Origin of the sequence: Amycolatopsis sp. NPDC051372, from assembly GCF_040682095.1 — a bacterium.
In the GTDB taxonomy this organism is placed as follows: Bacteria; Actinomycetota; Actinomycetes; order Mycobacteriales; family Pseudonocardiaceae; genus Amycolatopsis.
The window spans coordinates 167,619-270,759 of sequence record NZ_JBFBAF010000009.1; the positions used below are offsets into that span (position 1 = coordinate 167,619).

113 protein-coding genes, 1 tRNA gene and 10 pseudogenes (1 of these 124 running past the window's edge) are annotated in these 103,141 nt (G+C 70.6%); 54 read left to right on the forward strand and 70 right to left on the reverse strand.

The features are described 5' to 3' along the window. Nucleotides 1–349, reverse strand: the beginning of a protein-coding gene (locus AB0M56_RS16150) for a zinc-dependent alcohol dehydrogenase (protein ID WP_364176114.1). The gene continues 842 nt to the left of window position 1, outside the view; 349 of the gene's 1,191 nt are visible here — the first part of the coding sequence; its start codon is at nt 347–349; the stop codon falls past the left edge of the window. Nucleotides 350–1,221: 872 nt separating this feature from the next. On the opposite strand from AB0M56_RS16150, the gene AB0M56_RS16155 reads away from it, so the two are divergent. Then, nucleotides 1,222–2,271 (forward strand): NAD-dependent epimerase/dehydratase family protein, encoded by a 1,050-nt coding sequence (locus tag AB0M56_RS16155; protein ID WP_364176117.1) that lies wholly within the window; start codon nt 1,222–1,224, stop codon nt 2,269–2,271. Nucleotides 2,272–2,304: 33 nt separating this feature from the next. Here the strand turns inward: AB0M56_RS16155 and AB0M56_RS16160 are convergent, their stop codons facing one another. The 12 genes and pseudogenes from AB0M56_RS16160 to AB0M56_RS16215 all read right to left on the reverse strand — a co-directional run bounded on the left by AB0M56_RS16160 (nt 2,305) and on the right by AB0M56_RS16215 (nt 10,211). Next, nucleotides 2,305–2,427, reverse strand: a complete 123-nt coding sequence (locus tag AB0M56_RS16160) for a DUF6766 family protein (protein WP_364176418.1) — start codon at nt 2,425–2,427, stop codon at nt 2,305–2,307. Next, nucleotides 2,418–2,492 (reverse strand): annotated as a pseudogene (locus AB0M56_RS16165) (DUF6766 family protein); the annotation flags it as partial. The gene AB0M56_RS16160 and the pseudogene AB0M56_RS16165, both read right to left, overlap by 10 nt. Before the next feature lie 62 nt (nt 2,493–2,554). After that, nucleotides 2,555–2,755, reverse strand: a pseudogene (locus tag AB0M56_RS16170) (hypothetical protein); the annotation flags it as partial. 194 nt (nt 2,756–2,949) lie between these two features. Further along, nucleotides 2,950–3,090: a hypothetical protein gene (locus AB0M56_RS16175; protein ID WP_364176120.1), complete on the reverse strand. Its 141-nt coding sequence runs from the start codon at nt 3,088–3,090 to the stop codon at nt 2,950–2,952. 79 nt (nt 3,091–3,169) lie between these two features. Further along, a complete protein-coding gene (locus AB0M56_RS16180; protein WP_364176123.1) occupies nt 3,170–3,649 on the reverse strand; it encodes a hemerythrin domain-containing protein in 480 nt (159 codons plus the stop codon). A gap of 92 nt (nt 3,650–3,741) precedes the next feature. Continuing rightward, a complete protein-coding gene (locus AB0M56_RS16185) occupies nt 3,742–4,122 on the reverse strand; it encodes an STAS domain-containing protein (RefSeq protein ID WP_364176126.1) in 381 nt (126 codons plus the stop codon). Between the two features lie 82 nt (nt 4,123–4,204). After that, nucleotides 4,205–5,773 (reverse strand): fused response regulator/phosphatase, encoded by a 1,569-nt coding sequence (locus AB0M56_RS16190; RefSeq protein ID WP_364176127.1) that lies wholly within the window; start codon nt 5,771–5,773, stop codon nt 4,205–4,207. Further along, a complete protein-coding gene (locus tag AB0M56_RS16195; RefSeq protein ID WP_364176130.1) occupies nt 5,770–7,512 on the reverse strand; it encodes an ATP-binding protein in 1,743 nt (580 codons plus the stop codon). Before AB0M56_RS16195 ends, AB0M56_RS16190 begins: the two co-directional genes overlap by 4 nt. Beyond that, nucleotides 7,509–8,549 carry an ATP-binding SpoIIE family protein phosphatase gene (locus AB0M56_RS16200; protein WP_364176132.1) on the reverse strand — a complete coding sequence of 347 codons (1,041 nt, stop codon included), beginning with the start codon at nt 8,547–8,549 and terminating at the stop codon, nt 7,509–7,511. The genes AB0M56_RS16195 and AB0M56_RS16200 overlap by 4 nt, the downstream gene beginning before the upstream one ends. Beyond that, nucleotides 8,537–8,944: an anti-sigma regulatory factor gene (locus tag AB0M56_RS16205; RefSeq protein ID WP_364176135.1), complete on the reverse strand. Its 408-nt coding sequence runs from the start codon at nt 8,942–8,944 to the stop codon at nt 8,537–8,539. The genes AB0M56_RS16200 and AB0M56_RS16205 overlap by 13 nt, the downstream gene beginning before the upstream one ends. Then, nucleotides 8,941–9,351 carry an STAS domain-containing protein gene (locus AB0M56_RS16210; protein WP_364176138.1) on the reverse strand — a complete coding sequence of 137 codons (411 nt, stop codon included), beginning with the start codon at nt 9,349–9,351 and terminating at the stop codon, nt 8,941–8,943. The genes AB0M56_RS16205 and AB0M56_RS16210 overlap by 4 nt, the downstream gene beginning before the upstream one ends. After that, nucleotides 9,351–10,211, reverse strand: a complete 861-nt coding sequence (locus AB0M56_RS16215) for an STAS domain-containing protein (RefSeq protein ID WP_364176140.1) — start codon at nt 10,209–10,211, stop codon at nt 9,351–9,353. Before AB0M56_RS16215 ends, AB0M56_RS16210 begins: the two co-directional genes overlap by 1 nt. A gap of 172 nt (nt 10,212–10,383) precedes the next feature. Here AB0M56_RS16215 and AB0M56_RS16220 point away from each other — a divergent pair, with 172 nt between their 5' ends. Further along, nucleotides 10,384–10,743 carry an STAS domain-containing protein gene (locus tag AB0M56_RS16220; RefSeq protein ID WP_364176143.1) on the forward strand — a complete coding sequence of 120 codons (360 nt, stop codon included), beginning with the start codon at nt 10,384–10,386 and terminating at the stop codon, nt 10,741–10,743. A 1-nt stretch (nt 10,744) separates the two neighbouring features. Here the strand turns inward: AB0M56_RS16220 and AB0M56_RS16225 are convergent, their stop codons facing one another. Next, nucleotides 10,745–11,128, reverse strand: coding sequence for an ATP-binding protein (locus tag AB0M56_RS16225; protein ID WP_364176146.1), 384 nt, complete (start codon nt 11,126–11,128; stop codon nt 10,745–10,747). A gap of 216 nt (nt 11,129–11,344) precedes the next feature. Continuing rightward, nucleotides 11,345–11,524 (reverse strand): hypothetical protein, encoded by a 180-nt coding sequence (locus AB0M56_RS16230; protein ID WP_364176148.1) that lies wholly within the window; start codon nt 11,522–11,524, stop codon nt 11,345–11,347. Nucleotides 11,525–11,648: 124 nt separating this feature from the next. Here AB0M56_RS16230 and AB0M56_RS16235 point away from each other — a divergent pair, with 124 nt between their 5' ends. Continuing rightward, nucleotides 11,649–12,101: an SRPBCC family protein gene (locus AB0M56_RS16235; protein ID WP_364176151.1), complete on the forward strand. Its 453-nt coding sequence runs from the start codon at nt 11,649–11,651 to the stop codon at nt 12,099–12,101. Between the two features lie 21 nt (nt 12,102–12,122). Here the strand turns inward: AB0M56_RS16235 and AB0M56_RS16240 are convergent, their stop codons facing one another. From AB0M56_RS16240 to AB0M56_RS16275, 8 genes are all read right to left on the reverse strand, one after another. Further along, complete coding sequence (locus AB0M56_RS16240) at nt 12,123–13,706, reverse strand: NAD(P)/FAD-dependent oxidoreductase (protein WP_364176154.1); 1,584 nt, start codon at nt 13,704–13,706, stop codon at nt 12,123–12,125. A gap of 9 nt (nt 13,707–13,715) precedes the next feature. Beyond that, the gene (locus tag AB0M56_RS16245) at nt 13,716–14,786 is read right to left on the reverse strand and encodes an NAD-dependent epimerase/dehydratase family protein (RefSeq protein WP_364176157.1); all 1,071 of its coding nucleotides are present in this window, start codon (nt 14,784–14,786) and stop codon (nt 13,716–13,718) included. A 68-nt stretch (nt 14,787–14,854) separates the two neighbouring features. Further along, a complete protein-coding gene (locus AB0M56_RS16250; RefSeq protein WP_364176160.1) occupies nt 14,855–15,022 on the reverse strand; it encodes a hypothetical protein in 168 nt (55 codons plus the stop codon). Nucleotides 15,023–15,189: 167 nt separating this feature from the next. Beyond that, nucleotides 15,190–15,501, reverse strand: a complete 312-nt coding sequence (locus AB0M56_RS16255) for a hypothetical protein (RefSeq protein ID WP_364176163.1) — start codon at nt 15,499–15,501, stop codon at nt 15,190–15,192. 160 nt (nt 15,502–15,661) lie between these two features. Then, complete coding sequence (locus AB0M56_RS16260; protein WP_364176165.1) at nt 15,662–16,183, reverse strand: hypothetical protein; 522 nt, start codon at nt 16,181–16,183, stop codon at nt 15,662–15,664. Nucleotides 16,184–16,304: 121 nt separating this feature from the next. Beyond that, complete coding sequence (locus tag AB0M56_RS16265; protein ID WP_364176168.1) at nt 16,305–16,565, reverse strand: hypothetical protein; 261 nt, start codon at nt 16,563–16,565, stop codon at nt 16,305–16,307. Between the two features lie 317 nt (nt 16,566–16,882). Then, nucleotides 16,883–17,302, reverse strand: a complete 420-nt coding sequence (locus tag AB0M56_RS16270; protein WP_364176171.1) for a DUF3152 domain-containing protein — start codon at nt 17,300–17,302, stop codon at nt 16,883–16,885. 58 nt (nt 17,303–17,360) lie between these two features. Beyond that, entirely contained in the window at nt 17,361–17,780 is a 420-nt protein-coding gene (locus AB0M56_RS16275) for an ester cyclase (protein ID WP_364176174.1), read from the reverse strand. An 88-nt stretch (nt 17,781–17,868) separates the two neighbouring features. On the opposite strand from AB0M56_RS16275, the gene AB0M56_RS16280 reads away from it, so the two are divergent. Continuing rightward, complete coding sequence (locus AB0M56_RS16280) at nt 17,869–18,918, forward strand: LuxR C-terminal-related transcriptional regulator (protein WP_364176177.1); 1,050 nt, start codon at nt 17,869–17,871, stop codon at nt 18,916–18,918. Between the two features lie 449 nt (nt 18,919–19,367). Here the strand turns inward: AB0M56_RS16280 and AB0M56_RS16285 are convergent, their stop codons facing one another. The 4 genes from AB0M56_RS16285 to AB0M56_RS16300 all read right to left on the reverse strand — a co-directional run bounded on the left by AB0M56_RS16285 (nt 19,368) and on the right by AB0M56_RS16300 (nt 24,845). Further along, on the reverse strand, nt 19,368–19,880 hold the full coding sequence (locus tag AB0M56_RS16285; protein WP_364176180.1) for a DUF2199 domain-containing protein: 513 nt from the start codon (nt 19,878–19,880) through the stop codon (nt 19,368–19,370). Between the two features lie 673 nt (nt 19,881–20,553). Beyond that, nucleotides 20,554–21,852 (reverse strand): GNAT family N-acetyltransferase, encoded by a 1,299-nt coding sequence (locus tag AB0M56_RS16290; RefSeq protein ID WP_364176183.1) that lies wholly within the window; start codon nt 21,850–21,852, stop codon nt 20,554–20,556. Between the two features lie 973 nt (nt 21,853–22,825). Next, nucleotides 22,826–23,278 carry a hypothetical protein gene (locus AB0M56_RS16295; protein WP_364176185.1) on the reverse strand — a complete coding sequence of 151 codons (453 nt, stop codon included), beginning with the start codon at nt 23,276–23,278 and terminating at the stop codon, nt 22,826–22,828. Between the two features lie 850 nt (nt 23,279–24,128). Further along, nucleotides 24,129–24,845, reverse strand: coding sequence for a helix-turn-helix transcriptional regulator (locus tag AB0M56_RS16300; protein ID WP_364176188.1), 717 nt, complete (start codon nt 24,843–24,845; stop codon nt 24,129–24,131). A gap of 95 nt (nt 24,846–24,940) precedes the next feature. On the opposite strand from AB0M56_RS16300, the gene AB0M56_RS16305 reads away from it, so the two are divergent. Continuing rightward, on the forward strand, nt 24,941–25,351 hold the full coding sequence (locus AB0M56_RS16305) for an amidohydrolase family protein (protein WP_364176191.1): 411 nt from the start codon (nt 24,941–24,943) through the stop codon (nt 25,349–25,351). 198 nt (nt 25,352–25,549) lie between these two features. Here the strand turns inward: AB0M56_RS16305 and AB0M56_RS16310 are convergent, their stop codons facing one another. From AB0M56_RS16310 to AB0M56_RS16320, 3 genes are all read right to left on the reverse strand, one after another. Next, nucleotides 25,550–27,088, reverse strand: a complete 1,539-nt coding sequence (locus tag AB0M56_RS16310) for an amidase (protein ID WP_364176194.1) — start codon at nt 27,086–27,088, stop codon at nt 25,550–25,552. Between the two features lie 118 nt (nt 27,089–27,206). After that, nucleotides 27,207–27,545, reverse strand: coding sequence for a P-II family nitrogen regulator (locus AB0M56_RS16315; RefSeq protein WP_364176197.1), 339 nt, complete (start codon nt 27,543–27,545; stop codon nt 27,207–27,209). After that, nucleotides 27,542–28,852, reverse strand: coding sequence for an ammonium transporter (locus tag AB0M56_RS16320; RefSeq protein ID WP_364176200.1), 1,311 nt, complete (start codon nt 28,850–28,852; stop codon nt 27,542–27,544). The genes AB0M56_RS16315 and AB0M56_RS16320 overlap by 4 nt, the downstream gene beginning before the upstream one ends. Before the next feature lie 225 nt (nt 28,853–29,077). Here AB0M56_RS16320 and AB0M56_RS16325 point away from each other — a divergent pair, with 225 nt between their 5' ends. Together AB0M56_RS16325 and AB0M56_RS16330 are read left to right on the forward strand one after the other, a co-directional pair. Then, the gene (locus AB0M56_RS16325; protein WP_364176202.1) at nt 29,078–29,410 is read left to right on the forward strand and encodes a plasmid stabilization protein; all 333 of its coding nucleotides are present in this window, start codon (nt 29,078–29,080) and stop codon (nt 29,408–29,410) included. Between the two features lie 98 nt (nt 29,411–29,508). Further along, the gene (locus AB0M56_RS16330) at nt 29,509–30,030 is read left to right on the forward strand and encodes a carbonic anhydrase (RefSeq protein WP_364176204.1); all 522 of its coding nucleotides are present in this window, start codon (nt 29,509–29,511) and stop codon (nt 30,028–30,030) included. A 135-nt stretch (nt 30,031–30,165) separates the two neighbouring features. Here the strand turns inward: AB0M56_RS16330 and AB0M56_RS16335 are convergent, their stop codons facing one another. The 3 genes and pseudogenes from AB0M56_RS16335 to AB0M56_RS16345 form a co-directional block, all read right to left on the reverse strand. Beyond that, a complete protein-coding gene (locus AB0M56_RS16335) occupies nt 30,166–31,020 on the reverse strand; it encodes an SDR family oxidoreductase (protein ID WP_364176207.1) in 855 nt (284 codons plus the stop codon). Nucleotides 31,021–31,079: 59 nt separating this feature from the next. Beyond that, nucleotides 31,080–32,227, reverse strand: a pseudogene (locus AB0M56_RS16340) (FAD/NAD(P)-binding oxidoreductase). A 9-nt stretch (nt 32,228–32,236) separates the two neighbouring features. After that, a complete protein-coding gene (locus tag AB0M56_RS16345) occupies nt 32,237–32,872 on the reverse strand; it encodes a UdgX family uracil-DNA binding protein (protein ID WP_364176210.1) in 636 nt (211 codons plus the stop codon). Nucleotides 32,873–32,952: 80 nt separating this feature from the next. Here AB0M56_RS16345 and AB0M56_RS16350 point away from each other — a divergent pair, with 80 nt between their 5' ends. From AB0M56_RS16350 to AB0M56_RS16360, 3 genes are all read left to right on the forward strand, one after another. After that, nucleotides 32,953–33,969, forward strand: coding sequence for a hypothetical protein (locus tag AB0M56_RS16350; RefSeq protein WP_364176213.1), 1,017 nt, complete (start codon nt 32,953–32,955; stop codon nt 33,967–33,969). A gap of 73 nt (nt 33,970–34,042) precedes the next feature. Further along, a complete protein-coding gene (locus tag AB0M56_RS16355) occupies nt 34,043–34,213 on the forward strand; it encodes a hypothetical protein (RefSeq protein ID WP_364176215.1) in 171 nt (56 codons plus the stop codon). 92 nt (nt 34,214–34,305) lie between these two features. After that, nucleotides 34,306–34,488, forward strand: a complete 183-nt coding sequence (locus tag AB0M56_RS16360) for a DUF2795 domain-containing protein (RefSeq protein WP_364176218.1) — start codon at nt 34,306–34,308, stop codon at nt 34,486–34,488. Nucleotides 34,489–34,668: 180 nt separating this feature from the next. Here AB0M56_RS16360 and AB0M56_RS16365 read toward each other — a convergent pair whose 3' ends face one another. Further along, the gene (locus AB0M56_RS16365; protein WP_364176221.1) at nt 34,669–35,703 is read right to left on the reverse strand and encodes a hypothetical protein; all 1,035 of its coding nucleotides are present in this window, start codon (nt 35,701–35,703) and stop codon (nt 34,669–34,671) included. Nucleotides 35,704–35,858: 155 nt separating this feature from the next. On the opposite strand from AB0M56_RS16365, the gene AB0M56_RS16370 reads away from it, so the two are divergent. Genes AB0M56_RS16370 through AB0M56_RS16385 form a run of 4 tightly spaced genes read left to right on the forward strand, consistent with a single transcriptional unit; the run spans nt 35,859 to nt 40,971 of the window. Next, nucleotides 35,859–36,995: a glutathione-independent formaldehyde dehydrogenase gene (locus tag AB0M56_RS16370; protein WP_364176224.1), complete on the forward strand. Its 1,137-nt coding sequence runs from the start codon at nt 35,859–35,861 to the stop codon at nt 36,993–36,995. A gap of 19 nt (nt 36,996–37,014) precedes the next feature. Beyond that, nucleotides 37,015–37,614: an NAD(P)H-dependent oxidoreductase gene (locus tag AB0M56_RS16375; protein WP_364176227.1), complete on the forward strand. Its 600-nt coding sequence runs from the start codon at nt 37,015–37,017 to the stop codon at nt 37,612–37,614. A 16-nt stretch (nt 37,615–37,630) separates the two neighbouring features. Continuing rightward, a complete protein-coding gene (locus AB0M56_RS16380; RefSeq protein ID WP_364176230.1) occupies nt 37,631–39,928 on the forward strand; it encodes a phosphoketolase family protein in 2,298 nt (765 codons plus the stop codon). After that, nucleotides 39,916–40,971, forward strand: coding sequence for an acetate kinase (locus AB0M56_RS16385; protein ID WP_364176421.1), 1,056 nt, complete (start codon nt 39,916–39,918; stop codon nt 40,969–40,971). The genes AB0M56_RS16380 and AB0M56_RS16385 overlap by 13 nt, the downstream gene beginning before the upstream one ends. Nucleotides 40,972–41,000: 29 nt before the next feature. Here the strand turns inward: AB0M56_RS16385 and nrfD are convergent, their stop codons facing one another. The 6 genes from nrfD to AB0M56_RS16415 form a co-directional block, all read right to left on the reverse strand. Beyond that, nucleotides 41,001–41,924, reverse strand: a complete 924-nt coding sequence (gene nrfD / locus AB0M56_RS16390; RefSeq protein ID WP_364176233.1) for an NrfD/PsrC family molybdoenzyme membrane anchor subunit — start codon at nt 41,922–41,924, stop codon at nt 41,001–41,003. Beyond that, nucleotides 41,921–42,748, reverse strand: coding sequence for a 4Fe-4S dicluster domain-containing protein (locus AB0M56_RS16395; protein ID WP_364176236.1), 828 nt, complete (start codon nt 42,746–42,748; stop codon nt 41,921–41,923). Before AB0M56_RS16395 ends, nrfD begins: the two co-directional genes overlap by 4 nt. Continuing rightward, on the reverse strand, nt 42,741–45,968 hold the full coding sequence (gene fdh, locus AB0M56_RS16400) for a formate dehydrogenase (RefSeq protein WP_364176239.1): 3,228 nt from the start codon (nt 45,966–45,968) through the stop codon (nt 42,741–42,743). Before fdh ends, AB0M56_RS16395 begins: the two co-directional genes overlap by 8 nt. A 10-nt stretch (nt 45,969–45,978) precedes the next feature. Beyond that, nucleotides 45,979–47,733: a selenocysteine-specific translation elongation factor gene (gene selB, locus AB0M56_RS16405; RefSeq protein ID WP_364176241.1), complete on the reverse strand. Its 1,755-nt coding sequence runs from the start codon at nt 47,731–47,733 to the stop codon at nt 45,979–45,981. Continuing rightward, on the reverse strand, nt 47,724–49,010 hold the full coding sequence (selA, locus tag AB0M56_RS16410) for an L-seryl-tRNA(Sec) selenium transferase (protein WP_364176244.1): 1,287 nt from the start codon (nt 49,008–49,010) through the stop codon (nt 47,724–47,726). The genes selB and selA overlap by 10 nt, the downstream gene beginning before the upstream one ends. After that, nucleotides 49,010–49,104: transfer RNA gene (locus AB0M56_RS16415), tRNA-Sec, on the reverse strand. The genes selA and AB0M56_RS16415 overlap by 1 nt, the downstream gene beginning before the upstream one ends. A 54-nt stretch (nt 49,105–49,158) precedes the next feature. Between AB0M56_RS16415 and selD the strand changes: the two genes are divergently transcribed. From selD to AB0M56_RS16445, 6 genes and pseudogenes are all read left to right on the forward strand, one after another. Next, nucleotides 49,159–50,151 carry a selenide, water dikinase SelD gene (selD, locus tag AB0M56_RS16420; protein WP_364176247.1) on the forward strand — a complete coding sequence of 331 codons (993 nt, stop codon included), beginning with the start codon at nt 49,159–49,161 and terminating at the stop codon, nt 50,149–50,151. Between the two features lie 78 nt (nt 50,152–50,229). Next, the gene (locus AB0M56_RS16425; protein ID WP_364176424.1) at nt 50,230–51,519 is read left to right on the forward strand and encodes a cation:proton antiporter; all 1,290 of its coding nucleotides are present in this window, start codon (nt 50,230–50,232) and stop codon (nt 51,517–51,519) included. Nucleotides 51,520–51,558: 39 nt separating this feature from the next. Continuing rightward, the gene (locus tag AB0M56_RS16430; protein ID WP_364176250.1) at nt 51,559–51,684 is read left to right on the forward strand and encodes a hypothetical protein; all 126 of its coding nucleotides are present in this window, start codon (nt 51,559–51,561) and stop codon (nt 51,682–51,684) included. Nucleotides 51,685–51,818: 134 nt separating this feature from the next. After that, nucleotides 51,819–51,959: pseudogene (locus AB0M56_RS16435) on the forward strand (hypothetical protein); the annotation flags it as partial. An 83-nt stretch (nt 51,960–52,042) separates the two neighbouring features. Then, a complete protein-coding gene (locus AB0M56_RS16440; protein ID WP_364176253.1) occupies nt 52,043–52,477 on the forward strand; it encodes an ATP-binding protein in 435 nt (144 codons plus the stop codon). A gap of 168 nt (nt 52,478–52,645) precedes the next feature. Further along, entirely contained in the window at nt 52,646–53,323 is a 678-nt protein-coding gene (locus AB0M56_RS16445) for an HAD family hydrolase (RefSeq protein ID WP_364176256.1), read from the forward strand. A gap of 74 nt (nt 53,324–53,397) precedes the next feature. On the opposite strand, the gene AB0M56_RS16450 is transcribed toward AB0M56_RS16445, so the two are convergent. Further along, nucleotides 53,398–53,676, reverse strand: a complete 279-nt coding sequence (locus AB0M56_RS16450) for a GlsB/YeaQ/YmgE family stress response membrane protein (protein ID WP_364176259.1) — start codon at nt 53,674–53,676, stop codon at nt 53,398–53,400. A 166-nt stretch (nt 53,677–53,842) separates the two neighbouring features. Between AB0M56_RS16450 and AB0M56_RS16455 the strand changes: the two genes are divergently transcribed. The 5 genes and pseudogenes from AB0M56_RS16455 (at nt 53,843) to AB0M56_RS16475 (ending at nt 57,396) form a co-directional block, all read left to right on the forward strand. Then, nucleotides 53,843–55,342 (forward strand): FAD-dependent oxidoreductase, encoded by a 1,500-nt coding sequence (locus tag AB0M56_RS16455; protein WP_364176262.1) that lies wholly within the window; start codon nt 53,843–53,845, stop codon nt 55,340–55,342. 156 nt (nt 55,343–55,498) lie between these two features. Further along, a complete protein-coding gene (locus tag AB0M56_RS16460; protein ID WP_364176265.1) occupies nt 55,499–55,780 on the forward strand; it encodes a hypothetical protein in 282 nt (93 codons plus the stop codon). 138 nt (nt 55,781–55,918) lie between these two features. Next, a complete protein-coding gene (locus tag AB0M56_RS16465) occupies nt 55,919–56,191 on the forward strand; it encodes a hypothetical protein (RefSeq protein ID WP_364176267.1) in 273 nt (90 codons plus the stop codon). A 9-nt stretch (nt 56,192–56,200) separates the two neighbouring features. Next, nucleotides 56,201–56,461: a hypothetical protein gene (locus AB0M56_RS16470; RefSeq protein WP_364176270.1), complete on the forward strand. Its 261-nt coding sequence runs from the start codon at nt 56,201–56,203 to the stop codon at nt 56,459–56,461. Between the two features lie 255 nt (nt 56,462–56,716). Beyond that, nucleotides 56,717–57,396 (forward strand): annotated as a pseudogene (locus AB0M56_RS16475) (iron-containing redox enzyme family protein). Here the strand turns inward: AB0M56_RS16475 and AB0M56_RS16480 are convergent. Further along, a complete protein-coding gene (locus AB0M56_RS16480; RefSeq protein ID WP_364176273.1) occupies nt 57,381–57,599 on the reverse strand; it encodes a CDGSH iron-sulfur domain-containing protein in 219 nt (72 codons plus the stop codon). The pseudogene AB0M56_RS16475 and the gene AB0M56_RS16480 sit on opposite strands and share 16 nt — an antisense overlap. A 289-nt stretch (nt 57,600–57,888) precedes the next feature. On the opposite strand from AB0M56_RS16480, the gene AB0M56_RS16485 reads away from it, so the two are divergent. The 12 genes from AB0M56_RS16485 (at nt 57,889) to AB0M56_RS16540 (ending at nt 64,967) form a co-directional block, all read left to right on the forward strand. Then, on the forward strand, nt 57,889–58,515 hold the full coding sequence (locus AB0M56_RS16485; protein WP_364176276.1) for a hypothetical protein: 627 nt from the start codon (nt 57,889–57,891) through the stop codon (nt 58,513–58,515). Next, nucleotides 58,512–59,672: an SRPBCC family protein gene (locus AB0M56_RS16490; protein ID WP_364176279.1), complete on the forward strand. Its 1,161-nt coding sequence runs from the start codon at nt 58,512–58,514 to the stop codon at nt 59,670–59,672. The genes AB0M56_RS16485 and AB0M56_RS16490 overlap by 4 nt, the downstream gene beginning before the upstream one ends. Beyond that, on the forward strand, nt 59,669–60,079 hold the full coding sequence (gene gvpJ, locus AB0M56_RS16495; RefSeq protein WP_364176281.1) for a gas vesicle protein GvpJ: 411 nt from the start codon (nt 59,669–59,671) through the stop codon (nt 60,077–60,079). Before AB0M56_RS16490 ends, gvpJ begins: the two co-directional genes overlap by 4 nt. 5 nt (nt 60,080–60,084) lie before the next feature. Continuing rightward, nucleotides 60,085–60,870: a GvpL/GvpF family gas vesicle protein gene (locus AB0M56_RS16500; RefSeq protein WP_364176283.1), complete on the forward strand. Its 786-nt coding sequence runs from the start codon at nt 60,085–60,087 to the stop codon at nt 60,868–60,870. A gap of 4 nt (nt 60,871–60,874) precedes the next feature. After that, a complete protein-coding gene (locus AB0M56_RS16505) occupies nt 60,875–61,141 on the forward strand; it encodes a gas vesicle protein GvpG (protein WP_364176286.1) in 267 nt (88 codons plus the stop codon). Between the two features lie 6 nt (nt 61,142–61,147). Next, nucleotides 61,148–61,477: a gas vesicle protein GvpO gene (gene gvpO / locus AB0M56_RS16510; protein WP_364176289.1), complete on the forward strand. Its 330-nt coding sequence runs from the start codon at nt 61,148–61,150 to the stop codon at nt 61,475–61,477. A gap of 1 nt (nt 61,478) precedes the next feature. Beyond that, nucleotides 61,479–61,835, forward strand: a complete 357-nt coding sequence (locus tag AB0M56_RS16515; protein ID WP_364176292.1) for a gas vesicle protein — start codon at nt 61,479–61,481, stop codon at nt 61,833–61,835. Next, nucleotides 61,822–62,592, forward strand: coding sequence for a GvpL/GvpF family gas vesicle protein (locus AB0M56_RS16520; RefSeq protein ID WP_364176295.1), 771 nt, complete (start codon nt 61,822–61,824; stop codon nt 62,590–62,592). The genes AB0M56_RS16515 and AB0M56_RS16520 overlap by 14 nt, the downstream gene beginning before the upstream one ends. Continuing rightward, the gene (locus AB0M56_RS16525) at nt 62,589–62,774 is read left to right on the forward strand and encodes a gas vesicle protein (RefSeq protein WP_364176298.1); all 186 of its coding nucleotides are present in this window, start codon (nt 62,589–62,591) and stop codon (nt 62,772–62,774) included. Before AB0M56_RS16520 ends, AB0M56_RS16525 begins: the two co-directional genes overlap by 4 nt. Further along, nucleotides 62,767–63,057, forward strand: a complete 291-nt coding sequence (locus AB0M56_RS16530; protein WP_364176301.1) for a gas vesicle protein K — start codon at nt 62,767–62,769, stop codon at nt 63,055–63,057. The genes AB0M56_RS16525 and AB0M56_RS16530 overlap by 8 nt, the downstream gene beginning before the upstream one ends. A gap of 211 nt (nt 63,058–63,268) precedes the next feature. Then, the gene (locus AB0M56_RS16535) at nt 63,269–64,075 is read left to right on the forward strand and encodes a hypothetical protein (protein ID WP_364176303.1); all 807 of its coding nucleotides are present in this window, start codon (nt 63,269–63,271) and stop codon (nt 64,073–64,075) included. Between the two features lie 310 nt (nt 64,076–64,385). Further along, on the forward strand, nt 64,386–64,967 hold the full coding sequence (locus AB0M56_RS16540) for a DUF2231 domain-containing protein (RefSeq protein WP_364176306.1): 582 nt from the start codon (nt 64,386–64,388) through the stop codon (nt 64,965–64,967). Here the strand turns inward: AB0M56_RS16540 and phoU are convergent. Both phoU and AB0M56_RS16550 read right to left on the reverse strand, forming a co-directional pair. Beyond that, on the reverse strand, nt 64,889–65,539 hold the full coding sequence (gene phoU, locus AB0M56_RS16545) for a phosphate signaling complex protein PhoU (RefSeq protein WP_364176309.1): 651 nt from the start codon (nt 65,537–65,539) through the stop codon (nt 64,889–64,891). The genes AB0M56_RS16540 and phoU overlap by 79 nt on opposite strands. A gap of 162 nt (nt 65,540–65,701) precedes the next feature. Next, a complete protein-coding gene (locus tag AB0M56_RS16550) occupies nt 65,702–66,961 on the reverse strand; it encodes a serine/threonine-protein kinase (protein WP_364176311.1) in 1,260 nt (419 codons plus the stop codon). Between the two features lie 328 nt (nt 66,962–67,289). Between AB0M56_RS16550 and AB0M56_RS16555 the strand changes: the two genes are divergently transcribed. Together AB0M56_RS16555 and AB0M56_RS16560 are read left to right on the forward strand one after the other, a co-directional pair. Beyond that, nucleotides 67,290–67,598 (forward strand): hypothetical protein, encoded by a 309-nt coding sequence (locus AB0M56_RS16555; protein WP_364176314.1) that lies wholly within the window; start codon nt 67,290–67,292, stop codon nt 67,596–67,598. Then, the gene (locus AB0M56_RS16560) at nt 67,595–68,914 is read left to right on the forward strand and encodes a DUF4474 domain-containing protein (RefSeq protein ID WP_364176317.1); all 1,320 of its coding nucleotides are present in this window, start codon (nt 67,595–67,597) and stop codon (nt 68,912–68,914) included. Before AB0M56_RS16555 ends, AB0M56_RS16560 begins: the two co-directional genes overlap by 4 nt. A 9-nt stretch (nt 68,915–68,923) precedes the next feature. Here AB0M56_RS16560 and AB0M56_RS16565 read toward each other — a convergent pair whose 3' ends face one another. From AB0M56_RS16565 to AB0M56_RS16575, 3 genes are all read right to left on the reverse strand, one after another. After that, the gene (locus AB0M56_RS16565) at nt 68,924–69,217 is read right to left on the reverse strand and encodes a hypothetical protein (protein WP_364176319.1); all 294 of its coding nucleotides are present in this window, start codon (nt 69,215–69,217) and stop codon (nt 68,924–68,926) included. A 76-nt stretch (nt 69,218–69,293) separates the two neighbouring features. Further along, a complete protein-coding gene (locus AB0M56_RS16570) occupies nt 69,294–69,620 on the reverse strand; it encodes a hypothetical protein (protein ID WP_364176322.1) in 327 nt (108 codons plus the stop codon). A 365-nt stretch (nt 69,621–69,985) separates the two neighbouring features. Next, nucleotides 69,986–70,594, reverse strand: a complete 609-nt coding sequence (locus tag AB0M56_RS16575; RefSeq protein WP_364176325.1) for a TetR/AcrR family transcriptional regulator — start codon at nt 70,592–70,594, stop codon at nt 69,986–69,988. A 99-nt stretch (nt 70,595–70,693) separates the two neighbouring features. On the opposite strand from AB0M56_RS16575, the gene AB0M56_RS16580 reads away from it, so the two are divergent. Both AB0M56_RS16580 and AB0M56_RS16585 read left to right on the forward strand, forming a co-directional pair. After that, on the forward strand, nt 70,694–71,215 hold the full coding sequence (locus tag AB0M56_RS16580; RefSeq protein WP_364176328.1) for a DUF302 domain-containing protein: 522 nt from the start codon (nt 70,694–70,696) through the stop codon (nt 71,213–71,215). A gap of 39 nt (nt 71,216–71,254) precedes the next feature. Continuing rightward, nucleotides 71,255–72,718, forward strand: a complete 1,464-nt coding sequence (locus AB0M56_RS16585; protein ID WP_364176331.1) for an amidase family protein — start codon at nt 71,255–71,257, stop codon at nt 72,716–72,718. Nucleotides 72,719–72,763: 45 nt separating this feature from the next. Here the strand turns inward: AB0M56_RS16585 and AB0M56_RS16590 are convergent, their stop codons facing one another. The 11 genes and pseudogenes from AB0M56_RS16590 to mftA all read right to left on the reverse strand — a co-directional run bounded on the left by AB0M56_RS16590 (nt 72,764) and on the right by mftA (nt 82,378). Beyond that, a complete protein-coding gene (locus AB0M56_RS16590) occupies nt 72,764–73,687 on the reverse strand; it encodes a cysteine synthase family protein (RefSeq protein WP_364176334.1) in 924 nt (307 codons plus the stop codon). A gap of 435 nt (nt 73,688–74,122) precedes the next feature. Beyond that, nucleotides 74,123–74,629 carry a DUF6630 family protein gene (locus AB0M56_RS16595; RefSeq protein WP_364176337.1) on the reverse strand — a complete coding sequence of 169 codons (507 nt, stop codon included), beginning with the start codon at nt 74,627–74,629 and terminating at the stop codon, nt 74,123–74,125. Then, the gene (locus AB0M56_RS16600; protein ID WP_364176340.1) at nt 74,610–75,344 is read right to left on the reverse strand and encodes a hypothetical protein; all 735 of its coding nucleotides are present in this window, start codon (nt 75,342–75,344) and stop codon (nt 74,610–74,612) included. The genes AB0M56_RS16595 and AB0M56_RS16600 overlap by 20 nt, the downstream gene beginning before the upstream one ends. A gap of 76 nt (nt 75,345–75,420) precedes the next feature. Continuing rightward, nucleotides 75,421–76,232 (reverse strand): annotated as a pseudogene (folP, locus tag AB0M56_RS16605) (dihydropteroate synthase). 58 nt (nt 76,233–76,290) lie between these two features. Beyond that, nucleotides 76,291–77,484: a pre-mycofactocin synthase MftD gene (gene mftD / locus AB0M56_RS16610; protein ID WP_364176342.1), complete on the reverse strand. Its 1,194-nt coding sequence runs from the start codon at nt 77,482–77,484 to the stop codon at nt 76,291–76,293. After that, on the reverse strand, nt 77,481–78,902 hold the full coding sequence (gene mftF, locus AB0M56_RS16615) for a mycofactocin biosynthesis glycosyltransferase MftF (RefSeq protein ID WP_364176345.1): 1,422 nt from the start codon (nt 78,900–78,902) through the stop codon (nt 77,481–77,483). The genes mftD and mftF overlap by 4 nt, the downstream gene beginning before the upstream one ends. A 443-nt stretch (nt 78,903–79,345) precedes the next feature. After that, on the reverse strand, nt 79,346–80,125 hold the full coding sequence (locus AB0M56_RS16620; protein WP_364176348.1) for a mycofactocin-coupled SDR family oxidoreductase: 780 nt from the start codon (nt 80,123–80,125) through the stop codon (nt 79,346–79,348). Beyond that, nucleotides 80,122–80,811, reverse strand: coding sequence for a mycofactocin biosynthesis peptidyl-dipeptidase MftE (gene mftE / locus AB0M56_RS16625; RefSeq protein ID WP_364176351.1), 690 nt, complete (start codon nt 80,809–80,811; stop codon nt 80,122–80,124). The genes AB0M56_RS16620 and mftE overlap by 4 nt, the downstream gene beginning before the upstream one ends. 1 nt (nt 80,812) lies before the next feature. Next, the gene (gene mftC, locus AB0M56_RS16630; RefSeq protein ID WP_364176354.1) at nt 80,813–82,006 is read right to left on the reverse strand and encodes a mycofactocin radical SAM maturase; all 1,194 of its coding nucleotides are present in this window, start codon (nt 82,004–82,006) and stop codon (nt 80,813–80,815) included. Further along, nucleotides 82,006–82,293, reverse strand: a complete 288-nt coding sequence (gene mftB / locus AB0M56_RS16635) for a mycofactocin biosynthesis chaperone MftB (RefSeq protein WP_364176357.1) — start codon at nt 82,291–82,293, stop codon at nt 82,006–82,008. The genes mftC and mftB overlap by 1 nt, the downstream gene beginning before the upstream one ends. Beyond that, the gene (gene mftA / locus AB0M56_RS16640) at nt 82,283–82,378 is read right to left on the reverse strand and encodes a mycofactocin precursor MftA (RefSeq protein WP_364176360.1); all 96 of its coding nucleotides are present in this window, start codon (nt 82,376–82,378) and stop codon (nt 82,283–82,285) included. The genes mftB and mftA overlap by 11 nt, the downstream gene beginning before the upstream one ends. Before the next feature lie 97 nt (nt 82,379–82,475). On the opposite strand from mftA, the gene mftR reads away from it, so the two are divergent. From mftR to AB0M56_RS16660, 4 genes and pseudogenes are all read left to right on the forward strand, one after another. Continuing rightward, nucleotides 82,476–83,123, forward strand: a complete 648-nt coding sequence (mftR, locus tag AB0M56_RS16645; protein ID WP_364176363.1) for a mycofactocin system transcriptional regulator — start codon at nt 82,476–82,478, stop codon at nt 83,121–83,123. A 149-nt stretch (nt 83,124–83,272) separates the two neighbouring features. Next, nucleotides 83,273–84,244: pseudogene (locus AB0M56_RS16650) on the forward strand (type III PLP-dependent enzyme); the annotation flags it as partial. Nucleotides 84,245–84,304: 60 nt separating this feature from the next. Next, the gene (speD, locus tag AB0M56_RS16655) at nt 84,305–84,697 is read left to right on the forward strand and encodes an adenosylmethionine decarboxylase (protein WP_364176427.1); all 393 of its coding nucleotides are present in this window, start codon (nt 84,305–84,307) and stop codon (nt 84,695–84,697) included. Further along, nucleotides 84,694–85,527, forward strand: a complete 834-nt coding sequence (locus tag AB0M56_RS16660; RefSeq protein WP_364176366.1) for a spermidine synthase — start codon at nt 84,694–84,696, stop codon at nt 85,525–85,527. The genes speD and AB0M56_RS16660 overlap by 4 nt, the downstream gene beginning before the upstream one ends. Before the next feature lie 161 nt (nt 85,528–85,688). Here AB0M56_RS16660 and AB0M56_RS16665 read toward each other — a convergent pair whose 3' ends face one another. Then, complete coding sequence (locus AB0M56_RS16665; RefSeq protein WP_364176369.1) at nt 85,689–85,883, reverse strand: aldolase/citrate lyase family protein; 195 nt, start codon at nt 85,881–85,883, stop codon at nt 85,689–85,691. A 20-nt stretch (nt 85,884–85,903) separates the two neighbouring features. Here AB0M56_RS16665 and AB0M56_RS16670 point away from each other — a divergent pair, with 20 nt between their 5' ends. The 4 genes from AB0M56_RS16670 (at nt 85,904) to AB0M56_RS16685 (ending at nt 88,035) form a co-directional block, all read left to right on the forward strand. Then, nucleotides 85,904–86,344, forward strand: coding sequence for a hypothetical protein (locus AB0M56_RS16670; protein WP_364176372.1), 441 nt, complete (start codon nt 85,904–85,906; stop codon nt 86,342–86,344). A gap of 8 nt (nt 86,345–86,352) precedes the next feature. After that, a complete protein-coding gene (locus AB0M56_RS16675) occupies nt 86,353–86,556 on the forward strand; it encodes a hypothetical protein (protein ID WP_364176374.1) in 204 nt (67 codons plus the stop codon). Between the two features lie 90 nt (nt 86,557–86,646). After that, nucleotides 86,647–87,183 carry an XRE family transcriptional regulator gene (locus AB0M56_RS16680; protein WP_364176377.1) on the forward strand — a complete coding sequence of 179 codons (537 nt, stop codon included), beginning with the start codon at nt 86,647–86,649 and terminating at the stop codon, nt 87,181–87,183. Nucleotides 87,184–87,612: 429 nt separating this feature from the next. Then, on the forward strand, nt 87,613–88,035 hold the full coding sequence (locus AB0M56_RS16685; RefSeq protein WP_364176380.1) for a hypothetical protein: 423 nt from the start codon (nt 87,613–87,615) through the stop codon (nt 88,033–88,035). Here AB0M56_RS16685 and AB0M56_RS16690 read toward each other — a convergent pair. From AB0M56_RS16690 to AB0M56_RS16740, 11 genes are all read right to left on the reverse strand, one after another. Beyond that, the gene (locus tag AB0M56_RS16690; protein WP_364176383.1) at nt 87,999–88,349 is read right to left on the reverse strand and encodes an extradiol dioxygenase; all 351 of its coding nucleotides are present in this window, start codon (nt 88,347–88,349) and stop codon (nt 87,999–88,001) included. The two genes, AB0M56_RS16685 and AB0M56_RS16690, sit on opposite strands and share 37 nt — an antisense overlap. A gap of 49 nt (nt 88,350–88,398) precedes the next feature. Continuing rightward, nucleotides 88,399–89,385 (reverse strand): 2,3-diaminopropionate biosynthesis protein SbnA, encoded by a 987-nt coding sequence (sbnA, locus tag AB0M56_RS16695; protein WP_364176386.1) that lies wholly within the window; start codon nt 89,383–89,385, stop codon nt 88,399–88,401. Nucleotides 89,386–89,410: 25 nt separating this feature from the next. Next, entirely contained in the window at nt 89,411–90,481 is a 1,071-nt protein-coding gene (gene sbnB, locus AB0M56_RS16700) for a 2,3-diaminopropionate biosynthesis protein SbnB (protein ID WP_364176388.1), read from the reverse strand. Further along, the gene (locus AB0M56_RS16705) at nt 90,478–91,482 is read right to left on the reverse strand and encodes a TauD/TfdA family dioxygenase (protein WP_364176391.1); all 1,005 of its coding nucleotides are present in this window, start codon (nt 91,480–91,482) and stop codon (nt 90,478–90,480) included. The genes sbnB and AB0M56_RS16705 overlap by 4 nt, the downstream gene beginning before the upstream one ends. 22 nt (nt 91,483–91,504) lie before the next feature. Beyond that, nucleotides 91,505–94,750, reverse strand: a complete 3,246-nt coding sequence (locus tag AB0M56_RS16710; RefSeq protein ID WP_364176394.1) for an amino acid adenylation domain-containing protein — start codon at nt 94,748–94,750, stop codon at nt 91,505–91,507. 14 nt (nt 94,751–94,764) lie between these two features. Further along, nucleotides 94,765–97,485 (reverse strand): Pls/PosA family non-ribosomal peptide synthetase, encoded by a 2,721-nt coding sequence (locus tag AB0M56_RS16715; protein ID WP_364176430.1) that lies wholly within the window; start codon nt 97,483–97,485, stop codon nt 94,765–94,767. A 588-nt stretch (nt 97,486–98,073) separates the two neighbouring features. Continuing rightward, the gene (locus AB0M56_RS16720) at nt 98,074–98,562 is read right to left on the reverse strand and encodes a zinc-binding dehydrogenase (RefSeq protein ID WP_364176433.1); all 489 of its coding nucleotides are present in this window, start codon (nt 98,560–98,562) and stop codon (nt 98,074–98,076) included. Beyond that, a complete protein-coding gene (locus AB0M56_RS16725) occupies nt 98,486–99,034 on the reverse strand; it encodes an alcohol dehydrogenase catalytic domain-containing protein (protein ID WP_364176397.1) in 549 nt (182 codons plus the stop codon). Before AB0M56_RS16725 ends, AB0M56_RS16720 begins: the two co-directional genes overlap by 77 nt. Before the next feature lie 37 nt (nt 99,035–99,071). Then, nucleotides 99,072–99,533 (reverse strand): GNAT family N-acetyltransferase, encoded by a 462-nt coding sequence (locus tag AB0M56_RS16730; RefSeq protein WP_364176399.1) that lies wholly within the window; start codon nt 99,531–99,533, stop codon nt 99,072–99,074. A 108-nt stretch (nt 99,534–99,641) separates the two neighbouring features. Further along, a complete protein-coding gene (locus AB0M56_RS16735; RefSeq protein WP_364176402.1) occupies nt 99,642–100,373 on the reverse strand; it encodes an alpha/beta fold hydrolase in 732 nt (243 codons plus the stop codon). A 26-nt stretch (nt 100,374–100,399) separates the two neighbouring features. Next, entirely contained in the window at nt 100,400–100,858 is a 459-nt protein-coding gene (locus tag AB0M56_RS16740; RefSeq protein WP_364176404.1) for a pyridoxamine 5'-phosphate oxidase family protein, read from the reverse strand. A 407-nt stretch (nt 100,859–101,265) separates the two neighbouring features. Here AB0M56_RS16740 and AB0M56_RS16745 point away from each other — a divergent pair. The 5 genes and pseudogenes from AB0M56_RS16745 to AB0M56_RS16765 form a co-directional block, all read left to right on the forward strand. Continuing rightward, nucleotides 101,266–101,415: pseudogene (locus AB0M56_RS16745) on the forward strand (carboxymuconolactone decarboxylase family protein); the annotation flags it as partial. 73 nt (nt 101,416–101,488) lie between these two features. Next, the gene (locus AB0M56_RS16750; RefSeq protein WP_364176436.1) at nt 101,489–101,668 is read left to right on the forward strand and encodes a hypothetical protein; all 180 of its coding nucleotides are present in this window, start codon (nt 101,489–101,491) and stop codon (nt 101,666–101,668) included. Between the two features lie 199 nt (nt 101,669–101,867). After that, nucleotides 101,868–102,254, forward strand: a pseudogene (locus tag AB0M56_RS16755) (MFS transporter); the annotation flags it as partial. A 79-nt stretch (nt 102,255–102,333) separates the two neighbouring features. Next, a complete protein-coding gene (locus tag AB0M56_RS16760; RefSeq protein ID WP_364176439.1) occupies nt 102,334–102,681 on the forward strand; it encodes a hypothetical protein in 348 nt (115 codons plus the stop codon). Between the two features lie 121 nt (nt 102,682–102,802). After that, a pseudogene (locus tag AB0M56_RS16765) lies at nt 102,803–103,141 on the forward strand (hypothetical protein); the annotation flags it as partial.

Below are 103,141 nucleotides of genomic sequence, written 5' to 3' on the forward strand. Positions count from 1 at the left end.
CGGCGCCCTTTCCCTGCGACGTCACCTGCGTCGTTTCGCATTGCGACTGCAGGCCACGCTCGCACATCCAGCAATGCCCGCACGAGATGTTGAACGGGATCACCACCCGGTCGCCGGGCTTGAGGTCCGCCACGCCCGCGCCGACCTCCTCGACGACGCCCATCGGTTCGTGGCCCAGGATGTCGCCCTCGGTCATGAACGCGCCGAGCACCTCGTACAGGTGCAGATCCGAGCCGCAGATCCCGGTGGACGTGATCCGCACGATCGCGTCAGTGGGCTCCTCGATCTTCGGATCGGGGACGTCTTCGACGCGAACGTCGCGTTTGCCCTGCCAGGTCACTGCTTTCATGGCGCCGCCTCGTCTTCCGTGGGTGTTCGCTCCCACCGGTTTCCCGCCGGGAGCGAGCGCAAACCGGGGACGGCGGGGATCAGGAGGCGGCGATCCGGAAGGTGCGCAGCCGGGGGTCGGCCGGATCCGAGGCGTACACACCGGCCTCGAGCCCGCTGAGCAGGTAGGGAGCGGCACCTGCTCCAGCTCCAGGTCGCCTGGGCCGGGGCCGGGGCCGGGCAAGTCGGGGGCTTCGCGCCGGCAGCTCGGCCGGCGACCGAACCGCCGTCACGAGCCGGGCGGCGGTCTGCTCGTCGTCAGCGACGGTGAGCTGTGCGGTCACCCGCCGGTGGTCCGACAGCCCGAGGTCCAAGCGGTGTTCGGCGCGCAGCCAGTGGTTGGCGTCGTACCCGGAGCAGCCGAGGTCGGCGACGTCGAGGACGATCTTGAGCGGATCCTGGTCGTCGGCCGGCCCAGGGCCGACGAATCCTCGCGTGCCATCACCCGGATCCCCGGGACAGCCACCAGCTCCGCGCGGGTCGGCTTCGCCAGCCCGAGCACGTCGTCGAGAAGCTCGTGGCCGTGCTCGACCGTCTGCCGGTGCCACCCGTGGAGTCCCGCGTAGATCAGCGACGAGGGGCTGGTGGTGTCGAGCAGATCGGCCCGGGCAGCGAGCAGCCGCGGGCCGACGAGGTCGCCTTGCGGTGTTCATCGCCCATTTCGGCAGGACGGGGGTGGAACCGCAGGTGTGCGCCCCAGGCCTCGTCGACGATCAACGGCACGCCACGCTCGTGGCACAGCCGCGCGGTATCACGGAGGGCCAATTCACCGAGCGGGTCGACCGTCAACGCACTCGACGGTTGGGCCGGCCCGGCGGCGGTTAACCCCCTACCATGACTGGCCAACGGATCGTCGTGACCGGCGCGACCGGCAACCTGGGCACCGCCGTGGTCCGCGCGCTCGCCGCGGACCCGGCCGTCGGGTCCATCGTGGGCCTCGAACGCCGGCCCGCCGCGGCCCCTCCGCCGAAGACCCAGTACGTGCCGCTCGACGTGACCCGGGACGACCTCGCGCTCACCCTGCGCGGTGCCGACGCCGTGGTGCACCTGGCGTGGCTGTTCCAGCCGACGCATCGGCCGGACCTCACCTGGCAGACCAACGTGCGAGGCTCGCTGCGCGTTTTCGAAGCAGCTGCCGAGGCCGGTGTACCCACAGTCGTCTACGCGTCCTCGGTCGGCGCCTACTCGCCGGGTGACGGTGACCGGCGGGTGAGCGAAGACTGGCCCACCCACGGCTGGCCGACCGCCGCGTATCCCCGGGAAAAGGCTTACGTGGAGCGGTGTCTCGACACGTTCGAACGGGAGCACCCGGCGACGCGGGTCGTGCGGCTGCGCCCCGGCTTCGTGTTCCAGCGCTCGGCCGCACCGGAGCAACGGCGGCTGTTCGCGGGCCCGTTCGTGCCCGGCTCCCTGCTGCGACCCGGTTTCGTCCCGGTGGTCCCGGACGTGCCGGGGCTGCGGTTCCAGGTCGTGCACAGCGACGACCTCGCCGACGCCGTGCGCCGCTGTGTGTCGCGCCCGGTCCGCGGCGCGTTCAACCTCGCGACGGACGACGTCGTCGACCCCGCGTTCCTGGCCCGGCTGCTCGACGCCCGGCTCGTGCCGGTGCCGCCGTGGCTCGTCCGCCCGGCGCTGGCCGCCGCGTGGCGGCTGCACCTCGTGCCGGCCACGCCGGGCCTGTTCGACACGGTGCTGCGGCTGCCGTTGCTGGACACGACGCGCGCGAAGTCCGAACTGGACTGGCACCCCCGCCACACCGCCGCCGAAACCCTTGGCGAGTTCCTCGCCGGCCTTCGCGAAGGCACCGGCGGGGGCACGCCCCAGCTCGCCGGCGACGACACCCGGAAGAGCGAGATCTCGTCCGGTATCGGGCAGCGACCCTGAATTTTCACGGGATGAAGTCCGGTGATTCCCGGCTCAGCCGGACTCGTCCGTCGCCTGATGCTCGCTACCGACGGGCTTCGACTCCGGGGAGCCGCGCTGTCGCAGGTAGACGCCGAAGATGGCTGTCGCAGGTAGACGCCGAAGATGGCCATACAGCCGATGGCGAGGAACTCCGACTGCCAGTTCTGCAGCGTGCGATCCCAGAAGTCGGCCGAGAGCAGCCCGCGAACGACGACGAGGTGAGGTACTCGCCGCGGCTCACGGCCGGGACGCCGTGGGCCAGCCGGCTGTCGTTGAAATCAGCGAGACCCGACCAGGCCTGGCCGGCCAGGGTGACGAGGGACAGGCCGCCGAACGCGAGGAAAAGTCCGTTGTCGCGCACGAAAGTCCGCCGGGTCATCGGCTCAGCACCCCGATCACGATGAAGTACGCCAGGCCGGCGAGAACCAGCACCAGGTAGACCGCGAACACCGCGCGCCCTCATCGGCCACCCACCGCCCAGTCGCAGACCTGCTCGTTACGGGGGCGGCAGCCGGCGCCCGTGACCCGCCAGCCGTCGGGGAACTCGTGCAGGAACAAGGTATCTGCGCCCGAGCGGGCCTGAGCTTCGTCACCCAGACCCGGCCGACGTGACGGGCGCGCGGCACGAGGGCCGCCAAGGCCCGGCGCCCGAGCGCGTCACGCGCGCGGTGCGAGCAGAGCACAGGCGTCAGCCCCCGTCGACGCCGCGGTGACGAACTTCTGCGCGGCGGCCTGGGCCTCACCGTCACCGGCGGGCCCGCAGCCGGCGACCGCCGTCAGCACCACTGCCGAGGTCACGCCCGTGATGATCTTGCGCACCCTGCCGGGTACCCGCTCGCGCCGAAGCCCAACGCCGGCCCACCGACGACGACGCGGATCAGGCAGTCGCGCTGCTCAGCTTCAGCGGGTCCTTCGGCGCCCGCCCCCGCGCGTCCAGCATCTGCTGGCCGAGCTCCTGCAGGCGCTTGCGCCCCATCGCTGCGCGCACCTGCGGGAACCAATCGTCCTCCTCCTCATCCACGTGGTGGCGGACGTTCTCAGTCAGCACCGTGACCTTCGCGTCGAACGTCTCGTCCGTCGCAGCGAGGCCCGTGAGCTCAGAAAGCATCCACACCACCACGTGGTGCTCCTCGACGCTTTCCAGCACGTGGTCCTTCGTCTCGGGCACGGCCTCACGAGCGGCGGGATAGAAGATCTCTTCCTCGATGTAGGCGTGGATCGTCAGTTCCTCGGTGATCGAGTCGGCGATCCGGCGCTTCTCCTCGTAGGCATTCTCCCCCGCCTTCTCGAACTGCTTGAACAACCCCTCCACCGTCTTGTGGTCCTTCTTCAGCAGCACGATCGCGTCCGTGGACACAGGCCCTCCTCGGTCAGGCTCCACCCGGCGGCCGCCGCCGGCTCACGCCGGAATACCCCGGCTGGCGGCATGGAAACCTGCCGAGGAACTGATCAACCGGCGGGCGTGACCGCGTGGACAGCCGAGGCGACATCGCCGCGCACCGTCAGCTCCTCACTGAGCCCCAGCAAGTCCAGGATGCGCACGACCTGCCGGTTGCCGCTCGCGATGGCGACGGAGGTGTTTTCGCGGGCGGCGCGGCGGCGGAGCAGGACCAGGCTGGTGATGCCGCTCGAACCGAGGAAGTCCACAGCGGACATGTCGACGACGAGCGCCGGGCCGGAGGCTTGGAGGCCCGAGTCCAACGCGGTGTCGAAGTCCGCCGCGGTGGCGAGGTCGACGTCGCCGCGAACCCGGACGATCGTGACGGGACCGTCGGTGTCGGTTTCCGCCTCGAACGGCGGTCTCGGGAAACCGGCGGGCGGGGTGTTCATGTTCGTCTCCTTCGGCAGGTGGCCGACGTTGGCCGCCGGAGTAGGCGTCTCAGTTTATCCAGGAAGCCAGGGCCCGTGCAGATCACCGGCGACGGAAGGCCAGCAACGCGATGTCGTCCTGGGCGTTGCGGCCGAAGCGTTCGAGCAGGTCGTCGCACAACTCGTCGAGGTCGGTGTCCTGGGTGAGGGCCGTGGCGAGGGAGGCCATGCCGTCGTCGATGGTTTCGCCGCGCCGCTCGATGAGCCCGTCGGTGACCAGGAGCACGAGCGCGCCGGGTTCGAGGTGCCAGGAAGTCGCCGCGGGCCGGTCGAGGCCGATGCCCAGGACCGGGCCGCTGACGTCGAGGTAGCGGACGCCGCGCGCGTCGGCGGTCAACGGCGGGATGTGCCCGGCCGAGGCGATCTCAACGGCTCCGCTCTCCGGATCGACGAGGATCAGGCACATCGTGGTGAGGTCGCGCGGGTGGAACCGCTGCAGCATCGCGTCGAGGCGGTCGAGGATGGCCACCAGACCGTGGCCCTCGACGGCGTAGGCACGCAGCGCATGCCGCACCTCGCCCATCACCGTGGCCGCCGCGAGCGAGTGGCCGGCGACGTCGCCGACGGCGATCAGCGTGCGACCGTCGAGTTCGGTGACCTCGTAGAAGTCGCCGCCGATCTCGGCATGCCGGGAGGCGGGCTGGTACCTGGCCGCCATGTCCAGTCCGGGCGGGATCGGCAGTTCGCGAGGCAGCAGACTCTGCTGCAGGGTGACGGCGAGCGCGTGTTCCTCCGACAGCGTCCGCATGCCCTCGTACGCCAGCGCCGCCGCCTGGCCCAGTTGGGTGAGCAGGTCGCGGTCTTCTTCGGCCGGCGCCGTTTCGCTGTCGACCGCGATGCAGATGGCCGGGGTGGCGGTGGTGGAGCGGGCCAGCACCAGAGTGGACGGCCGGCCGGCGCGCCAGTCCAGTTCCAGGTGCTCGGCCACCGCGATCCGGGAACCGCTGCCGAGCACCCTGCCGGTCAGCGCGTCGAGAACGGCGACCGGCTCGGTGCCGAACACGACCGACCGGCCCGAAGCGGTAGCAGTGCGCAGCTCGCCCAGCGGTGTGAGAGCCAGGACCGCGGCGGAACCATCGAGCACGGCGGCGGTGCCGGTGGCCGCGGCGGCCAGGAACTCGTCGAACGTCGTGGCGGAGTTGACCGCGATCGACGTTTCGGTGAGCAGCGCGAGGCGACGCACGAGGCGTTCGGCCGTCGACCGGGCGCGGTAGTAGCGCAGCGCCGACTCGACGGTCGCGACGAGCACGGCCGGGTCGACCGGCTCGATCAGATAGCCGTCGGCACCCCGGTTGAGGCCTTTCGTGCGGTCCTCCGGCTCGATGGCGGTGGCCGAGATGTGGATGACCGGCATGGCCGCGGTCCGGGGATTGCCCTTGACCTGTTCGCACACCTCGAATCCGCTCATGTCCGGCAGGTTCACGTCGAGCAGCACGAGATCGAGCCGCTCGGCTCCCAGCAGTGCCAGCGCTTCGCCACCCGTGCGCGCTTCGGTGACGCGATACCCCTTGCGGCGCAGCCAGCTGCTGGCCAGGTATCGGCTGGCTTCGCTGTCGTCGACCACGAGGATTGAGCCGAGCGGGTGGGAACCGAGCTCTCCCGGTGTCGTCATCGGGGCACCGTCCTTCGTGCAACGGCGAATGCTTCGCCGACAGCAAGCCTGATCGTCTCGGCCGAGATCTGCGACTTGAGCAGCAGCGCGGCCCGCAGGCCACTGCCTGTGAGGTCCAGCCCGTCGGGGACCGCGGAGGTCAGCACCACGACCGGGAGATCCCGCGAGCCCGGTTTGTCCCGCAGCACGGTGAGGACCTCGCGGCCCTGCATGCCGGGCATCGCGAGGTCGAGGAACACGACGTCGGGCCGCAGCTCGGTGAGGATGTCGAGCGCCTCGCGGCCGTCGGAAGCGTGGCGGATGTCGCCGGCGAGCTCGGCGATCCGGCCCGCGAACAGCCTGCGGAAGCCGGGGTCGTCGTCGACCAGCAGCACCGTGCCGAGGCGGGTGATGTCGCGGCCCGGTGCCTCGACGGGAAGACGGAGCTCGACGGTCGTGCCGCGGCCCGGCTCGCTGTCGAGCGTGAGCTCTCCGCCGAGGATTTCGGTGAGGCGGCGGGCGTAGGGCAGGCCCAGCCCGGTGCCACCGGCGCGCGCCTGCAGCGCACCCGGCACCTGGTGGAACTCTTCGAACACCCGCTCGTGCTGGTCGGGCGGGATGCCGATCCCGGTGTCGGTCACCACGAACCGCACGTGTCCGTGGTCCGGCTGCACGGCGAGCCGGACCTCGCCGCGTTCGGTGAACTTCAAGCCGTTGGACAGCAGGTTCCGCAGGATCCGGGTCAGCATCGTCTCGTCGGTGACGATTGCCTCGACCTCGGGCTTGTCGTCGATCCGCAGCTCGACCGCGGCGGACGGGACGGTGGAGCGCAGCGCGCCCTTCAGCTGGAGGAACAACGCCCGCAGGTCGACCGGCGCGAACTGCGGAACCAGCCGCCCGGACTCGGCTTTCGCGGTGTCGAGCAGCTCGTTGATCATCGCGAGCAGCGTCGCGCCCGACTCGTCGATGAGCCGCACCTGACGCGCCTGATCTGGCGTCAGCGGCCCGGTCTCCGGCGACGCCAGCATCCGCGCGAGTCCGACGATCGAGTTGACCGGCGAACGCAGCTCGTGGCTGACGTTGGACCAGAACCGGGTCTGCGCGTCGTTGACCGCGGCCAGCTGGGTCGTTTTCTCATTCAGCTCCGCATACAGCGCGACGACGCCGCGGTTGGTCTCCTCCAGTTCCTCCGACAGTTCCTTGTAGAGCGCGACCACGCCCTGGTTGGTCTCCTCCAGCTCCGCGTTGAGGCGCAGCAGCTCCTGCTGCTTTGCCTCGAGGTCGCCGAGGGTGCCGAGCAATTCCTGGTTGTGCGCGCGAAGCTCGTCGAGAGGGTTGACGACGCCGCTCGCGGCCAACCGGTCGCGCAGCGAGTCGACGACGGCCTTCGGCAGGAACGCCCCGGTGGCCTTGCTCATCACCACCTGAGCGGTGGTGCCGCTGTGGGTGGCACGCAAGTCGTCCATCAGCCGCGCCGCGGTGCCGCGGCCGACTTTCAGTACCTCACCGGGTGGCGGACCCTGCCAGGAGAACTCGATGTCCAACGCCGAACGTCCCTGCGACGTCAGCGCGAACACCACCGCCGCCGGCACGCCGGCCCGGACGAGGTCGCGTCCGACATCGCTGAGCGCCGTGGCGACCCGGACCTGGTCCTGCGCGTCCAGCCCGATCGCCTCGGCCACTTCACGGCCGCGCTGGCGGACGGTGAACACGTCCGGCTCGCCGGTGATGCTCAGGCGGAGCAGTTCCCGCGAGGTCATGGCCGTGGCTTGCCGACGAGCACGGACGCGTCGTCCTTGCGGACTCCCGCGTCGCGCAGCAGTACCGTCGCGATCACCAGCGGCGACGCCGCGAACAACGCGCGCCGGTCTTCGGGGTTCCAGCGCTCGGTGAGGCCGTCGCTGTGCAGGACCACGGCCGCGCCGGGCGGGAGGTCGTAATCGAACGCGCGGATGGACCGGGCTTGGTAGCCGGCCACGCCGGGTACGGAAACCATGCCGCCTTTGCGGCCGTCGGACACCACCGTGGCCGCGATGTTGCCCAGCCCGGCGAACCGGACCCGGCCGGCCCCGAGGTCGAGGTCCGCGACGGCGACGGCACCTCCGCGCGTGCCGCGCAGCTCGGAGTGCAGCTGCGCGACGAGGTGCTCCGGCACGTCGTCCGACCGCTCGCAGAACAGCCGGACCGCGGCCTGGGAGGCGGCGGCCGCGAGCGGACCGTGCCCCGAGCCGTCACACATCATCAGCCGCAGGCGGCCGTCGGACCGCGTGACGGCGTACGCATCCCCGCAGACGACTTCACCGTCGATAGGGCGCGTGATTCCCGCTGCGTCGCCGTCGACGATCTCCGGCAGCGGCGCGCGGCCTGGATGGAACCGAGCCGTGACGACCGTGCCGCGCCCGGGTTCGGAGAACACCCGCACCGTGTCGGCGAGCCGGTGCACGGCGCCGAGGCCGACGCCCAGCGTGCCCGTGGTTGAGCTGCCGTCCTCGGTGGCCAGGCGCACGTTCGCGATCCCGGGCCCGTGGTCGAGGGCCACCACCTCGAGCGCGGCCTGGGTCGTCGCGCGCACCGCGCGCACCACGATCGAGCCCCGCTCGGCGTGCTTGTGCAGGTTCGTCGCCAGCTCGGTGACCGCGATCCCGATCTCCGCCACTCGCGTTTCCCGGAACCCGAGCCGCTCCGCGAGCGACGCGGCCGTGCGGCGGGCACTGCCCGCCGTCGCGGGTTCCTCGACCCGGATCCACGCCACGTCGTCGGCCACGGGTAGGCACGTCGTGCTGGTCACCTCGACCACTTCACCACAGTAACGTCGGTTCCGCGGCCCACCTCGGTGTCGAGGGTGAACTCGTCGACCAGCCGCCGGGCCCCACTGAGGCCGAGTCCGAGGCCGGTGCCGCTGCTCCACCCGTCGGCCAGGGCGAGTGTGGTGTCGGGAATGCCGGGGCCGTCGTCGTGGAAGGTCGCCTTCACCCCGGTCCGGCGGCCGTCGCCGACGATCTCGACGCACATGGTTCCACCGCCGCCGTAGATCAGCGTGTTGCGGGCGAGTTCGCTGGTGGCCGTGACCAACTTGGTCTGGTCGACCAGTGAGAGCTTCACCTGCTGGGCGATCGTCCGCACGAGCTGGCGAGCCCGCACCACATCGGCGTCCGCGGAGATCGTGACCCCGTCCACCGAGCCGGTGGTCACCGGCGCTCCACCGCGGACGCCTCGTCACCTGCGACCGACAGACCCCTCCTTCGCGCGGCGAGGCCACGAAGGATCTTCATGCCCTTGTCCAGATCCAGCGCAGTGCGCACATCGCCGAGCGTCAGCCCGAGCTCGACCAGCGTGATCGCCACCGCGGGCCGCATCCCGACCACGACGGTGTCCGCGTCGAACAACCGCGACAACGACGCGATCGTGGCGAACATCCGGCCGATGAACGAGTCGACGATCTCCACCGCCGAAATATCGATCACCACGCCCGACGCGCCGGTGACGCTGATCTTCTCCGCCAGGTCTTCCTGCAGGGCCATCACGCTTTGGTCCTGCAGGTCGATCTGGATGGAGACCAGCAGCACGTCGCCGATCTTGAGGATGGGAACGCGTTCCATCAGGCGAGCCGCTCGCCCGAACGGCGAACCATGTCCACGCCTTCCCGGCGCAACGCGTGGCGCAGCGCATCGGCCAGCGTCGCCTTCGTCGTGATGTCGCCGAACTCGATGCCGAGCGCCACGATCGTCTGCGCGATCTGCGGCCGGATCCCGGAAATCGTGCACTCCGCACCCATCAGGCGAGCGGCGACGACCGTCTTGAGCAGGTGCTGGGCCACCTGGGTGTCGACCGCCAGCACGCCCGTGATGTCGATGATCGCCTGCTCGGAACCGGTTTCGACCAGCGCCTCGAGCAGCTTCTCCATCACCACCTGCGTGCGCGCGGAGTTCAGCGTGCCGATCAGCGGCACGGCGAGGACTCCGTCCCACAACTTGACCACCGGGGTCGTCAGCTCGAGCAGCTGCTCGGACTGTTCCTTGATGATCTCCTCGCGCGCGGCCGCGAACGTCTCGAACGTCCACAGCCCCAGTGCGTCGAGCAGGCTGGAGAACGCCAGCACCTCGCGGAACAGCGCCGGGGCATCGCCGGTCTCGGTCAGCTCGGACACCACGCGCTTGAGCGCGAACACGCTCGACGCCGTCTCCGACGGACTGAATCCCTGGCGCGCGCGGTTGCGCGACAGCTCCGCGAGCAACGCCTTGGCCTCGCCGAACTTCTCCCCGTCGAGGCTCTCGCCGTCGCCGCCGATGACCGGCTCGATCGCGGCCAACAGCTCCCGCAGGTCACGCTCGAGTTCGACCGTCGTCAACCGGCCCCGAACGCCTGCGACGGCGACCTCCACCCACCGGGCGAGCAGCCGTTCCCGGTTGTCGCGCACCAGGTTCGGCAGCCGACCGACCCGCCCCTCGCCGGTAGTCATCCCGAACCTCCTCGCGCGTCGACAAACCGAACGCAAAGCCTAGTCCGGTGAGCGTGCGCGCCGAGGTGTCGGCCCCTCGAAGGGCCTCGCTCGTTCAGCCGTCCGTGCTGCGAGCCCGTAGTCTTGGCAAGGCTGTTGCGGCCACTCGCCAGGCGAGAAGGAGGCCGGCACGATGGATCAGGCAGAGTTCGCGACCCCGTTCGGCCTCCGGCTCTCCCACGACCGGGTCGGCGCCGTCCGCGTCGTGCGCGCCGCCGGCGAGGTCGACGCGGCGACCGCTGAGATGCTGCACGAAGCCGCGATGCTCGGCGGTGGCGAAGAACCGACCACGCTGGTCCTCGACCTGAGCGAGGTCACGTTCCTCGACTCGGCCGGACTGACCGTGCTCGTCCGGGTCGAACGGAAGCAGCGCGCCCAGGGCGGCTCGCTGGCCGTCGTCACGCGCAACCGCGCGGTTCTACGCGTTCTGGAGATCACAGGCCTGGACCGGTCACTCACGATCCTGTCCACTGTGGACGACGCGCTGAACTGAGTCAGCGCCCGGGGTCCACGTCGAGCACGGTTTCCGCCCACACCGTCTTGCCGGTGGCACTCGGTGTCTGACCCCAGGAATGGCTGAGGCCCTCGATCAGGTACAAGCCGCGGCCGCCCTCCGCGGTCGGCGTGCGGGGGGTCGCGAGCTCGGCGCTGCCGTCGGACACCTCGACCCGGACGAATCCCTGGCGGTGCCGCAACCGCACCAGAACCGGCGGGGCACCGTGTTTCAGCGCGTTGGACGCCAGCTCGTCCAGCACCGCGATCACGTCGTCGACCTGCTCGGCGACGGCGTACCGCAGGTGTTTCCTGGCCCAGGACCTGAGGTGGGCCAGCTCGTGAACGGAGCCGTTCAGGGAAAGAGTGACCGCCTCCAGTTCCATGCCACCCCTCCGCTTTGTGCCCATTCGCTGCCCAAGACCACCGTGTATTCCGCCGGCTGCGGGCTACCCGCGAACTGACGCCGCCAACCCCGGTAACGCACGGTAGACGAGCCAACCGAAAGCCGTGATGCCGGGACCCCGTGTGGTCCAAGTGAACGTGGCCGGGAAACCGTCCGCCGTGTCACGCCCCGAGCAAGGGTCCGCCGATGTCCGAGCTCAATCGCGCCGCCGCAGTGCGCCGGACGGGAGCGCCCACAGGACCACGAAGAGCACCAGCACGAGCCCTGCGACGACCGCCGCTGTCGTCGCCGCGGCCGCGAGCAGGACGGCGCTCAGGTGCTGAGACGCCCGGTCGGCCGCACCCACCGTCCGACGCTCGGCTTCGAACTCGGTCATCGGACGGGGTTATCCGGCCCGCGTGCAGGGTAGCCCGACGGGGAACCGGCCCCGTTCTCGTTCACCGAGCACGAGCCGACGACCACAGCGGCAGCGCTGAACGCCGGCCGCAGAGGAGGGACCGATGATCGAAGTGACCCGCGTGGTCGACGCGCCGCCTTCGGCGGTGTTCGGCGTGCTCGCCGACGGCTGGACCTACTCCGGCTGGGTGGTCGGCAGTGCCCACATCCGCGACGTCGAGGCCCCGTGGCCCGCAGTCGGGGCGCGACTGCACCACAGCGTCGGCGTCTGGCCCCTGCAACTCGAGGACACCACCGTCGTCCTGGCCGTCACGCCGGGCGAATCATTGCGGATGGAGGCCCAGGGCTGGCCCTTCGGCACGGCGGAAGTCGAGGTGACGCTCACCCCCCACGGTGGCGGCACGCTCGTGCGCATGGGCGAACGAGCCTTGCGGGGCCCGGGAAAGCTGTTGCCCGAGGCCGTCCAGGCGGTATTTCTGCGCCCGCGTAACCGCGAGTCGCTGGCCCGGCTAGCCGCACTGGCGGAGGGCCGCGCGCGGAAGACCACCGAGCCGTGAGTCCTCAGTGGACGAAATCCCTCAGCCGTACACCACGCGGTTCGCCGCCTTGATGAGCGCCGCGTACCCATCGCCGAAAATTCCATTGCGGGCCAACGCCGCGCGGGCCGCATTGGCTCCCGGGCCGCCGTGGACGGCGCCGCCGGGGTGAGCGGACGCGCCCGCGAGGTAGAGGCGGTCCACGGGGGTGTCGGCGCGGCCGAGGCCGGGCACAGGACGGAAGAACAGCTGCTGGTGGATCGCCGTCGTGCCGCCGTTGATGGCTCCGCCGACCAGGCTCGGGTCGTGGTCGGCCAGTTCCGCCGGCCCCTGGACGTAGCGGTCCAAAATCCGGTCGCGGAAGCCCGGGGCCTGGCATTCGATCGAGTCCTCGATGGCCGCCGCCCGCCCGGCCAGCGCCGACGGCGTCGCGACCGACCCCCGCGGCACGTGCGTGTAAGCCCACACCGCTTCCGTTCCGGAAGGTGACCGGGTCGGGTCGGCCGTGGTCATCTGGCCCAGCAACAGGAACGGCCGCCTCGGCACGCGGCCGCGGGCGAGCTCCGCGCCGAACGCCGCCAACCCGTCCTCGTCACAGCCCAAGTGAACGGTCCCGGCACCCGCGGCCTCGTGCGCGGTCCACGGCACCGGGCCGGACAGCGCCCAGTCGACCTTCACCGTCGCACTGTCCCATTCGAACCCGCTGAGGTCGTTCACCAACCGGGCCGGCAGCCACTCCGGCGCGACCAGTTTCCCGTACAACGCGGGCGCCGGCACATCGGCCAGCACTGCCCGCCGCGCGCGTATGGCGTCGCCGTCGGCACACCGCACACCCACCGCGCGCCCATCTGCCACGAGAATCTCGGTCACCTCGCGTCCACAGTGGAGGGAACCACGGTCTCCCAACCGCTTCACCAGCGCCGCCACCAGCTCCCCCGCACCACCTTCGGGCACCGGGAACCCGACATCCTGCGCCAGCATCGCCAGCAGCCACCCGAATACCGCGCTGCCCGCATTGTCCACCGACAGGTCGCTGTGCGCGGCGTTGCCCTCCAGCAGCAACCGCGCGCCCGCACCGGAAAACCGTTCCTCGGCGAACCGGCGCACGGGCAGCGTCAGCATCCGCGCGAGGCGCAGGGCTTCGGCGGTGCCGGTGCGCCGCAGCAACCGCGCCGCAGGGCGTACGGGTGGGAAGGGCGTGAACAACGCGTCGAGCAGCCGGTCCCGCAGCTGCTGCCACTGCGCGAACAACGCCTGCCAAGCCTCGCCGTCCCCGGCGGCGAACCGGTCCACCGACGCCGCCGTGCGGTCGACGTCGCGGGACAGCACGGCGCACCGGTTGCCCGGCAGCACGTGCGCGAGGACTTCGGGTGCGTGCCGCCAGCGCAGGCCGTGCTCCTCGAGCCCCAGCCCCCGCACGATCGGCGAGGCCGCCGACATCGGGAAAAACGCGCTGCACAGGTCGTTGCGGAAGCCCGGCGCGGTCACCTCCGCGGTGCGCACCGCCCCGCCCGGCGTGTCCGTGGCCTCCAGCACCAGCACGTCCCAGCCGGCGTCGGCCAGCAGGTTTGCGGCGACGAGCCCGTTGTGCCCGGCCCCGACCACGATCGCGTCGACGGTCTCCACCACGCCCCCTCACGCCTGCGACTGATGCGTCGGCCGCAGGCGCCCGAGTGCACGCACCCGCGTGCGCCACCCGGCGCTCGCCCGTGCCAGCGGTGGTGAGGCGCCGGCCGCCTTGGCGCGCAGCCCGTCGACAAGTTCCGCCAGTGTGTCCTCGGTGCTGTGCCGCGGCTGCCAGCCCAGCACCACCTCCGCCCGGGTCGTGTCCACGAGCGCCGCCCGGTCGGCCAGTTCGAGCCACCCTGGATGCAGCGGCTGCAGTCCGGCCGTCCACGCGACCCGGGCCACGAACCGCGCGACCGACTTGCGCACGGGCACGCGCGCGCCACCGAAGAGCCGCGCAAGCGCATTCGCGTCCAGCACATCCGGCGCGGCCAGGTTGAACGGCCCGACTGCACGCTGCTCGAGGATGAGCCGCAAGGCCGAAGCCACATCGTCGGAGTGCACCGCCTGCACGCGCAAACCGTCCCACAGGGGAACGGGCAGTAGCCGGCCGCCGAGCAGCCCGGGCGAGATCAACGGCCCCAGCAGCCACCGCGTGAACTCCCCCGCCGCGGGCCGCTGCAGCACCGCGCACGGCCGGATCCGCGCCAGCTCGATCTCGGGATGCGTCTCGACGAACGCGTCGAGCACCTCCTCCAGCTCCGCTTTGCCGCGACTGTAGGCACTGGCCGGGACTCCCGCGCGCGGGAACTCCTCCGCCACCTTCTCATCACGCGGCCCGGGCCCGTACGCGGCGACTGACGACGCGCACACCACGTGCCCGACCCCCGCTTTCGCTGCGGCGTCGAGCACGTGGCGGGTCCCGTCCTGATTGGTGCGCCACATTGCCGGTTCGTCCCACACCGGCGAGATCGCCCACGCGAGGTGCACGACCGCGTCGGCTCCGGCGAACGCGCGCGCCAGCGCCTCCTCGGCGCCAGGCTCCCCCAGGTCGAGGTGCAGCCAGGACACGTTGGCGTAAGGCTCCGCGGTGAGGTCCGGGACGCGCCGCGCAACGCCGGTGACCTCCCACGAGGAGTCCAGCTCACGCAGCAGCGCCGTCCCGATGTTTCCGCTCGCGCCGGTGATCACGATTCGCACGCTGCAGGACTACCCCGGCGCGGCGCGTGGTAACCCGCACGCTCACACGTCGGCCGAACCCGGCTTCATCATCTTCCCCGCTGTGCGGCCTTGACCTCGTCCGGCAGCATCCGCGAACCGGCGGCCATCACCTTGTTCTTGGCCCCGGCCACGATCGTGTCGTCGCCGGCCATGAGCGCGGCGATTCCGGCTTCCGCGACGTCGGCCGCACTGTCTTTCGGACCCGCGCCGGTCATTGCGTCCTCCATGTCGGCGCGCGCTCGAAGAACTCGGTGTCGGTCGGGCCGGGAGCGGTCCCCGCGACCGACGACGTGAACAGCACCCGGCCGCGCCCCCGCTCCACCATGTCCGGCACGAGCTGCTTCGCGAGGTGCACAAGAGCGCACGTTCAGGTCCACCACGGTCAGCTGGTCGTCGAGCCGGGTGTCGCCTGCGAATTCGCCGTTGATGCCGGCCCCCGCGTTGACGGCGAGCGCCTCGCCCGGGGCGCTGTCGCGGCGACGTGTGCGACGAGTTCCTCCATGCCTTCGGGCCGCGCGAGGTCCGCCCGCACCTGCTCTACCGCCGCACTGCCGGACCGCACCTGCTCGGCCAGCTCGTCGTCCTCGCTGGTGAGCACGACGTCGAAGTCGTGCTGGGCGAACTGCGGCTTGCACGACGTGCACCCCTTTCCGGGCCTTGCCCGGGTGTCGGCCGGCTTTTCTTGACCCCTCACCGGCCGTCTTGGCCGTTGCCGGCAGCTGGTCGGACCGGGATTCGGCTTCCGCGGCTCGACCGCGGTCGCGACACCGCTGAAGGCACGCGTTTCATGTCAGCTCCCCCGAAACCAAAAGGTGTTCCGGCAATCGATCTGAGGACGACCTTCCGGCGCGGTCTCAGGTCCGGTACGGGCCGTGGTCCTCGATGTCCGGGCTCACTCGCGGGTAAGGGCCGGCCTGGCCGGGTACCGGAGCGACGGTCGTCGGCTGCCACGCCGCGTCGGCGGCCGTGGGTTCGTGGCCGTGTTCGGACGGCGGACCCGGCTGCGGGCCGGGGGCCGCCCGGGTGGCGTCGCGCTCCTGCAGGCTGGTCTCGACCAACTCGTCCTCCCGCCGCCGGGCCAGCGCGACCAGCGTGAACCCGTGGATCACCGCCAGCAGCAGGAGGAACACGCCCACGCGACCGACCACCGCCGCGGTCGAACCCGACCAGGTCGGGCCCACCACGGAGAGCAGCGCGAGGGCGCCGATCGCGACGAGGTGGAAGACCGCCACCACCATTCGCGCCATCGAACCGGTCGCCTCGTTGCCGGTCGAGCCCCGCAGATATCGCCGGCCGCCGCGGTAGAGAACCTGGCCGTCGGCCACCACCAAGATCAGTCCGATGACCAGGAAGCCCAAGAGATCGTTGTCGGGCATCGTGTCCTCCTCGTTTCAGGAGGGGTACCCGCGAACTACGGTGCGACGGGGCTTCGGGCCGGTTGTTCACCGGATCGAGCGGCCGCGCGATCTGCTCTGTCACCACCGTGCACAACTCCGGTCAGCCCAGCTGTGGCACGTCTCCCGGGAAGCTGATCGGCAGTTCGTAGGGGCCGCGAGCCGAGCGGCCGCCGTTCAGCCGGCCGTGGAAGTACATGTGGCCGGCGACGACGTCGGCGCCGCCGGGGGCGTCGGCTTTGCCAGCGAGGAGGTCGGTCGAGAAGAACTGGGCGTCGGCCTTGACGAAGGGGCCGGTCAGGGTGTGCCCGCCAACGACGGTGACATCGACCCGCAGACCTTCCTCGACTCCGACGGACGGCACGCGGTACCTGCTCTTCCACTCCGCGGACACTTTTCAAATCACCACCGACCACACCTGCTCTGCCCCCTCCGGCTTCGCCCACGACCGTGTTTCACACCGGCGAAACCGTCTGGCGGTCGCCACCGCCGCCCTGGTGCTCCTGCTCGCGCACGGCCCCGCTGCGTGGGCGGCGAGCGTCCCGAAGTTGCTGATCGGCCAGGACTTCCCGGACCCGGACGTCGTCAAGACGGACCAGGGCTACTTCGCGTTCTCGACGAACACCGCGTCGGGCACGATCCCGGTCGTGACGTCGTCCTCTCCTGAAGGCCCGTGGCGCGTCACCGGTGACGCGTTGGCAGCCGCGCTGGAGACCTCACCCACGGGTTGGCTCGGCACACCTTGCCGTCTGCGACGACAGGCCACACCGCAGACGGATCGGCGCCGTCGAGCCGCGCGACGTAGGTGTCCGAAAGCCCGAACGTCTGCTGCATCATCACCGGCGCGAGCGCACCGTCGGCCGGACACCCGGCATGGCCGTGCCCGAGTGCGTGGCCGACTTCGTGGTTGACGGCGTACTGCCGGTATTCGGCGAGGTGACCGTCGAACGCATGCGTGCCGCGGCATCGACGCCGCGAGCCCCACCGCGAAGACCAGGCAGCCACCATGGCGTCGTCCAGCTCGTCCAGTACCTCGACCGCGTCGGCGCAGAACGCGTCGACGACCGACGGTGCGAACTGCCGGCGCGGTCCCGGCGCCATTCCGCATTGTCGAACTGTCCGAGCTTCGGAACGCAGTTCACCAGTTCGGCCTCGCCTGCTACCCGTCAACCAGCCCGAGCTGCTGGAGAAGCCCGAGGTCGTCGAGCCGGCCCCAGCGCTCGACGATCCGGTCACCCGAGATCCGGAAGACGTTGATGCCGCGCAGCGTCAAGGTTTTGCCGGAGCCGGGCACACCCATCAGCTCGCCACGGTGCGTGCCGCTCGCGGTGAACACCTCGACCACGATGTCGCCCTCCGCGATGAGCCGGTCCAGGCCGCTGTGCCAGTCCGGCAGGGCCTGCCGGAACGTGGTGGCTGCCACGCGCATGCCCTCGGGTCCCCCCGGAGCGCCCGGGAACGGCGGGTCGTGGTTGACGAAGCTCGGGTCGAGGTAGCGTTCGACGGCGCTGAGGTCGCCCTTGGTGAACAGTTCCTGGATGAACGCGTCTACAAGATGCTTGTTGTGTTCTGTAGTCATGCCGCTCATTGTCTGGCCCCACCGGTACCCAAACCATCCCAACGATCTGGGATTTCCCTTTCCGTCGCTCGCGAGTGACACTGTGGACATGGCGAGATCCGGCCGCGCCGAGCAGGACCTCCTTCGGCTGTGTCACTGTGGCATGGACCGCGAGGGCGTGCGGCGCGAGGTGCTCCGGGCGCTGCGCCGACTGATCCCGAACGACGCGGCATTCCTGGCGACGGCGGATCCGGAGACGCTGCTGTTCACAGGAGCGTGGCCGGACGAGCCGCTCGGCACGGTAACGCAGCTGTTCCTGGACAACGAGTTCGGCCGGGACGACGTGAACAAGTTCGCCACCCTGGCCACCGCTGCACGGCCGGTGGCCAGCTTGGACTCCACGACCCGCCGCGACCGGCCGGCCAGCGAACGCTACCGCGAGATCATGCGCCCGCTCGGTCTCGGCGATGAGCTGCGGGCCGCGCTGATCGCGGGTGGCCAGTGCTGGGGCTACCTGTGCCTGCATCGCGAAGACCATGAACTTGGCTTCACCGCGACAGAAGCGGCCACCCTCGCGCGCGTTTCCCCACACATCGCGCAGGCCCTGCGCAACACCATGCTGCTGTCCGGCTCCCCGGCCGCCGCCCCCGCACTGCGGCCCGGAGTCGTGCTACTCGCTGACGACCTCAGCACGATCGCCATGACCCCGGAAGCCGAGCACCTGCTCTCGATGCTCGAGCCCGGTCACCTGCCACTGCCCGTCGCGGTCTACAGCGTCGCGGCGGCCCTTCGCGGCCTCGAGCGGCACCCCGCGGGCCCGCTACCCAGCACCCGGGTCCGCACCCGCGCCGGACCCTGGCTCAACCTGCACGCCTCCCGCCTTGCCGGGCCGCCCGACGCCGCGCACATCACCGTCGTCGCGGAACCCGTGGAGCCCCGCGCCGCCGTGCCGCTCATGCTCTCCGCGCACGGACTCACCGCGCGCGAGGCCGAGGTTGCCACCCTCGTACTGCGCGGCAACCCGACCCGCACGATTTCCGCGACCCTGCACATCTCCGCGCACACCGTGCAAGATCATCTCAAGGCCGTCTTCGACAAGACCGGCGTCCGCAGCCGACGCGACCTCGTCGCCCTCCTGCTGAGCCCGCCACCGCCCTGACTGGCCATCGCGTGCGTCCCTCGACGAACTTCCTCACGCTCCTGACGACGCGCCCTGATCAGCTCCTGAGTCGCCATCGGTCGGCCTCCCACATCCGGAGCCGCCGCGACAGCCGGTAGCCCACAACGGCGGCCACCATCGGCACGGCGACCGCAGCCCGGGTCTTGACGAAATCGAGCACAACGGATTACCCGGCCGTGGCCCGGTACTGACATCGGCGCCCACCGAACCACCAACGCGACCACTTCTCACCGATATCGGTCGTGAATCGGGAAAGTGAACCGTGCGCACGGCGGTAGCGGCGATGCCCGTCGTCGCAGAAACCGTAGCTCTGGCGGTCAGAAGCGGTCGTGCTTCCGCTGGCGCGTTGTGCTGTGGTCGGCGGCTATCCGTGCGTGGTGCTTGACCTGCATCCGGGTGTGCTGCCGTAATCTCGCGTCACGGAGTCATCACGGGGTGGGGTGCAGGAGCAGTTCGGCGATCGTTCGCACGCGGGCACGGGTGATGCCGGTGCGTTGTTCGACTGCCAGTGGGTGGTCGGTGGGCTCGAGTTCCACGGTTGGCCGGACGCCGACGGGCTGACTGTGCAGGTTCGTTTTCAGGTTCAGGGTTGTCGGCTCGTAGGTGGGGAGTTCGGTGGCGAGCCATCCGAAGTAGGGCGGCTCCTGCACTCGCTCCGGCTTGTCCCACAGTTCGGTGACGCGGGCGAAGTTGGCCTCGCTGAGCGACACCCACACGCCCCATTCGAAGTCGTCGCCGGCATCCGTGGTCGGCAGGACCAGGCGAGCCCTGATGAAGAAATGCTCTCCATCGATCACGCATTGCTCGTCACCGAGGATGCTGTCAGGTTTGCCGGCCAGGCCGTCGTGCCAGTAGGCCGGTGCGAATGTGCCATAGCCCAACGGGAGCTCGTCGTGGTGCTGGCCGCAGCATGAGCAGTCGAACCCCAGGTCGGTCGTCATGGCGCACAGCATAGGCATGCCTCGCACAGCCTTGATCGATCCGGTCTCGGCCTGGGCCGCCATCGGTGCAGCACCTGCTCATTGAGGTCGACAGGTCAAGGGTGGGTCCGCCCCTCCGACTACGTCAACAGTTGTGAAACGGCCGGTGTGCCGGTCCGCCAAGGCCGATCCGGCCACTGTGGACAACTTGCCGGGCGTGGAACGCGTGCGAGCGCGATCGCCGAAGGAGCCGGGTTCATCAGCGCTTTCCCGGGCACCCCTGTCTGGCTGATGGATCACTGCCCTTGGTGATCAACGGGCCGCACGCCGAATGCTGCACCGGATGGACGATCACGTTGAGCTACGCATTGCCGGTCAGGTAGTCGGTGGGGGTGCACCCGCTGAGGCTGCGGAAATCGCGGTTGGAGTCCGGCGCCCCCGGCCGTGCGCAACGTGAAGGCCTCCGAGGAGCCTCGGTTCCCCGTCGACCACCGGGCTGAAGCCTCGAACCCCGTTGCGCCAGCACGGGCAGGTGTGGCTGAGATGCTGTTTCTTCATGCTCGAGGTGTCCGCCCTGTCCGACGGCCAGGTGCCCGGCCTCCGTCGTCCGTCAGGGCAGGTCTGTCGGGCAAGTCATCAACCCGGTGGCCTCGTCAGGAACTGACCTCGTGAGCACAGCCGACGCGTGCGCCGATCACATCCGCACGTACCGGGCGATGTCTTCCCGGAACTCTGTCAGGGCCTGTTCGGTGAGGGTGGGCCGGGTGTCGGCGATGGCGGTGAGGTAATCCTCGGTGCCGGCGGGGGCGCCGCGGCCGTGGACGACATCACGTTCGAACGCGGCCTGGGCTCCTTTGCGAGCAGCGAACTCGATGTCGGCGGGGGTGAACATCTCGCTCGCCGCCACGAGCCGCTCCAGCTCGACGCCTCCGGCCACGGGGCCGAGGTACCGCCGCCAGATCGCCGCCCGCGCCGCCGGGTCCGGGGGACCGACCGGGAGAACGTAGTCGAACCGGCCCGGGCGCAGGAACGCCGGATCGAGAGAGCGGACGGAGTTGGTGGCGCAGATCAGCAGGCGGTCGTCGTGGTCGCGGAAGCCCGGGATCAGTTTGAGCAGCTCGTTGGTGACTCCGTGGCCAGGATCGACGGCCAGCCCGGACCGGACGCCGGCGATCTCCTCGACTTCGTCGATGAACAGCACAACGGTCTCGAGGTCGGCCAGGTCGGCGAACGTGTCGCGCAGTGAGGTGGCCAAGCCTCCGGCTCCCGACGACGCGAGCCTGGAGGGGAACAGCTCCACGAACGGCCATTCCAGCCGGGAGGCAACCGCTTTGGCGAAGCTGGTCTTGCCCGTACCCGGCGGCCCGAAGAGGATGACCGCCTTCGGCGGCACGACGCCGTACCGGTCCGCCAGCACGGGCTTGGCCAGCGGCAGCACGATCCGCCGCTCGATGGTTTCCTTCTCCCGCTCCATCCCGGCGAGATCGGTCCACAGTCCCCGCGGGAGAACCCGCCCGCCGAGCTCCGCGAGCAGACCCGCGTCGCTGGCGCCGAGATGCTCGACCTTTTCGTAGAAGATCAACCCGGGGCGAGCCGGATAGCCGGAGTTTTCCAGAGCCGCGGTTCCCGTCGCGCCGGGCGGGAGCAGCGCACTGATCCGGCGGATCCCCTGCTCCCTCAGCCGCCGCTCGAGTTCGCCGATCAGGGAGCTGCCGATCCCCCGGTTGCGCCACCGCCGGGCGAGCGACACCCCCGTGATCCAGGCCCGCTCCCCCTGTGCCTGCGCGACCGCCATCCCCACCAGGTCATCGCCGACCACCGCCACCACGACAACGCCGGTCCGGGTCGCAGCCATGACCTCCGAAATCGGGAACACCGGAGGCGAGTCGCCCGCCTGCCGGTCCTGATCCCAGAGCTGGATGGCGCGGTCCAGATCGTCGTCGTGGAAATCCCGCAAACGCCACGTCGGCACCATCAGCACGGTACCGGCCACCGCGCCTGGTGTGCGAGGCCGAACGTCCCGGAGCGCCGCGCTCGGCTATTCGAACCCTCGCAACACCGCCGGCGCACCGGCACGGGCGAACTTTGAAGGTGCCCAGGCCAACGTCGGTTACCAATCGGTAGCCGTGGCCAAGGAGGCAGGACGTGACCCGGTTTCACTTCACCACGGCTTGAGAACTCCACCGAATCGCCGCCGAGCGCGGCGGCCGACCAGCGGGCGGCCCTGGTGCCGATCACTACTTCTCGAACCAACGACACTTCCGAACGGACGGCCAGCAGCAGTCAGGAAGGCGTCAGGTGTCCCGCGGCGGAAAATCAGCGCTCATCGGCATCGCCTCCGTACCCACGCTGAGGTGCCGGATCAGCCAGGTTCGACGTCAGCGGATCCGGCCGACACAACGTCTCCGACAGCGGCAGGCCATCTCTCTCGGCAACGGTCCGACGCACCCGCAATTCGGCGCGGGTCCGCGGACGGTACTTGGGCTCCTTCTCGCACCCGCATGCCGATCGCCCTTCGTAGCGCAACCCTTCGCCCAAGACCGCGGTCAGCACAGACCATCCGCGGACATCACGCCTCGGCGGCGGGGCGAAGTCTCGGCCGGCACACGTGAGGGGCCGGGCGCAGTTCGGGCACAAGTGCTCCTGCCGCACCGCAGCCGGTTCCGCAGTTTCGACCGCCACGACCACGTTCGACCAGCTCGCGGCCGGCTGCCAACCCCCGACAGACCTGCTCCAGCGCGTACCGGCAGAAGGCTTCCAGGGCGTCTTGCAGCCAGACCGTTGGGCTGACCGCTTGACCGGTACAACCCCGCCGCGTCAAGGACGCGCCTGGCGCGACGACCTGGAGGTCATCGAGGGCGCCTTGCACGCCTGGAACGACGATCCGTGCACCAAGGAACCTGGCTCCGGCGCACGGACACCTACTCGACGTCACCGACGACGCTGCAGCGTCCGGAGGGTGTCGGCTACGGAGCCCGATCGAAGACGTCGCAAGTGCCGGGGCCACGGTCCGATGTCTCCGACACCGAGATCGCCATCACCTGATCGAAGGGGAATCCGGTGAACGTGAACGTCGCCCCGGCGTCTTGCCCGCCGATCGTCTTGTGCTGCGTGCTGGGGCGCTCATCGAAGGTCTCGGCGAAGACGGTCCAATTCGCGGGGCCCGGGTAGGTGACGTGGACATCGAACCCACCGGCGGTCGCCGTCGCGGTCGCTGTGTACGGGTCGCAGATCAGTTGCTCGAGGTTCTCGACGTGCGCGTGCAGCAGGCCTGCCGCACGCAGGATGGGCGCCTCGCCGGTGCCGCCGTCGGTTGCCGTGGCCGACGACGTCGCCGCGTCGTGGGCGGCTCGGAACGGCTGCAGACTCTCCGCTCGACGAGCGTTTGCGCCGACCCCGACTATCACGACGACCAGCACCGCCCCGATGATCCACGGCCAGCGCCGCCTCGCTCTGGACGCTGGTTGTGGCGGGACCAACGGGTGTGAGTTGGACACTGGTGCTCCTTCGCTGACATCAACACGACATGGTCGGTCCGACCGCACCCGGCGTTACCGGCCACCACCGGGAATTCGGCGCCCCGCGCCCCAGGGCCTCCCTCCGACGAGCAGCGCGCCGGCAGCGGACAACACGAGGCGGCCGTCGGGCAGCCGCCGCGGGCGAACAACGGCGCTGGCCAGAGCACGTTCACGCCCACGGGCAGCGCGACGCTGACCGCGAGCCACGCGGTAGACGAGAGCGGCGTCGAGTGAGCGGATTCACTACGCGGTCTCGATCAGGAGTTGGGGCAGATTCGCCTGCGCCGAGACTCTCCCCGACGACAAAGGCCGACCTGGGCTGCTTCCGCAACCGGACCGAGCACCCCGAATGGGCCTGCCCCCGGACTCGACGAGTCGCTCGGAGTCCGCTTCGGACACCGGCGGCACGACCTGGCTACCGGCCACCTCGGCACGTCACTGGATCACCGTGATACCCGCGCAATAGATGGTCGCGCCGACCCCCTTGGCCACGGCGGTCGGAGCTCCAAGCGGGCCGGCTGAGAATCCGCTGCTCGACGCGCCCGGGCACCGGCTCCGTCGAGTCTCCGGGCTGCTCGGCGGCCCGAAGAACCCTGACGATCCAACGGACCTGCGCTCCGGGATGCACCGGCTGTTCGCCGATCTCGAGCACGTCCTCGCCCTGCCGGGAGCCACGATCGCAGACGTGATCGACGTCGACAAGTTCCTCGTCGACGTCGACCGAGCCGACCGCGGCTCCGGGTGGTCCTGTTCAACGGAGTCCGCCGAGCACCGAGGTCAGCTCGCCCCGGCTGTTCACCCCGAGCTTGTCGTAGATCGCCTTGAGGTGGTCCGCGACGGTGTGGCGGGTGATGAACAAGGCGCTCGCCAGCTCGAGATTCGTGAGCCCTTGCACCGCCAGCGCTGCGACTTCCCGCTCGCGCGCGGACAACTTGTGCGCCCGCATCAACAGCGGACGTAAATCCGCCTGGCATGCGGGTTCGATCGTCACTGCGATGGCCCCGTCGCCGAGCGCCGAGCTTCCGGACAACCTCGCCGCGCGCACGACAAGCCAGGTTCCGTCGTCGGCGCGGATGCGCAGCTGGGGGGTCGAGGGTGGCAGGACATCGGGACCGAGCCGGGCAGCGATCGCGTAGACGAATCCGGGGAGCGGATCGCCCCCAGGTGCGGGCTGCGGGAGGCGGGAGAGCCAGCGGTCCGCCTCCGGCGTCGACGCCACCGGGGCGAGGCCGCGATCGAGGATCAGCGTTCCGGCCTCGTCGCCGCTCGGCCGCCCGCCCGCCGGATCGATCGTGCTCCGCCGCAGGCGGCGGCCCAGGGTCGGCACGATCTTCCTGACCGCGTCGACGTCGGCCGTGGTGAACCGGCGACCGTCGTGATCGCGGAACAGGTGCAGTAGCCCCCAGCAGGCGCCGTCCGCGGTGAGGGCGACGGAGAGCCCATCACGTAGTACGCCCGGCTGCCCCATCTCCCACCAGTACGACTCAGGCCATGGCACACCGTCGGCGTCGACGCTCGTGAAGGCAAAGCCCCTATCGGTCAATTCCCGGGTCGCAGATCCTCGTGCAGGCGCAGATCACCAGCCTGATCACCCAAGGCGCCTTCGCCGACCTGCCCGAGCTTCGGGTGACCTTGCTGGAATGCGGGTTCTCGTGGCTGCCGGCCCTGCTGTGGCGGTTCGACAAGGACTGGAAGGGCGTCTGGCGCGAAGTGCCCTGGCTGACCGGCAAACCCTCGGAGGTCGCGCGGCGGCACCTGCGGCTCACCACGGCGCCGGCGCACCTGCCGCAGGATCCGCTCCAGGTCAGGCAGGCGCTCGACCTCTTCGACGCGGGCACCATGCTGATGTACGCGAGCGATCACCCCCACGACCACGGCACCGGCGGGCAGCGGCTACTGGCGGCACTGACCGACGGCGAACGGGAGCGGGTCCTGGCCGGCAACGCCGACGCCTGGTACTCGTTCGGCCTGTGATTCTCGAGGGTTTCGCGGACCGCTCCGTCATCACTCCCGCGGGCGGCCGGGTCAACGTCCGCATCGCGGGCCCGAGATCGACGAGGTGTACCGGCCCCATCACCTCGACGGCACAGCGGCGGCTCACCATGCCCACCACGGCAGAGAAACTCAGCTCAGGGGCCATTTCCGTCGATGTAGACGGGTCCGAGTCGCCTCTCAGGACGTCACCGCGGCGGCGCCGGCCGGAGCGGGGAAACCTCCTACGGCTTGCTCGTAGGTGTGGGCGACGCGCAGGACGGTGGCGTCGTCGAACCGCTTGCCGATGATCATCATGCCGGCGGGCAGGCCGTCCACGAGGCCGGCGGGGACGCTGCAGGCCGGGTGCCCGGTCACGTCGAAGGGCGCGGTGTTGCCGATCATCGACAGCGCCGTGTCCAGGTAGTCGGCAAGAGACACGTCCGGCGACGGCAGCTCCCGCGCGACGTAAGGCAGCGTCGGCATCACGAGGACGTCGTACTCGGCCAGTGCCGCGTCGTAGGCGTCGCGCAATTCGTACGAGAGGTTGCGCGCCATGGCGTAGTACTTGCCGCCGCCGAGTTCGAAGGTGTAGCGGCCCGAGAGGCCGACGAGCTGGACCGTCTTGGACAGGTCGCGACCGCGCGCGACCCGGCCCTGGGCGTAGTGCGCGATCAGCTCGGGGTCGTACTGGCCCCAGGTGCCCATTCCGTACCCGTGGCCCTCGATCATCTGGTAGGCGGCGCCTTCGGTCGCGATCACGTTCCACACCGCCATGGCGTCGAGGTGCCACGGGACCGAGACCTCGTCAGCGGTCAGCCCGGCCGACCGCAGCACCTCCACGGCGCCCCGGACCGCGTCGTCGACGCCGGTCAGTGACACAGGTGTGGCGAATCCTTCCCGCACGACGCCGACCCGCAGACCAGAAGCGCTCTCGCGCAGGGCGGCGACGTAGTCGACCGGATCGAGGACTGACGGCTGGCGGGAGTCGTAGCCGTCGACACCGGCCAGCACGCCCAGCATCAGCGCCGCGTCTCCCACCGTGCGCGTCATCGGCCCGAGGTGGTCGATGGTCTGCTCGATCGGGAAGGCACCGGTGTAGGGCACCAAGCCGTACGTCGGCTTGTGTCCCACGATCCCGGTGAACGACGCCGGGATCCGCACGGAGCCGCCCTGGTCCCCGCCCACCGCCAGGTCGACGTCGCCGTTCGCCACCAGTGCGGCGCTGCCGCTCGAGGAACCACCCGCGTTGCGCGAGAGGTCCCACGGGTTGCGCACCGGCCCCGGCCACGACGTGAAACTGCCCCCGGAGAAACACAGGTCTTCACACGTCGACTTGCCGGAGATGGTGGCGCCCGCGGCCAGCAGCCGGCGCACGACCGTGGCGTCCCGCCTCGGCACGAAGCCGTCCATCGACGCCGATCCGTTGACCATCGGAATCCCGGCCACGGCGACGTTGTCCTTCACCGCGACCGTCCGGCCCGCCAACGAGCCTTCCGCCGTCTCGCTGATCGCGGTCCGCACCGACCAGGCGTTGAACGGATTGTCCGCCGGCAGCGCGAACTCACGCACGGGTGCCTCGGGCGCGGACCTGCGGTAGAGCCGCTCGACCTCCTCCGACGCCGCCAGCGTCCCCTCGACCGCCGGGACGAACTCCCCGACCTCGGCCTGGGTCAAGTCGAATCCGTAGTGCTGCGACAGAGCCGCGAGCCTTACCGCATCGGGCACAGGAATGGCCATGACCGCTCCCTCGAGGTCGGCGATGGGGTCGAACCTAGGGACGATCGGCCGGCACGTCAACGCGGATCGAGCCGACCCGGGGTTTCGGTAATGGGTTCTGTTGCGGAGCAGGGCAGGCCTACAGAGCGTCAGATCCGCGTTCGCCGGTGCGGACGCGGACGACGGTTTCCACCGGGGTGACCCAGATCTTGCCGTCGCCGATCTTGCCGGTGTGGGCGGTCTCGCGCACCGTGCGCAGCACCGCCTCGACCTGGTCGTCATCGAGGAGGATTTCCAGGCGGAGCTTCGTGATGAAGTCGATCGCGTATTCGGCGCCGCGGTAGATCTCGGTGTGGCCTTTCTGCCGGCCGTATCCGCGGACCTCGGTGACCGTCATGCCCGCGATGCCGAGTTCCTCCAGGGCAACCCGGACGTCGTCGAGCACGAACGGTTTGACGACGGCGGTCAGCAGCTTCATCGAGTCTCCTCGCGTGCCGGCCGGTGCGATCCCGGGGCACCGGCGGGCACGCTGCCCCGGCGTCCGGATTGGACTGCCAGCTCATACGCGCCTTCGGCGTGCTCGGCCTCGTCGACACCGTCGATCTCAGCCTCGCGGTCGAGCCGGAATCCCATGAACTTGTGCATGACCCAGCCGATCAGGAAGGTCACGACCAGCGAGTACCCTAGTACTGCGAACGTCCCGGCCGCTTGGCGCCACAGCTGGTCGAGTCCGCCGCCGTAGAACAGGCCGTCGACCCCCTGTGGATCCACGCTGACGGTCGCGAACAGGCCGATCAGCAGTGTCCCGATCAAGCCGCCGATGCCGTGCACCGCGACCACATCCAGTGCGTCGTCGAACCCGAACCGGTACTTCAGTCCCACGGCGAACGAACACGCCACCCCCGCCACCAGGCCGATCGCGATCGCGCCGAGCGGTTCGACGTAGGCACACCCGGGCGTGATCCCCACCAGCCCGGCCACCGCACCGGACGCGGCGCCGAGGGTGGTCGGTTTCCCGTCGCGGAACTGCTCGACGAGCAGCCAGCCCAACACCGCGACCGCCCCCGCGACGGTGGTGTTCAAGAACGACGTGGCGGCCAAGTTCTTCGCCACCAGCGCGGAGCCGGCGTTGAAGCCGAACCAGCCGAACCACAGCAGCCCGGCGCCGAACATCACGAAAGGCAGGTTGTGCGGCCGGGCGGCCTGCCTCGGCCAGCCGTGGCGGCGACCGAGCACGATCGCCAGCGCCAGCGCGGCGGCACCGGAATTCACCTCGACGACGGTGCCGCCCGCGAAGTCCAGCACGTGCAGCTTGCTCGCGATCCACCCGTCGGGTGCGAAGACCCAGTGCGCCACCGGCAGGTAGACCAGAGTGACCCACACGACGGAAAACACCGTCCACGTCCAGAACCGCGCCCGCTCGGCGATCGCGCCGGCCAGCAGCGCCACCGTGACGACCGCGAACATCATCTGGAAGGCGACGAACGCGAACAGCGGCACCTTGTTCCCTGCCGGCCCGATCGTCTGCTCCGCGATCCCGCGCAGACCGGCCAGCCGCAGATCGCCGAGCAGCCCGCCGAACCAATCGGCGCCGAACGCGAGCGAATACCCGTAGACCACCCAGACGAGGCCGACGGTCGCGAGACAGATGAACGTCATCGCCATCACGTTCAACACACTCCGCGCGCGGACCATCCCGCCGTAGAACAGCGCGAGACCCGGCGTCATCAGCATCACCAGTGCCGCGCTGACGAGCAACCACGCCGTGCTTCCCGTATCCACCACGCCCGTACGTCTCCTCATCTCGCCGACCCGCGGCAGGAAGCTAACCGGGCGGTGTTACCGGCATGTTTCCGCTGTGAGTCCACCGCCTACTCCGAACGCGACAAAACGGCTGAATCGGATCCGGCGGTTCGTCACCGACAGCGGCGGGTATCGCGAGACCATCCTCGTGGGGTGTTTCGCCGGCGACTACCGCGGGTAAGCGCTGGTCACGACAGAGGAGGAGCCATGCCCGAGCAGAGCTGGAGTGACAAGCGCGAACGTCAGTACGAGCACATCAAGTCGTCGCAGAAGAAGCGTGGCGCCAGTACGGGTCGGGCGAAGGAGATCGCCGCGCGGACGGTCAACAAGAACCGCGCTCAGTCCGGCGAATCCCGCACGGCCAGCAAGAGCTCGACGCAGGACATGTCCCCGCAAAAGCGTGGCGGGAAGCGGTCGGGGAACCGGCAGGGCCCGGGCGGGCCGACCAAGGAGCAGCTGTACAACGAGGCCAAGAAGCGCAACATCAAGGGGCGCTCCACCATGACGAAAAAGGAGCTGCAATCCGCCCTCGGCCGCTGAGGACACGTGGCTGAGTTTCCACTGGCTGGACCCCATTGCGCACAAACAGCCGGGGCAGTCCACTCGGCGAGGACACCCACTCCGGAAGGGGACTCGCCATGTCCGTCACCGACGAACTCCTGGCCAACAACGCCCGCTACGCCGAGCAGTTCTCCGGCCCCCTCCCCTTGCCGCCGGCCAAACACGTCGCGGTGGTGGCGTGCATGGACGCGCGCATCAACGTCTACGCCGTGCTCGGCCTCAACGAGGGCGAGGCGCACGTGATCCGCAACGCCGGCGGCGTGATCACCGAGGACGAGATCCGCTCGCTCGCCATCAGCCAGCGCCTGCTCGGCACCGAGGAAATCATCCTCATCCACCACACCGATTGCGGCATGCTCACCTTCACCGACGACCAGTTCAAGAAGTCCATTCAGGACGATACCGGCGTCAAGCCCGCGTGGGCCGCCGAGGCGTTCGCCGACCTGGACGAGGACGTCCGCCAGTCGATCGCCCGGATCGAGAACTCGCCGTTCATCCCCGCGAAGGCGTCCGTGCGGGGATTCGTGTTCGACGTGACCACCGGAAAACTCCACGAAATCCGGCGATTCCCGGCTCAGCCGGACTCGTCCGGCGCCTGATGGTCGGTACCGGCGGGCTCGACTCCGGGAACCGCGCTACCGCAGGTAGACACCGAAGATGGCCATGGAAGCACGCCGGAACCGGTTCCGGCCGAGGGCGTAGTCGCCAGCAAGGAGGTAATCACCGGTTCCTGATCAGCCGGGCGTGGTCTCGCCGCCGAGAGCGGCGAGGACCTCGCCGCTGTAGTACGACGAAAGCCGGTTCGCGGCGAGGAAAACGTACGAGGGCGCCAGTTCGTCGGGGTGCGCCGCGCGGTTGAACGGCACCTGCGAGCCGAAGCTTTCGACCTTCTCGGGTGGGAACGTCGAGGGAATGAGGGGCGTCCACACCGGACCCGGCGCCACGCAGTTCACGCGGATGCCGCGCTCGGCCAATGCCTGGGCCATCGAGTACGTCCACGCGTGGATCGCGCCCTTGGTGGCCGAGTAGTCGATCAGGGACTTGTTGCCGCGCAAGCCGTTGACCGAGCCGGTGTTGATGATCGACGAGCCCTCGCCCAGGTGCGGCAGCGCGGCGGCGGTCACGCGGAAGTAGCTGTGCATGTTCACGTCGAACGTGCGCAACCACTGCTCGTCGCTGAGCTCCTCCGGCGAGTCCACCGGCCACTGCACCGCCGCGTTGTTCACGAGCAGATCGAGGCCGCCGAGCCGGTCGAGAGTGCGGGCGACGACGTCCCGGCACTGCTGCGCGTCCGCGAGATCCCCGGGCAGCAGCAGGCATTCGCGGCCCTCGGCCTCCACGCGGCTCGCCGTGTACTTCGCGTCGTCGTGTTCTTCCAGGTAGGCGATGGCGACGTCGGCGCCCTCCTTGGCGAACGCGATCGCCACCGCGCGGCCGATGCCCGAGTCGCCTCCGGTGATCAGCGCGCGGCGCCCGTCGAGGAGCCCGCTGCCGGTGTAGTCGGCCATGATGTCCCGCGGCCGGGGCTCCATGTCCTCCGTGACGCCGGGTGGTTCCTGCTGCTGCGGTGGGCGCTGTGCGTCGGACATGGGATCTCCTGTGCGGTCAGGGCGTCGGTACGCTCCCCGGTTACCCCGCGCCGTGCGATTCAAAGCAGGGGAATCGGACGATGCTCGCGGATCAGTTCGGTGCCGCGTTCGTAGTCCTCGTCGGCGTTGTACGTGAGCACGCCGAGCGCGGTGCCGCGGCGCTCGTACCAGACGGTGAACCCGCCGTCGACCGACACCGGCCGGGCGTCGTCGAAGCCGTCGCCCCAGGCCGCGTACTTCAGCACGTGATCGCCGATTTCCGACCAGAACCCGGGGACCGCGTCCCAGACCGTTTCCGCGCCCGCCGCCGAACGGCCCGCGACCTCACCCATCGCGAGTCCCTCGCCCCAGTGCTTGACGGCCAGCGCGCGCCCGGCCGAGGGGTTGTAGGCCAGCGCGACGTCGCCGGCCGCGTAGACGTCCGGGCGGCTGGTGCGCAGGCGCTGGTCGGTGCGCACACGACCGTTTTCCACAGTGAGCCCGGCCTTTTCGGCGAGCTCCACACACGGCCGGGCGCCGGTGGCGAGCAGGATCAGGTCGGTGTCGAGCGCGGGCGCGAGTCCCGTGTGGACACGGTGCCCTTCGGTGACCGCGTCGAGCGGCGTTTCACGCAGCACGCTGACGCCCTCGGACTTGAGCCAGTGCAGGATCAGCTCACCGGCGTCGCGCCCGAGACGTTGCCGCTGCGGCACGGAATCGGGACACAGCATCGTCACCTGGACCCCGAGGCGCGACAACGACACCGCGGCCTCGCAGCCGATGAAGCCGGCCCCACCACGACGGCGCTGCGAGCGGCACCGGCCGCGGCTCGCAGTTCGCGGGAACTCGTCAGCGACCGCAGGCAGCGCACGTCCGGGTGGTCCGCGCCGGGAATCGGTGGACGGACGGGTTCCGCGCCGGTCGCCAGCACGCAGCGGGTGAACGGGTGGATCACGCCGGATTCGGTGCGGATCTCGTGCTCGCCGAGTTCCGCCACGGGATCGCCCAGGACGAGTTCCACGTCCGGGCCCGGATCGTCGAGGGCGAGGTCCGGCTCGCCGGACTCGCCGCGCAGGAAGTCCTTCGACAGCGGCGGCCGCGCGTAGGGCGGGCCCGGGTCCGCGGACACCACCCGCACCCGGCCCCTCCCGCCGGCTTCGCGGTAGGCCCGCGCGGCGGTGATGCCCGCCTGGCCGCTGCCGATCACGACCAGGGTTTCGTCCGTCATACCGTGCGGTTACCCCGTCGTGCCGAGGTTCTCGCGCGCCGCTTCGAGGTCGGCGACGAACTCCGCCCGGGCCGTCTCACGGTCGGGCGCGCGCAGAACCGCCGACGGGTGCACGGTCGCGACGGCGACGTCGAACAGCCCGGCGAATTCCTCGGAGGGATCCAGGGGCCGGCCCCGCTGATTCGTGATCCGGAACGCCGTGCCGTAGACCGACTGAGCCGCGGTGGCGCCCAGCAGCAGCACCAGCCGAGGGCGCACGGCCCGCAGCTCCGCGACCAGCCACGGCCGGCACGCCACGACCTCGGTGCGCGAGGGCTTCTCGTGGATGCGCCGCTTGCCGCGTTCGGTGAACTTGAAGTGCTTCACGGCGTTCGTGACGTACAGCGCCTCCCGGTCGAACCCGGCCTCGGCGAGCGCGTCGTCGAGCAGACGGCCGGCCGGGCCGACGAAGGGTTTGCCCTGCTTGTCCTCCTGATCACCGGGTTGTTCCCCGGCAACGAAAACCTCGGCCCCGCGCGGCCCCTCGCCGAACACCGTCCGGTTCGCGGAGCGGTACAGCGCACACCCTGTGCAGTCGGCGGCGGCACGGCGCAGCCGGGTGAGATCGGTCGAGTCCGGGGGCGCGGCTCCCTGCGGCGACGGCATAGGCGATCGGGTTCCCGTTCGGTGAACGGCGGAAACCTCCGTTCGGGTGTAAGCCGTCCCGACCGGGGTACACCGAACGGATGAGACTTGCCGTATTGGACATCGGGTCCAATTCCGCCCAGTTACAGGCGGTGGACGTGTCCGCCGCGGCGCCGCCACTGCCCGCGCACGCGGTGAAGGAGCCGACATTGCTGGCCGAGGAGCTGTTGCTCAACGGCGCGCTGAGTGAAACCGGTGTCACGCGGGCGGCCGAGGCGGTCGGCCGGGCCGTGGACGCGGCCGTGCGCATGGGCGTCGACCAGCTCTACCCCCTCATCACGGCGGCGATCCGCGACGCCGCCAACCGCGATGAGGTCATCAACCGCATCGAGGCCGAGTCCGGCATCCGCCCGCAGTTCCTCTCGGGTGAGGAAGAGGCCCGCCTGACGTATCTCGCCGCGCGCCGCTGGTACGGCTGGTCGGCCGGGCGGCTGCTACTCGTCGACATCGGCGGCGGGTCGATGGAGCTGGTGCTGGGCCGCGACGTCGAGCCCGAGCTGGCGCTCTCGCTGCCACTGGGCGCCGGGCGGCTCACCCGCGAGTTCCTGACCGCCGATCCGCCGACGGGCAAGCAGGTGAAGGCGGTGCGCCGGCACACCCGCGACACGCTGTCGGAGGTGCTCGACCGCCTGCGCTGGGAAGGCCTGCCGCGGCGGGTTGTCGCCACCTCCAAGACGTTCAAGCAGCTGGCCCGCCTCGCCGGCGCGGCCCCGCAGCGCAAGGGACCGTTCGTGGCGCGTGAGCTGGAGGTGGCCTCGCTGCGGGAGTGGATTCCGCGGCTGGCCGAGGTCTCGGCGGCCAAGCGCGCCTGCCTCCGCGGTATTTCGCGCTCACGCGCGCGCCAAGTTGTGGCCGGCGCGCTCAGCGCGGAGGTGACGCTGTCGGCGCTGGACGTGAAGCGTGTCGAGATCTGCCCGTGGGCGCTTCGGGAAGGGATTCTGCTGCGCCACCTGGAACGGGTGGCGGAGATTCCGACCCTGCCGCTCACGCCGCTGTCCCGGCACCCGGACGCAACCGTCCGGACGCTGCGCACCGCTGAGGAGCAACCGTCGTCGTGATCCGGTTCGGCAGCCTCGCCCCACACCGGAGACCCGGGCCGCCGACCGACACCAGCGACACCACGGAGGTCCTATGAGTACCCGAATGGTCATCAGGCCCGACAGCACCCCCCTCGAGTGCGAGATCTGCGGCCAGACCGCGCTGCACGTGGCCCGGCTCGTCACCGAGGGCGGGGGTGAGATCGGGCAGACGGTGGTCTGCACGTCCTGCCGCCACCGCCGCCGCGTCGACAACGAGCGGTAATCCACATCGGACCCAGTGGCGCGTGTTTACTCGGCGCGCCCGGGGGAATTCCTGGGCGGTACAACACTGCGCCAGCCACGAGGAGGAGCCCTGTGCCCGATGTCCGCGACTACCTGACCGACGTCGAATACCCCTGCGGACGCGCGGAACTGCTCCGCTGCGCCACCGCCCACGGAGCCGGTGACCAGATCATCGGCCGCCTGGGCACGCTGCCCGAGCAGGAGTACGCCGACGCCGATGCCGTCCACAAGCTCCTCGGCCCCGAATCGCCGTGAGCCAGCCGAACTTCAGGTGGAAGTTGACACAGGAGCCGGCAGCGACCGGCCCGGGCTGAGCGCCAGGCCGGTCGTTTGCCGGAACCCGCGGGCGCGGATCAGGTGCGTCGGCAGCGCGCTGGTGCACAGCAGCACCAGGTCGCGGCCGGGGCACACCGCGGGGCCCGCCCCTCCAACCGGTCACCGTTCGAGTCGCTCCAGGAGATGCCGGACCGGAAGCGTCATGGCCCGCAGGCCCAGCGCCGCGGTCACGCCGTCCTCCGGGGCGGCCAGGCGGCGCTCCACAGTGGACATCAGGCGCCGGCTTCGGTCCAGTTCTCCCGAGTCGTCCGGAAACCGGACGGCCGCGCTCACGCTGTCGATCACCTCGGCCAGCGTCTCGCGGGCCGCCGGCCACGGATAGGTGAACGTCTCCTCGCGCTCGGACGCCGTGCGGACCGCGCCGATCAGCTGTTCCACCGGCGGCCACAGGGAAATCAGCCGCTCGGCGCGCTGGTCTAGGACGGTTCCGGAGCGCCGTCGCCGCAGGTTCAGGACACGTTCCTCCCGTGTGCGCCGCATGGCGTCGGCGGTCACCGCGACCACGCTACGCAGCTCGCGGGCCTCCCCCAGCCAGTCCTCGACGTCGTCCGGCGGCTGCTCCGCGCGGATCAGCCCGGCGGTGCTGCCGAGGAACCCGGCGAGCGTGCCGGCCAGCGCGTCGATCGCCTCGACGAGCCGCCGGCCCGACAACGGCGGGAACACCAGCGCGTTCACCACCGCGCCGATCGCGGCGCCGATCGCCGTCTCCACGAGCCGGTCGCCGAGCAGCGCCGCCCGGGTGCCGTACGCGATCAGCAGCATGCCCGTGACGCCGCCCCACACGCCCGACTCCCCGAACCTTCGCCACGACCCGATCAGCAGCCCGACGAACACCACCAGTCCCAAGGCCACGGCGGGCCATGGGATCACCTGCCCCGCCAGGCCCGCCAGCACGACACCGGCGCCGACCGCGCCGACCGCGCCGACCTGCTGCACCCAGCCACGCACCGAGCGGTAGACCGTCGTCTCCACGAGGAACACCGCCGCGTACGGCGCGAGGAATGGCTGCGGCAGGCGCAGTACGAGCGTTGCCAGCAACCACGCACCGGCCGCCGCCAAGGCAGCTTTCGCCGCCTGCACCAGGGTGTGGCGCTCCCGGCCCGGCACGCGGAGCGCACGCGACAGCCAGCCCACGGGCGTACGGACACCCTGGCCCACCACGTCGTCGGGTCTCGTTTACACGGGTGTCGTCCGGTCCACGTCCGGTGACTACCCGCCACGGCGCATGTGTAGCCACCGGCTTCGCGGGTAGCCGGTTCGGACAGCCGACGAGAAACGGAGAGACCCGCATGAAGGCAGTTGTCTACCAGGGACCGCGAGACGTCGAGGTGCGCGAGGTGCCCGAACCGAAGATCGAGCAGCCCACCGACGCGATCATCCGGATCACCACGACGAACATCTGCGGGTCAGACCTGCACATGTATGAAGGCCGTACCGACGTCGAGCAGGGCAAGATCCTCGGGCACGAGAACATGGGGTTCGTCGCCGAGATCGGCGCCGGCGTGACCCGGGTGAAGGTGGGCGACCGGGTTTCGGTGCCGTTCAACGTCGCCTGCGGCACCTGCCGCAACTGCGGCGCCGGCTGGACGTCGTTCTGCGAACGGGTGAACCCGATCGACGGAATGGACGGCGCGGCCTACGGCTACGCGAGCATGGGCCCCTACGACGGCGGCCAAGCGGAGTACCTGCGCGTGCCGTACGCCGACTTCAACCTGCTCGACCTGCCTGCGGGCACCGAGTACGAGAACGACTTCACGATGCTGTCGGACATCTTCCCCACCGGCTGGCACGGCACCGAGCTCGCGGGGATGCGGCCCGGCGACCGCGTCGCGGTGTTCGGGGCGGGCCCGGTCGGGCTGCTGGCCGCGCACAGCGCGGTGATCCGCGGCGCGGCCGAGGTCTACGTCGTCGACAAGGAACGCGACCGGCTCGCGATGGCCGAGAAGATCGGCACCACCCCGATCGACCTGGCCGAGGCCGATCCGGTCGAGCAGATCCTGGCCGCCACGGGCGGCGCGGGCGCCGACTGCGGGGTCGAGGCCGTCGGCTACCAGGCCCACGACCACACCGGCGAGGAACACCCGGAGCTGGTGCTCGACAACCTGGTGAAGGTCGTGCGGCCGACCGGCGGGATCGGCGTGGTCGGCGTGTACGTGCCGGAGGATCCCGGCGCCGTGACCGAGCAGGCGCAGAATGGCCGGATCGCCTGGGACTACGGCAGTTTCTTCATGAAGGGCCAGCGCATGGGCACCGGCCAGGCGCCCGTCAAACGCTACAACCGGCAGCTGCGCGACCTGATCATCACCGGTAAGGCGAACCCTTCCTTCCTGGTCTCGCACGAGCTGTCGCTGGACGAGGCCGCCGCGGGCTACGAAAAGTTCGACCGCCGCGACGACGGCTGGACCAAGGTCCTGCTGCATCCGTGACCGGCCCTGGAGGGACACCATGCGGGTACTCGCACTCGTCTGCACGCTCAAACCGTCGCCGGCCGCCTCGAGCAGTGACCTCATCGCCCGGCAGCTGCTGGACCTGTTCGCCGAACGCGGCGCCACCGGCGAGCTCGTCCGTGTGGTGGACCACGACGTCAAACCCGGCGTCGAAGCCGACCTCGGCGACGGCGACGCGTGGCCCGCACTGCGGCACAAACTCCACGACGCCGACATCCTGCTGATCGCCACGCCCACCTGGGTCGGGCACCTGTCCAGCGTCGCGCAGCGCGTGCTGGAACGGCTCGACGCGGAACTGTCCGAAACTGACAGTGACGGACGGCCCGCGATGTTCGGCAAGGTCGCCGTCGCCGCCGTGGTCGGCAACGAGGACGGCGCCCACAAGATCATCGCCGACCTGTTCCAGGCGCTCAACGACACCGGCTTCAGCGTGCCGGCCCAGGGCGGCACGTACTGGAACGGCGAAGCGATGAAGGGCGGCGACTACAACGACCTCGCCGAAACGCCGGAAGCCGTGGCCTCGGCCAACGCGACCCTGGTCCGCAACGCCGTGCACCTCGCGACCCTGCTGGGCGAACACCGCTACCCGGTCGCTTGACCAGGAGGGACCCGCCGTGCCCGCTCCACCCTCAGCCGACACGCTGCGCCGCTACCGCCGGGCCTGCGACTACCTCGCCGCGGCGATGATCCACCTCAAGGACAACGTCCTGCTGACCGAGCCGCTGCGGCCCGAGCACCTCAAGCCGCGGCCGCTCGGACACTGGGGCACCTGCCCGGGCCTGACCCTCGTCTACGCCGGCCTGAACCGGCTGGTGGCCGAGACCGGGCAGCGCACGCTGCTGGTCACCGGGCCGGGGCACGGCGCCCCGGCGATCCACGCCAACCTGTGGCTCGAAGGCACCCACGCCGAATACGACGACAAACTGGCGCTGGACGGGTCCGGGCTCGCCGAGCTCGTGCGGCGCTTCTCGTGGCCAGGCGGGTTTCCCAGCCACCTCTCCCCCGAGGTGCCCGGCGTGATCCACGAGGGCGGCGAGCTCGGGTACGCCCTCGCCACGGCGTTCGGCGCCGCTTTCGACGATCCCGGTCTGCTGGTCGCCTGCGTCGTCGGGGACGGCGAAGCGGAGACCGGGCCGACGGCCGCCGCGTGGCACAGCCCGAAGTTCACCGGCCCCGGCGACGGCCGCGTGCTGCCGATCCTGCACCTCAACGGCTACAAGATCGCGTCGCCGACCCTCTACGAGGCGATGTCGGACGACGAGCTCACGGCCTACTTCACCGGCTGCGGGTGGACTCCGCTGCTGGTCGACGTCCGGGACGCCGACGACCCGGGAGTGCCGCTGGCCGACGCGCTCGCGCGGGCGCACGCCCAGGTCACCGGGCCGCCGCCGATGATCGTGCTGCGCAACACCAAGGGCCTCGGCCTGCCGGCCACCAGCCCGGACGGCACCCCGCTCGAAGGGACCTTCCACGCCCACCAGGTCCCGCTGCCCGGCGCGGCCCGCGACCCGGCGCAGCTGGCCGAGCTGGACCGCTGGCTGCGGTCCTACCGGCCGGAGGAGCTGTTCGACGCCGACGGCGTTCCCGCGCCCGACCTGCTTACCGTGCCGCCCGAACCGCGGCTGCGGCTCGGCCGCGTGCCGCAGGCCAACGGCGGGCTCCTGCGGCGCGACCTTCCGCTCCCCGAGATCGAGGATTTCGCCGTCACGGTGACCGGCCGCGGCGCGGTCGACGCCGGGCCGACCGAGGTCGTCGGCGCCTGGCTCGCCGAGCTGGTGCGGCAGGCGCCCGACACGTTCCGGGTCGTCTGCCCCGACGAGCTGGAGTCCAACAACCTCGGCACGCTGCTGGCGGTCACCGCGCGGCAGTTCGACCGGGATGTCCCCGGCCACACCGAGCACCTCGCCGGCCGCGGGCGCGTGCTCGAAGTGCTGTCGGAACACCTGTGCCAGGGCTGGCTGCAGGGTTACCTGCTGACCGGCCGCCACGGCCTGTTCCCGTGCTACGAAGCTTTCGTATCCATTGTGGACAGCATGGTGAACCAGTACGCCAAGTTCCTCAAGATGTCCGGCGAGGTCGCGTGGCGGGCCCCGGTAGCGAGCCTGAACTACCTGCTCACCAGCGACGGGTGGCGCCAGGAACACAACGGCTACAGCCATCAGGGCCCCGGGTTCATCAACCAGATGCTCACCAAAAAGGCCGGCACCGCGCGGATCTACTTCCCGCCGGACGCCAACACCCTGCTGGAAATCCTGCATCGCTGCCTGTCCTCGACCGAACTGATCAACGTCGTCGTCGCGGGAAAGCAGAGTGGACCGGTGTGGCTCTCCCCCGACGAGGCCCGGGCACACTGCCGCGCGGGCGCGGCGGTCTGGCCGTGGGCGGGCCACGACGGTGAGGCCGACGTCGTGCTGGCGTGTGCCGGGACGACCCCGACCGTCGAAGCGCTCGCCGCGACGGACCTGCTCCGCGACGCCGCGCCCGACTTGCGGGTGCGGGTGGTCAACGTCGTCGACCTGCTGTCGCTGTGCCCGCCGGACCGGCATCCCCACGGCTTGTCGGACGAGGCCTTCGCCGAGTGCTTCGGCGAAAACGTTCCTGTCGTTTTCGCCTTCCACGGCTATCCGTCGGCAGTGCACGAGGTGCTGCACGGCCGGCCGGGTGCGCAACGCTTCCACGTGCACGGTTATCTCGAGGAAGGCACCACCACCACGCCGTACGACCTGCTGGCGAGCAACCGGATGAGCCGCCACGACCTCGCCGCCGACGCGGCCACCCGGGCCCGCGGCTGGTCCTCGGCGGGCGGGGACCTGGCGCGGCGGTTCCGGCAGCAGCGTGACGCGGCGCTGGCGAGCGCCTACCGGAACGGCGAGGACGCGCCCGAGATCACCGGGTGGCGGTGGCCGCGATGACCGTGCTGACGGTCAACCCCGGCTCCGCCAGCCTGCGGCTGCACCTCGTGGACGCCCGGACGGAGGAAGTCCTCGGCACCGGTGACGACGTCGAGTCCTTTGTGGACCGGTATGGCACCGTCGACGTGGTCGCGCACCGGCTCGTGCACGGTGGCCCGGACATCGTCGAACCCACCGTCGTCACCCCGACGGTCCGCGCCGCGATCGCCGCGGTCCGCTCGCTCGCGCCCGAGCACGTGCCGAAGACCGAGGCGCTGCTCGACCGGCTGACCGAGCGCCTGCCGGACGCACGGCACGTCGTCTGCCCGGACACGGCGTTCCACCGGACCCTGCCGGCGATCGCGCGCACCTACCCGCTGCCGGAGCGCTGGCGAGCGCGCTGGGACCTGCGCCGCTACGGCTTCCACGGCCTGTCCTTCGCCTGGGCGGCCCGCCGCGCCGCCGCGCTGCTGCGCCGCCCCGCTGCCGAGCTGAACCTGCTCGTCGCGCACCTGTCCGGCGGATGCTCGGTCTGCGCGGTGTCGCGCGGCCGCAGTGTCGACACCTCCATGGGCCTCACACCGCTGGAGGGAACGATGATGGCGAAGCGGTCCGGCACCGTCGACCCCGGTCTGCTGCTGTGGCTGCTGCGCGAAGGCAAGGTGACCCTCGACGAACTGGAAGACGGCCTCTACCACCACTCCGGGCTCCTCGGCCTGTCCGGCACGTCGGACGACACCCGCGACCTGGTGCGCGCCGGCGACGTCGAGGCCAAGTTCACCCTCGCCGTGTTCGAGCACCGCGCCCGCCGTGAACTGGCGGCGGTGGCCGCGAGCCTGGACCGGGTCGACGCCCTGGTGTTCACCGGCGACATCGGCTGGGACCAGCCCGAGGTCGCCGAAGCCGTCGCCGCGGGCCTCGGCGTGCTCGGCATCTCCGGTGGGCTCAGCCGAAATCGCGACGAGGACGCGGTGATCAGCCCGCCCGGCGCGGCCGTGCCCGTGCTCGCCGTCCGGTCCCGAGAGGAACTGGAACTGGCCAGGGCGGCGGCGGGCGTGGGTTGATCACCACCCTCCCTCGTGGTGAGCTGCCGTCAGCTCTCCGCGCGGCGGGCCAGCCGTTCCCGTTGCGGCACCACCACGTACTTCGGATCCTTTGTGGACTCCACTCCGGCCGCGTACACCCCGAACCGCGTGCACAGCCCGGACGCCAGGTAAGCCGCCCCGGCGGCCACACCCGCCACACGGCTGCGACGCGCGGCCAGCGACAGCACGGCGCCGGCGGCGGTGAGCGACTTGGCCGCTTTGAGCAGCTTTCCCGCGCGGCCCGTGCGGTACGGCTCCGAGACCAGGCCCAGTCCGGTCTCCAGGTGGTGCTCGGCGAGCAGCTCGGCAGCGGCCGCGGCGAGGCCGGCGCGCACGACCGGGCCGTTCTCCGCCGGAGGCACCGAAATCAGCGCGGCCCCGGCGCCACTGGTCACCGCGCTGCCCGCGAACAGGATCGGCAGCGTGCCGCCGGCCTCGTGCCACGACGGGGTCGCCGTGTCGGCCAGCAGCACGGCCGTGTAGGTGCACATCGCCGGGCCGAGGACGCCCGCGCCAGCCCCGGCGAGGCGACCGACGCGCGGCAGGATGCCGGTCACCCCTGAGAAGGCCGCCACCGCCGCGAGCCCGGAGAACGGGGAGAGGATCCACGATCCCACCGACAGCGGCGAGGTCGGCTTGAGCACGCGCAGCATGTTCAGGAACCGCGTCGGCTTGCCCAGGTCGTGGACCAGCGCCACGACGCTCGCGAGAGAGCCGCCCGAGGCGACCAGCCGGCCCACCCGGGCCAGTGCCGGACGGCCGGTGAGGTCGGCCAGCGCGGCCATCGACGCCGAGGCCCCGGCGGCGCCGCCGAGGAACAGGTACAGCGGCACGTCCGGCTGCTTCCAGGCCGGTTCCTTCAGGATCGGGCGACCGTAATACGAGCGGAACTCGACGGGTTCGACCATGGCGCGTTCGCGGCGGGGGCTCATCGGCGCCGGCCCAGGAACGACACGACCAGCGCGGCGGCCACCCCGGCCGCGGTCGTCGCGGCGCGTTTCCACATCGCCGGCAGATCACGGGTCGTCACGACGGGGTCGGGTGGGAAGCCGTAGACCTCGGGTTCGTCCAGCAGCAGGAAAAACGCTCCGTCGCCGCCGACGCCGTCGTCCGGATCGTGGCCGTAGAGGCGAGCTTCCGGCACCCCGTCCGCGTGCAGCGCGTCGACTCGCGACGCGGCCCGCGCGCGGAGCTCGGTCAGCTCCCCGAACTGGATGGAGTCGGTCGGGCAGGCCTTGGCGCACGCGGGTTCCAGGCCGGCGCCGAGCCGGTCGTAGCAGAGGGTGCACTTGAAAGCGCGGCCGTCGCTCTCGCGTTTTTCGATGACGCCGTAGGGACAAGCGGGCACGCAGTAGCCGCAGCCGTTGCAGATGTCCTGCTGCACCACGACGGTGTCGAACTCTGTGCGGAACAACGCGCCCGTCGGGCAGACGTCGAGGCACGCGGCGTGGGTGCAGTGCTTGCAGACGTCGCTGGACATCAGCCAGCGCACACCGGGCTCCTGCTCAAGCTGTCGAGGCGCGCCGACCGTCGGCATCCCCAGGTCCACCGCGGGCTGTTCGATGAACGCGACGTGCCGCCAGGTGTTCGAGCCCAGCTCGCCGGTGTTGTCGTAGGACATCCCGAGCAGGTCCAGCTCACCGGACTCCGGGACGCCGTTCCACTCCTTGCAGGCGACCTCGCACGCCTTGCAGCCGATACACACGGATGTGTCGGTGAAGAACCCCATGCGGGGCTGGGTGCCGTACTCAGCCATCGGCTCGCCTCCGGTAGTCGGCCACGAAATCGAGGAGGGACGGCCCGCGCGGCCGCCGTCCCGGGCGGATGTCGCAGGTGGCCGCCTTGGCCTCCTGGATGTGCACGTTCGGGTCCAGCACGATCGAGAGCAGATCGTTGGTCGCGTCGCCGCGCGAGAGGCCGTTGGGACCCCAGTGGTAGGGCAGCCCGATCTGGTGGATGGTCCGGCCCCGGACCTTGAGCGGCTTGATCCGATCGGTCACGAGCACGCGGGCTTCGATCGCCGTGCGCGCCGAGACGATGGTCGCCCAGCCGCCGTTCTCCAGGCCGCGTTCGGCCGCGAGCGCCGGGGAGACCTCGCAGAAGAACTCCGGCTGCAGCTCCGCCAGGTGCGACAGCGTCCGGCTCATGCCGCCCGCCGTGTGGTGCTCGGTGAGCCGGTAGGTCGTGAACACGTACGGGTACACCGAACTGCGCGCCGGGTTGTACGGGTTCGACGGGCTGTCCAGCGTCTGGCGCGTCGGCGACTCCTGCCGGCTGTACAGGGCGTTGTCGACCGGGCTCTCGAACGGCTCGTAGTGCGTCGGGAGCGGACCGTCGACCAGGCCCGCGGGCACGTAGAGCCAGGCCTTGCCGTCGGTCTGCATGATGAACGCATCTCCGCCGCCGAGCGCCGCCTGGGCCTTCGCGCCTTCGGGCGGGACGTAGTCCGGTGCCTTGGTGGGCTCGAAGTCCGGGACGTCGGGGCCGGTCCACTTGCCCTGCCCGGCGTCCCAGGAGAGCAGCTTTTTCCGTTCGCTCCAGGGATTTCCGTCCGGGTCCGCCGAGGCGCGGTTGTAGAGGATCCGCCTGTTCGCGGGCCACGCCCAGGCCCAGCCGTTCGCCACCCAGTCCTGTTCTGACCCCGGCTGCCGATTCGCCGCGTGGTTGTGTCCGTCGGCGCGGACTCCGCAGTAGATCCAGCAGCCGCAGGAGGTCGAGCCGTCGTCCTTCAGCTCGGTGTAGGCCGACAGCGGGCCGCCGGGGCCGTGGCCGTTGATCTCCGCGAGCACCGATTCCGCGCTCGGGTCGGCCGTCGGGCCCTCGGTCGGGTAGCTCCAGGTGAGGTCGCGGATCGCCGCGTCCCGCGGGTCGTCGCCCACGCGTTCCCTGATCAGGCGGCCCAGGTGGTAGTAGAACCACAGGTCGCTGCGGGCCTCGCCGGGCGGCTCCACGGCCTTGTGGTGCCACTGCAACAGGCGCTGGGTGTTGGTGAAGCTGCCGTCTTTCTCGGTGTGCGCGGCGGCGGGCAGGAAGAAGACCTCGGTGCCGATCTCCTCCGATTTCAGCTCGCCGGTCTCGATTTCCGGGCCGTCCTTCCAGAACGTCGCGCTCTCGATCATCTGCAGGTCCCGCACGACCAGCCAGTCGAGGTTGGCCATGCCGAGGCGCTGGAGCTTCCCGTTGGCCGAGCCGACCGCCGGGTTCTCGCCGACCAGGAAGTAGCCCTTGCACTCCCCCTCGATCTGCTTCTGCACCGTCGCGTACGTGCCGTGGTCGCCGGTCAGCCGCGGCAGGTGCGCGAACGCGAAGTCGTTGTGCGGCTGGGCGTGGTCACCCCAGTAGGCCTTCAGCAGGCTGACGGTGTAGGCCTGCATGTTGCCCCAGAAGCCGGTCTGGCCCGCGTCCGCCTCGACGAACTCCGCAAGGGTCTGGTGCTGGTGCGCGTGCGGCATCGGGATGTAACCGGGCAGCAGGTTGAACAGCGTCGGGATGTCGGTGGAGCCCTGGATGCTGGCGTGCCCGCGCAACGCGAGGATGCCGCCGCCGGGTCGGCCGATGTTGCCCAGCAACGTCTGCAGGATCGACGCCGTGCGGATGTACTGCGCGCCGACGCTGTGCTGCGTCCACCCGACCGAGTACACCCACGCCGTGGTGCGCTCGCGCCCGGAGTTCGCGGTGACCGCCTCCGCGATCTCGGTGAACTGCGCGACCGGGATCCCGCAGATGTCGGCGACGGCTTCGGGTGTGTAGCGAGCGAAGTGCCGCTTGAGGACCTGGTAGACGCACCGCGGGTGCCGCAGCGTCTCGTCCGTCTTGGGCTTGGCGCCCACCGCCGCGCCGCCGCTGCCGTACGAGTCGGCGCGGGCGGTGCGCTGATGGCCCTCGCCGCCGTGGCGGGGCTCAGAACCGGGCTCGCCGGGCTGCTCCGGATCGGTCGACCCGGCCGCCGGCACCGTCGGGGCGCCCTCGTAGGCCCACGTCGTCATGTCGTACCGGCGCTTCTCGGGGTCGAAACCGGAGAAGAGACCGTCGAGGTCCTCTGTGTCGGCGAAGTCCTCACGCAGGATCGCGGCCGCGTTGGTGTAGGCCAGCACGTACTCCCGGAAGTCGAGGTCGTGGTCCAGCACGTACTTGATCAGCCCGCCGAGGAACGCGATGTCCGACCCGGCCCGCAGCGCCGCGTGGACGTGCGAGACCGCGCTGGTGCGCGTGAACCGCGGGTCGATGTGGATGATCTTCGCGCCGCGGGCCTTCGCCTCCATCACCCACTGAAACCCGACCGGATGGCACTCGGCCATGTTCGAGCCCTGGATGACGATGCAGTCGGCGTTGGCGAGATCTTGCTGGAACGTCGTGGCGCCCCCACGACCGAAGGAGGTCCCCAGACCGGGAACCGTGGCGGAGTGTCAAATACGCGCCTGGTTCTCGATCTGGATCGCGCCGAGCGCGGTGTAGAGCTTCTTCATCAGGTAGTTCTCTTCGTTGTCCAGCGTCGCGCCGCCGAGGCTGGCTAAGCCGAGCGTGCGGTTGAGCTTGCGGCCCTGGTCATCGACGTCCTGCCACGTGTCGGCGCGCGTCTTCAGCACGCGGTCGGCGATCATGTCCATCGCCTCGTCCAGCGGCAGGCGCTCCCACTCCGTGCCGTACGGGCGGCGGTAGAGGACCTCGGTGACGCGGCTCGGGCTGGTCACGAGCTGTTTGCTGGCCGAGCCCTTCGGGCACAGGCGACCGCGCGAGATCGGCGAGTCCGGGTCGCCTTCGATCTGGGTGACGGCGCCGTCCTTGACGTACACCTTCTGGCCGCAGCCGACCGCGCAGTACGGGCAGATCGACCGGACCACCCTGTCGGCGTCTTCGGTGCGGGCGTGCCAGGTCTCCGAACCGGCGGACTTGGCCGCGGCGGCGCGGGCCGTGCGATCGGGACCGGTCAGCTGCCGGTACACCGGCCAGCCTTCGATCCACTGCCGCACGCCCATGCCTCGCACGTTAATCGCCGTACGCGGGATTCGCAGCCCCAACCACACGTCTGGTGCCGCCAGCCTGCCGTTCGGTGACGCCGAGGGCGTCCAGGTGTTCCAGCAGCGGGATCATCACGCGACGGGTGCTGTCCAGCGCCCGCCGGGCCTCGGACACGGTGAAGGGTTTCCCCAGCGCGGCCAGCGCTTCCGCGGCGCGCCGCGGTGCGGCCGGGCCGAGCACCACGCCGTCCGCGACAGCTCTCAGGCGGCCCAGGCGCACGGCGGCGGCCAGCTCGCGGGTGCCCAGGCCGAGCTCGCGCAGTTCGTCCGCTTCCGGCGCCTGGAACGGGTGCTCGGCGAAGCGCTTCTCGAGCACGGCGAGCGCGCGTTCGACGTCCGTGCTCAACCCCGCGCCTGGGCGCCGCACGAGTCCGCCGGCCACGGTCAGGCCGTCCGCCAGGATCGCCGGTACCAGTTCGGCAGCCGGCAGGCCGAGCCGCTGCCGGAGCACGGCGACCGGCATGCCGGCGGCGATCGGATGCTCGCGCGTCCATCCGGCCACCACCCGGGGCGCCTCCTCGCGCAGCCGGGCGAGGTGCGCCGGGTCGGCGTGCCAGTCGCCGAGCCGCTCGCCGGCCTCCGGGAGGCCGAGGGCGTGGAAGTCGTCGTGGCGCACGAACCCTTCGCGGCGCAGCAGATCCCAGCCGGGTTCCGGCGCCGCCAGCTCCGTGCCCCGCGCTCGCGCCGCGCCACGGCGGGCCAGCGGCGGCGGCCGGACGTCGAGGACGTCGAACCCGGCCGGGGTCCGGTGCTCCCCGGGGTCGCGCAGCAGCCCCCGATCACCCACGCGCAGCGGCAACGGCGTCGCGAGCAGCAGCCGCGCGGTGTCCGGGCCGAGCGGGCGGACCCGTGCGGGCACGGCCGCGGAGCCGAGGTGCGCCACCAGGTGCCGGTGCAGCTCGGCCGTGGGTGTCCCGCGCAACCGCACGTCGAGCTCGGCCGTGGTGCGCCACGCGCCGGGCGTGAGCAGGGCGTCGCCGCGCTCGGCCGCGTCGCGGGCCACGCCGCGCAGGTTCACGGCGACCCGGGCCACGGCGGACACGCTCTCGTGCGCTTCGCCGAGGGACTGCAGGCCGCGCACCCGGACGCGGGCCTCGCCGAGCGTCAGCTCGTCTCCGACACGCAGCGTGCCGGCGCCGAGCGTGCCGGTGACGACCGTGCCGGCGCCCTTGATCGTGAACGCCCGGTCGATCCAGAGCCGGACGTCTGCTCCCGGGTCCGGCGGCGGCAGGCCGGCGGCAAGCTCGGTCAGCCGGGTGCGCAGCTCGTCGAGGCCCGCACCGGTCGTGCCGCTGACGGCGACGGCGGGCACCTGGCCGAGTGCCGTCTTCGCGATTTCCCGCAACGCCGCCGTGGTGGCCGCCGCGGGGTCCGCGCGGTCGGCCTTGGTGACGACGAGCAGGCCGTGGCGGACCCCGAACGCATCGAGAGCGGCCAGGTGCTCGGCCGACTGCGGCATCCAGCCCTCGTTCGCGGCGACCACGAACAGCACGGCCGGCACCGGACCGATCCCGGCCAGCATGTTCGGTACGAACCGCCGATGCCCCGGAACGTCGACGAACGCGAGCTCCTCGCCGGCCAGCCGCATCCAGGCGAAGCCGAGGTCCAGTGTCAGGCCGCGGCGGCGTTCCTCGGCCCACCGGTCCGGCTCCATGCCGGTGAGCCGGCGGATGAGCGTGGACTTCCCGTGGTCGACGTGTCCGGCCGTGGCGATCACCCGCATCGGCGCACGGCCTCCCGCAGCATCACGTCCTCGGCCGGGCGCACCGTGCGCAGGTCGAGCAGGCACTTCTCGCGCACGATCCGGCCGACCACCGGAGGCTCACCCCGTCGCAGCGCCGCCGCGTAGCGGGCGGGCAAGGAGACGGCCGAGCTCGGCAGTTCGACGCCCGGCGCCCCGCCGCCTCCGACGACCGCCACCGAGTCCACGGCCCAGGCGTCCACTCCGGCCGAGCGCAGAGCCGCGGCCAGCATTTCGGCGCGCGTCCGGAGTTCTCCGACGTCGGCGCCGAGTGCCGCGCGCACCGGTGGCTCCGGGCCACGCAGAGTGGCTTCGAGCGCGGCGAGCGTGAGCTTGTCCACGCGCAGCGCCCGAGCGGCGGGATGACGCCGAAGCCGTTCGATCAGCGCGGCGTCTCCGAACAGCAGCCCGGCCTGCGGGCCACCGAGGAGCTTGTCACCGCTCGCGGTCACCACAGCGGCGCCGTCGGCCAGCGCGGTCGTGACGTCCGGCTCCCCGGGCAGCAACGAGTGCGGCGCCAGCAGGCCCGACCCCACGTCGGCGACCACCGGCACGCCGAGCCCGGCCAGCTCGGCGACGCTCGCTTCGGACGTGAAGCCGGTAACGCGGTAGTTCGAGGGGTGGACTTTCAGCACGAACCCCGTGTCCGGGCCGACGGCGGCCGCGTAGTCGCGGGCGGAGGTGCGGTTGGTCGTGCCGACTTCGCGCAGCCGCGCGCCGGTCGACTCCAGCAGGTCGGGGATGCGGAAGCCGTCGCCGATCTCGACCAGCTCACCGCGGCTGACCACGATCTCCTTGTCCTGCGCCAAAACCAGCGCGCACAACAGCAAGGCGGCCGCGTTGTTGTTCACCACGTGCACCGCCGCGCCCGGCACCGCGGCGGTCAGGGCCGCGAGGGCACCGCGGCCGCGTTTCGCGCGCTCGCCGGTCCCGAGGTCGAACTCGACGTCGGTGGTCCCGGCCGCGGCGACGACCGCGTCGAGCGCGGCAGCGGACAGCGGCGCGCGGCCGAGGTTGGTGTGCACGAGAACGCCGGTCGCGTTCAGCACGGCTCGCAGCGAAGACCCGGTGGCGGGCAGCCGGGCCAACACGTCGTCGACGACCTCTCCCGGCCCGATCTCCCCGGCTCTCGCCCGCTGCTGCGCCGCCACGACCAGCGACTTCACCAGGTCACGCCCGAGCGTGCCGGCCGCCTTCGCGAGCCGCGGCTCGGCGAGCACGGAATCGGTGCGCGGGATCGCCCGCCGCGGGTCACCCATGGCGGAGGCGGACGGGAATCGAACCCGCCAGCGGCAGGACCTGCCGCTCAACGGTTTTGAAGACCGCGCCGGTCACCAGGCCGGAAACGCCTCCCTGGGGCATTCCGCCATCCTGCCAACACGGCGGCGCCCGCGCATGATGAGCGCCATGACCATCCGGCTGACCCAGTACGCCCACGGCGGCGGCTGCGCGTGCAAGATCCCGCCCGGTGAGCTCGAATCCGTGGTCGGCGGTCTCACCGGCGCCCGGCCCGCGAACGCGGCCGGTGAGCTGCTGGTCGGCCTGGACGCCGGTGACGACGCGGCGGCTGTCCGGATTTCCGGCGGGACGGCGCTCATCGCGACCACGGACTTCTTCACCCCGGTCGTCGACGACCCGTACGACTGGGGCCGGATCGCCGCGGCCAACGCATTGTCCGACGTGTATGCGATGGGCGGCACGCCCGTGGTCGCGGTGAACCTGCTGGGCTGGCCGCGCGATGTCCTGCCGTTCGAGCTGGCCGCCGAGGTCCTGCGCGGCGGGCTCGACGTGTGCGGCGAAGCGGGGTGCCACCTCGCGGGCGGCCACAGCGTCGACTCCCCGGAACCCCAGTACGGCCTCGCCGTCACCGGGACGGCAGACCCGGACCGGTTGCTGCGCAACGACTCCGGCCGCGCGGGTGTGCCGCTCACCCTCACCAAGCCGCTCGGCATCGGCGTGCTGAACTCCCGCCACAAGGCCACCGGCGAGCGGTTCGAGCACGCCATCGCCACGATGACCACGCTCAACCGCGACGCTTCGGTCGCCGCACTGGCCACGGGCGCCGTGTGCGCGACGGACGTCACCGGGTTCGGACTGCTCGGCCACCTGCACAAGCTGGCCCGCGCGAGCGGCGTCACCGCGCGGATCGACCCGGCGGCCGTGCCCTACCTCGACGGCGCGCGCGAAGCGCTGCGCGACGGCTACGTCAGCGGTGGCACCCGGCGCAACCTCGACTGGGTCCGCCCGCACGCCGACCTGTCGCGGACCACCGAGACCGAAGCCCTGCTCCTGGCCGACGCCCAGACTTCCGGCGGACTGCTGGTGGCGGGCGAGCTGCCCGGCCACCCGGTGATCGGCGAGCTCGTGGCGCGTTCGGACCACACGGTCGTGGCCGGCTGAGAGCCGCGTTTGCGCCGCGGGTCCGGCGGGTAGACCCGGAACCGGTGTCCCGGAAGATCAGCAGGTGTCGCGGTGTCCATGTTGACCGTCCTCTTCGGCGTCGCCGGGCTGCTCGCGCTCGCCGCGGCCGTGCTGCCGAAGCTGGTCGCCGACCGGCCGTTCTCGACCCCGCTCGTGATGCTGATCGCCGGCATCGGGCTCGGCCTGCTGCCACTGCCCGCGCCGTACGGCGACGGGTGGGCCGACCCGGCCGCGCACCTGACCGGCGTCGAGTCGTTCGCCCAGCTGGGCATCCTGGTGTCGCTGGCCGGGGCCGGGCTTTCGGTGGACCGCCCGTTCGGAGTCCGCCGCTGGGCGTCGGCCTGGCGGCTGCTGGGCATCACGATGCCCGCGATGATCGCCGTCGTCGCGCTGCTCGGCTGGTGGTGGCTCGCGCTCACCCCGGCCGTCGCGATGCTGCTGGGCGCGGTCCTGGCGCCGACCGACCCCGTGCTGGCCGGCGACGTCGGCGTCCCCTCCCCCGACGTCGGCGCGCACCTGGCCCGCCACAACGAGATGCGGTCCACGCTCACCATCGAGGCCGGCCTGAACGACGGCCTGACCATGCCCTTCGTCCTCCTGGCGCTGGCACTGGCCGGGCAGCCCCCCGAGCCGGACGCCGGGTGGATCCTGGTGGACCTCGTCCTGCCGGTCGGCATCGGCGTGCTGGTGGGGCTCGGCGCCGGAAAACTGCTGGGATGGGCGATGTTCGGCACGGCCTCTTCGCGCTTCCGGCTGGCCGACTACGCCGACGGCCTCGTGCTGCTCGCCCTCGCCTTCCTGCCGTACGCGGTTGCGGAACTCGTCCACGGAAACGGTTTCGTGGCCGTGTTCGTCGCCGCCGTCGCGGTGCGTGCGGAGGAACGGTCCCACGAGTACCACGAGGTGCTGCACGCCTTCGGCCGTCAGCTGGAACGGCTGTTCGTCGCACTCGCACTACTGGGGCTCGGCGTGGCCCTCGGTGACGGGCTGCTGCACGGCTTCTCACCCGTCGAGCTGCTCGTGGCCGGCGTCGTGGTGCTCGTCGTGCGGCCCGTGCTCGGGTGGCTCGCCCTGCTCGGTTCGCCGGCCGGACGGCACGCCTCAGGTGCGATCGCGTTCTTCGGCGTGCGCGGGATCGGCACGATCTTCTACCTCGCCTACGCCCTCGATCGCTTCCCCGTCCCCGGTCAGGACGTGCTCTGGCGCGTCGGCGCCCTCACCATCGCCTTGTCCGTGCTGGTCCACGGCATCCTTGCCGGCCCCACCATCCGGCGGATCGAAGCCGCAGGCGGCCACCTGCCGACCATCGGCGACCCCGGCGGGTTGACCGGCCCGCGCAACGGGTAGCTCCAGCCATGCGCTCGACGGCGGAGATCCTGGCGCGTCGTGCCCTGGGTGCGCACCACCGCGATCGCCACCGGAGCCCAGGCGAACGACCGCGCGGGCTACCTGCACGACGGCCTGCCGGTGCTGCCGCCGCTGCCCCCGCCGGCCGGGTTTTCCTTGACGTAGACCGGACCCGGCCTGCTGAGCGCCGCGGCGACCGCCGCCCTCACGCCGGCTGCCACGGCCGCCGCGCTGTGGTGGCGGCGATGTGGCTGTGAGCGAACGGAAAACACGGTGTCCAGTTCAGCGGCTTCGCCGATCCCGTCTCGTGGGCCGAATACCTCAGTTCGGCCGATTTCTGGAACCGCGCGCTGAAGAACTGGCAGTCGGAGTGGCGACAGCGGCTCCCCGAATCCGAACCCGTCGGCGCACCTCACCAGGTCACGGACGAAACGGGCTGAACCTCGGAAGCCACGCATATCCTCGGCGCCAGCGGGTACGCGGAAAGCAGATCACGTCCAGCCGACGTCGAGGAGTGGCCGCGATGTGCCCGGCGAGCGCCCCGCAGTACCGTCCCCCAGCCACGCTGCATCTCCACGAGCCCGCGCAGGTGCCCCACGCGGCCACGCTGCGCCGGGCTGTCGCCCGCTGGGCCGGCGCCCGCGGCTTGGCGCCGCCGCTGATCACCGACGTGGAACTCGCGGTCTACGAAGCCCTGATCAACGCCGTCGAGCACGCGTACGCCGCGGGCTCCAAGAATGGCGGAGTGGAATTGCGCGCCCACCACGAAGAGCGCAGCCTCCGCGTCACGATCACTGACGAAGGCCGATGGCAGCCACCACGCGGCCCCGACCCGCGCCACGGTCGTGGCCTGCCCCTCATCCGCGCCCTCACCGACGACGTCACCATCACGCCCACACCCCACGGCACCACAGTCACCATGAGCTGGCACCTGCCACCCGGTGGCGCCTCGAACTGACACTCCGCGGTGCGGAGTCGTTTGGCCGGCAAGGAAGCGGGTAAACCTGGCTGCGGGCGCGACCCCGAGCCGAGACGCGCCGCCGGCCGTTCGGCCGGCGGCGCCGCCACTTTTGGCGAAAGCGTGGCCGACCGGGTACCCCTGCGACAGTCCGGAAAGGAGCACCGCATGCCCGAGCCGACCGCCGTGCTGTTCGACGTGGACGGCACGCTCGTCGATTCGAACTACCTGCACGTCCATGCCTGGCTGCGCGCCTTCCACGCCGTGGATCGTCCGGTGGACGGCTGGCGCGTGCACCGGGCGATCGGCATGGGTTCGGACAAACTCCTCGCCCGGCTCCTCGGCCACGCGGACGCCGAGCAGCTCGGCTCCCGCGTGAAGGAACTGCATTCCGCGCTGTACCTGCGTGATTCGGACCTGCTGCGGCCGTTTCCCGGTGCCCGCGATCTGATCCGGACCCTGGCCGGGCGCGGAGCACGCGTCGTGCTCGCCACGTCCGCAGGGCCCGACGAGCTGGAGATCCTGCGGAAGGTTCTCGACGTCGACGACGAGGTCGCCGCGGTCATCGCCGGCAAGGACGTCGAAGCGACCAAACCCGACGCCGAGCCGATCGTCGTCGCCTTGGACGCGGCCGGCGCCGGTTCCGCGCGGTCGATTTTCGTCGGTGACGCCGTCTGGGACGTCGAGTCCGCCCGCCGCGCGGAGGTCCGAACGGTCGGAGTCCGCTCCGGCGGAACCAGCGCCGCGGAACTTCGCGATGCCAGCGCAGTGGCCGTCTACCGCGACGTCGCAGAAATACTGGCACAGCTCGACAACAGCCCGCTGGCACCACTGCTCCGGGATTGATCGCCGCGGAAGTGCCGGTAACGGCCACGCATTAGCCCGGCCCAGAAAACTGGGCCGGGCTGGGCGGGCAGGGGTCATCGCAGCACTTTCCGCCTCCGGCCAAAGGCGGCAGCGGCAACCGAAACCCCGAGCGCGGCCAGCACGATCTGGGTGATCAGCTCGAGCCAGTCAATCCCTTCGGTGTCGGCGTATCCGGCCGCACGTGCGATCGCCGTCCCCGCGAACGCCGCGATGATCCCGACCACGATCGTGAGCCACAGCGGAATCTTCTGCTTTCCCGGCGCAAGCAGCCGACCGAGAATGCCGATGATCAAACCGATGACGAGTGCACTGATGATTCCGGCGATAGCCATCGCTGACTTCCTTTCCAAGCGATGACCTTGAATACCCGGACGCGGCCGAGCGAAACCAGCGCTTGCGGAAATTCGCATCGCCCGCCGCCCCGTGATACCGCGACCAGATCGCGCCGGGGTGAAACGCCCGGTGTTTGGGCTCACTCCACGGGGGAACCACTTATTGATGACGGACCTGCCCGCCCCGCTGTCGTTGTGGATCGACACCGCGCCCGCGCCCGAACGCGGCTCGGGGCCGCCGCCCACGTGGGCTGACGTGGTCGTGCTCGGGGCCGGGATCGCGGGGCTGACCACGGCGGTGCTGCTGGCGCGGGCCGGGAAGTCGGTGGTCGTGCTGGAGGCCGGCCGGGTGGCGAGCGGCGTGTCCGGGCACACGACGGCGAAGGTGAGCGCCCAGCACGGGCTGAAGTACGCCGAGCTCGAGGCGCGCCACGGTGCCGACGCCGCGAAGACCTACGCGGGGGCGCAGTCCGCGGCACTGGAGTGGATCGCCGCCGAAGCGGGCATCGACTGCGCGTTCACCCGCGCGCCCAGCTACGTCTACACGACGCAAGGCGGGACCGTCGACAAGCTCAAGAAGGAAGCCGACGCGGCCATGAAAGCCGGGCTTCCGGCGGCGTACGTGAAGGACGTCGAGCTGGACGTGCCCGCCCTCGGTGCCGTACGCGTCGCCGGGCAAGCGCATTTCCACCCCCGCCGTTGGCTGCTCGGGCTCGCCGCCGAGGTCGAACGCGCAGGCGGCACCGTCCTCGAGCACACGCGCGCGCTGGGCCTCGACTTGCGCGGCCGGGTCGTGCGGACGTCCCAGGGTGACGTCGAGGCCGACGACGTGGTGGTCGCCACGCACTACCCCGTGTTCGACCGAGGGCTCTACTTCGCCCGGCTCGACCCGGTGCGCGACCTGGTCGTCGCGGGCCCGGCGGCCGGCAACGCCGCACCGGACGGGATGTACCTCGACGCCGACACCCACCACTCGGTGCGCGCCTACACCGCCGACGGCACCCCGACCGTCGTCGCCGGCGGCGAACACTACCGCGTGGGGGCCGAATCACACATCGAGGAACGCTACGAACGCCTCGCCGCCTGGGCCGGCGAACACGCGGGCCTGCACCGCGTGACCCACCGCTGGTCCGCACACGATCTGTCCACTTTGGACGGACTGCCGTACGCCGGCCGCTATCTGCCCGCCTCGTTGCCGCTGTGGGTCGCGACGGGCCTCGGCCAGTGGGGCATGACCGGCGGCACGGCGGCAGGCCAGGTCGTCGCCGCCCGCATCCTGGGTAAGGACCACCCTGCCGCCGCGCTGTTCGACCCCAACCGCTTCGACGCGCGCTCGGTGCTCAGCCTCGCCGAAGACGCCTTCGAGGTTGGCCGCCACCTCGTCGGCGACCACGTGTCCGTGTTGCAGCAGGGCCGCTCCCTGGACCAGGTACGACCGGGCCAGGGCGCCGTGGTCCGCGTGGGCGCTGAACTGGTCGCTGCCTACCGAGCCAAAGACGGCGACCTGCACACCGTGGAAGCGCATTGCACGCACCTCGGCTGCCTAGTGGCCTTCAACGACGCCGAACACACATGGGACTGCCCGTGCCACGGCTCCCGCTTCGCCCCCGACGGCGACGTCGTCCAGGGCCCCGCCGTCCGGCCGTTGCGCCGGCATCACCGCTGAGCCATCAGCACGCCCTTGGCCCGTCCGACGGCCCCTCCGATCGACCAGTGCCGATGCATCGCTATTCCGCGCGACGGGCAACCACCCCGGGGTATCTGGAGGGAATGACGCGATTGCGACGCAGCGCCCTCACCGCCCGCCTCGGGCATCCGGCGGGTGCGACGCGGACGCGGGTTCTCCTACCTCGACCCCGCCGGCGACCGGCTCGCCGAAGACGAAGCGCCGGAGCGGATCGAGGACCTGGTCATCCCGCCCGCGTGGCGCGACGTGTGGATCGCGCCGCAGCCGAACGGTCACATCCAGGCCGTCGGCACGGACGCCGCCGGCCGGCGGCAGTACTTGTATCACCCCGCAGTGGCGCCGCGACCGCGACGAGGAGAAACACGACAGGGTGCTGGCCATGGCGAGGCGGCTGCCCGGATGGCGGGCCCAGGTTGAGGACGACCTGGCCGAACGTGTGCTCACCGAACGCTGCGTGCTCGGCGCCGCTGCGGATGCTCGGCGCCGCGCTGCGGATGCTCGGCGCCGCGCTGCACCGGCGGCGAGGAGTACGCCGAGGAGAACGGCACTCACGGCGTGGCCACCCTGCTGCGTGAGCACGCCTGCGTGCGCAAGGGTGCCTGCGTGTTCGAGTACTCGGCCAAGGGTGGCGCCGCGAGGGCGGTGTCGATCGACGATCCGGCACTGGTGGAAATGCTGCGGTCCTTGCTGCGCAGCCGCGCGGACAGCGAACGGCTGCTCGTCTACCGCACCTGCTCGGGCCCGCACGAGATCCACGCCGCCGACGTCAACGAGCGGTTCAAGGAACTCGCGGGCGAGGACTGCACGGCCCAGGACCTGCGCACCTGAAACGCCACCGTGCTCGCCGCGGCCGCGTTCGCCACCGCGGCGGAACCGGCGTCGGAGGCTGCGGCCAAACGCGCGGAGGCCGCGGTGATGCGCCAGGTCTCCGAAGCGCTCGGCAACACCCCGGCCGTGTGCCGGGCGTCCTATGTGGACCCCCGGCTGGTCGAGGCCTACCGCTCGTCACACACGATCAGCCGGACCCTGAGCCGCGCCGCGAAGCCGAGGGCGACGACGCTCGCGCGGTCCTCGAACGCGCCACCATCCGGCTGCTGAGCCGAAGCAGGAACCGCTAGCCTGCCCGGGGCGCTCACCGCCGGGCAACGGAACCTTTCACCGGAGAACCCGCGCAGGGCAGTGCTCGGCCGGGCGACTCCGTTCGCCGCCAGCAGCGGCGGAACGCCAGGATCGCGATTCGGTCGCGCAGCGTGCCACCGCCACGGCGGGGCTGCCCGCGGCGCTCCGCCTGCTCGCGGAGCGGACCGTGCCGGCCACCGGGCATGAAGCCGCCGCCGCGGGTGACCAGCGGCCATGACGATGCTGTCCACCCCCGTATTGCCCGCCGCCCGGGGCCCGCTTTCGGCCACGGTCGCCGCGGTGTTGTCCGCTCCGCCGGCGGGCGCCCGTTGGTGCTCAACGCCCCTCGCGGACGCCGATTCGTTCGGCAACGACCCGCAGCTCGCGTTGCACCTCTGCTTTTGAACAGCACTACCAGGGACTGCCGGACGTCGACGAGACGTGGGAGTGGGATCCGGACCTGCTCCGGGCCCGCGCGGCACTGGAGCACCGGTTCCTGACCGGCCTCCGTGGCGCGGTACCCGGTGGCCACGACGTCAACGCCGAGTTCGAGGCCCTGCTCGTCGAGCCGATCGACGGCTCCGGCGTATCCGACTCCTTCGCGACGAAGGACAGTGGTGGCGTGCGGGAGGTCTTCGCGCTTGTTCGCCGACCTCTTGCGTGGCGCCGAGCTGCGGGACGGCTACCTCGCTCTGCTGGGGCACGCCCGCACCGATGATCGCGATCGTCCACATGATGTCGCTGTTCGGTCTGCACCGATCGCTGCGGGGCGCGCTCGTCGGTCATTTCGCCGCCACCGAGGAGACGTGTTCGGCGTCCAGGCGACCGACCTCCTCGAAGAGCGCCTCAGCGAGCACCTCCTGGCGTCGTGCTGGCGCGCCGGGCGGTCCTCGCTGCGTCAACCGTTGTCCTGAGTCCTCACCCGCTTGCGGTGGCTCGTGTCGCACAGCGGGAACCGCTTGCTGCGCCGGCACGTGCACACCGCGACGACGAATCGGTCCGAGCGCACCACGTCCCCGTCCGGCGCCTGCAGCTCGATCGGGCCATCCACCAGCAACGGGCCGCCCGGCACGAGCCGCGCCCGGCGGTAGCCACCTTCCTCGGCAACGCTGCTCATCACGCCTCCTCGTCGTTCGGGGTCCTCGCCGTTTACCCGCCGCCCGGCCGGGCAAACTCGGCGAGTGCCCTGTCAGCAAAAGTCAATCTTCGGAACCGGTTCCGTGATTTCTTGTCACCATTACCGCACTGTTGAGAAATACATTTTCCGTCCTCAGGTGTTTTCACGCGGAAGGTTGCGGGTAGCTGAATCAAATGACGAAGTCACATTCCTGTTCGCCTGGTTTTCGGGGGCGGCGTGCGGGTTGTGCGTGACGAACTCGCTACCGCAAGAGTCAGGAGGAGCGGCCATGAAGGCAGGAACACGGATGGCGATCGGAGTCGCGGCCGGTTATCTACTGGGGCGGACGAAAAAAGGGCGCCTCGCGTTGATGATCGCGGCCGCGGGGGCCACCGGCAAGGCCGGGGTGTCGCCGGCGAAGCTCGTCCAAGGTGGTCTCAAGCAGCTGGGCTCGTCCGCGGAGATCGGCCAGCTGACGTCACTGGCGCGTGACGAGTTGCTCTCCGCGGCGAAGGCCGCGGCGGTGACGGCGGCCAGCGGGAAGATCGAATCTCTGAGCGAACGCCTCCAGGACGGCAGTGCGCTCACCCGCGGCAAGAAGTCCAAGGCCGACGACGAGCACGACGCCACGCCGGAAGACGAAGACGAAGCCGAAGTCGTGGACGAGGACGAGGGCGAAGCCGAAGACCAGGAAGAGCCGGAGCCGGAGCCGGAGCCGGAGCCGGAGCCGGAGCCCGAGCCCGAGAAGCCCCAGCGCCGCCGCGCGGCGAGCCGCCGCTCGAGCGATGGTGACGAACGGAAGCCGCAGCGGCGATCATCGAGCCGGCGGTCCGCGTCGTCCGACGACGGTGACAAGAGTTCTGGCAGTGCACGCACCGCCACCAAGCGCTCGCCCGTCCGCCGGGCGAGGAGGTGAACGCAGTGGTCACCAAAACGTTGAAGAACACCGCCGACAAGGCCACGAGCGCAGCCGGCAAAGCGACCGGCACGGTCAGCGGCGCCGCGTCGAAAGCGACCGGCGGCAACACGAGTGAGCTGACCGATGCCCTGCGCGGGCTGGGTCAAGCGGCCATGACCCGGGCGACGGGTTCCATCACGAAGCGGATCTCTTCGACGGCCGGGCGCCTGACCGACTTCGCCGAAGGCGGCGGCGGTGGCCTTCTCGAAGCGGCGACCGGCGGCAAGGGCGGCGTCAAGGGCAAGGCGATGATGGGCGCCGTCAAGGGCGGCCTGTCCGGTATCGCGCAGAAGGTGAAGGACACGTTCAGCGGCGGGGGCGGCGGTGGCAGCGGTAAGGGCAACAAGATCAAGCTCACCAACATCGTCGAGGAGATCGACATCGGTGCGCCGATCGATCTCGTATACGACCAGTGGACCCGGTTCACCGACTTCCCGGCGTTCATGAAGAAGGTCAACAACGTCGAGCAGGTCAGCGAAGAGAAGACCGAGTGGAAGGCGCAGGTCTTCTGGTCGCACCGCAGCTGGGAGGCCACCATCCTGGAGCAGGTGCCATTCGAGCGGATCGTGTGGCGCTCCAAGGCAGCGAAGGGTCACGTTGACGGAGCGGTGACGTTCCACGAGCTCACGCCGGACCTCACCAAGGTCGTGCTGGTGCTCGCGTACCACCCGCAGGGGCTGTTCGAGCGCACCGGCAACATCTGGCGGGCGCAGGGCCGCCGGGCACGGCTGGAGCTCAAGCATTTCCGCCGCCACGTGATGACGGAAGACCTGCTGCACCCCGACGACATCGAGGGGTGGCACGGCGAGATCCACGACGGGCAGGTCGTCGAGCAGGGTGACGAGGGCGCCGACCGCGACGAGGCCGAGGAAACCGGACCGGAGCAGGACGAGGAGTCCGCCGACACCGGTTCCGAAGAGGACGAGTACGCGGAGTCCGAAGAGGAGCACGAAGAAGAGCCCGAGGAGGAGCCTGAGGAAGAGGAGCCCGAAGACACCGAAGACACCGACGAGACCGAGGACGCGGAGGAATCCGACGAGGCGGCCGAGGAAGAACAGCCTCGCCGCGGCCGCGCGCGTGTCGGCGCAGGCAGAAGTCGAGGGAGCAGGCGATGACAACAGCAGTACAGCCCTCCGGTGGGGGCGGCGGCCTCGACCGGCCGAGTTCGAGCAGCCTCGCCGACGTGATCGACACGATCCTGGACAAGGGCCTCGTGATCGACGCGTACGTACGGGTGTCCCTGGTGGGCATCGAGCTGCTGACCGTGGACGCCCGAGTTGTGGTGGCCAGTGTCGACACCTACCTGCGGTTCGCGGAAGCGGTGAATCGCCTCGACATCTCGGGCACCGAGCAGAAGGGTCTGCCCGACCTCCTGGAGGACGTGACCTCCGGCGGCGCCAAGGCCAAGACGCGCGGGGCGCTCGAGGCAGCAGGCGACAAGCTGCGCGGCATCCTCGGCGAAGACGAAGACGAAGACGAGGAAGAGGAAGAACCCGTGCGCCGCGGCAGGAAGGGACGGTGAGGCGAGTGACCGCCGAAACCGACACCGAGACGGAGAACGGAACCGAGACGGCGATCTACGTCTACGGCATCCTGCCCGCCGACGTCGAGATCGACGGCGACGCGCGTGGAGTGGGGGATCCGCCTTCCGCCGTGACCACAGTGCACAGTGGACCGATCGCCGCGCTGGTCAGCGAAATCCCCCAGGACACGCCGCTGGGCCGGCCTGCGGACCTTTCGGCGTACGCCAGCCTGCTGGACGCGGCGGCAGCCGAGGTCCCGGTGCTGCCGCTGCGCTTTGGCGCCGTCGTCGCGGACGAGCGAGCGGTGGTCGACGAGCTGCTCGACGCGAACCGCGATGACTTCATGGCAGCGCTGGAGGAGCTGGAGGGCAAAGCGGAGTACGTCGTCCGGGCGCGTTACGACGAGGGGGCCATCCTGCGGGAAATCCTGTCCGAGAACGACGGCATGGCGCAGCTCGCGGACGCGATCCGGGGCAAGCCACAGGATGCCACCCGCAACGAGCGCATGGCCCTGGGCGAGCAGATCACGCAGGCGATCGAGGCGAAGCGGGCGGTCGATACGCAACGGACGGCCGACGCATTGGCCGATCTGGTCGTGGAGCTCGCGCCTCGACAGCCGACTCACGATGAGGAGGCGGTGCACCTCGCAGTGTTGGCCGAGACCGACCGGCAGGGCGATCTGGAAGCCGCCATCGACGAGCTGGCGAAGGACTGGGAAGGCCGCGTCGAGGTCCGCCTGCTCGGTCCGCTCGCTGCGTACGACTTCGTCGTCACGCGGACGCCGGAGTGACGCGATGGGCCTGTTGTCGGGAATCTTCGGTCTGCCGCTGGCACCGGTCCGCGGGGTCCTCGCCCTGGGCGAGCTGATCCGGCGGCGGGTCGACGAAGAGCTGCACGACCCCGCGTCAGTCCGGCGCGAGCTGGAGGCCGTGGAGCAGGCGCGGGCAGCCGGCGAGATCTCGGCCGAAGAAGAAGCCGAAGCGCAGCAAGAGGCATTGAGCCGGCTGACGGGCTCCCGGCCGAGCCGGCCCGTACGCCGAACCGACGAGAGGAAAAGGTGACGGCCGATGGCCACCGCGAAAGGTGAAGACCGGTCCCCGCCGACCCGCCGTCGATCGGGGCGCGACGGCATGGTCGCCTCGACAGCGGCCGCCTCGGCGGTGCGTCAGCTGGACGAGCTGATCACGAGCGAACCCGTGGGCGTCACGTCGGTCGAGCCGCTCGAAGACGGCTGGGTCGTCGAGGTCGAAGTGATCGAAGAGCACCGCATCCCGTCCTCGGCTGACATCCTGGCGCTGTACGAGATCGAGCTGGACACCGAAGGCGACCTGCTCGCGTTCCGCCGCACGCGGCGGTACGCGCGCGGCAAGTCCGGCACCGGAAACGAGGGGAGCTGAGATGGTATCGGGGCAACCGGTCAGCCGGTCCCAGGGCGCGCTCGGTGCTACCGGAAGCCAGCCCGCGAACCTCGGCGACATCCTCGAGCGGGTGCTGGACAAGGGACTGGTCATCGCCGGGGACATCCAGGTCAACCTGCTCGACATCGAACTGCTGACGATCAAGCTGCGGCTGGTGATCGCCTCGCTCGAGACCGCCCGCGAGGTGGGCATCAACTGGTGGGAGAGCGATCCGTGGCTGACCGGTGACAACGGGAAGCTGCAAAACGAGAACCGGCAGCTTCGGGCGCGCATCGCCGAGTTGGAGGCGGCGCCGGAGTCCATCGAGGCCGGCGAGGAAGATGATGAACGCGAGTGACGAGACAGGCGTGTGGCTGTACGCCGTGACGCCTGAAGCCGGGGCCGCCGCACTCGGCGGACTGACCGGGGTGTCGGCCGAACGCCCGCGGGTTGTCACGGCGGGCAGGCTGGCCGCGGTGGTGGGCGATGTCCCGTTGAGCTCCTTCGGTGCGGAAGCCCTGCGTCGCAACCTGGAGGACCTCGACTGGCTGGCCGCGGTGGCGCGAGCGCACGACTCCGTGATCGCGGCGCTCGTCGAGCAGGGGCCGGTGGCGCCCGTGCGCCTCGCGACGGTGTACCACGACGACGCCTCCGTCCGGGTCGCCGTCGAGGAGCGTTGCGCCGATTTCGAACGGACGCTCGAGCACGTCTCGGGCCGGGTCGAGTGGGGGGTGAAGGCATTCCTGCAGTCCGAACCGGAGCCCGCCGCGGCCGTGCCGGACAGCGAAGGCGCGGGGGTTGCCTACCTGGCGCGGCGGCGCCGCGCGCTGGCGTCACAAGAAGAACGTAAGCAGCGGGCCGCGGACCAGGTGAGCCGTCTCCACGCCGCGCTCTGCGAACTCGCGGCCGACGCCTGCACCCATCCCCCGCAGAGCCGGGCGCTGACCGACCAGGACGGGCCGATGGTGCTCAACGGGGCGTACCTCGTCGATGCCGGGCAAGCCGGGCGCTTCGCCGAAGCAGTGGACTCGAGTGGCCGGGACAGCACCGTGCTCACCGTGGAGCTGACCGGGCCATGGCCGCCGTACTCGTTCTCTACACCGGAGGAACCATGACTGTGCCGGCACGCGCCGGGAACCGCAACGTCGCCCTCATCGACCTGCTCGACCGCGTACTCGCGGGCGGCGTCGTGGTGAGCGGCGAAATCACCCTGTCCATCGCCGACGTCGATCTCGTGCGCGTTTCCCTGCGAACCCTGATCACGTCGATCACAGCATTGCAGCAGCCCCATGGGTGACGACGAGCGAAAGAACCGGATCGACGCCGATCCCGAGACGGCGGAACGCAGCCTCGTCAGTCTGGTGCTGACGGTGGTGGAGCTGTTGCGCCAGCTCATGGAGCGCCAGGCGCTGCGCCGCGTCGACCACGGCGATCTGGACGACGACAAGGTCGAGGAGATCGGCCAGACGCTGATGTACCTCGATCTGCGCATGGAAGAATTGTGCGATCACTTCGGACTGGAGCGGCGGGAACTCAACATCGATCTCGGACCGCTGGGAACGCTGCTTTCCGAGGAATAGCGCTACCCACTTTCGGGCCCGAATGACCGGGTAACGACGCATTCCGTTTGGTGATAACAGCATGTTTGACCGGCCGTCGACCGGGTACGCAGCGGAAATACAACCTGCCTGGGTTGTCGCCGCTCGAAACGCCAGAGCCGAAAACGGCCACAGCGGAGTCGGGAGGTACCCATCGACGTAACCGAAATTTGTCCACGAGAGGACGAGATCGATGAATACCGGCTTCAACATCCTGCAAAGTCTGCAGAGCGCATTCACGACGTTCGTGAACTACCTGCCCCAGCTGATCGGCGCGCTTCTCGTGCTGCTGATCGGCTTCATCATCGCCAAACTGCTGGACAAGGCCATCACCAAGGGTCTGCAGAAGGCGAAGGTCGACGACCGGCTGAAGTCCGGTGGCGGCGCGAACTACGTGGAGAAACTCTCCCCGCGGGGCAGCCCGTCCAAGCTCGTCGGTCTGGTCGTGTTCTGGGTGATCATGCTGTTCGTGATCTCCTCGGCCATCGGGACGCTGGGGATTCCGGCGTTGACCGCGTTCATGAACCAGGTGCTGAGCTACCTGCCCAATGTCATCGCCGCGCTGCTGATCTTCATCGTCGCGGCCGCAGTCGCCGGCGCGGTCGGCGGACTGCTGCACCGCACCATGGGCGACACGCCGACCGGGAAGATCGCCCGCACCCTCGCCCCGGCGATGATCATGGGTATCGCCATTTTCATGATCTTGACTCAGCTGGGGATCTCCCCGGTGATCGTCACGATCACCTACGCCGCGCTGGTCGGCGCGGCGGCACTGGCCGCGGCTCTGGCATTCGGCATCGGCGGCCGGGACGCCGCCGCGGACCTGGTCAATTCCGGATACGAGAAGGCCAAGGACGAGAACGACCAGATCAGGTCCGATCCGGCGATCGGCAAACAGCGTGCCGCCCAGGACGCCGCCGACACCAAGCACAAAACCGAGCAGCCGGTGGGTCGCCACGAGCACGGTGCATCGCCTGTCCAGGGCGCTCACCGATCCTGACACGGAGCGACGAGGAATCGGTGCGGGCAGAGCGAACTGCACCACTCCAAGGCGGACGGGTCGATGTCTGGTACGTCATCCACCAAGCGCTGGACGAAAAGCCGTGATTGACGGCTGCGAAGACGACGTCACGCTTCCGCCGCACCGCGGCCCGTTTGCCGCAGCTGCGGCGGGAGCGTGAACAAGTCGATTCCGCGGTGAGGGTTGGAGCCCGACCGTGGGGGTAGCCCGTGTCATGACCGATAACTCACCATTCGCGATCAGGTTCGCCAGGACCCGGACTGCGACGGAGTCCCCGCCGCACCGGCTGTTGTCCGCCCTCGAAGAGGTCCAAGCACTGGACGCACCCGCGGCCGCGGTGGCGAGGCCGGTGGACGAGCTCTTCAGCGGCCAGGCCGGTGAAGAGCTTCGAGGCCGCCGGCTCGGCCATCCACTGCACCCGCTCGCGGTCACCCTCCCGATCGGCGCGTGGGCGTGCTCGTCGCTGCTCGACTTGGTGCCGGGCAACGACGAAGCTGCCCGTCGCCTCGTGGGCATCGGCTTGCTGGCGGCTCCGGCGGCCGCGATCCTCGGTGCCGCCGACTACCACGACCTCGACGAGCGGCAGCGCCGGGTCGGGTTCTGCCATCTCGTGCTCAACCTCGTCGCGACCATGATCTTCGCCGCCTCCTACCGCCGGCGGCGCCGTGGCGCGGCCGGGGGCAAGCTGCTCGGCGCACTCGGCCTGCTCGTCCTCGGTGCCGGGGGTGCGCTCGGCGGCCACCTCTCCTACGCCCAGGGCGCCGGGATCTTCCGCTGGCAACGCGCGCAGAATCAGACGGGCAAGGCGCCGGTCACGGTGAATTCGAGGCGCCTGGCCACCGACACGGCCTGGTCGCCGAAGCGCTCGTAGAACCGGGCCAGCAGGGCGGCGTTGGCCGCCGCGGCGGCGCCGCCTTTCCAGTTCCGGCTGGTGATCAGGTCGAGTACCTGAGCGTGCAGGTCGTCCACCGCCTGGTCGGCGTTGTCCAGCTCGATGAACATGCCCGCGAACGGTGCGGCGATCATGTCCGCGAGCCGGTCGGCCATGCCCGCGGTGAGATCGCCGAGGCGGCGGAACTTTTCCTCCAGCTCGGCGGAGTCGAGGTGGTCCGGGTGCTGAAATCGCGCTGTGCCGGCGATGTGCGCGGCGAGGTCACCCATGCGCTCGAGTTTGTCGGCGCAGTACACCGCGGCGAGCACGAGTCGCAGCTCATGGGCGACCGGGGCCTGCAACGCCAACAGCGCCTCAGCGTGGTCTTCGCACTCGGCGCGCTGCAGATCCAGCTCGGTGTCGCCGACGAGCACCTGCTCGGCCAGCTCCAAGTTCGCGGTGAGCAAAGCCGCGGTGGCCTGCCGCATCGCCTCCGAGCAGGCGACGCACATCGCCGTCATCTCGGCGCCGAGCCGAGCCAGCTCGTGATGAAATGCCTGTCGCATGGCCATCAGCCAACCTCTCGCGCGCCTCCCGCCACCGCGTCGGCAAACCCGGCCGGGCCCTGATCGACTCGTGACGCTGCGCCGCCGCCGGACCTCTGAAGTCGACGCCGACGCCAACGAATACCCGAAATGCAGCCGGATAAACGGGCGTGTGGCCAGGCAGCGGCGCTACGGACCGCCGTGGCCCTTGCCCTTGGGCTTCCCTCTGGCCTTCCCGCCCTCTGCCCTGGCCTTGTTGCCGGGGACGGCGGTCAGAACTCCGGGCCCGTTCACGGCGATCGGCACCGGCCGTGGCGGCGCGGCGGGGTTCTGCGGCGCCGCGACGGACGACGCAGGTGGCTTCGCGGTGACCGCGGTCGATGGCGGGGGCACGCTCGCAGCCGGCGGTTGCGCGGCAGGCGGCCCGCCGCGGGCGGGGTCCGCTGCGCCCGGTCCCGGGAGTACCGCTGCGAGGACGGCTGCCGTGGTCGCGGCCGCGAAGCCACCCAAGGCGAGCAGGTTCCGCCGGCGCCGGCGGGTGGCCGAGGCCGGTGGCCGGGACGGGGTGACCGCGCAGTCGGGCCGGCGCAACATCCACAGGGTTTCCGCGGCAGTGGGGCGATCCCCCGGGTCGCGGGCCGTCATCCGCTCGAGGGTGTGCGCGAGGGGCGCGGGCAGCCCGGCGGGAACCCGCGGTGGCCGGTGCAGCCGTGCCATCGCTGCTTCGGCCATCGTGCCGGGATACTCGCGCTCCCCCGTCAGGCACTCCAGCAGGATGAGACCGAGTGCGTAGATGTCGGCGGCCGGACCGGCCGGCTCCCCGACGATCTGCTCCGGTGCAAGGTACGCGGCCGTGCCCGTCACGAACCCGGTGCCGGTGATGCGGGTCGAGCCGAGCTCGTGCGCGATGCCGAAATCGCTGATCAGCGGACCGTCGGGGCCGAGCAGGATGTTGGCGGGCTTGAGGTCTCGATGCACGACGCGTCGCGCGTGGAGGTGCTCGACCGTCTCGGCGAGCTGCACCGCCAGATCGGTCCCCTCCTCGACCGGCACGGGGCCGGACAGCAAGCGCTCAGCGAGATTCTCACCGTCCACCAATTGCATCACGAGGAACGGCCGGCCGTGGTCCGTCCCGCTGTCGAGCACGGCCACCACGCGCGGGTGGTCCAACCCGGCCTGGATCGTCCTTTCCCGGACCCGCCGCACCTGCTCCACCGCGACGGCCTCCCGGTCGTACACCTTGACCGCGACCGCGCGGTCGAGCCTCCGGTCGACCGCTCGGTACACGCGCGCGGTGCCCCCACGGCCGATCAGGTGCTCGACGTCGTAGCGCCCGGCGATCGAGAGCGGCGGATCTTCCGTGGCGTCCCAGGGGAACAGACCGGCGTCGTGGAGGGGAAACCGAGGATCGGTGACGCCACCGCCGTCTCTTCCACATCGGTCCGTCATCGGCCGGCACCCCCGTCTCGTCGGTGACCCGCCAAGTACCCCGGCGACGCGGCCGGCCAAACGGAACGGCCGGAAAACGAGACCCTCCGCACCGCCGACCTGTGGCAGCCCCCCGCCGCCCGTACTGGTACTGGCGGCGACGTTGACGGTGTGCGTGCTCATTGGATCCGGGAAGGGAACCTCGTGAGACGCCCGTGTGGCCGTGAGGGAACCGGGCGCGAAATCCCGACGTCTCAGAACGGACGAGTGTTACATTACCGACACGGGATGTCACTCGGCTCGTCGGTGACCTCCGCCTGGCGAGCGGGACTGTGCGGAAGGAAGCTCTGTGGGGTTCGAGGTCGATGTCGAGAACATCAGCAACGCCGCGGCCAAGCTCGGCCAGGGGACGCCGCCGTCGCTCTCCGCGCCGGGGTCGCCGAACGTGGGTGGCACGGATCGGGCCGGTGGCTTCGCGGGCGACTACGAGGTCTGGCTGCTGACCCGGCAGGAAGATCTGGACGCGGCGCAGCAGCAGGTCGACAGTCTGGTCGAAACGATCGGCAACGCCGCGAAGAGTTACGACAGCAGCGACGACGAAGCACGCGGCGTGTTCCTGAAAGCGCTGGACAGCGGTTTCGCACGGATCGACCGGTGACGGCGGTGTTCGACAAGATCCGTGAGCTCGCCGGCAAAGTGGAGAAAGGCAGCACGACCGAACTGGATGATCGGGCCCGGGCGTGCAGAGCCACCAAGGAATCGGTCGAGGACGCCAAGTCGCTGGTGGAAAGCGTCCGTGCGCAGTTGTGCGAGAGCTGGCACGGCGGGGCCGGGGAATCGGCCCTGTCCTCGCTGGATGCCTTCAAGAAGAACCGCGAGGACCAGGCCGAGGACCTCGAAGAGTCGGCGAAATCGTTCGAAGTCGTGCGCGACGCGCTGGCGAAGGCGCAGTCGGACGCCAGGAGTAAACGCGAGGACGCCGAGAAATTGCAGGCGAAACTCGACAACGTGTGGAAGGACCTCTCGAACGGCAAGGGCAACATCGTGTTCGCCTGGGCGCAGGACAAGATCATCAAGGCCGAGGCCCTCGTCCTGCTCGCCGATCTGCAGCGGGTGGTCACCACCTACGACGCGGTCCTGCTCGCCGAGGGCTTGAAGCTGCGCAACAAAACGGGCCGGATCTGGGAGCTCGCCGGCTCCGAGAAGCGGAACCCGGCCGAGATCGCCGCGCTCATCCTGCGCGAGATTCCCGGCCTCGCCGCGCTCGTCGCGAAGAACCCGAAGCTCGATCTCGCCTTGCTCAAAGGTGATTGGGACACGATCATGCGCGACCCCGAGGTCGCGCAGAAGATCTACGATTACTTCGGCTTCAAGTACGTCGAGGGCGGCGATTTCTACACCACGGGCGAGCACTCGGTGCAGAGCTACCTCGGCTGGCACGACATCTACGACAAGATGGAGAAGCTCATCGGCGCGGACCTCGACCGCACCAGCGCCCAGGGCGACAACATGGAGTTCACCGACCCCAAAACCGGGAAGCAGTACCGGCTGGAACTGTGGAAGGGCAGCTACGGGTTCGGCGGCGCGTTCGGCGGCGAAGTCGGGTTCTACACCCGCGACCCACAGTCCCAGGACCCCTCCGGCTACTTCTCCGCCGCACAGGGCGACGACCAGATCAAGGTGACCCAGCAGATCTACGGCAAAGAAAGCGGCAAGGTCTACTTCACCAACGACGGCCAGGGCGCCGACGGCAGCGACAAACGGCACTTCTGGAACCTGGCGATCCGCTCCGAGCCGGGCGTGCACCCCGACCAGCTCGGCCAGCGAGCCACGATCGAAGTGCGCGACACCGACATGCGCGACCGAATCTACAACGAGATGACGCGGTACGCCGCCGCGCACCCCGAAGAGAACCTCACCGTCACGAAGGTGTCCGACCACCCGCCCGTGCTCAGCTACGACTGGAAAAAGTGACCGGCGGGGTCACAACGAGGTCAGCGGCTTGAACTCCCACGGCTCGTCGTCGTCTTCGCGGCCCCCGCGGCTCCCCCGGCCTTCGCGGCTCCGCCGTGCCGGAACCTCGCGGTCGGCGAGACCGGTGAACACCTCGGCGACATCGATCAGCCCGGCGACCTCGTCGGCGACGCCCGAGCCGTGCCGCCCGTCGATCTCTTCCAGCCCTTCGCGCAACACGGCGACCGCCGCGTTCCTGGCTCGGGCGCGCAACGTGCGGGCCAGCTCTTCCGACGTCTCGCCGGCACGTCTCGACTCAGTCATGGGCACACACTATCCGCCCGGGGCGGGCGAAAAGGCCCATTTCGCGCGGCGGCCCACGCGCCCCTTGGCCGAACGATCAGAACACCAGAACCGGCTTGACGGTCTTCCCGGACGCGGCGGCGGCCTGGTTGATCTCCTCGAAGCGGTAGCGGCGCTGGATGCGGTCCAGTGGCAGCGCGCCGCGGCGGTAGGCGTCCGCGAGGAGCTGCACGAACGTCTTCGGCTCACTGTCGCCGAGGGTCACGCCGCGGATCGTGCGCCCCGGCAGCAGCCTCGCAACGTCGAAGCTGCCGCGGCTGCCGGTGCGGGGCGCGCCGACGACGGCGCAGCAGCCGCCGACGGCGAGAGCCCCGACGAGTTCGTCCAGCACCGGCACCACGCCCGTCGTCTGCGTAGGCTGCACGCGGAGCGGCAGATCCGACGGCCGGAGGGCGTAACGCCCCCGGCGTCGCGGCCTCCTGTCCCAATGCGTACCACTTCCCGACCGTCTACTTCGGAGCGCTGAAGGCGGGCCTCACCAGCCCAGAGGCGCTCTACACCTGCGGGACCAGCGGCCCGCCGACCAGCAGTAGACGCTCGGCAACGACCACCACCACACCCTGGACAACCGCTACCGCCTCAGCTAAGGGAACGCTCGCGCAAACCGTCACTGGCGTCACCGCGTGGAACCCCACCGAGAAGGACCTCCACCCTGGGATGCCTCGCGAGCTGAGCGTCTGCGACGAGGAGTCGCGCACCGGCCCGCGCACAGCCTGACCGCCGCCGCCGTCAGGCGAGGCCGGCCGCGCCGTCGATCAGTGTCCTGGCGAGGGCTTCGGCGTCTTCGAACGGGCGGGGGTCGTTGAGCGAGGTCGACAGGGCGCGAGCACCCTCGAACAGCACGGCGAGCCGCCGCCCCAGGGTTTCGGGGTCGTGCGCGCCCGCCTCGGTGGCTGTGACGATCAGGCGTGCGGCCAGTTCGCGCTTGTGGCGCTCGACCACCGCCGCGGCTTCCGGCATCGTGCCGGCCGCTTCCACCGCAGTGTTGTGCAAGGGGCAGCCGCGCACGACCGCGGCCGAAGCCGGGCCGGCCGGGCGTTCGGCGAACAGTGCCAGGAGGCGCTCGCGCGCGCTGAGGTCGGTGCGCCCCAAAGCGGTCTCGGCCAGGAATTCGTCGTCGGACTCGATCGACTGCACGTAGGCGCTGACCAGGGCCTCTTTGCTCGGGAAGTGCTGGTAGAGCGTCCGGGTCGACACGTGCGCCACGTCGGTCAGCTTCGCGATGCCGGTGGCGTGGATGCCGTCGCTCGTGAACAGCTCGGTCGCGGCGCGCAGGATGCGCTCGCGTGCACCGCGGCCGCCTTTGGGGGCGCTGACCGTCGTCTCGCTCGTTGCCATGCCGCAAGTATAGCGATCGTTGTACTTCTCTGGCGCAGCCTGCTACGGTCAAGTACAACGATCGCTTTACTTCACCCCTGGAGAGGAAGCAACAACCCCATGTCCACTCAGAACATCGCCTCGGTTTCCCACGAGGTCGTCCGGTGGTCGATCGACACAGGAACGTCCTTCGAGGACTTCCGGGATCGCTACGAAGCAGCCGTGCCGGTACTGGACCTTGATCGGATGGCGCGGCACCGCGCTGAGCACGCGACCTGGGACACCGTGCTCGCCGCGGCGACGGAGAACGCGCCGCACGGCTTCATGCGGTTCTGGAGCACCGACGTCGGCGGGCTCATGCAGCTCGCGGGCGGTGCGGGATCCTGCGCTGCCTACCTGATGGGAAACCACACCATCGCGGAACGCATGTACCGGCACGACCCCGCGGTGATGCTCCACGCCCCGCTGCGAACGACCATCCACCAGGATCGGCAAGGGGTCACGCGGTTCTCCCTCGACCAGCCCAGCACCCTGTTCGCGAGCTTCGGGGTCCCGGAGATTGCGGCCGTCGGACGGGAACTGGACCGCAAGGTCGTCGACCTCCTCCGAGTGTTGGACGTTCCCGTTCTCCCGCAGCTGTGACGAATGTCCACTCAGGACCAACCAGACAGAGAGGTACTCATGCAGGACAAGGATATTGCCGTCGACAGCGTGCCGACGGCCGAGGAAACCGCGCTGGCCGGCCTCGGAGTGGCGGCAGCGGCCGCCGCAATCCGCCGGGGTGAGATCACGTCCGTGTCGTACTCGGCCGCGCTTCTGCGGCGCGCTCGGAAGTACTCGGACCTCAATTCGTTCATCACCGTGGACGAATCCGCGGTGCTGACCGCGGCCGCGGAGGCGGACAAAGCCCGCGCCGCGGGTTCCAGCGCGTCGCTGCTCGGCGTCCCGCTCGGAGTGAAAGACAGCTACCTGACGCGTGGTCTCCCCACGACAATCGGGCTGGAGGGCCTGGGAAGTTTCACGCCGGCCGAAGACGCCGATGTCGTGGGCGCGGTCAAAGATGCCGGTGGCATCGTGTTCGGCAAGAACAACCTCGTCGAGATGTCCTTCGGGCTGACCGGGCACAACAGACGCTACGGCCAGGTGAAGAACCCCTACGGCCACGACCGTGTTTCCGGCGGATCTTCGAGTGGCTCCGGAGCAGCCGTCGCGGCCCGGATCGTGCCCGCCGCGTTCGGGGGTGACACGGTCGGTTCGATCAGGGTGCCGGCGTCGCTGTGCGGAGTGGTGGGCTTCAAGCCGACCACGGGCCGATGGCCGCGCGGCGGGGTCGCGCCGATTTCGCACACGCTCGACACGCCGGGCGTCTTCGCCCGCAGCGTCGAGGATTGCGCGTTGATCGACCGAATCGTCACCGGGGAGACAGGTGCTCCCCCGTCCGATCGCGCCGATCTGAAAGGGGTGAGATTCGCTTACGCCCCCAGCCACTACCTGCAATTGATCGATCCGGAGACCGAAGCACAGTTCACGAGCGCACTGCACCGCCTGCGCGACGCCGGCGCCGAAGTCCGTGAAATCGATCTCGGCGACGACTTCTCGCCGCTGGCGGACCGGCTGACGTGGAACCTCTTCTTCCGCGAGACGCAGCAGTCCGTCTCCGAATTCCTTCTGCGCCACAACTTCCCGGTCTCGTTCGAGGACGTGTTCACCGAGCTCAAGCCGGAGCTCAAGGAAGTGTGGAGTCACCTGGCCTTGCCCAGCGGGCAAGGCTTCCTTCCTGATGAAGCCTACGAAACCACGCTCTCCGTCGACCGCCCGGAACTCCAGCGTCGGCTCGGCGAGGTGTATACCCGGAGCGGCTTCGACGCCCTGATCTTTCCCACGACGCCCTGCCCCGCCCCACTGATCGACGGTCGGCCGCGGGTCACGGTCGCGGACGAAGAGGTGGACGAGCTGGTCCTCGCGAGGAACACCGTCCCCACGAGCGGCGCGGGCCTGCCGGGCATCAGCATCCCCCTCGGGCTGACCGAAAACGGCCTGCCGATCGGCATCGAGATCGACGGCGCCCACGGTCGTGACCGCGAGCTGCTCGACCTGGCCCGTCGAGCACAGGACGTTTTGGGCACGGTGCCCGCTCCGGCGTGAAGACGTGTCGATCGGTTGCCCGGACACAGCAAAGCCACGCCGGGGCTACTCGGCAAAGAGATCACCGCTGAGGTACTTGAGCCCCGTATCGACGGCGACGGTCACCACGCTGTGCCCGGGCCCCAGCTCCCGCGCGAGCTTGATCGCGCCCGAGACGTTCACCGCGGACGAAGTACCGGCGAACAGCCCTTCACGCCTTGCCAGCCGCAACACGAGATCGCGCGCCTCGTCTTCGTCGACGGCCCTCGCCTCATCGAAGACAGCCGAGGTGAGCAACGGCGGAACCATGCCCGTACCGATCCCTTCGACCCGGTGCGGACCACCGTGTCCCGCCGTGAGCATGGGCGAGCTCGCCGGCTCGAGCGCGACAAACCGCGTCGCAAGGTGATCCGCGCGAAATGCGGCACTGACCCCGGCCAGCATGCCGCCGGTCCCGACGCCGGCGCAGAAAGCATCCGCGGTCACACCCCCGGCTCGTGCCTGCTCGAGGATTTCACGGCCCATCCGCTCGTAGCCCGCCAGAGCGTCCGCGTTGCGGAACTGATCTGTCCAGAAGGCGCCCTCTCGCGCGACGATGCGGTCAACCTCCTCACGCATCCGGTCGAACAGCGAAGGCGTGATCCGCCCGCCCTGGCTCGGGACCACGGTCAGGTCGGCGCCCAACGCTCGCATGGTGCTCAGCTTCTCCGGCGCGAAGGCATCCGAAGTCACAATGGACAGCGGATACCCTTTGACAGCACAAATGAACGCCAGGGAAGAGCCTGTGCTGCCACCGGTGTACTCCACAACCCGCCGGCCGCGCTGAAGCACACCGGCGCGCTCGGCTCCTTCGATCATGGCCAGCGCCATCCGGTCCTTGTAACTTCCCGTGGGATTCCCGCCTTCGAGCTTCACCAGAACCTGCGCCGCCTCGCCGGACACGACCTGGGTGAGCCGCACCAGAGGGGTTCCTCCGATGGCGTCGAGCACTGACGAAGCGATCCCTGCTCGCATCATCGAACCCCTCTCCTGCCGTGCTCGCGCGCGGCGCGGGCTGACAACCCACCGATTGAACGCAGATCGTGGCGATCACCGAAACACGGCTCGGCCCTGAAGTCCACCGACGTTTCTTCACACACCCCCCGTCGCGATCGGACGGCTGGGCCTCGGTGTCTTCGGCGGACCGGACGACCAGCACACCCACCACACGCGAGCTCGGTCACCGCCTCCAGCGACGCGTCGAACCGGCGGCTCGGCACCACGCCGAAGAGCACGTCGACGTCGAAAGCGATCTTTCGCCGTTCGAAGGGCACCGGTGGTAAGGGTGATCGGTTCAAGCTTGCTCCCCGTCCATTCCGGATGGGGGCAGCCTGGTGGGTGGCGCTACAAAATCGCTACACGCGTCCCGGCGCGCGTGCGGTCGCCCTACCGGCCGTACACCGCGGCGGTGAAGCCGGCCTTGACCGCGAGAGTGATGAGGTCGTCGGCGTGCGTGGTGGGCAGGAGGACGAGGGGGTAGCAGTCCGACTCGATGTCGAGGACGGCCAGGGCCGTGCCGGTGGCGAGGAGCCGGTTTCCGGCCGCTTCGAGGAACTCGTACGTGGGCAGGTCGATCTCGGCCAGGGACTTCCAGAGCTCGTCGGCCGGCGGCGCGGAGCGCAGTGCGAGCAGCCGGCCGGCGATCTCGTCGGGGGCTTCCTTCCAGTCGACCTCGGCGAGCAGGCCGTGGTCGGTGAGGGCGTCGACCAGGGCGATCCACGGCAGGCCCTCGAAGGGTTCGTCGATGCCGCGCTCGTCGAGGCGGTCGGTGTGGTCACGCAGGTAGGCGCCGGGGTCGTCGTGGGCTGCCAGCGCTCGCTCGGTCACTTGCGGGGCGTTCGGCGCCACGAGGGTGGCGACGCCCGCGAGCGCGTCACGGGTCGGGCCGGTCATCGACGTCCTCCGCAAGGGCCGGGTGGTTCGACGCGAGGGATGATCGCACCTCGGCGTGGCCGGGTGCCGCCGAGCCCGGTGTATCGGTTGCGCTGGGCCAAGTCGCGACGAGGTAGAGGACGCCGAAGGGGTCGTCGAGGTAGTGGAGGTGTGGGATGGCGCGGCTGGGGAAGCGCCGCATGACCGCGCCCAGGGTGTGGAGGGCTGGGCGGCCCTGGGAGCGCAGGGCGTCGGCCAGGGTGGGGTCGAGGTGGGTCAGGGCGGTGGGGTCGTTCGTCTGCAACGCGTCCGTGATCGCGGTGTCGAAGGGGACGGCGCGCTCGTCGAGGTGGCCGGGGGCTTTGAGGGTACGGCTGGCGCTGCCGTCGGCCAGGACGAGCAGCGCGGTGCGCCCCTGGGGATCGGCGAGGTCGGCGGCGAGGCGGTCGCAGTCGGCGGCGGTCGCGGTGCCGGGGACGGGGTGCCAGTCGAAGTCGCCGGGCAGGCCGGCTTCGGCCAGGAGGCGGCCGGCGATGCGGAGGCTCCAGGGCGGATCCTCCTCGGCCGGGTCGCCGCGGCCGACGACGTGGATGTGGTCAGGGCGCCACGACAGGAGGACGCTCAGGGCCTGGTGGCAAGCGGCGCGCAGGTCGGGGATCGGGTCCTGCCGGCCGGAGAGCTCGCGCAGGAGCAACGGCGGGTGGGGGCAGAGGACGGCACCGAGGAAGGTGTCCATCACGCCAACCCCCGGACGGTGCGGCTCGGGGCCCGCAGATTGAAGATCGCCGCGACCACGCCCAACAGCGTGTCCATCACGCCAACCCCCGCACGGTGCGGCTCGGGGCCCGCAGGCCCATGATCGTGGCGACCATGTCGAGGACCGCGCGGGTTTCCGGGACCTCGTGGACGCGGAAGACGCGCGCGCCGAGCCAGGCGCACACGGCGGTGACGGCGAGGGTTCCGGTGAGGCGCTCCCCCACCGGCAAGTCGAGGGTTTCGCCGACGAAGTCCTTGTTGGACAGCGACACCAGCACCGGCCGACCCACCGCGGCCAGCTCGCCGAGGCGCCGGGTGATCTCGAGGGAGTGCCAGGTGTTCTTGCCGAAGTCGTGCGCGGGGTCGAGGAGGATCCCCGCCGGGTCGACGCCGAGTTTTCCGCGCGGTCGGCCAGCGCCGTCGTGTGCTCGATGACGTCGGCCATCACATCGGGGTAGTCGACGCGGTGCGGGCGGGTCCGGGGGCGGGCGCCCCCGGTGTGGGTGCAGACCAGGCCGACGCCGGCCTGTGCGGCCACGGCGGCCAGGTCCGGGTCGTAGCCGCCCCAGGCGTCGTTGATCAGGTCCGCCCCGGCGGCGCAGGCTTCGCGTGCGACCTCCGCGCGCCAGGTGTCCACGCTGATGACGACGTCGGGGTGCTCGGCGCGCACGTTTCCGACGAAGTCGACGATCCGGCGGATCTCCTCGGCGACGGTGACCTCTTCGCCGGGCGCGGCCTTCACCCCGCCGATGTCGACGATCTCGGCGCCCTCGGCCACGACCTGGCGCACGCGGTCGTAGGCGGCCTGCTCTTCCCAGGTGGCTCCCTTGTCGTAGAAGGAGTCCGGGGTGCGGTTGACGATCGCCATGGTGAGGAACTCCTCGCCCGTGAACTCGTGCCTTCCCAGCCGGATCCCCGGCGCGCGGTCAGCGAGCGGTGGCGCGGACATCGCAACCCAGCGCGTGGACGAATCCGTCCGGCACCACGACGTCCTCGCGGCTGAGGTCGTGGACCGAGTGGTGGCCGAGGGCGAGCAGAGTGGAGTCGATGCCGTTGCGCAGGACGTCGAGCACGTTCTCGACGCCGGCCTGGCCGTTCGCGGCGAGGCCCCAGAGGTAGGCGCGGCCGATGAGCACGGCGCGGGCGCCGAGGGCGAGAGCCTTGACGACATCGCTGCCGCGGCGGATGCCGCCGTCGAGCAGGATTTCCACCTGCGAGCCGACGGCGTCGGCGATCGCGGGCAGGGCGCGGACGGTGGCGGGGGTGCCGTCGAGGTTGTTGCCGCCGTGGTTGGACACAGAGATCGCGCTGACGCCGGCGTCGACGGCGCGGCGGGCCTCGTCGACGCGGATGACGCCCTTGAGCAGGAACGGCCCGTCCCACTGCTCGCGCAGCCAGCGCACGTCGTCCCACGTGGGTGGGGTGGTCTGCATCCACTGGCCGTAGGCGCCGAAGAAGGTGGGCGCGGCGCCGCCGGGCGGGGTCATGTTGGGCACGGACAGGTCGGGCAGCCGGCGGGTGCGGGCGTAACTGTAGAGCCAGCGCGGGTGCCGCAGGCTTTCCGGCGCGAACCGGAGCAGTTCGCGCGGGGTGAGCTTGTCGGGGATGTGCGGGCTGCCCCAGTCGCGGCTGTGCGAGAACGACCAGTCGAGGGTGAGAATGATGCCCACGGCTCCGGCCGCGCGGGCGCGGTCGAGCCGTTGGAGGATGTCGTCACGGGTGCCCGTCCAGTAGACCTGGAAGTAGGTGTTCGGGTTGGCGGCGACGACCTCCTCGATCGGCTTGCTGCCGAACGACGACAGGCCCATCGACGTGCCGCGCGCGGCGGCGGCGCGGGCGACCGCGACCTCGCCGTCGGGGTGGACCGCCTGCACGCCGGTGGGCGAGATCAGCACGGGCAGGGCGACGTCGCGGCCGAGCACGGTCGTGGCGAGTTCGCGTTGCGCGGAGTGCCCGGCGGTGCGCGGGGCGAAGCGCAGTTCGTCGAACGCGCCCAGGTTGTCCTGAAGGGTGAGGCCTTTTTCGGACCCGGCGAGGAGTGCCGAGTAGACGGAGCCGGGCAGGCGCTTTTTGGCCCTGCGCTGGGCTTCGGCGACGGATTCGAACCAGGTGCTGCTCATCGGTTTTCCTTGCGGTCGATGCGGAGAGGACGCCACGCGACGCGGGGACGCAGGGGCGCGGCGGTGCGGTGGGTGAGGCAGCCGGCCCAGACGCCGGCGCCGTAGGCGAGGTCGTCGGCGACCGCGGCGGCGCTGTAGCGCACCGGGTCGAGGTCGGGGCGGCGGGTGAGCCAGCCCGCGAGGGGCGGGCCGAGGAGCAGGGACGCGGCGGCGAGGCGGTGACGACCGCCGGCGAGCAGCACGGCGGCCAGTGCCGGCGCGGCGTACTGCGTGGTGTAGCGGCCGGCGCCGAGCCAGGTCTGGTGGACGGCGGTGGCCATGGCGCGGGTGACGCCGTCGGTGGGAATGTCGCCCTGCTGAAGGGTTTTGCGCATGCTCAGCACCGCCCCGGCGAATCCGGCGGCGGCGACGAGTGGCTTCCCGGTGAGGAGGCCGGCGACCGTCAGTGTGGGCCAGGGGTGCAGGACGAGCGGTGCCATCGCGTCGGGGTGCCGTCGGGTCAGCGGTGCGGCGGAGGTGCCGTAGCGGAAGCGGCGGGAAAGCAGTCCGCGCCAGGTGGTGGGTTCTTCGTGATCGACGAGGACGGACGGGTCGTAGCGCACACGCCGGCCGGCGGCATGCAGGCGCCAGACCAGGTCGACATCCTCACCGACCCGCATCGCGGGGTCGAACACCGCTCCGCACTGGGCCACCGCCTCCAGAGCCGAGCGGCGGGCCACGAGTGCGGCGGTCGGGACGTAGGACACCCGGGTTCCCGGCGCGACGCGCGCCTGCTGGTCGCCGAGGTCGAGACTGCCGGCGGCGCGGGTGTAGCGGCCCGCCGTGGTGCCGGGCGCGAGCGGGCGGATCCGCGGCGCCACCGCGGCGAGCAGCGGGTCGGTGAAGTGGACCGCGAGCCGGTCTGTCCATTCGGGACGGGGGGCGCAGTCGCTGTCGAGAAAGGCGACGAGCTCGGTGGTGACGTGGCCGAGCGCCGTGTTGCGCGCGGCGGCGGGACCGCCGTTGGCGTCGCGGCGCACCAGCTTCGCCCCGTGCGCGGCCGCCACGGCGGCGATCGCGCCCGGGTCGGTGGAGGCGTCGTCGACGACCAGGACGGGGTGCGCTCCGTCGAGCCCGGCCAGGCACCGAGCGAGCTCGTCCGCGCGCTCGTGCACCGGGACGACGATCGTGAGGTCCGGCGGCTCGCTCAGGGGCGGCGGCACGGGGTGGGCGAGCCCGGCGTCGGTGAACCGGCGCGCCAGTGCACCGGTCGCCGGTGAGTCGACCGGGCCGTTTTCGAGCGCGCGCCACGCTTTCTTCCCGGCGGCGGTCAGGCGCAGCACACGGGCCGGGGAGCCACCGAACCACAGGGCGTCGGTGAGCTGCTTGGTGCCGGGATCGAGAACGACACGGAAGCCGTGCGGTAGAGGCTCAGTCACAGGGCCAGCCCTCCCCCGGCCTGGGAGCCACCGAACCACAAGGCGTCGGTGAGCCACCTGGTGCCGAGATCGAGAACGACACGAAAACCGCGCGGCGAAGACTCCATCACAGCGCCAGCCCTCCAACCACAACCGGCGAGCCGCCGAACCACGGCGAGTCGACAAGCTGCTTCACGCCCCGACCGAAGACAACGCGGAAGCCGCGCGGCACAGGCTCAGTCACAGCGCCCGCCCTCCATCCGGCCGCGGAGCCGCCGAACCACAGCGCGTCGGTGAGCTGCCCGGTGCCGGGATCGAGAACGACACGGAAGCGGTGCGGCAAAGGCTCAGTCACAGCGGCTGCCCTCCGGTTACAGCCGGCGAGTCACCGAACCATGGCGAATCGGCAAGCTGCTTCACGCACCGGCCGAAGACAACGCCGAAGCCGCGCGGCAAAGGCTCAGTCACAGCGCCAAACCTCCGTCCACGGGCACGACCGAGCCCGTCATCCCACTGCTGCCCGGACCGGCGAGGAACGCCAGCACGGCGGCGACCTCGTCCGGGTCCAGCAGCCGGTCCATCGGCTGCTGAGTGGCGAACGCGGCGGCCGCGGGCAGGTCGTAGAGCCGGGCGCTTTCGGCCAGGATCGGGGTATCGGTGGAGCCCGGGCTGACGGCGTTGGCGGTCACCCCGGTGTCGCCCAGTTCCACGCCGAGCGCGTGGACGAGCCCGGCGACACCGGCCTTGGCGGCGCAGTACGCCGCGAGCATGGGCAGCCCCCGCGTCGCCGCGGCGGAGGCCACGGCCAGGAACCGGCCGGAGCGCGGCGCCGGGCGGCGCAGCATCGCCGGGATCGCGGCGCGCGCGAGGTTCACGACGCCCCGGAGGTCGATGTCGAGCACGGCGTCTTCCTGCTCCTCAGGAACTTCCCACAGCGGAACGCCACCGGCGATCACCCCCGCCGCCGCGATGGCCGCGTCGAGGCCGCCCCAGCGTTCTTCGGCTTCGGCGACGGCGGTGGCGAGCGCGGCCCGGTCCCGGACGTCCAAGACGCGCGCGACGACGTTCGGGTGTTCGGCCACAGTGGACAGTTCGCCGAGGGTGCCCATCCCGTAGGGCAAAGCCGGATCGTCGGCGGCGAGGTCGACGGCCAGAACGGCCCAGCCGTCCGAAGCCAGCCGCCGGGTGGTCGCCGCGCCGATGCCGCGCGCGGCGCCGGTGACGAGGGCGACGCGGGCGCTCACGAGGCCACCACCGGAAGCCAGGCCTCGACGTGCGCGAGGAGCTGAGCGGTCAACGTATCCAGCAGCGCGTGACCTTCGGCCGCCGTGGCTCGGGTCGGGTCGCCGAGGACGCCGGTGTCCGTGACGGCCCGCACGCCCCCGGATCGCAGCAGCGGCAGCACTTCACTCAGCGGACGCCGGTCTCCCGCGACGGCCCGGTCCATGCGCACCGCGGCCGGCCGCAAGGCGAGCTGCAGAGCGGTCTCCGGAGCACCGGCGTGGGGCTCGCCGCTCCAGCGGGGCTGGAAGACGGAGACGTCGCGGGATTCCGACCTGAGCGTGGCGACGGCCCGGGCGACCGGTTCGGCGTTGCCGCCGTGCGCGGACACGAGCAGTACCCGGCCGAACGTCTCCGTGGCCGACCGGCCCAGTTCGACCAGGAGCAACTCGGTCGCGGCCTGCCCGATGGACAGCGTGCCGGCGAAACCGGCGTGTTCGCCGCTGGAGCCGTACGCGACCGCGGGCGCGATCACGACCTCGGGCCGCGCCACCGCGAGCGCGTCGCACAGCGCGAGGGCGATGTCCGTGTCCGTGGACAACGGCAGGTGGGGACCGTGCTGCTCGGTCGCGCCGATCGGTACCGCAAGGACAGCGCCCGCCGCGGCGCGGCGCGCGACCTCCGGGAACGGCAAGTCGGACAAGTGCATCTCAGTGCCCGAACCCGGCCAGCGGGCTCTCGTCGCAGGCGCGCTCAGGCGGGCGCCGCAGGCCGATGGTGACGGGCACCGGGCCGGTGCGGCGCCGAGAGGGAGCGCCGCGGTGCGAGTGGTCCAGCGACGGCTTCGGCGCGCTGCCCGGCGCGACCCCGGCCAGCGCCAGTTCTCCTTGTCCCCGCACGCATTCCGGGTCGGGGCCGTCGAGCGGCAGGCCGGTGAAGAACTTCGCCGCCATGCAGCCGCCGCGGCAGGAGTCGTAGGCGGAGCACGACGTGCACGCGCCCCCGGTCTGCGGACTGCGCAGCTCGGTGAACAGCTCCGAATCCCGCCACACGGGCGCGAACCCGCCGTCGGAGCGGATGTTGCCGGCGAGGAACGTGTCGTGGATGGCGAACGGGCAGGCGTAGACGTCACCGACCGGGTCGATCAGGCACACCACACGCCCGGCGCCGCACAGGTTCAGCCCCGGCAGGCCGCCGTCACCGTAACCGGCGAGGTGGAAGAACGAGTCGCCGGTGAGCACGTTGTCGCCGTTCGCGACAAGCCAGTCGTAGAGCTCACGCTGCTGGGCGGCCGTCGGGTGCAGCTCGTCCCAGACGTCCGCGCCACGCCCCGAAGGACGCAGCCGGGTCAAGCGCAGCTGGGCACCGTAGCGGTCGGCGATGGCCTTGAACGCATCCAGCTGCCCGGCGTTCTGCCGGGTGACCACCACGGACACCTTGAAGTCCGCGAAACCCGCGTCCCGCAAGCGTTCCATGGCCCGCACCGCAGTGCGGTAGGAGCCCGGACCGCGCACGGCGTCGTTCACTTCCTCGGTGGCGCCGTCGAGGGAGATCTGCACGTCGACGTAGTCGCTCGCGGCGAGCTTGCGCGCCACCTCATCGGTGATCTTGATGCCGTTGGTCGAGAACTTCACGCCCACGTGGTGCTCGGTCGCGTAGTCGACCAGCTCCCAGAAATCGGGCCGCACCGTCGGCTCACCGCCGCCGATGTTGACGTAGAAGACCTGCATCCGCTCGAACTCGTCGATCAGCGCCTTGCACTCGGCCGTGCTCAGCTCGCGCGGGTCCCGCCGCCCGGACGAGGACAGGCAATGCACGCACGAGAGGTTGCACGCGTAGGTCAGCTCCCACGTCAGGCAGATCGGCGCGTCGAGCCCGTACTGGAACTCCTCGACCAGCGACATCACACACTCCTCCGGCGGATCATCCGCGACGCGGCCAGCGTGGCCAGCGCGCCGCGGTAGCGCGGCAGCTCGGCCGGGGCCACGCCGGCTTCCGCGCAGGCCGCGCGGGCGGTCGCCTGCTCCGGCAGGGCTCGCACCACGGCCAGCAGCGTCGGGTTCTTCAGGAAGGACAAGCGGCGCGTGCCGAAGTGGTACAGCAGCGCGCCGAACCGCTCGGGCCGGACGGACACCTGGGCATCGAGCTCCCAGGCGCCGTCCAGCTCGAACGGCGCGGGGTCAGTAGACACCGCACATTCCGTCGATCGAGACCTCTTCGACCAGCAGGTCTTCGGCCACATTCGTGGCCTCGACCTCGGCGGTGGTGTCGTCCATCAGGACCTCCTTCGATTTTCGTCACCTCGCGACGAATATCAGGGAGAGTAACGTCACCGCGTGACGAAAGACAAGACTCCCGACGAACGGTCACCCGATGAGCACTGACGCCCCCGCCCCTCGCGCCTCCCGCCGCGGCCGGCCGCCGGGCACGAGCGCCCGCGAGCTCGAGGTCATCGCCCTCAAGCTGTTCACCGAGCAGGGTTTCCACGAGACCACGGTCGAGGAGATCGCGTCCGCGGCCGGGGTCACCAAGCGCACGTTCTTCCGCTACTACGACACCAAAGCCGACGTGCTGTGGAACGAGTTCGACCACGAGGTGGCCACGATCCGGTCGCTGCTCGCCGCGGTGCCCGAAGACCTGACCGTCATGGAAGCCGTGCTCCGCGCCGTGCTCGAGGCCAATCACTACAGCGCCGAGGACGTGCCGGAGCTGCGCAAGCGGATGAGCCTGATCAGCACCGTCCCCGACCTCGCCGCCAGCGCCACCATCCACTACGACGCCTGGGAACGCGCCGTCGCCGATTTCGTCGCCCGGCGCACCGGCCAGCCCACGGACTCCCTCTACCCGCTCACCGTCGGCCGCTCGGTTCTCGCCACCTGCCGAGCCGCCTACGAGCGCTGGTCCGCGCGCGCCGACGCCGACCTCACGGTGTACCTGGAGGCCGCCCTGAAAGCCCTGGCCGCGGGATTCGCCGACCCTGTGCTGACCACCGAGCCCGATCCCCCGGCCGAGCGCGTGTGAGGCGTGCCGAATCTGCCCCGACACCAGCGGAAACACCCCTATACTCGGCGCCTGTGATCGACGTCCGACCGCCGGCGCCGGAACGAGCTCGGGCGTTCCTGGACGACCGGAGACCCCCGACGCCCTGCCTCGTGATCGATCTCGACGCGGTGCGGGAAAGCCATGGCCGGCTTCGCGAGGCGCTGCCCGACGCGCGGATGTACTACGCGGTGAAGGCGAACCCGGCGCCGGAGATCGTGCGGTTGCTCGTCCGGGCCGGCGCGGGCTTCGACGTCGCCGGCCGTGAGGAGATCGAGCTCTGCCTCGCCCAGGGCGCGCGTCCCGAGCTGATCTCGTACGGCAACACCGTGAAGAAGGCCCGGGACATCGCGTTCGCGTTCCGGGCCGGGGTTCGGCGGTTCACGTTCGACAGCGCCGAGGACCTCGCCAACCTCGCCGAGCACGCGCCCGGGTCGACGGTGTCGTGCCGCGTGCTCGTGGACAGCTCCGGCTCGCAGACCCCGTTCGGCCAGAAGTTCGGCTGCGCCCCGGAGATGGCGGTGGACCTCCTCACGCGGGCCGCCGCCCTGGGGCTGGACCCGGAAGGCGTCGCGTTCCACGTCGGCTCGCAGCACCTCGACCCGCGGGCGTGGGAGGCCGGGGTCGCCACCGCAGCGAGGGTGACGCGCGAGGTGGCGGAGCGCGGTGTGGCGTTGCGCGGCTTGAACATCGGCGGCGGGCTGCCGGGCCGGTACACGACCACGCCCCCGCCGCTCGCCGAGTACGCGGCCGCCATCCAGGCTTCGATCGCGCGGCACTTCCCCGTCGCGCCGGACCTCGCGTTCGAGCCCGGCCGGGCGGTGGTGGCTGACGCCGGGGTGATCCGCAGCGAGGTAGTGCTGGTGTCGCGCAAGTCCGTGACGGACGAAAAGCGCTGGGTGTACCTGGACATCGGCCGGTACGGCGGGCTGGCCGAGACCGAGAACGAGGCCATCGCCTACCGCCTGGAGACCGCGCGCGACGGAACTCCCGACGGCCCGGTCGTGGTCGCCGGCCCCACGTGCGACGGTGACGACGTGCTCTACCTTCGCACTCCGTATCGCCTGCCGCTCGGGTTGGCGGCCGGTGACCACGTCGACATCCTGAGCGCGGGCGCCTACACGCAGAGCTACTCGTCGGTGTCGTTCAACGGATTCCCGCCGTTGAAAACGTACTTCGTCGGCGGAGAGCCCGAGGAGATCGGCGAGTTCGCCGGCCGGCACGTGCTCGCCGAGTTCTCGGGTGTGGCGGCCGAGCTGCTCGACGACGTCGAATTCCTGTGCGACAGCTTGGAACGCGCGTTGCGCAAGGCCGGCGCGACCGTACGTGAGGTGACGTCCACACGGTTCGACCCGCAGGGGGTGACCGTGGTCGCGTTGCTGTCGGAATCGCACGCGTCGATCCATTCCTACCCCGAGCGCGGGTCGGTGTTCGTCGACGTGTTCACGTGCGGGCGCCGCGCGGACCCCGAACTGGCCGTGCAGCTGTTGCAGGACATGCTCGGCGCGACGGTGGCCCGGACCAGCACCATCCACAGAGGACAGGACGCACGGTGAACATCACGGAATCGGTCGGCGCGGGCCTGACGCGGGTCTGGCAGGTCTCGGACGTGCTCGTCGACACCCGCACCGACTACCAGCACCTGGTGATCGCCAAGACCGCCCAGGGCATCTCGTTGTTCTGCGACGACGAGCGGCAGAGCACCGAGCTGAGCCAGCTCGTCTACCACGAGGCCCTGCTCGTGCCCGCGCTGCTGCTGGCCGCCGAGGTGAACCGCGTGCTGGTCGTCGGGTCGAGCGAAGGTGTGGCGTGCCGGCTGGCGGTGCAGGCGGGCGCGTCGGTCGTCGACCACGTGGACATCGACGCCCAGGCGGTGCGGCTGTGCGCGCAACACCTGCCCTACGGCTACTCGGCCGCTGAGCTGGCCGCGGCCGAGCGGGGCGACGGCGCGATCCGCGTGCGCTACGCGGACGGCTGGGAGTTCATCCGCTCCTCCACCGAGAAGTACGACATCGTGGTGGTCGACCTGCCCGACGAGCAGGACGGCACCGACGCGCAGCACAACCGCTTGTACGGCACGGATTTCCTGCGGCTGTGCCGGAACCTGCTCGCCCCCGGCGGGGTGGTGGCGTACCAGGGTGGCTGCCCGACGCTCTGGCGCAACTCGACGCTCGTGAAGTGCTGGCAGCGGTTCACGGAGACGTTCCCCTCGCCGGTGTACTTCGGCTCGGACGAACACGAGTGGGCGTTCTTCTTCGGCACCGAGCTCGACGCGCCGGTGGACACCATGGTGCGGCGTTGGGCCACCCTGCCGTACCGCCCGGAGACGATCGACGAGCTGACCCTGCGCGGATCCACGGTGCCGCCTCTCAGTCTCCGCCGCTGATCTGCTGGTGCTCCCCGCCCGCGCGAGGAGGCGCTGGGCACGAAGGACGACCGGCCGGTCGATCATCTGTCCCTCGTGGACGGACACGGAGCCGTCGCCCGCGGCGGCGAGGATCGCGCGGGCCCAGCGAAGGTCCTCTCCGGACGAAGAGAAACCCCGGTTCACCGCGGCAATCTGACGAGGGTGACCGCAGCGGCGAGGACCACGGCGGAGCGGGCGTACCGCAGGGCCGTGTGCGAGGTGTGGTCGACGCCCGGCTGCGCGGCGAGGTCGACGCTGCCGAAGGCGGCCCGGACCACACCGGGCACGTCGCAAACCGCTCCCGCGCCGACAATCCCGGCCGCCGTCTCGAGCAACGGGACCAGCCCTGTTCTACGTGCTGATCGTGCTGATCGCGCTGGCCGCGGTGCCGGCCCTGCCGAACCTGCCCGACAAGCAGGCCAACGCGTCGCTGCTGATCTTCGTCCACGACAAGTTCCCGAGCTGGGTGATCGGGCTGCTCGGCGGCGCGGGCATCCTCGTCGCCCTCGTGCCGACCGCGGTGCTCGTGCTCACCGCCAGCAGCCTGTTCACCCGCAACGTGGTGGGCGGCATGTCGAAGAAGCTGGCCGGCTCGCTCACGATCTCCCGGGCCGGCGTGGTGGTGTTCACCGCGATCGTGGTGCTGCTCGTGGCGCAGAGCAGCTCGAAGCTGCTCAGCATCATGACCAACGTGTACAGCGCCGTCGGCAGCTGGCGCCCGCGCTGTTCCTGTCCATGCTGTGGCGGCGGGTCACAGCGGTCGGACTGGCGGCCGGGGCGGTGTGCGGCGGGCTGATCGTCGGCGTGCCGCAGCTGGGTGCGCTCTTCGCGCACACAGTGCGGCCGGGCACCGTCATCGGCCTGCCCGCCCTGGTGGTCAACCTCGTCGTCACGGTGCTGGTGAGCCTGGTGACGCGAGCCCCGGCCGCGGCGGCGATCGACGCAGGGACCGGGGACAGCGCTCCTGCCGAGGACCGGGAGCCCGTCGGTGAGGCCGCGCTGCACTGATGAACGCTCCGGACACCTTCCGGTCCCGGGCGTGCGCGCCCGGGACCGGACACACCGCGGCTCGACTGGCCGGCAGACGATAATGGCCGGATGACCATGACTCGGATCCGTGAGTTCCGCACCCTACGGGGCTTGACCGTCCGCGAGCTGGCGGACCGGGCCTCGGTGTCCACCGGGCTGATCGGCCAGGTCGAACGCGGCGTCACCGACCCGAGCCTGGAGACGATGCGGCGGATCGCCGAGGTCCTCGAGGTGCCACTGTTCAGCCTCTTCCAGGACGGCGAGCACGACACCGTCGCCGTCATCCGGCGCGAGAACCGGTACCGCATCTCGTTGCCGCACCACGCGATCACCTACACCCGCGTCTCCCCCGGCGGCGCGAAGCTCGAGGTGCTCGAAGGACAGCTGGAGCCGGGATCGGTGTCTGCGGACACGCTGCGCTCCCACCCGTCCGAAGAGTGCGTCGTGGTGCTCACCGGCCGCCTCACGGTCGAGGTCGGCGACCAGGTGCACGTACTGAAGACGGGCGACAGCTGCCACTTCGACTCGAACATCCCGCACCGCTTCCGCAACGACGGGCGGACGAGTGCGCGGTTCACGGTGAGCGTGACTCCGCCGAGCTACTGACGAGGGGCTCGCACGTGGAGCTCGAACCGCTCGATCCGGCGTCGGCCGGCCGCTCGGTCCTCGAGGGCATCCACGAGGTGGTCTCGGCCGCCGATCGGCTGGACAAGCCGGGCGCACCGCCGGTGAAATTCGAGGCGGCCATCGGCCGGCTCGGGAACCCTCAGCCGAACCTGGGCCGCGTCCTGCGCTGGGTGGCACGCCGGGACGGGCGCCTCGTCGGGCTCGCCGCCCTGTACTTTTCCGGACGCCGAAAACAGCCATCTCGGCCTCCTGGCGCTGACCGTCCACCCCGAGGCCCGTCGCGGCCGCATCGGCACCGCCGTCCTCAGCGCGATCACGCCGGAACTGCGCGGGCGCACGGTCCTGGAGTGCTGGAACGTCACCAATGGCGGCGCCGGCGTCGCCTTCGGCACGGCGCTCGGCTTCGAGGTGGTCGACGAGACGGTGTTCCAGACGCTGTCGCTCGTCGGCGCCGATCGATGCGCGTGGGAAGTCTCGCCGGCAGCCGGATGTCGCTTGCACGCCTGGCAGGGCAGCGCGCCGGAGGAGCTGGTGGCCTCCTACGCCGAGGCGCGGCGCGCGATCGCGGACAGCCCGTTCGGCCGCTCGGCGAATCGGTTTCCGAGATGGACCGCCGACTGCGTACGCGAGTCCGAGGCCGACCGTCGCCGACGCGGGATCGACCACCGGGTGGTCACGGTGGTACAGCGGGATTCCCCGTACATGGTCGACGTGAACGTGGCGCTCGGCTACCGGACCACGCGGGAAACGGTGATCCTCGCCCATGACCTCGAGAAGCTCGCGCGCTGTCGAGCTCAGAGATCGGTGGCCCGCGGATGGTGGGGTTCGTAGATCCCCACCTGGCTGCCGCCGGGGAGCCGGAAGCCGCTCAACCGCCCCCACCGCTCTTCTTCGACCGGCGCGCAAGTGACGCCGGCGGCCGCCAGATCGGCCAGCGTCGCGTCCAGGTCGTCGCACATGAGGTACAGCTCGTGGGACGGCGGGCCGTCGCCGGGGTGGACGGCGAGTTCGGCCGGCGGGAGTTTGAAGATCAGCCAGCCGCCGCCGGCGTCGACGTGAGGGAAGGCGAGGACGTCGCGGAAGAAGGCGCGGTCCGCTTCGGCGTCGCGGCTGGAGACGATCACGTGGGCTCCGCTGATGGGCATGCGGTCACTGTCGCACACCCCGGCGCCGGAAGCCGGACTCCACCGACGATCAGTCCCGCCGGAAGCCCGCGATCATCTCGTCGCCGGCGAGCACGTCGTCGCCGTAGAGGTCCTGGAGCCAGTTCGTCTGGTAGATCGTGTCGAGGTAGCGCTCGCCGAGGTCCGGCGCGATGGCGACGGCGGTGAGGCCTTGCCCCTCGTGCTCGGGGAGCCAGCGCATGGCGCCGCTGACGACGGTGCCGGTGGAGCCACCGAAGAGGAACCCGCTGCGGGCCAGCCGGTGGCAGCTGCGGATGGTTTCGGCCTCCTCGACGGCGATCACCTCGTCCACATAGGACTCGTCGAGCAGCGCCGGCCGGACACTCGTGCCGAGGCCGGGGATCATCCGGCGGCCCGGCGCGCCGCCGAAGGTCACCGAGCCGGCGCTGTCCACCGCGACGATGTGGACCGGTCGGGGCCATTCCCGGAAGAAGCGGGCGCAGCCCATGAGCGTGCCCGTGGTGCCCGCGCCGACGAACAGCACGTCGAGTTTCGGGAACTGGCGGGCGATCTCCGGCGCGGTGGTCCGGTAGTGCGCCTTCCAGTTGTCCGGGTTGGCGTACTGGTTGAGCCAGACGTAACGCTCGTCGGAGGCGCACAGCTCACGCACCAGATCGAGCCGCGCACCCAGGAAACCTCCGTCGGCGGCGGGCTCCGCGATGATGTGCACGCGGCTGCCCAGCGCCTCCATCAGACGCCGGCTGGCCAGGTTGCAGCGCGAGTCGGTGACGCAGAGGAACCGGTAGCCCTTGCTGGCGGCGACCATGCTGAGCGCCACGCCGAGATTGCCCGACGACGACTCGACCAGGATCGAGTCCCGCGTCAGCAGTCCCTGCCACTCGGCGGCCTCCACCATCTCGGTCGCGGCCTTGAGCTTGATCGACCCGGCGAAGTTGAACCCCTCGCACTTGAGGAAGAGTGAATGCCCGAAGATCGACTCGAGATCGACGTACAGCTCTTCCTCGTTGAAGTCCGTGGGATCGGATATCACGGTCACGATGACCCCCTCCCTGGGTTTGTCGTCAGCCGTAGCGGCGCAGTTCGTGGAAGAAGTCCGGGATGACGGTCAGCTCGCCGGCCCGGGACACCTCGTCGTAGACGTACTTGCCCACCGCGAGGTCGAGGACCCCGAGCCCGAACGGCGAGAACACCACCGGCCGGTCGGCCGGCACGGAGACCCGTCCGGCCAGGACGTCGTCGAGCGTCCCGTCGAGGAACTCGCGCCCGCCCGTGAGCTGCTCGGCCAGGTGCGGCGACGTACCAGCCTTAAGGCAGTGCTCGACGTCGTCGACGAAGTTGGCCGTGCTCAGCAGGAGCTCCGGCGCGAGATCACGCAGGGAAACGTGCAGCACCACCGGATTGTGGTCGAACCACGACCGTTCGGACACGTGCGGCCGGCCCGCGACGGTGGCGAACACGATCAGGTCACTCGAGGAGATCAGCGACTCCGCCGACTCGTGGACCGTGATCCGCCCGCCGGTCCCCGATCGCTCGAGGTACCCGCGGAACCCCGCGCCGCTCTCTGCCGACAGGTCGTGCACGCCGATTTCGTCGAACTCCCAGCCGGTACCGGCCAGGAAGGTGTGGACGTAGCGGGCGATGAGCCCCGTCCCGACGAACCCGACCCGCGTCGGCCGCGCCCGGCCCTGGCTGAGCGCCGTCGCGGCGCACGCGGCCAGAGCGGCGGTCCGCGTGGCGCTGATGATGGAGCTTTCCAGGCACGCGAACGGGTATCCGGTGTCGTGGTCGTTGAGGATCAGAACCGCCGACGCCCGAGGAATACCGGACGCGATGTTCTCGGGGAAGCTCGAGATCCACTTCAGCCCGTCCACTCGCACCTGCCCGCCGATGGAGGCCGGCAGCGCGATGATCCGGGACGCCGGGCGGTCGGGGAACCGCAGGAAGTACGACGGCGGGTTCACCGTGTCGCCCGCGCTGTGCAGCCGGTAGGTGGCCTCCACCAGTTCGACGATCTCTCGCTCGCGCCCCGCGAGCGTGCGCCGCACCTGGCCACCGCCGATCACGGCGAACGGGGGCACCGCGTTCGGCCCGCCGGTTTCGGCGCGGGCCGGGGTGGGTCGGATCGCTGTCATCTCGCACCCGCTTCGGCACTCGGCGCGAGGTCGGCCCGCCGCACCGGATCGGCCAGCCCGACGAGCACCTCGCGGGGCCCCTCGAAGGGCTCCCGGCTGTGCGCGGTCCGGATGTTGTCCACCAGCATCAGGTCCCCGGCCTGCCACGGCTCGCGCGCGGTGTTGGCCTCGTAGACGCGGTTGAGCAGCGCCACCACGTCCTCGCCGATCGGGTCGCCGCCCCCGAAGCGGGTGTTGAACGGCAGCGCGTCGGCCCCGTAGACGTCGACCAGGTACTCGCGGATCTCGGGATCCATGGTCCACTCGTTGAGGAACGCGATCTGGTTGAACCAGCAGCGCCGGCCGGTGACCGGGTGGCGCACCACCGCGCTGCGCCGCTGCCGGGTGCGCAACCCGCCGTCAGCCTGCCACTCGAACTCGATCGCGTGGGCACGGCAGTAGTTCTCGATCTCCGCCCGGTCGTCGGTGCCGAACGACTCGGCGACCGTTGCGCCGATCTCGTCGTTGTAGCTGCGGGTGAGCAGCCAGCCCTCCTGCTCGAACCGGCGGACGAGGTCCGCGGGCAGCGCGTCGAGCACGGTCGGCGAGTCCGACACGGCCGTGGCGCCGCCTTCGGTGGGCGCGCCGAGGCAGGCGAACAGCAGTAGACCGGGAACCTCGAGCCGGTAGCTCAGCTCGTGGTGCATGCACATCGGCTGGTTCTGCGGCCACGCCGACGACGAGTACACCCCGGCCGAGTAGACCTCGCGCGACGCGAAGGCCTCGCGATCGTTCATCAGATCGGTGGCCAGGCGTTCGAACACGGCGGCGACGTCGGCGGCGCCGCTCAGCCCGAGGCCGCGGACGAGCAAGGACCCGTGCTCGGCGACGGCGGCACGCAGCGAGTCGCGGTGTTCGCTCGCCCAGCCCGGCGCACCGGTGCCCGGCTCGGCCGGCAGCACCGGAACGCCACCCGGGCTCACCCGCACTTCGGCGAGCGATGCCGACGTTGAGGAAAACATGTCTTGTCCTTTCGGCTCGAATTCACGTGACGAGCACCGGTTCGGCGGCCCGCAGCACGATCCGCGCGGTCTCGGCCGGGTTGGTGCGCGGGAAGTAGTGGCCGCCGCCGGCGATCGCACGCACCTCGACGTGCTCGGCCAGCAGCCGCCATTCGCCGTGGCGATCGCGGAAGTCCACGGTGATCGGGTCGTCGTCGGCGGCGACGACGGTGACGGGCGTGGTCAGCTTCTCCGCCGGCGGGTTCGCCAGCGCGGAGGCGAGGTAGCTGTGCGCGGACACGCAGTCGTGCCGGAACGCCGCGCCGACCTGCTCGGCCCGCTGCGCGTCGAGCGCACCGAGCGCGGGGTCGCCGCTGTCCGCGGCCAGCTCCGCGGCGATCGCGGAATTGCTCAGCCGGCCCAGCTCGCTGATCGAGGCGCGCCGTTCGTCGGCGTCGCCGAGCAGCTGCGCGCCCAGGAACAGCCGAGGCACGTCCACCCCGCGCCCGGCGAGCCGCCGGGCCGTCTCGAAGGCGAACGCGGCACCGGAGGAATGGCCCCACAACAGCACGCGCTTCGGCGCGAGGTGATCGATTTCCGCGACGACCTGGTCGACCACCCGCACCATCGGCGCGAACGCCTCGCGGTCGGCGGCCAGGTCGTGCCCGGGCAGCTCCACGGCGTACACCGCGAGCCCGCTCCCCTGCAGCTCCGACGCCAGCGGCCGGAAGTTCACCGAGTTGCCCCCGGCGTGCGGGAAACAGACGAGCACGGCGTCCGGTTCCGCGGCCGGCTCGGTGAGCGGCTGCAGCAGCTCGCCGGCCTCGGCGCGGGCCTGGTCGTCGAGCAGTGCGGCCTGGTCGGCGAGTACCGGGTGCCGGGTGATCTCGGCGAGCGACACCGCTCGGTCCAGGGCGACGGCCAGCTTCACCGCCGAGAGCGAGGTGCCGCCCCGGTCGAAGAAGTGGTCGTGCCGGCCGATCTTCTCCGGCGCGAGGCCGAGCACGCCGGCCCACGCAACCGCCAGCCGCTGCTCGGCGGGTGTCGCCGGAGTGTCGTGGTGTTCTTCGGTGCCTTCGAGCTCCGTCGCCAACGCGGTCAGCGCCAACTTGTCGATCTTGCCGTTGGCGGTCAAGGGAAGCTGCTCCCGCCAATGGAACGCCGACGGGACCATGTAACCGGGCAGCGAGCCGCTCAACCGGGCGTGCAACGTCTCGCCGGGCAGCGCCTCGGCGGCGGAGTAGAACGCCACCAGGTGCTTGCCCCGGCCGTCCCGCTCGGCGACCACCACGGCGCCGTCGCCGACGCCGGGCACGCGCAGCAGCGTGTTCTCGACCTCGCCGATCTCGATCCGGAAGCCGGAGATCTTCACCTGGCTGTCGCGGCGGCCCAGGAATTCCAGCCGGCCCCCGGGCAGCCAGCGCCCCCGGTCCCCGCTGCGGTACAGGCGTTCGCCGGCCCGGTGCGGATCGGGCAGGAACGCCGCGAGGGTCCGCGCGAGGTCGTTCACGTACCCGCGCCCCACGCACACGCCGGAGAACACGATCTCACCGGGCGCGCCCAGCGGCACCGGCTGCAGGTGCTCGTCGACGACGTAGACGTGCACATTGTTCACGGGCCGCCCGAGCGGGACCCGCCCGGCGGCCGGCGGCCGGTCCATGACCTCGTGGTTGGTGTCGTCGGAGGTCTCGGTGAGGCCGTAGGCGTTGACCAGCTTGACGTCCGGGTACGCCGCGAACCAGCGCTGCACCAGCTCCTTCTTCACCGCCTCGCCGGTCACCGACACGCACCGCAGGTCCGGCAGCGGGCGCGGATGACTCTCCACAAAGGACAGCACAGCTTCCAGGTAGGACGGCACGACCTGCGCCACAGCGACCCGGTCCCGCGCGATCCGGTCGACGAACCGCTCGGCGTCGAGGATCACCTCCTGCTCGACGATCAGCGTCCGCCCGCCGACGAGCAACGGCGCCAGCAGCTGCCACAACGAGATGTCGAAGCACTGGGGCGCGGTCTGCGCCACGACCTGCCCCTCGGCGATCCCCAGGTCGTCGATCTTGGCGTGCAGGTGGTTCAGCATCCCCGCGTGCTCGCACATCGCACCCTTGGGCTCGCCGGTGGAGCCGGAGGTGAAGTAAATGTAGGCGAGCTGGCGCGGCGTCACGTCGATCCCGAGGTCGGTCGAGGGCCGGTGCTCCGCGCAGGCCGCCTCGATGTGCAGCCGCACCGCGCCGGGCAGCAACGCCAGCGCGTGGTCGAGCGTCTCGCTGCTGCCGCGTTCGGTCAGCACCAGTTCGCAGCCGGCCCGCCGCAGCGTCTTCGCGATCCGCTCGGGCGGGAAGTGCGGTTCCACCGGCAGGTACACGCCACCGGCCTTGAACACGGCCAGCACGGCGGTGAGCCAGCCGAGGTTCCGCTCGGTCACCACCGCCACCACGCTTTCCCGGCGCAGGCCGCGGGCGAGCAGCGCCCGCGCCAGCCGGTTGGCCCGCTCGTTGAGCTCGCGGTAAGTCCACGCGTGCTCACCGTGCACGGCCGCGAGGGCGTCCGGGTGCCGCCGCACCCGTTGCTCGAACAGCTCGTGCACGCGCAGGTCGGGCAGAGGCCGCCGGGGGCCGGCGAGCCCGTCGAGCTGGAACCGCAGCTCGTCGGGTGCGAGCAGGCTCTGCGGCGCGTGTTCGGTGTCCGGGGCCGCGACCAGCCGCGCGAGCGCGGCGACGTGGTAGCCGGCGATCCGGGCCGCGGCGGCCGCGTCGAGCACGTCGGCGCGGTAGCGCACGTTGAGGCGCCGGCGACGGTTCGCGAACCCGACGCGCAGCACCGTCGTCCCGGTGAGCTCACCGTCGCCGGCGGGATCGAACACGGTCTCCGTGACCGGGCCGGGCACACCGAGGTCGCGTCGCAGCTCGTCAACCGGGAAATGCCGGTGCGCCAGCAATTGCGACTCGGCCCGGTACGTCTCGGTCACCAGTTCCCGCCACGTGTCCGGCTCCGTTGTCAGGCGGCACGGCACCGGCGCGCCGGCCGGCGTCGCATAGCCGGTCACGACTTCGCGTTCACCGGTCAGCGCGGCGAGCACCCTGGCGTGCGCGGCGAGCAGCACCGCGCTGCCCGGGATCCCCAGCTCCCGCGCCAGCCGGCGCACTCCCGCCGCCACCGGGGCGGGCAGCCGCACGGTCGTCGTCCCCACTCCCGCCCCCGAACCCGAGGTCCAGCGCGGCACGGTCGTGGCCCCTCCGGCCACCAGCACGTCACGCCAGAACCGGAAGTCCGCCCTCGGTAGCTCTCCCATGTGTTCCCCTCCGCTCACCGTGGCCACGGGCTCGGCCGCCACGTTCCGTCGGCGATGATCGCGTGTCCGTTGTGTTCTTTGTGTCCGTCCGGGACGCGGCGCCGCGGACTGGGCCGCCGCTTTCCGTCGGCGACGGCGAAGTGCTCGAACGACTTGCCGTTGTGCCCTTCCCGTCGCCGGTGCCGGCCGGCCGCGACCCGACTATCGGCTTCACGACCGGGCCGGATCTCCCGGGCCGGGTTGCCCTCCCACCGGGTGTGCGGCGGTACGTCTTCGCCCTTCATCAGGAAGGAGTCGGCCGCGAGCACCGAACCCTCGCCCATCGTCGCTCCGTAGTGGACCCAAGCGCCGACCCCGACGGTGCTGCGCGCGCCGACGAAGATGCGGTCGGCCTTGAAGGCACCGTCCTCCTGGGAATGGCATTGCACGTGCGAGCCGACGTTGAGGGTGACCTCGTCGCCGAACGTCACGAGGGTCTTCTCCGGCATCGCCGCGCCGTCGTCGAACACGCGCTTCCCGACCTTGACCCCGAGCAGCCGCCAGGCCAGGTTCTTGAACGGGGTGCCGTTGAGGGCCTGGACGTGCACTGTGGACGCCGCCGCCTTCCAGAACCGCTCGTGGCGCCAGAAGCGGCGGTCGTAGATCGAGCAGTACAGCGGCCGCAGCGGGTGGATCACGATGGACGCGCGTTCCACCAGCGTGAAATACACGGAGCTGAACAGCAGCGCGGCGACTGAGGCCAGCGCCATCGCTGAGACCCCGAAGTGCGGGTAGAGCTCCACCGAGGCCCAGCCGAGCAGCATGACCGCGAAGAAGTAGAACCAGCGCACCAGCAGGAACATCGCGGCAGTGACGGCGTTGTGCCGGTTCTTCGCGGCCAGCCGGCGGCGGAACTCGTCGCCGGTGCGCAGGTGGTCGAACTGGTGGTCGCGGGCCACCGTGCGGGGGATCTCGAAGCTCGGCGAGCCCAGCAGCCCCATGTTCTCGCGGACGGGGCCGTCGACGGGCACCAGGACCTTGGTCGCGAGCAGGCAGTTCTCCCCCGTCCGCCCCTGGGAGGGGTAGACGATCATGTTGCCGAGGAAGTTGTGCGCGCCGATGGCCGCCCGGGACACCTTGAAGGACGTGCTCGAGTAGGCGGCGTTCACGATCGAAAGCCCGTCCGCCACCATCGTGCCGCTGCCGACGGAGCTCTGGTACGGCGTCTCGTGCTTGATCGCCGTGCCGAAGTTCGAGCCGGTCTGCTCGACGTCGGGCATCCGGTAGCCGAGGTAGCGCAGGTAGTGCACGATCGCGGAGCTGTCGCCGAACACGGTCATGAAGAACTTGAGGTTGGTGATCAGCCGGATCGCCCGCAGGATCGAGTAGCGCAAGGTGTAGAGGCGGTAGACCTTGTCCGGTTTGAGCGCGAGGCTGAGCACGCGGGGGACGACGGCGACGAAGAGCAGCCCGAACAGCGAGACGCCGAAGAAGATCACGAACGTGACCACGATTGCTTTGCCGTAGAACGCCCAGCTCCCGAAGGCGATCACGGGGGTCCCGAGCACCGTGCTGAGCCGCGGGACCTTGTCGATGAGCAGGTCCACACCGCCGACCGCCAACGGGAGGTAAACGAGCAGCATGGTCAGCAGCTGCGAGACAGAGTAGGAAAACCGGCGCACCCGGCCGCACCGCGCGGGCCCGACCCCGCGGTAGTCCGCCTCCGCGCGAAGCGCCGGCGACCCGTGCCAGCGCTCACCGGCCGGCACCGCCTGCCCGGGGTGAAGCGACGACACGTGCCCCAGCTGGGAGCCGTCGCCCATCGACGTGCCGATGTCGATCACCGACAGCTCTCCCACGAACACGTCCTTGCCCAGCGTCACCGAACCGGTCTGGAGCACGCCGGCTTCGGCCCGGTAGCCGGTGAAGAACGAGTCCTTCCGGATCACCGAGCCCGCGCCGATGGTGAGCAGGTCGGTGCACACGGGCACGTTGCGCGAGAAGATCGCGACTCCCCGGCCGATCTTCGCGCCCAGTGCCTTCAGATACAGCACGTACAGCGGCGAGCCCAGGAACAGCAGCGCCACCGGATTCCGCTGCACCAGCGTCTTCACAAGCCAGAACCGGAAGTAGCCAAGCGACCACACACGAATCCGCTGCGGCTTCCACCGGCCGATGAGCACCCACTTCGCCACGACCGGCAGCAGGCACAGCCCGATCAGGCTCGCACCGCCGAACAGCACGAGCCGCACGTAGACCTCCAGCAGGTTCGCCGGGGCGTAGACCCACGAAGCACCGCGTACCACCAGGAGTGCGGCGAGATAGGAATAACCCAGGAAAGTCACGAACTGGAGCAGTCCGCAGAGGACGTACGCCCCCGCGCCGGCGCGGGGGAGGTCAGGAGCCTCCACCAGGCTCTCTTGTGCGCCCTGATCCCGGGCCTGCGCTTCGGCCGCCGGCTCCGCCTCGGCTGGTTCGTCGACGGTGAGCGCGGTCGCGAGACTCCGCGCGGTCGGGTTGGCGTAGACGTCCTTCATCGACGCCGACGGCACGTCCGCCCGCTTGCGGACCCGCGCGCAGAAATGCGCCATCACGAGCGAGTTCACGCCCAGGTCGTCGAAGAAGTGGCTCTCGGCCGACACCTCGTCGACCTTCGCCACGTCCGCGAGCACCTCGGCGTAGACGCGCTCCGTACGGTCGGGGGTGATGGCGTGCCTGCCACTCCCCCGTCGAGATTCTGCCCAGTCCCCCGTCAGGAATTCGTCAGATTCCCCCAGGCCCCGGGCTTGGGTCTTCCCACCTGTATTCTCCCACCTCCACGTCCCCGACCGGCCGGACGTACCAGCATCGTCTCGAGTCCGTTCGCCACCCACTGTAATCCCCATCCGCGTGCCGTCGACCCCAAAACGGTCCTTACGGGCACATTACGTCCCCTGGTTCGGAGTTCTCCCGAGAACCTCTTCCGAGGTAGTGGAGAATTTCAACGGCAACCGGGTCGGCCGAGCGATCCGGCGCGCACTCTCCTTGATCCACCAGGTGGTTCGCGCACGGTGCCGAGCTCGTCGCGTCGAGTTCAAGCTCAGGACTGACCCCGGTCGATCAGCCTTTCCGACCGGGCCGTTACAGCGATTCGAGATTTGTTTTTCAAGCGGTGACCGCGATTTGATCATTCACCGTCGTGAATTTGATCTTCACTGTCCGTAACCGGCCAGTCTGAGCGAGGAACAAACGGGGGATGAAATACTCCAACCCGCCGGAATCACACTATTCGCGGTGTTGCACGAATGTGATCCGGGAGCCGCCGGGCGTCCGGAGCGCGCGTTGTGTCCGCCGTGGACACTTGCCTACGGGGTCAGCAGCACCACGCGTCCGCGCACCTCGCCGCGTTCCAGGCGGCGGTGCGTTTCCGCGGCGTCCGCGAGGGCGCGGTGCTCCACCCGCCGCGGACGCAAGCCGCCTGCGGCGAAGCGGGGGGTCAAGGCCGCGGCGGCGTCGGCGAGGTCGGCGGTCGTCGCGTTCGAGATGGCGAAGCCGAGGACCGAGCGATCGTGCATGTACAGCTCGCCGGCCGGCAGCACGGGGCGGCTGCGGGCGCCGGCGAGCAGCACGATGCGGCCGCGCCGGGCCAGCAGGCGCACCGCTGCCTCCAGGTCGTTGCGACCGGAGGTGTCGACGAACAGGTCGACCGGCCCGGCGGACGCGAGCCTCTCGGACAGCCGCTCGTCGCGGTAGTCGAACACCTCTGCGGCGCCCAAGTCACGGCAACGGCCGAGGTCGGCAGCCGACGCCGTCGCGAAGACCCGGGCGCCCGCCGCGGCCGCCAGTTCGATCAGCGCGCCGCCGACGGTTCCCGCCGCCCCCGGCGACCAGCACCGTCTCGCCGGGCAGCACGCGGCCGAAGGTGACCAGAGCCAGGTACGCGGTGGCGGCCGGATGCGCCATCGCGACGACGTCGAGCGGGTCGGCGCCCTCGGGCACGCGGTAGAGCCGGCCGTCGGGCACCACCGCGCGTTCGGCGGCCGCGCCCTGGCGCCCCGCGTGGCCGAGGCTGTTGCACCACACCCATTCACCGGCCCGGAACCCTCGGGCGTCTGCCGCGACGCGCCCGACGAGGTCCCGGCCGAGCACCAGCGGCAGCGGGACTTCCGTCACGTACAGCCCGGAACGGATAAAGGTGTCGACCGGGTTCACCGACGTCGCAACGACATCCACCGCGACATCACCCGGGCCGGCCACGGGCTCGGGCAGCTCGCCGAAGCGGATCTCCGCCACGCCACCGAGCCGTTCGACGTAGGCCGCACGCACGTTTTCTCCTCCTGAAGGGTATCGGTGCCGACGCGGGTCAAGCCCGGCTCTCGAGCTCCACCGGCCCGGCGAAGTGGAATGCCGTGATGTCCAGCCGGTGGCGGAGGTAGAACCGGTGTGCGTGGGGGTTGGCGACGCCGGAGTCGAGCTCCAGCCGGACGCACCCGCCACGCCGGCCCAGCGTCTTCAGCTCGCCCATCAACCGGGCGCCGACCCCCTGCGACCGTGAGGCCTCGTCGGTGACCAGGTCGTCGACGAACAGGACGCGGCCCCGGCTCGTGACGAGCGTGCGGTACCCGGCCGCGGCCAGTGGCTGCCCCGCCGGCGAGTACGCGATCAGGTACCGCAGCCCCTGCTCGTGTCCTTCGGTCACGAGCTCTTCGAACAGTTCGCCGGACAACGCGGGCCGCAGCCGCCGCAGCAACGGCAGCAGGTCCTTCGTCACCCGCGGATCGTCGGCCGGTCCCAGCTCCCGGAAAACCAGCTCGGCTTCGCCCATCGCCCTGCAGCTCCTCGTTCTTCCAGCCCACCCGGCGCCCGGGTGGGAACGTCGCCGCGTCCGCGGGGCCCGGCCCACGCGGACGCGGCGACAAACCGTCGAACCTGATCAGTCGCGACCCGCGAGCTCGAGCTTGCGCGCCAGCAGAGCCGGGTCGGTGAACATGACCTCGTGCGAACCTTCGAGCGTCACCAGCCGGAACGTGCCGAGCCGACGGGCGTTGGCCAGGTAGCCGTGCTCGGGGTCGCCCGGCGGAAGAGCCGAGTCCTCGCCGCACAGGACATAGCTGCGGGGAACGTCGGTCAACGCGTAGAACTTCGTGAGGTCCAGCTTCTCCACCGTCGGACCGAGCGGTTCCGGGGTGAGCATCTCGTAGGTCTCCCGGGCCCGGGCCAGGTCGGCGTCGCCGATGAACGCGTCGCGCCAGACCTCGAACGGCAACACCACCGTGTTGTCGCTCGACCGCGCGGCGAGGATCGGGAACAGCTCCTGGTAGGCGGGCGGAGCGTTGTCCAGCACGCTCGTCCCGTTCGCGGGGACGAAGGCGTTCACGAACACCAGCCGCCGCACCCGGTCGGGCAAGCGTTCGACGACGCGGGCGATGACGCTCCCGCCCCAGCTGTGTCCCACAAGGACGAAGCCGGCGAGGTCGTGCCGGTCGACGTAGTCCGTGATCGAGGCCACGCAATCGTCGTGGGTCGCCGGCCGCGGCGCTCCGGCGCCGTGGCCGGCGACGGTCGGGCTGTGCACCTCGTGCCCGAGCTCTTCCAGATGCTCGGCCACCTCGGCCCACGACGACCCGTCGTGCCACGAACCATGCACGAGAACAAAAACTGACACTCCGGCTCCTTCAGGGGAATGGGCGGCTATACGCCGGCTTCGGACGTGGCCTCGGCGAGGCCGTAGTTGCGCAGCCAGCCCTTGCGGACGTCGGCCTCCGGCACATGGTCCACCGTGTACGCGGGCGACAGGAGCTCAGCCGCCTCGCTGACCGCGATCTTCACGGCGTGGTTGGTCGGCTGGCTGTCGCTGTGCTTCGACACCAGCCACGCGCGGATCCACTCGAAATCCGGATGTCCCGCGTCGAGGATCTCGGCCGTGCCGCGGAAGCGGAAACCTTTGCGCGCGATAAAATCCACCACGTTGACCTCGATCGCCGGCTGGTGGCGCAGGTTCTCCACGGTCTGCGGCGAAGCGATGTCCATGAAGATCAGGTGTTCGGGGTCGAGCACGCGCACCGAGCCCTTGGGCGAGACGTTGGGAGTCCCGTCAGGACGGACGGTCGCGACGAACATCAGTTTGGCGGCTTCGATGACGTCAGTCATTTCTTGGCTGATCGTGGGCACGGAAAACACCTCGTTACGTATCTCTGAGCAGAACCAGCGGAGGATCCCGGCGCCGATTCCCTGCCCGGTCGGCGCCGAGTTCGCCGGTCGCCTCCCGCGACGCTAGCCGGATTCCGGCGCCGGCACCTGGTCCACTTCCCGATCGGCTCCGTGGACCGGTTCGGCCCGCAACCGTTCTGCACACAAGAATTCCAGGTCCCGGCCGAAGATGCCGAGGTTAGTGTCTCCGGTCAACACTACCTGGACCTGAGAAATCCAGGATATTACCTATCAAGGTGTCCCGACAGCTGACCGGCAAGCCCAGCGAACGAAACCGGGAGATCGCAGTGACCGAGCGCATGAACTACTCCGCCGTCGCTCCGGAGGCGTACAAGTCGATGCTCGCCATGCAGAAGTACCTGGCGACGTCCTCGATCGACCACACCCTGCACGAACTCGTGAAGATCCGGGTGGCGCAGATCAACGGCTGCGCCTACTGCGTCGACGTCCACACGCGCGACGCCCGTGAACACGGCGAAGAGGAGCGCCGGATCTACGCGCTTTCCGTCTGGCGAGAATCACCGGAGTTCACCGACGAGGAACGCGCCGCGCTCAGAACTCGCGGAAGCCATGACGCTCATCGCCGGCCGCGGTGTTCCCGCCGAGACCTGGGAGCTGGCGGGCAAGTTCTTCGACAAGCGGCAACTGGCCGACGTCGTCCTCGCCGTCATCACGATCAACGCGTTCACCCGGCTGGCCATCACCACCGGCATGGTCCCCGGCCGGTCCAAGCCGGTCCTCTCGAAGTAGCCGGCCCCTCCGACTCCCCGAAGGAACCATGATGTCCACCTCCGCCGCCGGGCGAACCACCCTTCCCGGCACGAAAGCCGAAACGAGCGGGCAGCGAACAGCACGTGCCGCCTTCTACGGCCTCCTCGTCGACTACTGGGAGATCATGCTCCCGGTGATCGCGCTGGGGCCGGCCATCGAGTACTTCCTCCCGTCCACGCTGCCACCCCAGACGAAGTCGACGCTCACGTTCCTCACGTTCGCCGCCGCGTTCCTTGGCCGGCCGATGGGCAGCGTGATCTTCGGCCACCTCGCCGACACCCTCGGCCGGCGCCGCACGACTGTCGTGTGCTCGGTCGGCATGGGGTTCACGGTCCTGCTGGTGGCGTTCCTCCCGGGCTACGAGGCCGTCGGCATCTGGGGGCTCGCCGACGTCCTGCTGCTGCGGCTGCTCGGCGGGATCTTCATGGGCGGGCAATACACCGGGGCCAACCCGCTGGCCATGGAGTCCGCGGAGAAGTCCCGGCGCGGGATCGTGGGCGGGTTCATCGCGTCGGCCTGGCCAGTCTCCTACGTCGCGGTGTCGCTGCTGACGGCGGTGCTCGTGGTGGTGTTCCCGAGCGGCTCGGCGACGTCGGCGTACGCCACCCTGGGGCTGGCGGATCCCGTTCCTGATCGGCGCGGTGATGGCGTTCGTCCTGTTCGCCTACGCCCGCAAGACCGCCGAGTCGCAGGCGTGGGCCGCCAACAAGGCCAAGGAGGAGCAGGCGGCGAAGACCCGATCGCCGCTGCGGGAGCTGTTCCGCGGGGACAACCTGCGCAGCCTCGGGCAGGTCTTCCTGCTCATGACCGGGATCTGGTTCGCCATCCAGATGCTCACCGTCGCGCCGTCCGGCCTCCTGATCTCCTACCTGCACCTGCCCAGCCGGAGCGTGATCTGGGGCATCCTGGCCGCCAACGTGGTGCTCTTCCCTGTTACCTGCTCCTCGGCGCGGTTCGGCCGCCGCAGGACCTTGATCGTGTGCGGAATCTGACGGGGACCGTGTCCGTGGGCTGTGTGATCGGCATGCTGCGCACGCTGGGCTCCGGCGGGCCGTTCTGGATGGCGATGGTCTTTTCACCGTCGCGCTGTGCATCAGCGTCGCGCCCAACGCCGTGCTGATCCCGTACCTGTGCGAGCGGTTCCACGTCGGCGTGCGCGCCTCCGGCTACGGCATCGGGTTCACGCTCGCGGTGATCGTCCCCGGGCTGTACTCGTTCATGCTCATCGGGCTCGGGAAGGTCATCCGCTACGAGTACGGCGTGGTGGTCCTGCTGGCCATCGGCGCCGTGTGCACGGTGGCCGGCGCGGTGCTCGGCCCCGAGACCAAGGACGTCGACCTCGACACCCGGCCGCGTGACGGCCTGACACAGCCGGGCCGCCGACCACCCGGTCGGCGGCCCCATGCGCGACTGCAGGTGCAGCACGCCGTCGCTGATCACGAGGACGCCCGC

Bases quoted from the DNA above. Each gene is read 5' to 3' on its own strand.
- AB0M56_RS16155 (WP_364176117.1), top strand. From the start codon at position 1,222: ATGACTGGCCAACGGATCGTCGTGACCGGCGCGACCGGCAACCTGGGC.
- AB0M56_RS16185 (WP_364176126.1), bottom strand. From the start codon at position 4,122: ATGAACACCCCGCCCGCCGGTTTCCCGAGACCGCCGTTCGAGGCGGAA.
- AB0M56_RS16190 (WP_364176127.1), bottom strand. From the start codon at position 5,773: ATGACGACACCGGGAGAGCTCGGTTCCCACCCGCTCGGCTCAATCCTC.
- AB0M56_RS16195 (WP_364176130.1), bottom strand. From the start codon at position 7,512: ATGACCTCGCGGGAACTGCTCCGCCTGAGCATCACCGGCGAGCCGGAC.
- AB0M56_RS16210 (WP_364176138.1), bottom strand. From the start codon at position 9,351: ATGGAACGCGTTCCCATCCTCAAGATCGGCGACGTGCTGCTGGTCTCC.
- AB0M56_RS16215 (WP_364176140.1), bottom strand. From the start codon at position 10,211: ATGACTACCGGCGAGGGGCGGGTCGGTCGGCTGCCGAACCTGGTGCGC.
- AB0M56_RS16220 (WP_364176143.1), top strand. From the start codon at position 10,384: ATGGATCAGGCAGAGTTCGCGACCCCGTTCGGCCTCCGGCTCTCCCAC.
- AB0M56_RS16225 (WP_364176146.1), bottom strand. From the start codon at position 11,128: ATGGAACTGGAGGCGGTCACTCTTTCCCTGAACGGCTCCGTTCACGAG.
- AB0M56_RS16230 (WP_364176148.1), bottom strand. From the start codon at position 11,524: ATGACCGAGTTCGAAGCCGAGCGTCGGACGGTGGGTGCGGCCGACCGG.
- AB0M56_RS16235 (WP_364176151.1), top strand. From the start codon at position 11,649: ATGATCGAAGTGACCCGCGTGGTCGACGCGCCGCCTTCGGCGGTGTTC.
- AB0M56_RS16250 (WP_364176160.1), bottom strand. From the start codon at position 15,022: ATGACCGGCGCGGGTCCGAAAGACAGTGCGGCCGACGTCGCGGAAGCC.
- AB0M56_RS16260 (WP_364176165.1), bottom strand. From the start codon at position 16,183: ATGCCCGACAACGATCTCTTGGGCTTCCTGGTCATCGGACTGATCTTG.
- AB0M56_RS16270 (WP_364176171.1), bottom strand. From the start codon at position 17,302: ATGGCGCCGGGACCGCGCCGGCAGTTCGCACCGTCGGTCGTCGACGCG.
- AB0M56_RS16275 (WP_364176174.1), bottom strand. From the start codon at position 17,780: ATGACTACAGAACACAACAAGCATCTTGTAGACGCGTTCATCCAGGAA.
- AB0M56_RS16280 (WP_364176177.1), top strand. From the start codon at position 17,869: ATGGCGAGATCCGGCCGCGCCGAGCAGGACCTCCTTCGGCTGTGTCAC.
- AB0M56_RS16285 (WP_364176180.1), bottom strand. From the start codon at position 19,880: ATGACGACCGACCTGGGGTTCGACTGCTCATGCTGCGGCCAGCACCAC.
- AB0M56_RS16300 (WP_364176188.1), bottom strand. From the start codon at position 24,845: ATGGGGCAGCCGGGCGTACTACGTGATGGGCTCTCCGTCGCCCTCACC.
- AB0M56_RS16310 (WP_364176194.1), bottom strand. From the start codon at position 27,088: ATGGCCATTCCTGTGCCCGATGCGGTAAGGCTCGCGGCTCTGTCGCAG.
- AB0M56_RS16315 (WP_364176197.1), bottom strand. From the start codon at position 27,545: ATGAAGCTGCTGACCGCCGTCGTCAAACCGTTCGTGCTCGACGACGTC.
- AB0M56_RS16325 (WP_364176202.1), top strand. From the start codon at position 29,078: ATGCCCGAGCAGAGCTGGAGTGACAAGCGCGAACGTCAGTACGAGCAC.
- AB0M56_RS16330 (WP_364176204.1), top strand. From the start codon at position 29,509: ATGTCCGTCACCGACGAACTCCTGGCCAACAACGCCCGCTACGCCGAG.
- AB0M56_RS16335 (WP_364176207.1), bottom strand. From the start codon at position 31,020: ATGTCCGACGCACAGCGCCCACCGCAGCAGCAGGAACCACCCGGCGTC.
- AB0M56_RS16345 (WP_364176210.1), bottom strand. From the start codon at position 32,872: ATGCCGTCGCCGCAGGGAGCCGCGCCCCCGGACTCGACCGATCTCACC.
- AB0M56_RS16350 (WP_364176213.1), top strand. From the start codon at position 32,953: ATGAGACTTGCCGTATTGGACATCGGGTCCAATTCCGCCCAGTTACAG.
- AB0M56_RS16355 (WP_364176215.1), top strand. From the start codon at position 34,043: ATGAGTACCCGAATGGTCATCAGGCCCGACAGCACCCCCCTCGAGTGC.
- AB0M56_RS16370 (WP_364176224.1), top strand. From the start codon at position 35,859: ATGAAGGCAGTTGTCTACCAGGGACCGCGAGACGTCGAGGTGCGCGAG.
- AB0M56_RS16375 (WP_364176227.1), top strand. From the start codon at position 37,015: ATGCGGGTACTCGCACTCGTCTGCACGCTCAAACCGTCGCCGGCCGCC.
- nrfD (WP_364176233.1), bottom strand. From the start codon at position 41,924: ATGAGCCCCCGCCGCGAACGCGCCATGGTCGAACCCGTCGAGTTCCGC.
- AB0M56_RS16395 (WP_364176236.1), bottom strand. From the start codon at position 42,748: ATGGCTGAGTACGGCACCCAGCCCCGCATGGGGTTCTTCACCGACACA.
- selB (WP_364176241.1), bottom strand. From the start codon at position 47,733: ATGCGGGTGATCGCCACGGCCGGACACGTCGACCACGGGAAGTCCACG.
- selA (WP_364176244.1), bottom strand. From the start codon at position 49,010: ATGGGTGACCCGCGGCGGGCGATCCCGCGCACCGATTCCGTGCTCGCC.
- selD (WP_364176247.1), top strand. From the start codon at position 49,159: ATGACCATCCGGCTGACCCAGTACGCCCACGGCGGCGGCTGCGCGTGC.
- AB0M56_RS16425 (WP_364176424.1), top strand. From the start codon at position 50,230: ATGTTGACCGTCCTCTTCGGCGTCGCCGGGCTGCTCGCGCTCGCCGCG.
- AB0M56_RS16440 (WP_364176253.1), top strand. From the start codon at position 52,043: ATGTGCCCGGCGAGCGCCCCGCAGTACCGTCCCCCAGCCACGCTGCAT.
- AB0M56_RS16445 (WP_364176256.1), top strand. From the start codon at position 52,646: ATGCCCGAGCCGACCGCCGTGCTGTTCGACGTGGACGGCACGCTCGTC.
- AB0M56_RS16450 (WP_364176259.1), bottom strand. From the start codon at position 53,676: ATGGCTATCGCCGGAATCATCAGTGCACTCGTCATCGGTTTGATCATC.
- AB0M56_RS16455 (WP_364176262.1), top strand. From the start codon at position 53,843: ATGACGGACCTGCCCGCCCCGCTGTCGTTGTGGATCGACACCGCGCCC.
- AB0M56_RS16480 (WP_364176273.1), bottom strand. From the start codon at position 57,599: ATGAGCAGCGTTGCCGAGGAAGGTGGCTACCGCCGGGCGCGGCTCGTG.
- AB0M56_RS16485 (WP_364176276.1), top strand. From the start codon at position 57,889: ATGAAGGCAGGAACACGGATGGCGATCGGAGTCGCGGCCGGTTATCTA.
- gvpJ (WP_364176281.1), top strand. From the start codon at position 59,669: ATGACAACAGCAGTACAGCCCTCCGGTGGGGGCGGCGGCCTCGACCGG.
- AB0M56_RS16505 (WP_364176286.1), top strand. From the start codon at position 60,875: ATGGGCCTGTTGTCGGGAATCTTCGGTCTGCCGCTGGCACCGGTCCGC.
- gvpO (WP_364176289.1), top strand. From the start codon at position 61,148: ATGGCCACCGCGAAAGGTGAAGACCGGTCCCCGCCGACCCGCCGTCGA.
- AB0M56_RS16515 (WP_364176292.1), top strand. From the start codon at position 61,479: ATGGTATCGGGGCAACCGGTCAGCCGGTCCCAGGGCGCGCTCGGTGCT.
- AB0M56_RS16520 (WP_364176295.1), top strand. From the start codon at position 61,822: ATGAACGCGAGTGACGAGACAGGCGTGTGGCTGTACGCCGTGACGCCT.
- AB0M56_RS16525 (WP_364176298.1), top strand. From the start codon at position 62,589: ATGACTGTGCCGGCACGCGCCGGGAACCGCAACGTCGCCCTCATCGAC.
- AB0M56_RS16530 (WP_364176301.1), top strand. From the start codon at position 62,767: ATGGGTGACGACGAGCGAAAGAACCGGATCGACGCCGATCCCGAGACG.
- AB0M56_RS16535 (WP_364176303.1), top strand. From the start codon at position 63,269: ATGAATACCGGCTTCAACATCCTGCAAAGTCTGCAGAGCGCATTCACG.
- phoU (WP_364176309.1), bottom strand. From the start codon at position 65,539: ATGGCCATGCGACAGGCATTTCATCACGAGCTGGCTCGGCTCGGCGCC.
- AB0M56_RS16550 (WP_364176311.1), bottom strand. From the start codon at position 66,961: ATGACGGACCGATGTGGAAGAGACGGCGGTGGCGTCACCGATCCTCGG.
- AB0M56_RS16565 (WP_364176319.1), bottom strand. From the start codon at position 69,217: ATGACTGAGTCGAGACGTGCCGGCGAGACGTCGGAAGAGCTGGCCCGC.
- AB0M56_RS16575 (WP_364176325.1), bottom strand. From the start codon at position 70,594: ATGGCAACGAGCGAGACGACGGTCAGCGCCCCCAAAGGCGGCCGCGGT.
- AB0M56_RS16580 (WP_364176328.1), top strand. From the start codon at position 70,694: ATGTCCACTCAGAACATCGCCTCGGTTTCCCACGAGGTCGTCCGGTGG.
- AB0M56_RS16585 (WP_364176331.1), top strand. From the start codon at position 71,255: ATGCAGGACAAGGATATTGCCGTCGACAGCGTGCCGACGGCCGAGGAA.
- AB0M56_RS16595 (WP_364176337.1), bottom strand. From the start codon at position 74,629: ATGACCGGCCCGACCCGTGACGCGCTCGCGGGCGTCGCCACCCTCGTG.
- AB0M56_RS16600 (WP_364176340.1), bottom strand. From the start codon at position 75,344: ATGGACACCTTCCTCGGTGCCGTCCTCTGCCCCCACCCGCCGTTGCTC.
- mftD (WP_364176342.1), bottom strand. From the start codon at position 77,484: ATGAGCAGCACCTGGTTCGAATCCGTCGCCGAAGCCCAGCGCAGGGCC.
- mftE (WP_364176351.1), bottom strand. From the start codon at position 80,811: ATGCACTTGTCCGACTTGCCGTTCCCGGAGGTCGCGCGCCGCGCCGCG.
- mftC (WP_364176354.1), bottom strand. From the start codon at position 82,006: ATGTCGCTGGTCGAGGAGTTCCAGTACGGGCTCGACGCGCCGATCTGC.
- mftA (WP_364176360.1), bottom strand. From the start codon at position 82,378: ATGGACGACACCACCGCCGAGGTCGAGGCCACGAATGTGGCCGAAGAC.
- mftR (WP_364176363.1), top strand. From the start codon at position 82,476: ATGAGCACTGACGCCCCCGCCCCTCGCGCCTCCCGCCGCGGCCGGCCG.
- AB0M56_RS16680 (WP_364176377.1), top strand. From the start codon at position 86,647: ATGACCATGACTCGGATCCGTGAGTTCCGCACCCTACGGGGCTTGACC.
- AB0M56_RS16690 (WP_364176383.1), bottom strand. From the start codon at position 88,349: ATGCCCATCAGCGGAGCCCACGTGATCGTCTCCAGCCGCGACGCCGAA.
- sbnB (WP_364176388.1), bottom strand. From the start codon at position 90,481: ATGACAGCGATCCGACCCACCCCGGCCCGCGCCGAAACCGGCGGGCCG.
- AB0M56_RS16705 (WP_364176391.1), bottom strand. From the start codon at position 91,482: ATGTTTTCCTCAACGTCGGCATCGCTCGCCGAAGTGCGGGTGAGCCCG.
- AB0M56_RS16710 (WP_364176394.1), bottom strand. From the start codon at position 94,750: ATGGGAGAGCTACCGAGGGCGGACTTCCGGTTCTGGCGTGACGTGCTG.
- AB0M56_RS16730 (WP_364176399.1), bottom strand. From the start codon at position 99,533: ATGGGCGAAGCCGAGCTGGTTTTCCGGGAGCTGGGACCGGCCGACGAT.
- AB0M56_RS16740 (WP_364176404.1), bottom strand. From the start codon at position 100,858: ATGACTGACGTCATCGAAGCCGCCAAACTGATGTTCGTCGCGACCGTC.
- AB0M56_RS16750 (WP_364176436.1), top strand. From the start codon at position 101,489: ATGACGCTCATCGCCGGCCGCGGTGTTCCCGCCGAGACCTGGGAGCTG.
- AB0M56_RS16760 (WP_364176439.1), top strand. From the start codon at position 102,334: ATGGCGTTCGTCCTGTTCGCCTACGCCCGCAAGACCGCCGAGTCGCAG.